The organism is Pseudomonas sp. GQ91, assembly GCF_059758795.1.
The window spans coordinates 113,953-228,477 of sequence record NZ_JCAXED010000009.1 but is presented as its reverse complement, the minus strand read 5'-3'; the positions used below and the strand labels follow the sequence as shown (position 1 = coordinate 228,477).

Sequence of the window (114,525 nt, the reverse complement as noted above, 5' to 3'; positions counted from 1 at the left end):
GCCGGCCCTCCGCTGCTCAAGGCCGCCACCGGCGAGGTGGCGACGGATGAAGAACTGGGCGGCGCCGAGATGCACGCGCACGTCGCGGGTACCGCCGAATACCTGGCGGAAAATGACGCCGACGGTGTGCGCATCGTGCGCGAGATTGTCAGCCTGTTGCCGTGGAATGACGCGTTGCCGCTCAACCCGGCGCGCACTTATGCCGAGCCGCTGTACCCGATTGAAGAACTGCTGGGACTGATCCCCGAGGATCCGAAACACCCTTACGACGTACGGGAAATCATCGCCCGCGTGGCGGACGCATCCAACTTTCTGGAATTCAAAAGCGAGTTCGATGCCCATACGGTCTGCGGTCACCTGCACATCCAGGGCCGCGCCTGCGGTTTTATCGGCAACAACGGCCCGATCACACCCAAAGGTGCAAGTAAGGCGGCGCAGTTTATCCAGCTGTGCGACCAGAGCCAGACACCCTTGCTGTTTTTCCACAACACCACCGGTTTTATGGTCGGCACCGAATCGGAACAGCAAGGCGTGATCAAACACGGCGCGAAGATGATCCAGGCGGTGGCCAATGCCCGCGTGCCGAAGCTTACCGTGGTTGTCGGCGGCTCATATGGCGCCGGCAACTACGCCATGTGCGGGCGTGGCCTGGACCCGCGTTTTATCTTTGCCTGGCCCAACAGCCGCACGGCGGTAATGGGTGGTGCGCAGGCCGGCAAGGTGCTGCGGATCGTCACCGAGGCCAAGCAATTGAAGGACGGCGTGGTGCCCGATCCCAAGGTGCTCGACCTGCTGGAGCAGGTCACCGCGCAAAAGCTCGACAGCCAATCCACCGCGTTGTATGGCAGCGCCAATCTGTGGGACGACGGGCTGATTGATCCACGGGACACTCGCACGCTACTGGGTTTCTTGCTGGATATCTGCCACGAAGCGCAGGTGCGGCCATTGCAATCCAACAGCTTTGGTACCGCGCGGTTTTAACGATCAGGAGCAGAACAGAAATGATCTTTACCCAGGAACATGAAGCATTGCGTCGCACCGTCCGCACCTTCGTCGAGCGCGAGATCAACCCTCACGTCGACGCCTGGGAGAAAGCCGGGCGCTTTCCAATCCACGAGATTTTCCGCAAGGCCGGCGACCTCGGCCTGCTGGGCATTTCCAAGCCGCAGGACTTCGGCGGCATGGGCCTGGACTACAGCTACTCGATTGTCGCGGCCGAAGAATTCGGCACCATTCGGTGCGGTGGTATCCCGATGTCCATTGGCGTGCAGACCGACATGTGTACCCCGGCCCTGGCGCGCTTCGGCTCCGACCAACTGCGCGATGAGTTCCTGCGCCCCGCCATCAGCGGCGAACAGGTGGGCTGTATCGGCGTCTCGGAAACCGGCGCCGGTTCCGACGTGGCCGGCCTGAAAACCCATGCCCGTAAGGACGGCGACGACTACGTGATCAACGGCAGCAAAATGTGGATCACCAACTCGCCCAGCGCCGATTTTATCTGCCTGCTGGCGAACACCTCCGACGACAAGCCGCACATCAACAAGTCTTTGATCATGGTGCCGATGCGCACCCCGGGCGTCAGCGTCAGTCCGGCCCTGGAAAAGCTCGGCATGCACAGCTCGGAGACCGCCCAGGTGTTTTTCGATGACGTGCGGGTACCCCAGCGCAACCGGATCGGCCAAGAAGGCGCGGGCTTCATGATGCAGATGTTGCAGTTCCAGGAAGAGCGACTGTTCGGCGCCGCCAATATGCTCAAGGGCCTGGAATACTGCATCGACAGCACCATCGAGTACTGCAAGGAACGCCAGACCTTCGGCAAGGCGTTGATCGACAACCAGGTGATCCACTTTCGCCTGGCCGAATTGTCCACCGAGATCGAGTGCCTGCGGGCGCTGGTGTACCAGGCCACCGAGCAGTACATCAAAGGCCAGGACGTGACACGACTGGCCTCGATGGCCAAGCTCAAGGCCGGACGCCTGGGCCGGGAAGTCAGCGACAGTTGCCTGCAATACTGGGGCGGCATGGGGTTTATGTGGGACAACCCGGTGGCCCGCGCCTATCGCGATGTGCGGCTGGTGTCGATTGGCGGCGGAGCCGACGAAATCATGCTGGGGATCATCTGCAAACTGATGGGCACGTTGCCGGGGAAAAAGTCGTGATGTGCTGTCAAACGCTGTTGCTGGAGCCCCACAACGGCGTGCTGCACATCACCCTCAATCGTCCGCAGAGCCGCAATGCCATGAGTTTGCAAATGGTCAGCGAGTTGCGCGCCGTGCTGGCGGACGTCGCCTGCGACGATCAGGTGCGGGCGCTGGTGATCAGCGGCGCGGGCGGGCACTTCTCGGCGGGCGGCGATGTGAAGGACATGAGCGGCGCCGCCAGTCACGAGGCTTTGCGTGATTTGAACCGGGTCTTCGGGACACTGCTGCAAGAGCTCGAAGCGCTGCCGCAGGTGGTGATTGTGGTGCTGCAGGGCGCGGTGCTGGGCGGCGGCCTGGGTCTGGCGTGTGTGAGTGATATCGCGATGGCCGATCATCAAGCGCAGTTCGGTTTGCCGGAAACCAGCCTCGGTCTGCTGCCGGCGCAGATCGCACCGTTTGTGGTCAAGCGTATCGGTCTGACGCAGGCGCGCCGGCTGGCGTTGACCGCGGCGCGGTTTGATGGGGTTGAGGCAGCGCGGCTGGGGCTGGTGCATTTTGTCGAGCAGGATGCGCAGGGATTGGCACAGCGGCTGGATGAGGTGTTGGGCCAGGTTTTGCGTTGCGCGCCACGGGCGAATGCGCGAACCAAGGCGTTGCTGCTGGAAAGTCTCGGACAGCCGTTGGGGCCTGTACTGGATCAGGCGGCGCAGTGGTTTGCCGAGGCGGTAAGTGGGGAGGAAGGGATCGAAGGCACTCGGGCTTTTGTGCACAAGCGCAAGCCGCGCTGGGTTGAATGAAACCTCTACATGCCCCGTTGAAAAAGCCCGCTTTCGCGAACGCACTCTCCCCGTAGGAGCGAGCTTGCTCGCGAAGGTCGTTAACGATAACGCCGGAAAGCCGGTGCTCCGAGGAGCCTTCCGGTTCTTCGCGAGCAAGCTCGCTCCTACAGGCCGCTATCGTGAAACCGGATCTGTACACCATCAAACCAAGGGGTTCCCAATTGCCCAGTTTCCAGAAAATCCTGATCGCCAACCGCGGTGAAATCGCCTGCCGTATCCAGCGCACCGCCCAGAAACTGGGTTACCGCACCGTAGCGGTATACAGCGATGCCGACGCCAACGCCCTGCACGTACAAATAGCCGACGAAGCCGTCAATATCGGCCCGTCGCCTGTACATAGTTCCTACCTGAACATCCCGGCCATCCTTGCCGCCGCGCGCATCAGCGGTGCCGATGCCGTCCATCCCGGCTACGGTTTCCTCTCGGAAAACGCCGGGTTCGCCAGCGCCTGCACTGACGCCGGGCTGGTATTTATCGGCCCCAGCGTCGCAGCCATCGAACTGATGGGCAGCAAGCGCCGGTCAAAAATCGCCATGCTCAACGCAGGTGTCCCGTGCATCGCCGGCTATCAAGGCCGCGCGCAGGACGACGCTACGCTGCAACAGGAAGCCGATCGCATCGGCTATCCCCTGATGATCAAGGCCAGCGCCGGCGGCGGCGGACGTGGCATGCGCCTGGTACACAGTGGCGAACACTTGCTGGAACAGTTGCACACCGCCCGCTCCGAGGCCTTGAATGCCTTTGGCAGCGACGAACTGATCCTCGAACAAGCGCTGATCGAGCCGCGCCATGTTGAAGTACAACTGTTCGGCGATTCCCACGGCAACCTGATCCACCTCGGCGAGCGTGACTGTTCCGTACAACGGCGCCATCAGAAAGTCATCGAAGAAGCGCCCTGCCCGGTCATGACCGCGGCGTTGCGCCAGGCCATGGGCGACGCGGCGCTCAAGGCCGGGCGCGCCGTGAATTATGTCGGCGCCGGCACCGTGGAGTTCCTGCTGGACAAGGGTGGCCGGTTTTACTTCCTGGAAATGAACACCCGCTTGCAAGTAGAGCACCCGGTAACCGAACTGATCACCGGCCTGGACCTGGTGGACTGGCAACTGCAAATCGCCGCCGGCCTGCCCCTGCCCTTGCGCCAGGAACAGCTGGCTCTTAACGGCCACGCCATGGAAGTGCGACTCTACGCCGAAGACCCGAGCGAGGGTTTTCTGCCGCAAACCGGCGATGTGCTGCGCTGGGAACCAGGCACCGCTGTGCGGATCGATCATGGCTTGCTTGAAGGCCAGCGAATCAGTCCATTCTACGACCCGATGCTGGCCAAGATCATCGCCCATGGCGCAACCCGTGAAGAGGCGCGGCGCAAATTGCTGCGGGCGGTGGAAGACTGTGTATTGCTGGGGGTGGCGAGCAATCAGCGGTTGCTCGCGGATTTACTCAAGCATCCGCGCTTTATCGCCGCGGATTTCAGTACCGGGTTTATCGGCGCGCACTTCAGTGAAATCACCGCCCGACAGATCACCAACGAACAACTGGCGGTGGCCGCCGCATTGTTTTACCGACACAGCGCCCGGAGGCATTCCCCGACGTTGGCCGGATGGCGCAACAACGCGAGTGTACCCTGCAGCTACCGCCTGGCGGTCAAGGATGAAATCACCGAAGTGAGTGTCAACGCAGTGACTGACAATCACCTGCAAATCGCCGGTGTCGAGATTCGTGACCTCGATACCGACGGACGCTGGGCCACCCTGACCCTCAACGGCATCCGCCGTCGACTTGCCTATCACCTGCAAGACGCACAGCTCTGGTTCTTCGTTACCGGCAGCAGCCTGCAGGTGATCAACCGAACTCAAGTCGTGGCCAGCCGCCAGGCCGAAACCCAGAGTGGCACGGTAAAGGCGCCGATGGACGGCGCCATCGCCCTGGTGCAGGTGCGCGAAGGTGATCCAGTGCGTAAAGGCCAACTGCTGCTGGTGCTGGAAGCGATGAAAATGGAGCACCCGCTCAAGGCGGGCATCGACGGAGTGGTCAAGCAAATTCAAGTTTCGACGGGCGATCAAGTGCGCAATCGCCAGGTATTGCTGCTGATTGAGTAGCCCCTGAGCGGAACTACCAGACTTGGCTACGCTCTATCCCCATCAGGAAAGGAAGAGTACGGGAACCCGCGATGCCTCATTGGCTGATTATTGATCTTGAAGCCACAACGGATGAAGGCGGCTGGCCCGTGACCGAGATGGAAGTCATCGAAATCGGTGCAACCCTGGTCAATCGCCAGGGCCGCGAGCTGGACCATTTCCAGCGCTTCGTGCGCCCTCTGCGCCGTCCGTTGCTGACGCCATTCTGCCGCCAGTTGACGCACATCAGCCAGGCCCATATCGACGGCGCCGCGCCATTGGGCGAAGTCTGGTCGCTGTTCGAGCGCTGGCTCGGGCAGCATCGGTCGCGCCTCGAAGGTTGGGCCAGTTGGGGCGACTACGACCGTCAGCAATTGGAGATCGAATGGCAGCGCCACGGCCTGACCAGCGTTCTCAGTCAAACGCCGCATATGAACCTCAAGCAGCGTTTTGCCAAGGCTCGGCGCCTGGACAAGCCACTGGGGCTCAATGCTGCGCTGCAACTGGCGGGGTTGCAGTTCAACGGCCAGCAACACCGGGCACTGGAAGATGCGCGCAACACTGCGCGCCTGCTGCCGTTGATTTTGCCCGTGTAGAAGGCATACTGGCCGGCCTTTCTTGCGCCTTTTTTCGAGGATTCGCCCATGTTCAAAGTCAATGAGTACTTCGACGGCACCGTCAAGTCGATCGCTTTCGGCACAACCGAAGGTCCGGCGACCATCGGCGTCATGGCCCCGGGCGAATACGAGTTCGGTACCGCTCAGCGCGAGATCATGCACGTCGTGTCTGGCGCCCTGACCGTCAAGCTGCCAGGCAGCGACAGTTGGGAAACCTTCGCAGCCGGCAGCCAATTCAATGTGCCCGCCAACAGCAAGTTCCAGCTGAAGGTTGAGGTGGATACCGCTTACCTGTGCGAATACCGCGGCTAAGCTTTTTTGCACTCAAAAAAATGCCCGTCTCCTGTGAGACGGGCATTTTTCATTGCGCGATCACCTACTCCAGAACCGTCACCGGCATCCCGATCTCAAGGTGACCCGCCCCGTCGTTGACCAGATTCTGGCCAAACAGAATGTCACCGTCCCGTTCACGGTAAGTCTTGAGCGTGGTCAAGGGTTCGCGGTCTGCACTGCGCGCCCCGGTTTGCGGATCAAGGGTGGTCAGGATGCAACGCGAACAGGGCTTGACCACGCGAAACTCGACATCGCCGATCCGCACCCGCTTCCAGCTGTCTTCGGCAAACGCCTCACCGCCTTCGACCACCAGGTTAGGGCGAAAGCGCAGCATTTCCATGGGGCGGCCGATGCGCTGCGACACGTCGTCAAGGGAGGCCTGGCCAATGAGCAGCAAAGGGAAACCGTCGGCGAAAGCCACCTGATCATGATCCTTGCCATAACCGGCTGCCGTGGCGCGCGCGCGCTCCAGCGGGAGATGTACCAGGCGCGTGGGCTTGCCGACGAAATCACTGACCCAGGCTGCCGCAGCGTCGCCGGCGTCAGGCACCCGAAAGGTGTCGCGCCAGAGGGTGACGCCACGCAATTGAGCATCAACGCCGGGCAACGGCACATGCATTGCCGGAATGCCGCTGGCGCTCAAGGTCAAGCCCCCGTCGGCGTTCCAGAGCGCAGACAACTGGCTCATCCGCGCCACCGCGCGCTGGCTCAGGAAACGCCCGCTGGCCTCGTCAACCAACATCCAGCGTCGATCCCCATTCAGCCCGAGCTTGTCCAGGCCGATATGCGGCAAGGTTTCGCCCCTGCCAGACTTCAACGGGTACCGATACAACGCGCTAAGACGCAGCATGAGCCTGCTTTCCTGTGGGCAAAGCCGCCACCCTATACGAGCCCGTGGAGAGAATCAAAAAGATCAGGACGCCGCTTCATCCAACATAAGGCGCTGACGCACCACATCCACCAGCTTGTCTGGCTGGAATTTGGAGAGGAAGTTGTCGCAGCCCACCTTTTTCACCATCGATTCGTTGAAGCTGCCCGACAACGAGGTATGCAGCACCACATACAGGCTACGCAGGCGCGGATCGTTGCGGATCTCGGTGGTAAGGCGATAACCGTCCATTTCAGGCATTTCGGCATCGGTGAAAATCATCAGCAGCTTGTCAGTCATCACCTGGCCGCTGTCCGCCCAGCCCTTGAGCATATTCAAAGCCTTGAGACCATCACTGGCGATGTGCATCTTCACCCCCAACTGGCCCAGCGTGTCACGCAGTTGCGACAGCGCTACATTGGAGTCATCCACCAGCAGCACTTCGCGCCCACGCGCACGTTCAAGTACCGGGTCCTCCAACTTTTCCCGGGAAACCTTGGCGTTGTAAGGCACGATTTCCGCCAGGACTTTCTCCACGTCGATGATTTCCACCAACTGATCGTCGACCTTGCTGATGGCGGTCAGGTAATGCTGGCGGCCAGCACTGGTCGGCGGCGGCAGGATCGCTTCCCAGTTCATATTGACGATGCGGTCGACGCCGCCCACCAGGAACGCCTGCACCGAACGGTTGTACTCAGTGACAATAATCGTGCTGCCAGGGCCGGGCACCAATGGCCGCATGCCGATGGCCTGGGACAGATCGATAACCGGCAACGTCTGGCCACGCAAATTGACCACTCCACAGACAAAGGGATGACGTTGCGGCATCAGCGTCAGCTTGGGCAATTGCAGGACTTCTTGCACTTTAAACACGTTGATTGCGAACAACTGGCGCCCGGCCAGGCGAAACATGAGGATCTCCAGGCGATTCTCACCCACCAATTGCGTGCGTTGATCTACCGTGTCGAGAATGCCGGCCATTAAGGACTCCTGATGCGCGAAAGAATTTTACTGCTCTATTAGCAAGGTTATCGGCGGCATTTGCCGGACCTTGACTCCCCTTAAAATGCCATGCAAATACATTGATGTCACACTGACATCATGCTTTACTGAACTCACTTCTGCCTTCACCCTTAAACACACAGGCGCGACCTTGAATTCGCCACGAGGTTCCGTCTCGTAGGGGATTCCCCTAGGCGCAATCAGGCCTAACCTGATATTCGCAATATCCAATAGCCATTAATGTGACGCCATTCTCATTGCAATGAATGGAGTCAGGCTTTTGTTTGCTATCGCAAGCCCACGGCCCATAGGCCTTCCAGGCACTTACGCCTTGGCAACCATCGTTAGTTCAACTGCCCTCAGGGACACGCGTCGCGGCGCTGATCAGCTCAATATACGCACTACGAAAAAATCAGAAAAAACTACAAATTCCGGTCATATTTCAACGGTAGCTTACAGCCCTTGCCCAGGTGTGATGTCTCATCATCTGACCGTATGTTGTGGAGACTTTCCTGATGAACAGCGGTAAAGAGTGGCAAGACACACTTCCCGAATTCCTTCTGGAGGCTGAAATGCTGCTGACCAAGTCTGAAGAGTGCTTGAGTCACCTGCGCCAGTTCCGCAACGATAACGACGCCATCGAGTGCCTCAAAAGCAGCCTGCTCAAGCTGGCGGAAAAAGCCGACGCCATGACATTGGGCGCCATCGGCGCATTCTCATGGCGTCTGCTGAGTTTGATCAACAACGCCCGCAAGCCCTTGCTGCTCCACGATGAAGCCCTGAAGGCGCTACACGACTGCCTGAACCTGGTGGCTTGGCAACTGGAATTGATCGACCCCCAGACCGGCAAACTCAGCCTCGATGAAAACGAACAAACAGCATTGATTGCAACGGCAATCCAACAGATTCCACAAATAGACCTCGAGTCCCCCGCTCGACAAACGCTTTCACACACCTCCTGACTCTTTTTCAAATTTAATTCATCGATATCTGCAGATGTCGTATACGACGCTGCAGGTATCTGAAAACGACAACTAAATCACCCATCAGTACGCCTCGAGAAAAACAGAAGATGGATATGCTCGGGCAATAACGACACAACACAAGATGAAACATATAAGTTATTCAGCGAAACTCTAACGGAACGCCTATTCAGCCGCCCCTTGTTGATCCGTGAGAGCTTTCGAGAACAGCACCGGGCGACCAATGGCAATGGTTAGTGGTACCATACCGCGCTTGGGTCACCGAACTTCATGATGCAAGAAAACATGAAACGCACCTCGCGTGCCCATCGAACTCAACGCCATGTCGACCCGAATCGGATCATGCCCTGCACGTGTTTTCCAAACAGCGCCCGGCCGAACTTCGTGACCGGTCTTCTACCCGCAGCGAACATCCATTGGCTCCAACCGTTATGCATGCCAGTCTCAAGTCCCTCATTGCAAGGTCCGTGTCCCGACGCAATGCACGCTGGATGACGCTCGGTCTGTGTATCAGCGCGGCCCTGGGCAGCCTGTGGGCCTACGCACACTCCGCTCCGCTGCCAATCGCCGTGCTGATCCTCAACCTGGCGATCCTCGCCGCTATCGGCTTGCAACAGTGGCGTTCGCGCAAGGCCATCAAGTTCCAACCCCAGGAGTTGGCCGACCGGCTGCTGCAAGTCCAGGAAAACGAACGCCACCGTCTCAGTCGCGAATTGCACGACGACATCGGCCAATTACTGACCGCTGCCAAGCTGCAAAGCGACTGGCTCAAGCGCCGCTTGCCGGAAGAGCTTCGAGAACCCTGCGCCGTGCTGTGCACTACCTTGAACGAAACCCTGGCCAAGGTGCGGGACGTTTCCGCCATTCTCAATCCACGGCAACTGGCCAGCCTGGGTTTGGAGGCAAGTCTGCGGGCGCATCTGCTCAAGACGCTGGAACATACGTCAGTCCACTGGAGCCTGGAATGCCAGCAGCGGCTGAACGGCATTTCCGAAGAGACAGCCGTGGCGGCCTTTCGCATCACCCAGGAAGCAGTGACCAACATGCTGCGCCATGCGCAGGCGCGTAACCTGCTGGTACGCCTGCAACGCCAGCCCGAGGGCCTGTCGCTGTTTATCAGCGATGACGGTGAAGGGTTTTCACCCGCCGTCAATCCTGGCCGGGAAGGACAGCGAGGCATGGCCGGCATGGCCGAGCGGGTTGACCAACTGGGCGGCCAGTTATCTGTCATTAGCCAACCGGGCAAAGGAACACGGATCGAAGCGCTTTTCCCCTGGGCTCCGCGCGTCCTCGAACGGGCCAACCCCCATAAGGTTCTAGAGTGATCTGCAACTTACTGCTGGTGGATGACCACGCATTGATACGGGCCGGGGTGCGCGCACTGGTCATGGACCTTCCCGATTACGCAGTGATCGGCGAGGCCGACGACGGTGCGCAAGTACTGCAACAGTTCCGGACGCTGCAACCGGATATCGTGCTGCTGGACTTGTCGATGAAACATACCAGCGGCCTGGATGTCCTGCAGCAACTCAAGCACGCCTATCCCAAGAGCAAAGTGCTGATCCTGTCGATGCACACCGACCCGGAACTGATCATGCGCGCCCTGGAATCAGGCGCCCATGGCTACCTGCTCAAGGACACCACCGCCAACGAGCTGGAGCACGCTTTGCAAGCGCTGCGCAATAACGAGCGCTATTTGAGCCCTGCGATCGCCCACACGGTCATCAACCAGGCGCTGACCCGTAATCAAACCGAGATTATGCCGCCCGTGCATAACCACAACCTGACAGCGCGGCAGCTGGAAATCCTGCGGCTGATCGTGCGCGGCAAATCCACCCGGGAGATCGCCAACGGCCTGGGCCTGAGCATCAAGACTGTGGAAGCCCATCGCTCGCAAATCATGAAACGCTTGCAGATCTTCGACATCGCGGGCCTGGTGTTGTTTGCCGTGCGCGAGCAGATCATCAGTCTCGACGACTAGCCAGCAACGGTGAATCCACGGGCAGGTGGACGTTCAGTGCGCCGGGCAACACTTCAAACCGCAAGTCATTGCCGCTGAGTGGCTCGCCGTCGAGGTTGATATCGAGCCCTTCGGAGACCTTGATTTCAACCCAGGGCAACCGGGCGCGGACAAACAGGTTGTCCAGCCCCCAACCGTCAGTCATCAGGCTACGCAGGGTGCCGACCACTTCCTGAGGCGCGGGCAGAATGCTGATATCCAGCAAGCCATCGTCCGCCAGGGCGCCCGGACATAATTCATGCCCACCGCCGGCCTGACGTCCATTGCCGATGCCCAAGGCCAGCAGGTCGCCGCACCAATGGAAATCCGGCCCCTGCAATTCGCCATAAGCCGCGTGCAATTCGCTGAAGCGGGACAAACCGGTAAACAGATAAGCCGCCCCACCCAGCACTTTTTTCAAGTCCTCGGACGTATTCGCGGTGATCTGACTGCCAAAACCGCCGGTAGCCATATTCAGAAAAACCTGCCCGCCGACCTGTCCCAGATCGATCGCACGCGCTGGCACATCCAGTAGCGCGAGGGCCTGATCAGGCTCCAGCGGCACACCGGCGGCACGTGCAAAGTCATTGGCGGTGCCCAAGGGCATCAGCACCAGGCTGGCTTCGGTCTTGGCCTGGGCCATGGCTTCGGCCACATCGCGCAGGGTTCCGTCGCCGCCGCCGGCAATCAGCCGCGTATAACCGGCCTCCAGTGCCTCGCCCACCAAGCGTTGCGCATCGCCGCCCTCCCACGTCACCCGTACCGCAAGCTCCCAACCCTGTTCACGCTTGCCTTGCACGGCCGCCCGCACGTCCTCATTGAGGGCTTGCTTGCCGTGCAGAATCAACAATGCCTTGGGCTTGCTCATGGGGTGATGCTCCTGTCGTTCAAAGGGACCTGAGCAATGTTGACCTTCAAGAGTGGAAAAAAAGCCATTGGCGACGAATTAATTCATCAACCCAACACTTCGCTCAAAGGTATGAAGTTGACGCGGTCCCCCTCGTCCAACGTCGTGCCTTCCAGCACTTCCACCAAGCCTTCGGCCCACGCGGCACTGCGCAAGACGCCGGAGCTCTGGTTGCGGTAGATAATCGCGCGCCCGCGCTCGAGGCGTCCGCGCAAATACTCACGACGATTACCCGGTTTGGGCCAGGTAAAACCCACCGGCACTTCAAAGCTCAGTGGCTGCACCGCTTCGACGCCTTGCCGACGCAACAGATACGGCCGGGCCAGCAAGGCGAACGTCACCAGCGTGGAGGCCGGATTGCCCGGCAAGCCGATCACCGGCACGCCCTGGAAGTGACCGACTGTCAGGGGCTTGCCAGGCTTGATCGCCAGCTTCCACAACGCCAGCTCGCCCTCCTCGCGCAGCGCCACGCCGAGAAAGTCGGCCTCGCCTACCGAAACACCGCCAGTGGACAAAATCAGGTCTACCGAATCCAACGCCGCCAACCGGGTACGAGTCTGCTGCAGATCGTCGGGCAGGATGCCGGCATCGAGCACCTCACACCCGAGGCGCGCCAGCCAACTGCACAGCAGGCGTCGATTACTGTTATAGATCTGCCCCGGGCCGAGTGGCAGGCCCGGCTCGACCAATTCGTCACCGGTAGACAACACCGCCACACGGACGCGTCGCACCACCTCCAGTTGATCGCGCCCCAGGGAGGCGGCAAGACCCAGCTCGATCGGGCCGAGTCGTGTACCGGCGGGCAAGACTGCTTCGCCCACCGTGGTTTCCTGGCCCTGTGGCCGGATGTTCTGGTCGATACGCAACGCTTGGGTAAAAACCACCCGCTGATCCGCCTGGACCTCGGCGTTTTCTTGCATCTCCACGCAATCGGCGCCCAGCGGCACCGGCGCGCCGGTGAAGATCCGCGCGCACGTGCCCGGCGCCAACGGCTCAGGTGCAGCACCCGCGAAAATCCGCTGGCTCACCACCAGGGGCTCGCCCGCCCAATCGGCCAAGCGCAACGCATAACCGTCCATGGCACTGTTGGGCCAGGGCGGCAGGTCGAGCGTGGAAATCAGTGCCTGGGCCAGCACGCGGCCGTCGCATTCAGCCAGCGGCAGGCGTTCCTGCTCGCTGATCGGCGCCGCTCCGGCCATCGCCAGCAAGCGCTCAAGAGCGTCCTCCAGCGGCATCAGGGCGTCGCTCTTGCCGGGCTTATCCACGGGATTCACAGGGCGCGGCCTGCTTCAGATGCGCGACGAAATTGCACGGGCGATGACGCGCATCCAACTGCTCGGCGAGAATCCCGTCCCAACCGGTACGCACCGCATTGGTGGAGCCTGGCAGGCAGCACACCAGAGTGCCATTGGCCAACCCGGCCAACGCTCGCGACTGCACGGTGGAGGTGCCGATATCGGCCACCGAGATTTGCCGGAACAGCTCACCAAAGCCATCCACTTGCTTGTCCAACAAACAACTCACGGCTTCCGGAGTACTGTCGCGACCGGTGAAGCCGGTGCCGCCCGTGATCAACACCACCTGCACCACCTCCTCGGCGATCCAGTGGGCGACTTGCGCGCGGATTTTATAGAGGTCATCTTTGAGCAGCACCCGCTCGGCCAGACGGTGACCGGCAGCGAGCAGACGGTCTACAAAGACCTGCCCGGAGGTATCGGTTTCCAGGGTGCGGGTATCGCTGACAGTCAGCACAGCAATATTCAGAGGTACGAAAGGCGCATCAGCCTTGGCTTTCATGGCTTGGTCCGGTTGTCGAAGAAACAGCCCGATGTTATATCACAGCCCCCTATTTCACTGCCGCAGCGGAGCCGTCATGTCACTCGATTCTTCCCTCATTCCCTGCTCGATCCTGCTGCTGGCCGGCGGTCGTGGCCAGCGCATGGGCGGTCAAGACAAAGGTTTGCTTGACTGGCAAGGACAACCGCTGATTGCCTACCTGCATCGTCTGGTGCGGCCATTGACGGATGACTTGATCATCTCCTGCAACCGTAATCAGCCACAGTACGCTGCCTACGGCGATCGCCTGGTCGGCGATGACAGCCCCGACTTTCCGGGCCCGCTCGCCGGCATCCGGGCCGGGCTGGCAGCAGCTCGCCATGCACACTTGCTGGTGTTGCCCTGCGATGTGCCGCAAATCGACGCAGCGCTGTTGAACGCCATGCTCGAACAAGCCCGGCAACATCCACAGGTGCCCTTGATGCTGCGGCACGGTGACTTTTGGGAACCCTTGCTCTGCGTCATTCCGACACAGCTTCGCGCGCGCATTGAAAACGCCTGGCAGGCCGGAGAGCGCAGCCCGCGGCAGATCCTGTTGCAACTGGGCGCCCAGGCCCTGGTTTGCGCGGAAAATGATCCGCGCCTGGACAATTTCAACACACCAGAGTTGTTGCACACCCGGCCCAGCGTGTCAGAATGAGGCTTGTACAAGGAACTTTGCCCGCGTTCCATACGTCACACGTTCGGTAATCAAAACAGAATTCTCTCGGAGACAGACTCATGACCCAACGGACCATCGCCGCTTTCATGCTTGCACTGGGCCTCGCTACCCTTGCCGGTTGCGCCTCGCCAACAGTGATCACCCTGAATGACGGTCGCGAAATCCAGGCCGTCGATACCCCTCAGTTCGACGAAGACTCCGGTTTCTACGAATTCGAACAACTTGATGGCAAGCGCACCCGGATCAACAAGGATCAGGTTCGCACCGTTAAGGACCTGTAAGTCCTGATGCAGATACAACGAAGCCCGCTTTTTAGCGGGCTTCGTTGTATCTGGCGCCTGGAGCCGATCACCACTCAAGGATGATTTCACTGCTGAAGCTGCGCTCTGTCCCACTCACCGGATCCATGAAACGCACGCCTTGGGCCAGCAGCTTGAGCGGATTGGCATAGTCATCCTCGGCGTCCTTGATGACATCGGGATAGAACGGATCATTACAGATACTCGCCCCCAGCGCGGTCATATGCACCCGCAACTGATGCTTCTTGCCGGTCACCGGAAACAGACCGTAGCGCCATAGGCCGGCGTTTTTTTCGCGAACCTCCACCGCTGTTTCCGTGTTGCTTGCGCCCGGCCCTTCCTGCATGCGGAAAAAGGGCTCGCCATCCACCAAGCGACTTTTGTGAACCAGGGGGAACGTCAGCCCAGGTAATGCCGGGGCAATGGCTTCGTAGTACTTGTCGATCTGGCGAGTCGGAAACAGTTGCTGATACGCCGAGCGTGTGCGGGGATTGGCGGAAAACAGCACCAGCCCCGCCGTGTGGCGATCAATGCGGTGCAGCGGCACCAGCGCCGGGTTGTCCAGGCGACGGATCAAACGCCGCAGCAAGGTCTGTTCGACATACTCGCCCGCCGGCGTGACGGGCAGGAAGTGCGGTTTGTCCGCCACCACCAGATGCTCATCGGCGTACAGAATCTTCTCCTGTACGGGAATCGGCTTCTCATCCGGCACTTCGCGAAAGTAGTGGATGCGCAGGCCTTCCTTGTAGGGCAGGTCTGCGGTAATTGGCAGACCATTCCCATCGAGCACACGACCACGGGCAATACGGTCCAGCCATTGTTCACGGCCAATGGCGCGAAAGTGCCCGCAAAGGCAATCCAGCACGGTCGCCCAGGGGCCAGGCGGCAGGTACAAGGTGCTGGCCTGGTTCTGTGAAGCGGAAAAACCGGTATCGGACATGCGAATGCTCAGAGCTTGAAAGTACAGACGAGCATTATCCCTCATCAATCCGCGCCAAGCCTGGAAAATCTCAAGCCTTGACCCGCTCGGCCCGCCGCAGCGCCGACGCGCTCGCGGCCTCGGTAAACTCCTTGAGCCAACGCAGCACATCCACCGCCTCCCAGCGGCCAGGATCGTACAGCGCGTACAACAAGCCTTGATAGCCGACTACATCCAGCTGTTTGTGGTAACCGGCGCGTTGGAACAATGCCTCGATTTCCGCAAAGCACGTATTAAAATGCACTTTGTTGAACGGCGTCTTGCCCTCAGTGACCAGGCCATCGAGGCGCAACTCCTGCACCGCATCTTACACCACATCGACAGACATGCGATTGACGCTGCTTTTCAATTGTTCGACATTCACCACGGGCGTTCCCTCTCACTCAAGCGCTGTACAAACATACAGTACCCGAATAATCAGCAACCCGCCAATGGAATAGCGCTAGCCTAGAAGAAAGGCGACCACTTGCTCGGTGTCGAAGGGCCATCCCAGTTCCGCTCCCGTATCGACCCGGCGCAGCACGGGAATACGCAATCCGTAGGCTTCGAACAAGGCTTCGGAATCGGCAATGTCGACCAACTCCACCAGCAGCCCGTGCTCGACCAACGGCATGAGTTCTTCTTCCGCGAGTTCGCAGAGATGGCAACCCAGGGTGGTGAACAGCTGGCATTCAGGAGGCATGATGAACAAACCCAATAGGAACAGGCGTTTATTCTAGGCCGCTGGAAAAACCTCGTCGAGTCAGGACAGACAGCTGATTCAGATCAGCATGGCCTATCACTCAGTCAGCGATGCTCGTGGCGTTTTGCCGCAGTTCCCAACGGAGATGTCTGTGTTTGCCAACCTGCTGATCATTCTTGCCTCATCCCTGGTGGTCATTGCACTCTTCAGGCGGCTGCAACTGCCCCCGGTGCTCGGCTATCTGTGCGTGGGCCTGGCCATTGGCCCCACCGCCCTCGACTGGGTGAATGACAGTGAAGACCTGCCGGACCTCGCCGAGCTGGGCGTGGTATTCCTGCTGTTCTCCCTGGGCCTGGAGTTTTCCCTGACGAAAATGCTCGCCTTGCGCCGGGTGGTATTTGGCCTGGGCAGCTTGCAAGTGCTGTGTTGTGGATTGTTGCTGGGGGGCTTGCTGATCTTGATGGGGCTGTCCCCCACGGTAGCCCTGTTACTGGGAGCCGGGCTGGCATTATCGTCGACCGCAATTGTCAGCAAGGAGCTGACCAGTCTCGGGGAGATTTTCAGCAGCCACGGCCAAAATGCAATCGGCGTGCTGTTGTTCCAGGACGTGGTGGCGGTACTGTTGTTGACCCTGGTTCCGGTGTTCGCCGGCAACAGTGATCACGCCTGGTACTGGGCACTGCCGGTCACACTGGGTAAAACCGCGGTGCTGTTTCTGGGCTTACTGTTTGCCAGCCGTTGGTTGTTGCCGCGCCTGTTTCACGAAGTAGCCGCCTCTCATTCGGCAGAGCTGTTCGTGCTGTTGGCCCTGGTCATCGTGCTGCTTACGGCGTGGCTGACGCACCTGCTGGGCCTGTCCCCTGCCCTCGGCGCATTCCTGGCCGGGATGTTATTGGGAGAAAGCCATTACCGGCACCAGATCGAAGCGGATATCCGTCCGTTTCGAGACATTCTGCTGGGACTGTTTTTTGTCAGTATCGGCATGCTGATCGACTTGCAACTGTTCGTCAGCCACAGCCTGCAGATTCTCGGGCTGACCCTCGCCCTGATGTTGATCAAGGGCGGCATCGTGGCCCTGCTGGTCAAACTGCGGGGCAGCGACAGTGAAACCGCCTGGCGCAGCGGTCTGGCTTTGGCGCAAGGGGGTGAGTTCTGCTTCGCGCTGATGGCACAGATGCAGTTGAGCAATCTGCTGCCTACCGAATACAGCGGCTTGCTGCTGGCGGCGACCTTTTGCTCGATGTTGCTGACGCCCTTGCTGCTCCGGGCCGCTCCGGGCCTCGCGCTGCGCCTGCACCGCGCGCCCAACCAACAAGTCCGACTGGAAGAAATCACCGCCCTCAACGCCGAACTGCAAGGGCATGTGCTGATCTGCGGCTATGGCCGGGTCGGCCAATCCATCGGACGTTTCCTGCGCAGCGAACACCATGCGTTCATCGCCCTGGACGACGACCCGGAGCGCGTCCAGGAAGCCACGACCGAAGAAAGCAGCGTGCATTATGGTGATTGTCGCCGCGGCGCGCTGCTCAGTGCGGTGGGCCTTGAGCGCGCGCGACTGGTGGTAATCGCCGTGGACAACACGGACGTTGCGTTGGCCATCCTCAAGGAAGCGCGACGGCTCAACCACAAGGTGCCGATCCTGGTCCGCACCCGCGACGACAGTCAACTGACAGAGCTGAAAGCCGCCGGGGCCAGCGAAGTAGTGCCCGAGCTGTTGGAGTCGAGCCTGATGCTCGCCTCGCATGCACTGATCATGCTGGGACTGCCGGACCAGCAAGTGCGGGACCGCGTCGACCAGGTACGGCACAACCGCTACAGCCTGCTTCACGGTTTCTACCGCAAGAGCAACGCCGACCGCGAGCCCCCCATCAATCCTGACTGACAGCGCCAATCTTGTGGATCGACAAGTCCGCGCCGTAGTACTCCTCTTCCTGAGTCAAGCGCAGGCCGCTGATGCACTTGATCAGGCCATACACCAACAATCCACCGGCCAGGGCTACGGCCACTCCCAGTGCGGTGCCGATCAACTGACTGATGAGGCTCACGCCGCCCAGCCCGCCCAAGGCACTTTGCCCGAAAATCCCACAGGCAACCCCGCCCCAGACTCCGCACAATCCATGCAATGGCCAGACGCCCAGCACATCATCGATCTTCCACCGGTTCTGGGCCGCAATGAAGCACCAGACGAACAAGCCGCCCGCGATCACGCCGGTCACCAGCGCACCTACGGGATGCATCAGGTCGGACCCCGCACAAATCGCTACCAGGCCGGCCAGCGGACCATTGTGCAAAAAGCCCGGGTCGTTACGCCCGATCACCAACGCCGCCACGGTGCCACCGACCATCGCCATCAGCGAATTGACCGCAACCAACCCGCTTACGCCAGACAAGGTTTGCGCGCTCATCACGTTGAAGCCGAACCAGCCGACAATCAAAATCCACGAGCCCAATGCCAGGAAAGGAATGCTCGACGGCGCGAACGCCACCAGTCGCCCTTCCCGGTAACGGCCCTGGCGCGGCCCGAGCAACAATACCGCCGCCAATGCCAGCCACCCGCCCATGGCGTGGACCACTACGGAGCCGGCAAAATCATGAAACGTGGCACCGAATGTCGCCAGCAACCAGTCTTGCACACCGAAATTGCCGTTCCATGCAATGCCCTCGAAAAACGGGTAGATAAACGCCACGATCAACGCGGTGGCGCACAACTGCGGAGCAAATCGCGCACGCTCGGCAATCCCACCGGAAATGATCGCCGGAATGGCCGCCGCGAAGGTCAACAGGAAAAAGAATTTCACCAGGCCGTAACCGTGATCGGCACTGAGCACCGCGGCCGGCTGCATGAAACTGACCCCGTAAGAAATCCAATAGCCTATAAAGAAATAAGCGAGGGTCGAGACAGCAAAGTCACTGAGAATTTTCGACAGTGCATTGACTTGGTTTTTCTGCCTGACGGTCCCGACCTCGAGAAACGCGAAGCCGGCGTGCATGGCCAAAACCATCACCGCGCCGATCAGTATGAACAGGGTATTGGAACTATGGACCAGTATGTCCACCGCGCTTTGCACATTTTCCATGGAAGTTGGCAGGCCTGCAGTTCAGGAAAAGCACCAAATCAGTTCATTGCCAATGATCGCGCACTAAATTGGCACCTGACGTTTCATGCTCGTCAAAGAGCCTGAACCGCTTTAGTGCAGCGACGCTTGGAAAAGACAATGACTGCCGGGTTTTTCCACGGGTTTTAGTTATTTAGGGTAAGGTTTTTCAAGGCCTTGGCCGAAACCGCCCGGATTCAGCGCAAGCTCAGGGTTTGCGCACCAAGGCATAGCAAAAGCTGTACCAGGCGATTGCAATGAACCTTCACCGATGCCGGTGACTCGAAACCAAAACCATTGCAAAAGTACCCACCAGCCACTCATGGAGATAATCATGGCTAGCGAAAAGGCAAAGACAGCTCAAGCAATATTGATGGAAGATTTCCAGACCCTCGTCAGCGATACCGAGAAGCTGCTTGACGATACAGCGGTACTGGCGGGTGACCAGGCAGATGAGCTGCGTTCAAAAATTCACGATAGCCTGCTCCAGGCCCGCGAAACCCTGAAACTGACCGAAGACTCCTTGCGCGAGCGCGGCAAGGCGGCGGTCACCGCCACCGAAGATTATGTCCAGGCCAATCCTTGGCAGTCCGTCGGCATTGCCGCCGGCGTCGGGTTTCTGATTGGCCTGCTGGCCACAAGGCGCTAATCATGGCTATCGGTGAATCCGGCTCGTCCACGGGCCCAAGTTCTTCCTCACGGCGCCTGGGTGCAGCGGTTCTGGGCTTGCTGCACAGCCATGTCGAATTGTTCGGCATCGAGCTGCAGGAACAGAAAGCACGTACCGTCAGCCTGCTGCTGTTCGCTGGCCTGGCTCTGGTATTTGCCCTTCTGTTACTGGTGGGCTTGTCGGCACTGGTAATGATTCTGGTATGGGACACCCATCGCCTGGCAGGGATCATCAGTCTCTGTGTCTTCTACGTACTGGCCGCAGCGTTTTGTGGAGTGCGCTTGAAGGCTGCGGTGTTTGATGAATCCACACCTTTCCACGCCACACTCGAAGAGTTGGCCAATGATCGGGAGCGCCTGTTGCCATGAGCCGGACTGAACTGCCGCAGACCAACTCCCGGCGCGAAATGCGCAAGGCGTTGATTCGCTTGCGCATGGAAATGCACCGCCAGGAAATTCGCCACGAGTCCCAGCAACTGCTGCTACCGCTGCAAAAAGTGCGCAATATGGGCCAGAGCTGGCAAGACGGCTTCGGCCTCAAGCATGCGCCGCTGTGGGGCGTGGCGGCCGTGACCGTGCTGGGGTTTCTCACCGGCAAAGGGGCCAAGGGTGGCAGTCTGAGCACCATGACTCGCCTGGTGCGACTCAGTGCCGGCCTCATTCCCTTGATCAAATTGGCCATGCAGGGCGCTGGTCGCAAGCGCTGACCGACGCTGGCTACATAGCTGCAGGCGCATCAGTCCAGTAGCGGAGCCTGTGGGAGCGGCCGCTCCCACAGGAATTTGGCTTAACCGACTGGCATGAGTCGCGGCGTCGCTATGTTTAAACCCACCTGATTCTTGCCAGCCCCTACCGCCACGCGACGCCCCATCAGTACCGTCATCCAGCAGGGCAATTCTTCGACAACGGTCAGCGTTTACTGTTAATCGTTATTGATGCCACTGGCGTGTCGTTTTTCGCTTGCTCCCGGCGGGCCGAACCGGGAAGCTGGTGGGCGTCATTCACCGCACGGAGAAACCACGCTTTGGATTGGCCCACCCTGCTTACCCGCGAACGCCTTGGAAAATCCCTGCATAGCCCGCAAGAACTGGGTCGCAGCCCCTTTCATAAAGACCATGACCGGATCATTTTCTCTGGAGCCTTCCGCCGCCTGGGCCGCAAGACCCAGGTCCACCCGGTCACGAGCAACGACCATATCCATACCAGGCTGACTCATTCCCTGGAGGTCAGCTGTGTCGGTCGCTCGCTGGGCATGCGTGTCGGCGAAACCATTCGCAGCGCCCTGCCCGACTGGTGCGACCCCAGCGACCTGGGCATGGTGGTGCAATCTGCCTGCCTGGCGCACGACATCGGCAATCCACCGTTCGGCCATTCCGGTGAAGACGCAATTCGCCACTGGTTCCAGCAGGCAGCGGGGCGCGGTTGGCTGGATGACATGAGCAGCGCCGAGCGCAATGACTTCCTCAACTTCGAAGGCAATGCCCAAGGCTTCCGGGTGCTGACGCAGTTGGAATACCACCAGTTCGACGGTGGCACCCGCCTGACCTACGCGACCCTCGGGACATACCTGAAGTATCCCTGGACCGCTCGCCATGCCGATTCACTGGGCTACAAGAAACACAAGTTCGGCTGCTACCAGAGCGAGCTGCCGATCCTTGAACAAATCGCCCAGAAACTGGGTCTGCCGCAACTCGAAGAGCAACGCTGGGCGCGCCATCCGCTGGTCTACTTGATGGAGGCCGCCGATGATATTTGCTACGCCTTGATCGATCTGGAAGACGGCCTTGAGATGGATCTCCTGGAATACGCCGAAGTCGAATCGCTGCTGTTGAATCTGGTGGGCGATGATTTGCCAGAGACATATCGGCAACTGGGCCCGCAAGACTCCCGGCGACGCAAGCTGGCGATCCTGCGTGGCAAGGCCATCGAACACTTGACCAACGCCGCGGCACGGGCCTTCGTCGAACAGCAGTCAGCGTTGCTGGCCGGCACCCTGCAAGGTGACCTGGTGGAACATATGCATGGCCCCGCCAAACGTTGCGTACTCAATGCCAAGGACATGGCGCGCAAGAAGATCTTCCAGGACAAACGTAAGACGCTGCATGAAATTGGCGCCTATACCACCCTGGAAATTCTCCTGAATGCCTTCTGCGGCGCCGCACTGGAGCAACATGGCGGCCGCACGCCATCTTTCAAGAACAGACGAATCCTCGACTTGCTGGGTAACAGCGCCCCGCATCCGGACTGGCCGCTGCATCGTTCATTCCTGCGCATGATTGATTTCATTGCGGGCATGACCGACAGCTATGCCAGCGAGATGGCGCGCGAGATGACCGGGCGCTCAAGCCCCCAATAAATTGCCGCCCTGCCAGATTGTCCTGGCAGGGCATTCATGCCAAAGAAACTGCCTACGTTGGGACCAGAGCAAACTGATCGCTCCGCCCCAAACCTTCAGTGAATAATCCCCGAAGTCTTATCTGCTATAGCGTGCAGATCCTACATACCTACAGCTCAACAAGAGATCGGCGACCGGCTGACAGGCCGTGCCGATACAAGACTTGCCTGGAGCCATTCCAGCATGAGCGACTCCCACGGAACTACCTATGCTCGAACAACAGTTGCGCATCCTGCTGGTGGAGGATCATCCCTTCCAACTTCTGGCGATCCAAAGCCTGCTCAACAGTTTTGGATTCAATCAATTGACGCCCACTGAAAATGCAGAACAGGCGATCAAGTTGATGGCACACACCGAAATACCCTTCGACGTCATGATCTGCGATCAATGCCTGCCCGACCTGAGCGGACTTGAGCTGATAGAAATAGCCAACCGCGCGGGTTTTATCAAACGCGCCATATTGTTAAGCGGGCTTCCCGTCATCGAACTGGAAAGCCTGAAAACCCAGGCAGTAAACCGTAACATCCCGTTGCTCGGTTATCTGGCCAAACCCCTGAATAAAGAGGCGTGGATCAAGATCATTCGCAACTCCGGGCTTGCATCGAATCAAAAACTGTTTTCTGCCACGCTTCATTAATCCGACGTAAAGGGCCAGCGCGAGCCAACTCACTTTTAAATGTTATACGTAGGACATTAAACGTCAGATCCTACGAAATATCGCATTTGTAAGACCACTGTACGCCTCACTTAAACGTCATAACCTTTCACCCAGAAAACTCTTACACAGCAGCTAAGAACGCCTTAGCGGAATGTAGTCTAGCGCCTTATTTTACGTGGGAATTTTCCTCTTTTGTACCTGCCCAGCCATCCCTTCATGCTCCTGCCCTACCTTCTGGGCTAATGTGCGCGCTTATTTGCATTTGCCTGGAATTGGATTATGAACTCAGTTTTTATTATCGATGATCATCCTGTTATTCGACTTGCCATACGAATGTTACTCGAACACGAAGGTTACAAAGTAGTTGGTGAAACCGACAATGGCTGCGACGCAATACAGATGGTCCGCGAATGCCTTCCAGACCTTATAATTCTTGACATCAGCATTCCGAAACTCGACGGACTGGAGGTTCTTTGCCGGTTCAATGCAATGAGTACTCCGATGAAAACCCTGATTCTTACAGCCCAGTCCCCGACACTCTTCGCTACACGTTGCATGCGATCCGGCGCCGATGGCTATGTGTGTAAGGAGGGTGATCTGAGTGAACTTATAAGCGCCATAAGGGCTGTGCTATCCGGATACAATTACTTTCCCAGCCAGGCCTTGAACGCCAGCAACTCTGAAGAGGGTAGCAACGAAGAGCTTGAACTTTTCAAAACCGTCAACGATCGGGAACTAATGGTTTTGCAGCTTTTTGCACAAGGGCGTACAAACAAGGAAATCGCCAAAGGTATGTTTCTCAGTAACAAAACCGTCAGCACCTACAAAAAAAGACTCATGCAAAAACTCAAAGCCAAATCCTTGGTAGAACTTATCGAGATGGCAAAACGCAACGCGTTAGTGTGAGAAACAGGATGCCAAGGCGCTTAAAGGACTATTTAATCATATTAAGTTTCGGGTTGTGCCTGAGTACCTCAGTGTCAGCCACTCACGCCGATCCGCAACGTTATTCGCTACTGAGCCGTACCAGTAATGTTCCGCGGGCTGCGGCACTGAACAAAACACAGCGTGAATGGCTGCAAAACAAACGCGAGCTCGTACTGGGGACCTCTGCACCCGACTACGCCCCTTTCGACGTGACCGTCAGCGGACGCGACTATGAAGGCATCACAGCCGATTACGCCGGCATCCTGGCCAAGACACTCGCCCTGCCCGTCAGCGTGCTGCGCTACCCGTCGAGGGAAGCCGCGATCGAGGCACTGGAAGCGGGAGAAATCGACCTGCTGGGCTCTGCCAACGGCTTTGAGGCAAGAAACTCCGCTATCGTCCTGTCTCAGCCCTACGCTATCGACCAGCCGGTACTCGTCACTCGAGAGGGAGAAAACCCTCCACTCAATGACGGGCTGGCAGGCATGCGGCTCAGCCTTGTCTACCATTACTTGCCCTTGGCGGAAGTCGAAGCGCTCTATCCAGAGGCCATTATCCAGACTTACCAGTCCTACCAGAACGCGCTGAATGCCGTGGCGTTCGACCAGGCCGATGTATTTCTCGGCGATACCATTTCCACTCACTACATGATCAACAAGGGCTATCTGAAAAATATCCGGATGGCCAATTTCGGCGAGCATGAAGCATATGGCTTCAGCTTTGCCGTGCACCACGATCAGCAAATCCTGCTCAGTATCATCAACTCGATTCTCTCCGCCGTCACCACCCATGAGCGGGAACGCATCTCCAAGCGCTGGAGCGCTGGCAGCGACATTCTGTTGACCGATCAGAAGTTGCAACTGAGCGTGCGAGAGGAACGCTGGCTCAAGCAACACCCCGTCGTGAAGGTGGTGATCAACGAGACCTTCGCCCCACTGACTTTTCTTGACTCGGAAGGCCGACTGCGCGGCATCACCGCTGACCTGCTAGAGCTGATCCGTTTGCGTACAGGTCTGCGCTTCGAGGTTCACAACACCCGCAGCGTCAACGAAATGATCCAGCAAATCGAAACCGGCAGGGCAGATATCATCGCGGCAATACTCCCTAGCCCAGAACGCGAGAGCAGGCTGAACTTCAGCCGTCCCTACCTGGAAAACTCCTATGTCCTGCTGACACGCAAGGAACCTGGCGCGCCCGCCAGCCTGGAGCAGTTGGCAGGCAAGCATCTCGCGGTCACCGAGGGCAATCCCTTGGTGGGTTATCTGCGGCGCGAGTTTCCGCAGATTATCCTGCAAGAAGTCAGCGACACCTTCAAGGCCACGGAAATGTTGGCCCAGGAGCAGGTGGAAGGTGCGGTCAATTCTCTGGTGGTCGCCAACTATTTCCTCTCCTCGCACGTATTCAAGGACAATTTGCAGATAAGCTCGAGTATTGGCACTCAACTCGCTTCCTTTTCATTGGCGACCTCGCGCAGTGCCACCGAACTGAACTCGATCCTCGACAAGGCGCTCCTGAGCATCGCCCCCGATGAACTGGGGGTCATCAACAGCCGCTGGCGCGGCTACACGGCGGTGTCCGACAGTTACTGGCGCAACTACCATCGCCTGATTATCCAGATCATCACGGGTATCGGGCTGCTGTTGCTGACATCTTTAGCCTGGAATGCCTACATGCGCAGGCAGATCAAGCAACGCCAGATGGCTGAACGTGCGCTCAACGACCAATATGAATTCATGCGCGCCCTGGTCAACGAAACGCCCCACCCAATCTACGTACGTGACTGCGATGGCCTGCTCCAGATCTGCAATGACAGCTACCTGCAGGTTTTCGACGTCAAGCGTGAGGAGGTCATTGGTAAGTGCGTCACTCAGATGGGCCTCGACATTGATGCGGAAGCCAGGCAATACCAAGCCGATTATCAGCGGGTGGTGAGCGAAGGCAGCTCACTGATCCTTGATCGCCCCTTGCACATCCATGGGCAGAAATTGACGATTTATCACTGGATATTGCCGTACCGTAACTCCGTCGGCGAAGTCCAGGGCGTTATCGGCGGCTGGATCGATATCAGTGAACGACGTCAATTGTTCGATGAACTGCGCGCCGCCAAGGATCGCGCGGATGAAGCCAATCGCGCCAAAAGCACGTTCCTTGCAACCATGAGCCACGAGATTCGCACCCCGATGAACGCGGTCATCGGCATGCTTGAGCTGACACTCAAGCGCGCCGATCATGGGGGGTTGGATCGCCCGGCGATCGAGGTTGCCTACAACTCCGCCAAAGACCTGCTGGAGTTGATTGGCGATATCCTGGATATCGCCCGGATCGAATCCGGTCGCTTGAGCCTGGCACCGGAACGCGTCAACCTGCGGGAAATGATCGAGTCGGTGATACGCGTCTTCGATGGTCTGGCGCGCCAGAAAAGCCTGCAGTTGCTATTGGAATTCAATTCCGGCGTCAGCGAAAACGACGTGCAGATCGATCCCCTGCGTTTCAAGCAGATTCTGTCGAACCTGGTGAGTAATGCGATCAAGTTCACCGAACAAGGTGAAGTGAAGATCAAGGTCGACGTCCAACCCACCTTCCAGCCGCAACAAATCGAGATGAAGCTGGTAGTCGAGGACACGGGAATCGGCATCAGCCGGAGTGATCAGCAACGCCTGTTCGAACCGTTCTCCCAAGCCGACAACTCTGGACACCTGGCCAGAAGCGGTGCGGGCCTGGGGTTGGTGATCTGTCGCAGCCTGTGCGAAATGATGGGCGGGCGACTGACACTGAGCAGCGTGCCCAGCGTCGGCACCGAGGTCTTTGTCTCACTCAGGTTGACCAGTCTGCCGCCCGCACAGCCTTTGATCGAACTCAAGCCCGCGGCTCCGAATGCGGCCGCCGTACTCAGCGTACTGGTGGTGGACGACCACCCCGCGAACCGTTTGCTCATGTGCCAGCAACTGGGCTTCCTGGGTCATCAGTTTACCGCCGTCCAGCATGGCGCAGCAGGTTTCCAGGCGTGGCGCCAGGCGCATTTCGACCTGATCATCGCCGACTGCAACATGCCCATCATGAACGGCTATGAGTTGGCCCGTTCGATTCGCGAGCATGAACACCGGGAAAAACTCGCGCCTTGTATCATCCTGGGCTTTACGGCCAATGCCCAACCCGAAGAAAGGCAGCGCTGCAAAGAAGCCGGCATGAATGACTGCCTGTTCAAACCCATCAGCCTCACGATGCTGGAGCGCCACCTGGCCGAAATCACCCCAAGGCCGCCCTGCGAACTCTTCGAGCTCGGCAACCTGAATGCCCTCACCGGCGGTGATCCCTTATTAAGCCAGCGCCTGCTGGGGGAATTGCTCAGAAGCAGCCGCCATGACCGCGAAGAGCTGATGACACTCCTGGCACAAGGCACGCGCCAAGACCTCATTGACCAGGCCCACAAGATCAAGGGCGCGGCCAGAATCGTCCAGGCCCGGACCTTGGCGGAGCAATGCGAAGCCCTGGAACAGGCTGGCGAAGGTGTCGACCAACCGCACATCGACACGTGGGTCAAGGCTATCGAAAGAACCATGCTGGAGCTGGAACGTCTCCTGAAAATGCAACTCGACCGGCCGTCTCACTGAGTAGCGTCAGCTTTTAATCCGGGCGCCCGAACATCAGGCGCTCGTATACTTCAGATCCGCTCAGCAGTCGGTCAAGCGCAGGAAAATCGCTGACAGTTGCTCGATACCGGTTTGATCTTCGGGGGTAAAACGCGCCAGTTCCGGGCTGTCGAGGTCCAACACGCCAATCAACTTGCCATCCTTGATCAAAGGGACAACCAGTTCGCTGTTGGAGGCGCTGTCACATGCGATGTGCCCGGCAAAGGCATGCACATCTTCCACCCGCTGGGTTTGCCGTGTGGCTGCGGCAGCACCACAGACACCCCGGCCAAACGGAATTCGCACGCAGGCGATCTGTCCCTGGAAAGGCCCGAGGACCAGCTCTTCGTCACGATTGAGATAGAAGCCCGCCCAGTTCAAATCGTCGAGTTGATTAAACAGGAACGCGGAAAACTGCGCCGCATTGGCAATGAAGTCCCGCTCATCCGCCAACAGGGACTCAAGCTGCGCACACAGCATTGCGTACCCGTCTAGGCCGGTGCCGGCCTGCTGTAAATCGATCATGCTTGACGCTCCAGGAGTTTCAGGCCCACCCAATAGCGGGCGAACTGATAGGCACAGCGGCCGTTTCGGTTACCGCGCCCCGTGGCCCAGCGCACCGCAAGAATGTCCAGTTCTTCATCCCGTTGCCATTGCAGACCGGACTTGCTCGCCAACTCGCCGATCCAATGCTCGACCACATCCAGGAAATGCTCCTGACTGAACGGATAAAACGACAGCCACAACCCAAAACGATCGGACAAGGCAATCTTGTCTTCCACCGCTTCATTGGGATGCAACTCGCCATCGACTCTCTTCCAGTTCTCATTGTCGCTCTGGTTTTCCGGGACCAGATGGCGGCGGTTGGACGTGGCGTACAGCAAGACGTTTTCCGGCGCCTGTTCCAGGGAGCCATCCAGCACGCTCTTGAGGACCCGGTAATCGCTTTCACCCGCCTCAAAGGACAAATCATCGCAAAACAGCACGAAACGTTGTGGCAACTTGACCAGTTGCTCCACCACCCTTGGCAGGTCCGCCAGGTGATCACGTTCGATCTCAATCAGCCGTAGACCGGCCTTGGCGTGCTGAGCCAGCAAGGCCCGCACCAGAGAAGATTTGCCGGTCCCCCGTGATCCCCAGAGCAATGCGTGGTTGGCCGGCAAACCGTCGAGAAACTGTTGGGTATTGCGCGCCAGTTGTTCGCGCTGCTTGTCCACGCCGATCAAATCCGACAGGCGCATATCCAGGCTGACTTCCAGCGGCAACAGGAATCCGCTGCGACCTTCGCGCTGCCAGCGGGCAGCCAGGCATTGGTCCCAGTCAATGACTTGGCGAGGGGCTGGCAATAAAGGTTCCAGACGCGCAAGCACTGCATCGGCCCGCTCAAGAAAGGCATTCAATCGAGAATCCACGACTATTCCTCTGGCAAGTTTTTGTAAAAGATGGCGTATTGGCAACTTGACGCAGCCCGCGGGCTGCACCTGAATAAATCGATTCATGCCGGGCAAGGCCGATCTTGTGGATGTTCAGCTATGCTTGCCGGGCGAAGGGAAACGTAAATAAAGTGGTTCAGCACTCGATGGATATCAAGTTCGCCCACCGCTTGTCTTATAAACAAGCCAGACTGACTGTGCTGGTCGGTTTCGTATTGGGAACCTTGCTCAGCCTGATCCAGATCGGCATTGATTATGCCAGCGAAGACGCTTCCATCAACCGTGAAATACGCTCGCTGATAGAAATCAGCCATAACCCGGCTTCGCGCATTGCCTACAACATCGACGCCGAACTGGCCCAGGAGCTGACGCGAGGCCTGCTGCACTCCCCCGCCATCATCCGGGCACAACTGATCGACAACAACGGGATGGTCCTGGCGGACGTTGACCGACCGCGCAAGGAAAGCAGCTACCGGCCCCTCAGCGACTTCATGTTCGGTGCCAATCGCCAGTTCGAAGACCGCCTGTATCTCACGCATATGCCTAGCGAGTCCCTGGGTGTCTTGCGCCTGGATGTCGACACTTACACCTTCGGAAGCCGTTTCCTGCACCGCGCCGAGATCACCCTGCTTAACGGCTTTGCCCGCAGCCTGATCCTGACAGGCCTTCTGCTGGGGCTGTTCTACGTGATGCTGACGCAGCCCCTGGTGCGGATTATCCGCGAACTGAGCACCCATGACACCCGCGATGCTTCCAGCAACCGCCTGAAGTGCCCGCCGGGCCACGAACACGACGAAATCGGCGTACTGGTCAATGTCGCCAACCAGCAATTTGAAAACATGGAAACCGAAATCCAGCAACGGCGCCACGCCGAGGATCGCCTGACCGAGTATCTCGGGCAACTGGAGGACATTGTTTCAGCGCGGACGACCGAGCTCAAGGCGAGCAACCATCAGTTGAGCCAATCCAACCAAGAGCTGGAAGCTGCGAAGATGACAGCCCTCGGCATGGCCCAGTCACGGGCCGCCTTCCTGGCCAACATGAGTCACGAAATCCGCACTCCGCTCAATGGTTTGCTGGGGATGATCGCCCTTTCCCTGGACAGCCCGCTGAATGCCGAGCAGCGCCAACAACTGTCCATCGCCCACGACTCCGGCAAAGTGCTGGTGGAACTGCTCAATGATATTCTCGACTTGTCCAAGTTCGATGCCGGTCAGTTGGAGCTGGAGAACATTCCGTTCGACCTCGGCTCACTGGTCGAGGACACCGCCAATCTGCTTTCGCAAAACGCGGCTCCCAGTGTCGAGCTGACTTGCCTGATCGAACCGCAGTTTCCCGCCCAGATCATCGGCGATCCGACCCGAGTCCGGCAGATCATCAGTAACTTGCTGTCGAATGCCTTGAAATTCACTCGCTTCGGCCGGGTCGATGTGCGCGTGGGCATGCATGCGGGTGGTGTGCGCATCGAGGTGTGCGACACCGGCATCGGCATTGCGCAGGAGGCTCAGGTGAAGATATTCCAACCCTTCACTCAGGCCGGCGCCGGCATTACACGCCAGTTTGGCGGGACAGGCCTGGGGCTGGCGCTGACTCACAACCTCTGCGAAGCCATGTCCGGCCGCCTGAGCATCAGCTCGGAGGCGGGATTTGGCAGCCAGTTCTGCGCCGACCTGCCATTGTCCGCCCATGCGCCCGCCGTCGACCTGGCTCCTCTGGCGGGTGACGTGATAGTGATCACCGGAGCCAGCAGCGGCCTGGCGGAATTACTCAACACGTTGCTGCCCGGTTGGGGCTTGACGCCGCGTTGCTACACCCTCGACGACAATCTGTACGGGCTCGTCCCCGATCTGCTGATCACGGACTGCCCTGAGTGCCTGTTCAACCTGCGGCCAGCCATCAAGGCACCGATTCTGCTGGTCACCGCCTACGGCAACTTCATGCCCAGCGAAGAGGTGGCCGCCCTCGCCCCCTTACAGCAGCAAGCGCGTCCGCTGAGCCGCACCGCGCTGTACCAGATCTTGCAGCGAACATTGCGCATCGGCGCCGACACCGTACTTGACCTCGTCCAGTTGGAAAGCGGTCCCGTGGCTTTCCGCGCGCGCATCCTGCTGGTGGAGGACAACCCGGTCAATCAACTGGTGGCCAAGGGCATGCTGGGCAAGCTCGGCTGCGAGGTGATTGTGGCGGCCCACGGCGGCGAAGCGCTGAAGCTGCTGGAGGAACACCGCTTCGACATGGTGTTGATGGACTGCAATATGCCGGTGATGGATGGCTACGAGGCGAGCCGGCAAATTCGCCGCAGCGGACGCTGGCCTGAGCTGCCGATTGTCGCGCTGACCGCCAATGCCCTCTCCGAAGAACGGGAGCGTTGCCGGGCGGCGGGGATGAACGACTATCTGGCCAAGCCTTTTCGCCGGGAAGAACTCAACGCCCTGCTCGACCTGTGGGTGCCGATTACGACAAGTCTCTGAGTTGCGTGAGCAATTGATCCAGGCCACGGCGCAAAGCGTCGGCCTGACTCAGGTCGACGCCACTCTCACACAACAGGCGCGCCTTCAACGGCTGGACACGTTCACGCAGCGCCATGCCCGCTTCGGCAAGACTGAGATGCACCTCGCGCTCATCGCTGGCACTGCGCCGCCGCTTGATCAGGGCCAATTGTTCAAGCCGCTTGAGCAGCGGCGTGAGCGTACCGGAGTCCAGCCGCAAGCGTTCTCCCAGGGCCTTGACCGTGGGCTGTGGCATTGCCGTCTCCTGCCATTGCCACAACACCAGCATCACCAGGTATTGCGGGTAAGTCAGACCCAATTGCTGCAGCATCGGCTTATACGCACGCGTTACCGCCCGCGAAGCGGCGTACAGCTTGAAGCACAACTGGTTGTCGAGGCTCAGGGAATCAGCACTCAGGTCGTTCATTTGAGCAATGCTTCGATCTCTTGGGTCAGCGCCTGGGGTTTGGTGGTCGGCGCGAAACGCTTGACCACCTGACCATCACGGCCAATCAGGAACTTGGTGAAATTCCACTTGATGCCCTTGGACCCGAGTACACCCGGCGCGCGTTGTTTCAACTGCACAAACAACGGGTGAGCCGCGTCACCGTTGACGTCGATCTTTTTAAACAGCGGAAAGCTCACACCGAAATTCAACTCGCAAAACTCGGAAATAGCCCCTTCGTTGCCAGGCTCCTGCTTGCCAAACTGATTGCACGGAAAACCCAGCACCACCAGGCCCCGGTCCTTGTATTGCTGCCAGAGCTGTTCCAGGCCTTTGTACTGCGGGGTGAAACCGCATTTGCTGGCGGTATTGACCACGAGAATGGCCTTACCGGCGAAATCCGCCAAGGTCTTTTCCTCGCCCTTGATGGTGGTACACGCAATGCTCAGCAGGTTGTCGCTCATGATGGCGTCTCGCAAGAGTGAACAGGCGCAAAACATAGCGCTCAATTAAATTGCATGCAATTTAATTGAGCGCACTTATGCCATGGCATAACCCACGGCAGGAGCGGGTTGGCGCGCCCCTGCACAATGCGATGGATCAGCGTGGAACCAACTCCAGGCACACCGAATTGATGCAATAACGCAACCCCGTCGGCGGCGGACCATCCGGGAATACATGGCCCAGATGCGCATCGCACTTGGCACAGGTGACCTCGGTGCGGATCATGCCGTGGCTGACGTCGCGAATCTCGATCATCGCACTGTCGGCAATCGGCTCGTAGAAACTGGGCCAGCCACAGCCGGCATCAAACTTGGTCGTTGAATCGAATAACGGTTCATGGCAGCAGATGCAGTGATAAACACCATCGGTGGTGGTGGCATTGTACTTGCCGGAAAACGGCCGCTCGGTGCCTTTGAGGCGGCACACCTGATACTGCGCCGGGTCGAGCATGTCCTGCCATTCTTGAAGGGTTTTCTGCAACTTTTCCATCGATACACCTCGGCAACTGAAAAAGCCTGATCTGTGTCTTTTCCGTGGATCAGGCGGCACGTATGATTGCGCCTCTTCAAACTGCCAGTCTGGCACCCGCGTTATCGGCATTCAAACGTATTTATCGGTCAGGCCAACGCGGGATTCCCGGCACAGTCGTCTTCACACCGTCCGGATCGTTCATTTTCAGGATCACATCGCCATGCAGGTCAGCAAATCGAACAAGCTCGCCAACGTCTGCTATGATATTCGCGGCCCAGTGCTCAAGCACGCCAAGCGCCTGGAAGAGGAAGGCCAACGCATCCTCAAGCTGAACATCGGCAACCCGGCACCTTTTGGCTTCGAGGCGCCGGACGAGATTCTCCAGGATGTGATCCGCAACCTGCCTACCGCCCAAGGCTACAGCGACTCCAAGGGTTTGTTCAGCGCACGCAAGGCGGTGATGCAGTACTACCAGCAAAAACAGGTGGAAGGTGTCGGCATCGAAGACATCTATCTGGGCAACGGCGTTTCCGAACTGATCGTGATGGCCATGCAGGCCTTGCTCAATAATGGCGATGAAGTGCTGGTACCGGCGCCCGATTATCCGCTCTGGACCGCCGCGGTATCCCTGGCCGGCGGCCATCCGGTGCATTACCTGTGCGACGAGCAAGCCAACTGGTGGCCGGACCTGGCAGACATCAAGGCCAAGATCACCCCCAACACCAAGGCCCTGGTGATCATCAACCCGAACAACCCCACCGGTGCCGTGTACTCCAGGGAAGTGTTGCTGGGCATGCTTGAACTGGCCCGCCAACACAACCTGGTGGTGTTCTCCGACGAGATCTACGACAAGATCCTGTATGACGACGCAGTGCACATCTGCACCGCCTCCCTGGCACCGGATCTGCTGTGCCTGACCTTCAATGGTTTGTCCAAGTCGTATCGGGTCGCGGGCTTCCGTTCCGGCTGGGTCGCGATCTCCGGTCCCAAGCACAACGCCCAGAGCTATATCGAAGGCATCGATATGCTGGCCAATATGCGCCTGTGCGCCAACGTGCCGAGCCAACATGCGATCCAGACCGCCCTGGGCGGATACCAGAGCATCAACGACCTGGTATTGCCGGCTGGCCGTCTGCTGGAGCAGCGTAACCGCACTTGGGAACTGCTTAACGACATTCCCGGCGTAAGTTGCGTCAAACCCATGGGGGCGCTGTACGCCTTCCCACGGATTGACCCCAAGGTCTGCCCGATCCACAACGACGAGAAGTTCGTTCTCGACCTGCTGCTGTCGGAAAAACTGCTGGTGGTCCAGGGCACCGCGTTTAACTGGCCATGGCCCGACCACTTCCGCGTGGTGACCTTGCCGCGCGTGGATGACCTGGACATGGCTATCGGGCGCATTGGCAACTTCCTGAAGTCTTATCGCCAGTAACGATATTTCCACTGTACGACCTGCTGAAGGTCGTACAGTGATTATCTGGCAACACATCTCTGCCCCGGCAGCTACAGGCGTCCTCAGGGACTCGCTGTCACCCCCTGACCTCGAACGCCCCCCCAACAATCACGGGGCGTAACCGCTACCGAGGGTGAATATTCACCGTCATCCAGGTTCGGAAAAAACCTTCAAGGCTCTACGCTCAGGCTGTAGGACACAGTTTGAAATAGTCGCCCGGTTGAATAGCCCAGTGCCGCACCTTATATACCCCGCAGTACGCGACATATTAAGCATGAGGAGAATTCTACAACCATGATGCGCATCCTGCTGTTCTTGGCCACTAACCTGGCGGTCGTGCTGATTGCCAGCATCACCCTGAGCCTCTTTGGCTTCAACGGGTTCATGGCGGCCAACGGGGTTGATCTGAACCTTAATCAGCTGCTGGTTTTCTGTGCGGTCTTTGGTTTCGCCGGCTCGATTTTCTCGCTGTTCATCTCCAAGTGGATGGCGAAGATGAGCACCAGCACCCAGATCATCACCCAACCGCGCACCCGCCATGAGCAATGGTTGCTGCAAACCGTCGAACAGCTGTCTCGCGAAGCCGGGATCAAGATGCCCGAGGTCGGGATTTTCCCGGCCTACGAGGCCAACGCATTTGCCACTGGCTGGAACAAAAACGATGCGCTTGTCGCCGTCAGCCAGGGCTTGCTGGAGCGTTTCTCGCCCGACGAAGTGAAGGCGGTACTGGCTCACGAAATCGGTCACGTGGCGAACGGTGACATGGTCACCCTGGCGCTGGTGCAAGGCGTGGTGAACACCTTCGTGATGTTCTTCGCGCGGATCATCGGTAACTTCGTCGACAAGGTGATCTTCAAGAACGAAGGCGGCCAGGGTATCGCTTACTACGTGGCGACCATCTTTGCCGAACTGGTCCTGGGCTTCCTCGCCAGTTCCATCGTGATGTGGTTCTCGCGCAAACGGGAATTCCGCGCCGACGAAGCCGGAGCCCAACTGGCCGGTACCAACGCCATGATCGGCGCGCTGCAGCGCCTGCGCTCCGAACAGGGTTTGCCGGTGCATATGCCGGACACCCTGAATGCCTTTGGCATCAATGGTGGCGTCAAGCAAGGCCTGGCTCGGATGTTCATGAGCCACCCGCCACTGGAAGAACGTATCGACGCATTGCGCCGTCGCGGCTGATCCTCAGTGGCAAGGCAAAGAAGGGGCGATCCAATCGCTCCTTTTTTGTGGGCGCCCTTTACGTGCTGGTCAACCGGTAAACCCGCTCCTCAAGCCGCTTGACCCCGCTCTGCAGGAACTTGGGACTTGCCTCCAGGATATCTCGCCGCTCCAGCGTATTCAGGCGCCAGCGAGTGCCCAGCAACGCTCTCACCTCATCATCGCCCACCGCGAACGGCGGCCCGGCTTTCTGCGCCTGGTCATAATCCAGGGTGATCAACAGGCCACTTCTGCCTTGAACGAGCAATGTATTCAACTGCGCAGCGTAGTGTTCGCGCATCGACATCGGCAGGGCAATCAGTGCCGCCCGGTCATACAGCGCGGTACAACCCGCCACATCAGCCGCACTCAATGCAAAGAAATCCCCGCACCACAACTCGATTGCTCCCGCCTGATAGACCTTGAACGCGCCCTGCTCACGAAGGGTCGCGCTTAGCCGCTGCTCGCGGAAGAACGCTTCAATCGCCTTTTCCGACAGTTCGACGCCTAAAACCCGATGCCCTTGACCGGCCAGCCACATCAGATCCAGGCTTTTGCCACATAACGGCACCAGTACCTGGGTATCGCGCGCAAGGTCAAGGCTGGGCCAGTGTCGTTGCAGGTACGGATTAACCTGCGCCAGGTGAAAGCCGATCTGATTGTGCGCCCAGCGCTCATGCCAAAACGTGAAATCCATGAACCACCCAAGAAATTCGATTAAACAGCGCTAAAACTTATATTAGATTTAGATCAAAGACCTGATTGAAGATGGTCCCATCTTAACCTTGAGGACCCTGCTCATGCTCCCTAGCCTGTTTATTTCCCACGGCTCGCCGATGCTCGCGTTGCAACCCGGCGCCAGTGGTCCGGCACTCCAGCGCCTGGCAGCCGGGTTGTCCCGACCAACCGCGATTGTGGTGGTGTCAGCCCATTGGGAAAGCCATGAGCTACTGGTCAGCGGCAGCCCCACCCCAGAGACCTGGCATGACTTCGGCGGCTTCCCGCGAGCGCTGTTTGCCGTGCAGTATCCGGCCCCCGGCAACCCGCAACTGGCGCAACAGATTGTCGAGTTGCTCGCCACCAGTGACTTGAATGCGCGTCTCGATAAACAGCGCCCTTTTGACCATGGCACCTGGGTGCCGCTGTCGTTGATGTATCCGAGCGCCGATATTCCGGTGGTGCAAGTATCGCTGCCAAGCCAGATGGGCCCGGCCCTGCAAACCCAGATCGGGCATGCACTGGCCGGCTTGCGCGAGCAAGGCGTGCTGCTGATCGGGTCTGGCAGCATTACCCATAACCTGGGTGAACTGGATTGGCAGGCCGCACCGGAACGCATCCAACCCTGGGCACGGGACTTTCGCGACTGGGTGGTGGATAAACTGGCCGCACAAGACGAAGCCGCCCTGCACGACTACCGCCGACAGGCGCCGCATGCCGTGCGCAGCCACCCCAGCGAGGAGCATTTGTTGCCGCTGTATTTCGCAAGAGCGGCCGGCGGGGAGTTCAGCGTGGCACACCAAGGCTTCACCCTCGGTGCGTTGGGCATGGACATCTACCGATTCGGTTGAATAAAGATATTCAGGCATAAAAAATCCCCGAACCAGTCGGGGATTTTTTATCGACGATCAATCAGCCCAAGAGCCGATCAATCTTCGCGATAGCGACGCAGCTTGAGCTGCTTGCCGGCAACGCGGGTGTCCTTCAGCTTGGTCAGCAGTTTTTCCAGACCATCTTCCGGCAGTTCCACCAGCGAGAAGCTGTCACGCACCTGGATGCGACCGATGGCTTCACGTGCCAGGCCACCCTCATTGAGGATAGCGCCCAGCAGGTTCTTGGCCGCGATACCATCACGCGCACCCAGCGCGGTACGGCAACGAGCACGACCTTCGGCCAACGGGATCGGCGCACGACGCTCGCGATCACCACGGTCCGGACGGTCGCCGGAACGCTCTGGACGATCACCGCGCGGAGCGTTGTTCGGCACCAATGGACGTTCTTTCTCGATGGCTGCCAGGGTCAGCGCCTGGCCATTGGTCGCCTTGCGCAGCAGCGCTGCAGCCAGGGCACGCGGGGTGCAACCGATATCGGCGGTCAGGCGATCCAGCAGGTCACCGTGAGTCGCTTCAGCATCAGCCACCAGCGGCGACAGGCTGTTGGTCAGTTTCTTGATGCGCGCATCGAGAACGGCCTGGGCATCCGGCAGGCGGACTTCGGCAACTTTCTGCCCGGTCACGCGCTCGATCACTTGCAGCATGCGACGCTCACGCGGAGTCACCAGCAGCAGTGCACGACCTTCGCGACCCGCACGGCCGGTACGGCCGATACGGTGAACGTAGGACTCAGGATCGTACGGCATGTCAACGTTGAACACGTGGGTGATACGTGGAACGTCAAGGCCACGAGCGGCAACGTCGGTCGCCACAACGATGTCCAGACGGCCATCCTTGAGGGAGTCGATCACGCGCTCACGCTGGTTCTGGGCGATGTCACCGTTCAGCGCAGCAGCTTTGTAGCCCTTGGCTTCCAGGGCGCTGGCGAGGTCCAGGGTGGCTTGCTTGGTACGCACGAACATGATCAGGGCATCGAAGTCTTCGACTTCCAGCAGGCTCAATACAGCCGAGGTCTTCTGGTCAGCGTGAACCAACAGGTGAGCCTGTTCGATCGCGGTAACTGTCTGAGTCTTGGTCTGGATCTTCACGTGTTGCGGATCGCGCAGGTGGCGTTCGGCAATGGCACGGATCGACTGCGGCAGGGTGGCCGAGAACAATACAGTCTGACGGGTGGGTGGCAGCGCCTTGAAGATGGCTTCCAGGTCATCCATGAAGCCCAGCTTCAACATTTCGTCGGCTTCGTCGAGAACCAGGTGGTTCACGGTCGACAGGACTTTCTCGTCGCGACGCAGGTGGTCGCACAGGCGGCCCGGGGTAGCGACAACGATTTGTGCGCCATTACGGATTGCCTTGAGTTGCGGGCCCATCGGCGCGCCGCCGTAAACGGCCACAACAGTGACGCCTGGCATTTGCTTGGCGTAGGTTTCAAAAGCGGTTGCTACTTGCAGCGCCAACTCTCGGGTTGGCGCCAGGATCAGGGCTTGCGGCTCGCGCTTGGCAGGATCGATGCAGTGCAGGATAGGCAGGGCGAACGCGGCGGTTTTACCGGTACCGGTTTGCGCCTGGCCAATCATGTCTTGGCCGGCCATGATGATCGGGATCGATTGCTGCTGAATAGCCGAAGGTTCTTCGTAGCCAGTCGCTGCGACGGCTGCAAGAATATTCGGATTAAGATTAAAAGCGGCGAAGCCGCCGGTTTCCTGGGTCATGGGTCTGCCTCTAAGTGCATCCGCAAAGACCCATGCTCCAAAGCTGCGCATGCCGTGTTGAGACTCAAGAGTCGCCCTGGCTGCTTTGTCGGCGGGGATTTGCGAAAACGAATGAATGAAAAGATTCGTCAAGGAAGAGTCCGCTGTGCGGACGTGCAGCCGAAGCTGACTTCGGGGAATTGCGCTACCTAAACGCGGCCCGGTTAAAGGCCGGCGCGCACTATACCGGAATTCCCTGAAAAAGGGAGCTTTTTTTATCGCAAAAGCCCATTCAACTGCTCTGTATCACAGGCGTTGCGCACCCTTGCAAGGGCGGCTTTTTTTCAAACGCCCGGCCCTGCTAGTCATCAAGCTTAAACGCTTCACCTTTCTGTGGCGAGGGGGCTTGTCCCCCGTTGGGCTGCGCAGCAGCCCTCAAACCTCTCACCTCGGTCTGGCTGGAGGACCGGGCAGGCCTTTTTGGGGCTGCTGCGCAGCCCAACGGGGGACAAGCCCCCTCGCCACAGGGCAATGTCATTACCACCCACTCCGATCAAGTCGCCAGGCGAACCGCCTTGATCAAGGACTGCAGCGAATACCCCAAGCGCGGCGCCAGGGAGTCGGCGCGGGCGCTGAGCCCCGGCAGGTCCAGCGCCTGATCCAGGTCTGCGGGGACGATCAGGATCACATTGCCCTCCTTCACCGGCAGTTCCCAGTAATGCCGGTGATACAACCCGCGGAACAACGCCGCGCCCAAGGGCTTGCCGTCATCGGTGGCCCACTGATTGATGACCAGCCAACCGCCGGGATTGAGTTTTTTCTGACAGTTTTCCAGGAAACTCCAGGCCAGATGACCAACGCCCGGGCCGACGTCGGTATACAGGTCGACGAAAATCAAGTCCGCCGGTTCTGCCGTGTCCAGCAACTCCAGGGCATCGCCAACGCGGATGTACAGGCGCGGATCATCATCCAGCCCCAGATACTCGATGGCCAGGCGCGGCACATCCGGGCGTAACTCGATGGCCTCGACATCGTCCAGCGGCAGGAACTTGAGGCAGGCCTGGGTCAACGTCCCGGCGCCCAAACCGAGAAACAGCGCACTTTCGGGCTGCTCATGACACAGCGCACCGATCAACATGGCCCGGGTGTAGTCGTACTCCAGCCAGCTTGGGTCGGCGGTGAACACACAGCTTTGCTCGATGGCATCGCCAAATTCGAGAAAGCGGTAATCGGCCACTTCCAACACACGGATCATCCCAAAGTCATCGTGGACCTCGGCCAGCAGGCGCTCGACGCGCTCCTCTGTCATCACTACTCCTAACGTTGCGGCACGGCAAAGGGCCGATTGTCGGCCAACTGGCGACAACAGGTCACGCACTAATTGCTGATAACATTGGCCTCCTACCGTCAATCACTCGAGTTCATGATGAGCCAACCTTGGAGCCCCGACAGCTGGCGAGCCCTGCCGATCCAGCAACAACCCCAGTACCCGGACGCCGCGCACTTGCTGCAAGTGGAGCAGAACCTGGCCAGCTATCCGCCGCTGGTGTTTGCCGGAGAGGCCCGTGAATTGCGTCGTCAGTTTGCCGAGGTGACCCAGGGTCGCGCGTTTCTGTTGCAGGGCGGCGACTGTGCTGAAAGTTTCGCCGAGTTCTCCGCGGCAAAGATCCGCGACACCTTCAAGGTGCTGCTGCAAATGGCGATTGTGATGACCTTCGCGGCCGGCTGCCCGGTGGTCAAAGTCGGGCGCATGGCCGGCCAGTTCGCCAAACCGCGTTCGGCCAATGATGAAACCATCAACGGCATCACCCTGCCGGCGTATCGCGGCGACATCGTCAACGGCATCGGTTTTGACTCGAAAAGCCGCGTGCCGGACCCGGACCGTCTGCTGCAGTCGTACCACCAGTCCACTGCCACCTTGAATCTGCTGCGAGCCTTTGCCCAGGGCGGTTTTGCCGACCTGCACCAGGTGCATAAGTGGAACCTGGATTTTATTGCCAACTCCGCACTGGCCGAGAAGTACAGCCAACTGGCGGACCGTATCGACGAGACGCTGGCCTTCATGCGCGCCTGCGGCATGGATACCTCGCCGCAGTTGCGTGAGACCAGCTTCTTCACCGCTCACGAAGCCCTGCTGCTCAACTACGAACAAGCGTTTGTGCGCCGTGACAGCCTGACCAACGATTACTACGACTGCTCGGCACACATGCTGTGGATCGGTGATCGCACGCGCCAACTCGATGGCGCCCATGTTGAATTCCTGCGAGGCGTCAACAACCCGATCGGGGTCAAGGTCGGCCCGAGCATGAACCCGGATGACCTGATACGTCTGATCGATATCCTCAACCCGGACAACGATCCCGGCCGCCTGAACCTGATCGCGCGCATGGGGGCCAACAAGGTCGGCGATCATCTGCCTGACTTGATTCGCGCCGTACAACGCGAAGGCAAGCAGGTGCTGTGGAGCTCCGATCCAATGCACGGCAACACGATCAAGGCCAGCAGCGGCTACAAGACCCGAGACTTCGCGCAGATCCTGGGCGAGGTGAAGGAATTCTTCCAGGTCCATGCAGCCGAAGGCACGTATGCCGGTGGGATTCATATCGAAATGACCGGACAAAACGTCACCGAATGCATTGGCGGCGCCCGACCGATTACCGAAGACGGGCTTTCGGACCGCTACCACACGCATTGCGATCCACGCATGAATGCCGACCAGTCACTGGAGTTGGCCTTCTTGATTGCCGAGACCTTGAAACAGGTCAGACGCTAAGCAGCAGTGCCGCCCGTAGCCGGGCGGCACTGGGCCGCTGGCAATTGAGCTGAATCTGCTCAAGTCCGAGCCAGTCGGCCATCCGCCGCAAGTTCAACGCCAGCGCCTGCATCCCCTCCTCGTCCAGGCCCGGCTGCTCTTCATGCACTGCATGTACCGCCAGGCGCCCCGCCGCCCGTTCGGCCCGCAGGTCGACCCGCGCGGCAATCCGTTCGTTGTGCAAAAACGGCAACACGTAATAGCCGTACACCCGCTTGTCCTGCGGTGTGTAGATCTCCAGTCGGTAACGAAAGTCGAACAGGCGCTCGGTACGGCTGCGCTCCCAGATCAGCGAATCAAACGGTGAGAGCAATGCACTGGCCGGCACCTTGCGTGGGATTTTCGGTTCGGGCAGACAATAAGCCGCCTGCTTCCAACCCTGGACGCGGCAAGCGAGCAATTGGCCGTCCTCGACCAGTTCAGCCAGGCACCCACGACTGTCCGCGGGCTCCAGCCGGAAGTAATCGCGCAAGTCCTTTTCGGTGCCGACCCCCAAGGCACTTGCCGCATGCAGCAACAATCGCCGCTGCGCCTCGGCTTCCCCCAACGGCGCCTGCTGCAGAATCGCGGCAGGAATAACCCGCTCCGGCAAGTCATAGAGCCGTTCAAAACCACGCCGCCCGGCCACTGTCACCAGGCCTGCGGCGAACAGCCACTCCAGGGCGTGCTTTTCGTCGCTCCAGTCCCACCAGGGCCCGGCGCGCTCCTCGCGAGTCGACAGACTGCCCGCCCCCACCGCGCCCTGCTGCTCGACGATTGCCAGCACCCGACGAATAGTGACCTGCTGCTCACGCCCGAAACGCGCCATCTGCTGGTAGATGCCTCGCCCTTCGCGGGCGCGTTGCATACGCCAGCGCATCAGCGGGTACAGCGCCATCGGCAATAAGGACGCTTCATGCCCCCAATATTCAAACAACGAGCGCCGTCGTCCCTGGCTCCAGGCGGCCTGTTCAAGAATGAGTGGCGAATAATTGCCAAGGCGGGAAAACAACGGCAGGTAATGCGAACGCACCACTGCGTTGACCGAGTCGATTTGCACGACACCCAGGCGATCAATCAAGCGATTGACCTGCGTGGCCTTGACCAGCGCCGGCGGCTGGCGCCCGTTGAAGCCTTGGGCAGCCAGCGCCAGACGCCGCGCCTGCTTGAGGGAAAAAGACAGTTCAGCGGGCATGTGCATCTCCTTTGTATGCTCGCAAACTACCTGACCGCAGGGGTCCGTGTGTAGCCCGATTTGCATCATTTGCCCAACGGATCATTCCAGAAATGCCGGTGACGCTCAGGGTCGACATCCGCACGCGTCAGCCCGATATCCTTGAGTGACTCATCCGTCAGGCCCGCCAGGAGCTGACGCTCGCGGTGCAAGGCAGACCAGCGGGAAATCCGTTGAAACAGCCCGGAAAACGGCCGCGTCACCATTAATACATAGCCTCTTTGACCTTTCATCATCTCGCCCTCCAGTGGGGATGACTGAAGTCTGTGCCTGGCGCTATGATCAATCCAACGAATGTTTCTTATGCAATACATCTCGGAGATTGATCATTTGCCCAGCTACCCGAGTATCGACACTGAAGTGCTGCGCACCTTCGTCGCCATCGCCGATCAAGGCGGCTTTACCCGCGCCGGCGAGCAGGTCAATCGCACACAGTCGGCGGTGAGCATGCAAATGAAGCGCCTGGAAGAAGACATCTTGCAACGCAAGCTCTTCGCTCGCGATGGCCGCCAGGTCAAGCTCACGCCCGAGGGCCAGGTACTGCTGGGGTATGCGCGGCGCATCCTGAAGTTGCACAGCGAGGTGTTCAATACGTTACGCGAGCCGCACATGGTCGGGCTGGTACGTATCGGGACACCAGATGATTACGTGATGCGCTTTTTGCCGGGCATCCTCAAGCGTTTTTCCAAAGCCTATCCCCTGATCCAGATTGAAATGCACTGCGAGGCGTCAACCGTTCTGATGCAGCGCCAGGACCTGGACCTGACCGTGATCAGCCGCGTACAAGGCGATGACATCGGCGAGTTGCTGCGGATTGAACGGCTGGCCTGGGCCGCATCGGCATGCTTCTGCGTGGAAGAGCACGCCACCCTGCCCCTGGCGGTCTCAGGCACGGACTGTTTTGGCACCCAGTGGGCCTGCGCGGCGCTGGACGCACAGGGCCGTGAATATCGCCTGGCCTATCACAGCTCAAACGGAGCCGCGATCCAGGCGGTGGTCGGCGCCGGCCTGGCGGTAACGGTCAGCATGGAAAGCCTGATAAGCGATGAACTGCGGGTCTTGGGGCCAGCCGAAGGGTTCCCGCCCTTGCCTTCGGCCAACCTGCGCCTGCTGCGCAACCCGCGCACCACTTCGCCGATCACCGAGTGCCTGGCGGACTACATCATCGAAGGCTTCAAACTTTAAACATCAGCATCACTGCGCACACCACCAGGAAGCCGCAGAACAAACCGCGTAACCGCCGTTCGGGCAAGGTATGGGCCACCTTCACTCCCCAACTGATGCTCAGCAGGCCGCCAATAGCCAGGGGGACGCCGATCAGCCAGTCCACTTCATGGTGCCAGGCATAAGTCACCAGCGTGACACCGGTGCTGGGCAACGCCAGGGCCAGGGACAAGCCTTGGGCCACCACTTGGCTGGTGCCGAAAATACTGGTCAGGACCGGCGTCGCGACCACCGCGCCACCCACCCCGAACAAACCGCCCATCGATCCCGATACCGCGCCCAGCACGCCAAGCCAGGGCCAGGAATAACGCATCTGCGTCGAAGGCGGCGCATTGTGGGTGAACATGCGCACCAGGTTATAGGCCGACAACGCCAGCAAAAATGCAATAAAGCCGATCCGCATGACCCCGGCATCAATGCCCACCGCCCAGATTGATCCGAGCCAGGCGAAGCAAAAGCCCATCACCCCCAGCGCTAATGCGTGACGCAGCTCAATGCGATTGCGCTGGTGATAGCGCCACAGCGCAAGCATCACATTCGGCACCACCATTACCAACGCCGTGCCCTGGGCGATTTGTTGGTCCAAGCCAAACACCACACCCAGGACCGGGATCGCAATCAGGCCGCCGCCAATGCCGAACAAGCCGCCAACCGTGCCCAATGCCAGGCCCAGCACTACATACATCGCCACATCAACCACAATGTCTTACTCCGCCGACACAATCGTTGCATGCTACGCCGTCAGGTCTGGCAGGGAAACGCACAGCAGCGCACAATGGCTGTGCCGATTTCGCACAAGCACTGATGCAATGAACCCTAATACCTTGACCGATCAACTGGGCCTGTTTCTCGATGTCCTGGAGGCTGGGAGCTTTTCCGCCGCGGCCCGCCGTCATCCATTGACCCCGTCGGCTGTAGCCCGGCGCATTGATAGCCTGGAAAACTCCGTAGGCAGCCGATTGTTTCTGCGCAGCACCCACGCGGTAGTCCCCACGCCTGCCGGCCTGGCGTTTGCCGAACGGGCGCGACGGATCGTTCGCGAACTGCAACTGGCCCGGGCCGAAGCCGTGTCCTTGAGTCATGCGCCTGAAGGCCTTATACGCGTGGACGCCCCCGCCGCCTTCGGCCGACGGCATCTGGCACCAGCCATCGCAGACTTTCTCACGGTGTACCCGGGGCTGGACGTGCATTTGCACCTGATCGATAGCTTCGTCGACATGCAGGGCGAGCACCTGGGGAAGGTCGACCTGGTGCTACGCGCGGGCCATATCGTCGATAGCCGGCTGATCGCTACGCCCTTGGCCAGCATCGTGCGGATCGCCTGTGCCAGCCCGACGTACCTGAAAAACCGTGGCACGCCGACTCACCCAAGGCAGTTGAATGAGCATGACGGCCTCGATTGGGAGGGCTTGGCCCCGCTATTTGCCTGGCGTTTCGAGCTGGATGGGCGCAAGAACACTTTTCGTCCGCAACGCATACGCATGAGCGCCAATAATGCCGAGGCATTGTTGTCTGGCGCCCTCGCGGGGCTGGGCATCGCACATCTGCCCACGTGGCTGGCCAGCGAGTACCTGGTACGCGGCGAACTGGTGCCGTTGTTCTGCGAAAATGGCCTGCCTAACCCCGAAACTGCCGGCATTTATGCGCTGCGCCTCGAACAACAGGCCAATGCCCGGAGTCGCTTGCTGCTGGAATACCTCAAGGCGCGTTTCAGCCCGGTTCCGCCTTGGGATCTGGCGTTGCAAAGCGGCTTGGGCTGACCCTCCAGACAGAATTATCTGGCGCGTTAAAGATTTGCCCGCTAGATTCCAGATTAACTGCGTTTTAAGGCACCGCCATGACCAAGACCCCTGATCCATGCGAATCTCTGTTACTGGGAAACCAACTGTGTTTTGCCCTGCACTCCACGTCCCTGCTGATGACCAAGGTCTACAAACCCCTGCTCCAAGCCTTGGGCCTGACCTACCCGCAATACCTGGCAATGATGGTGCTGTGGGAAGAGGACGGCCTGACCGTGGGCGAGATCAGCAACCGCCTGCTCACCGATCCGGGTTCCCTCACCCCTTTGCTCAAGCGCCTGGAAGTGGAAGGCCTGCTGAGCCGCACGCGCAGCCGCGAAGATGAACGGGTGGTGGTGGTGCAACTGACCGAAGCCGGCCGAACCTTGCGCAACCAAGCCATGGATATTCCTCAATGCATCCTCGGCGCGAGCGGGTTGAGCATGGAGCAATTGCGCAACCTGCAAACTGACTTGCTGGCGTTGCGCGCCAATCTGCAAGACAGCCTCTAGCCCTGCTGCTGATCAGTTAAGCGACAGCGGGCTTGCTCGCGCGAAACGTCGACGATAACGCGTGAATCCTGAATAAACGCGGCGCTTTTGAGTGCTTCGCGGGCAAGCACGCGCCTTCAAAAGGCCCCCATGCGGTGGCTGATGGAGCAATTTCCTGAAATTTATATTGCGCACTAAATATTTGCGCGATACATTTATCTCGCCACTTACTTAGCGCGCTAAATTTTAGCGCAAAAACAGCGAGGAATTACCCATGAAAACGCTCTATACCGCAGTCGCCACCGCCACCGGCGGCCGTGATGGTCGCGCCGTTTCCAGCGACAACGTCCTCGACGTCAAACTGGCTACCCCCAAAGAACTGGGCGGTGCCGGTGGTCAGGCCACCAACCCTGAACAACTGTTTGCCGCCGGTTATTCCGCTTGCTTTATCGGCGCCCTGAAATTCGTCGCCAGCCAGAGCAAACGCAAGATCCCTGACGACGCATCGATCACCGCGCATGTCGGCATCGGCCAGATTCCCGGTGGTTTCGGCCTGGATATCGACTTGCACGTCAACCTGCCCGGTTTGACTCAGGCCGACGCACAGAGTCTGGTCGAGGCGGCCCACCAGGTTTGCCCTTACTCCAACGCCACACGTGGCAACGTCGATGTGCGCCTGCACGTCACCGTCTAATCCCGATCCCGCACCGGAGAAGATCATGAACACATTTGGCAAAACCGTGACTGGCACCTTGCTCACCCTGTCCATTTCCAGCGCCTATGCAGCAGGCGCGGATGTCGAGCACAACACCCAGGCGTTTCTCGACGCATTGAACAGCGGTACCGGCAAGCCCATTGAGCACCTGGCGCCCGAGCAAGCCCGCGCTGTGCTCAGCGGCGCCCAGGCCGGGGTGAAGCTGACTCTGCCCAAGGCTGATATCAGCCAGAAGACCATTCAGGTCGATGGCCAGCCCCTGGAACTGACGATCGTGCGTCCGGCAGGGGTCGAAGGGACATTGCCGGTGTTCATGTTCTTCCACGGTGGCGGCTGGGTGTTGGGGGATTTCCCGACGCACGAACGGCTGGTGCGCGATCTGGTGGTGGGGTCGGGGGCCGCGGCGGTATTCGTCAACTACACGCCTTCCCCGGAAGCGCGTTATCCCGTTGCCATCAACCAGGCGTACGGCGCCACCCAATGGGTGGCCGAGCATGGCAAAGAGATCAACGTCGACGGCAAGCGCCTGGCGGTCGCCGGTAACAGCGTTGGCGGCAATATGGCGGCGGTGGTCAGCCTGATGGCCAAGGACAAGGGCACCCCGTCGCTCAAGTTTCAACTGTTGCTATGGCCTGTGACCGACGCCAACTTCGAAACGGCGTCCTACAACCAATACGCCGAAGGTCATTTCCTGACCAAAAACATGATGAAATGGTTCTGGGACAACTACACCACCGACGCCAGGCAGCGCGCCGAGATTTATGCCTCGCCGCTGCGTGCGACGGCCGCACAACTCAAAGGCCTGCCGCCCGCCCTGGTGCAAACCGCTGGCGCCGACGTATTGCGCGATGAAGGTGAAGCCTATGCCCGCAAACTGGATGAGGCTGGCGTAGCTGTCACGTCGGTGCGCTACAACGGCATGATCCATGATTACGGCTTGCTCAACGTGGTCAGCCAGGTGCCTGCGGTGCGCTCCGCCCTGTCGCAAGCTGCGGAAGAGCTCAAGCGACACCTGAAATAGCCACATGCTGCAAAGACCGCGCCCAAGAAAAAGCCCGACACACTGGTCGCAATGCTGTTCAGTTAAGCAAGTGAAGCGCCTGTTACCGCTCTTGTGGCGAGGGGGCTTGTCCCCCGTTGGGCTGCGCAGCAGCCCTCAAACCTGCCACCCCGGTTTGACTGGACGACCGGGGAGGCCTTTTAGGGGCTGCTGCGCAGCCCAACGGGGGCGATACGGCGTTCCGGCAAGCCCTCTCGCCACAGAAGGGTGTTCGGCACGCGACTTTCTTAACTGAACAGCATTACGACACACTGGTCGGGCTTTCTTTCGTAGCGGTGACGCCGGAATTACTTCTTGGCGCGACCTTTGTACGAACCACCTTCGCGGGTGTCGATCTCGATCAGGTCGCCGATTTCGATGAAGTCGGCCACTTGCAGTTCGGTACCGTTAGCCAGCTTGGCAGGCTTCATCACTTTGCCCGAAGTGTCGCCGCGAGCGGAACCTTCGGTGTAGTCGACCTTACGCACGATGGTGGTCGGCAGCTCTACGGAAACCAGGCGCTCTTCGAAGAAAATGGCTTCGCAGACGTCTTCCATGCCTTCTTCGATGAACGGCAGAACGGCTTCGATGTCTTCAGCGTTCAGCTCGTACATGGTGTAGTCGGTGGTGTCCATGAACGTGTAGGTGTCGCCGCTGATGAAGGACAGGGTCGCTTCCTTGCGGTCGAGGATCACGTCGTCCAGTTTGTCATCGGCGCTGTAGACGATCTCGGTCTTGTAACCGGTCAGCAGGTTCTTCAGCTTGGTCTTCATGATTGCGCTGTTACGACCAGACTTGGTGAACTCAGCTTTCTGAACCAGCCAAGGGTCGTTTTCGAGACGGATCACTGTACCGGGTTTCAGTTCTTTACCAGTTTTCATTGCGTATATCCGAAATTTGGATGGGATTTACAAAAATCAAGGTCGCGTATCATATCCAACTTTCATAAAACTGTACCAGCGCCGTCGCAAGATCGGCCTGCAAGCCTCGTTCCAGACACCATTTTTCGGCGTGGTGTGTCACTTCGGGCCAGTGTTCAAGCAGCCTTGTCCAGCTTGCGGCCATGTCGCCATCGGCATTCCAGGCCTGACAAAGGGCAATCAGCGCGGCTTTCGCGGCCGGGGACAAGCCTTGGGTGTAGAGGGTAAGGAAAGCATCGAGCTTGTCCAGGTGAATGTCTTCGTCCTGACGGTAGATGTGCCATAACAGCGGACGCCCGGCCCATTGCGCACGCACGAAAGAGTCTTCGCCGCGTACCGCGTTGAAATCACAGCACCATAACAAGCGGTCGTATTGCTCCTGGCGCATGAAGGGCAGCACCTGCACGGTCAAGGCGCCTCGTCGATGCACGTCACCCACCGCCAGCGTCTCGACTTGCAGCCAACGCTGCAGGTCACCGAGGATGCGTCCTTCCGGCACCAACAGATGCGTGGCTGGCTTCTGCGCAGCCAGCACTTCCAGCCAACTCGCCAGCCCGGCATTTTCGTAGGCAAACAGCGACATTAACCGCGTGCCCGCCATAGGAAACACACCCAGTGATTGCAGGAATTGTTGTTGCGCACCAGGGTCACGCTGGAACGCCTGACGTCGATCGACCAACCCCGTCTCGCGTAACAAGCCCCCCGTGCCCGGGCCAAATCCCGGAAAGAAGAAATACTTCTGCACGCCCTTGAACTTCACCGACGGCAGGCCGTGACAGCCCACCACCCACTCCTCGGCGCTCAAATAGTCCAGGTTCATCCACAACGGCACGCGTTCACGCTGCGCCATGCCTTCCATATAGTCATGGGGCAACTGACAGGCAAATGCAGCAATCACCACATCCGCAGGCTCTGTGGTCGTCCAGTCCCGCGGCCAGTGACGCACGTCCACGCCCTCCTGCCATTGCTGCGTCAACTGCACATCCACCTCGGGACACATGCGCTCGAAGGCGCGCAAGTCATCGACCCACAACCGCACCGCGCAGGCGTGTTCCGCCGCCAACTGTCGGGCAAGGCGCCACGTCACGCCGATGTCGCCAAAGTTATCCACGACGCTGCAAAAAATATCCCAGCGGGCTTTCATTCCGGGCTCCAACACTCAAAGGCTCGATTGTCCGCATAAATGTGGCAATGCAGAAGGGTTGATAAGGATTATTCTGCAAAGAGGCTGTGCGACAATCCGCAACTTGCCGAAGCTGCCCGCCAGGAGGCCATCATGTCTGAACGCCCGTTATCGATGCTCAAGCTCAGTATCGGCATTGCCCTGGGCCTGTGGCTGGGTTTTATCGCCATCGCGCTGACCGGCTGGCTGGCTACTCGCTATTTACCCGGGCATCCCCTGGCGCCACTTGCCGAGGCCATTCAACAGCCAGGCAAGGCGCCGCCCGCGGTTGCCGAACCGCCGGATCGGATGTTTGAGCAGTACCAGGAAAACCTGCGCAAGCAGGAACAACAACAGACACTGGACCAGGCCCGCAATAACTCGCGCAACCTGTCCAACCCCAAATGCCAGTTCTGGCTCCAGCAGGACCAGAACGCCCCTAGCGAAAAAAGCCGGGCCAATGTCCTGCAATTTTGTGATTGATCAGAAAGCTTTCCATGAATAAACACGCCGTGCACCACCTGATCCTGGAAAAACTCGTCGCCGATCTCGATGTCGCCCAGCGCGCCGCGCAAACCGCCTACGAAACCGCGACCCATGAAGAAAATATCGCCGAGAACAAGTACGACACTTTGGGCCTGGAGGCCTCTTATCTCGCCGCTGGGCAAGCCAAGCGAGTCGAAGAGATCAAGCAGGCGCTGACGCTTTGCCAGAACCTGAGCCTGCGTGCCTATGATGAGCAGCGCGGGATTGAAATGGGTTCGCTGTTGGGGCTCGAGGATGAGCAGGGTCGCCAGCAGTGGCTGTTTCTGGCGCCGGATGCAGCAGGTTTGAAAGTGGACGTGGTCGGGCAACCGGTGACCGTCATCACCCCACGCTCACCGCTGGGCAACAGCCTGCTGGGCAAGTTCGAAGGGGATGACGTGGAGATTGTGGTGGCAGGCGCTCGGCAACAGTTCGCTGTTACCGAGGTCAAGTGAGCCGATCAGTGAACCGGTAGCTCGACGCCGTCGAACAGCTCTTCCAGCTCCTGCTTGTTGTGGCACTGGATGGCCTTGGCCATGACTTCGCGGGTCAGGTGCGGCGCAAATTTCTCGATAAAGTCGCACATGAAGCCACGCAGGAAGGTGCCACGACGGAAACCGATCTTGGTCACGCTGGACTCAAACAGCTCGCTGGCATCCAACACCACCAGATCGCTGTCGAGTTTGCTGTCGACCGCCATCTTGGCCACGATACCGACGCCCAGGCCCAGGCGTACATAGGTTTTGATCACATCGGCGTCCGCCGCGGTGAACACCACTTTCGGCGTCAGCCCACGGTGACTGAAGGCTTCGTCCAGCTTGGAGCGGCCGGTGAAGCCGAACACGTAGGTCACAATCGGGTATTCCGCCAGGGCTTCGAGGGTCAGCTTCGGCAATTTGGCCAGTGGATGGCCCTGGGGAACCACCACGCAGCGGTTCCAGCGGTAGCACGGCATCATCACCAGGTCACCGAACAGCTCCAGGGCTTCGGTGGCGATGGCGAAGTCGACAGTCCCGTCCGCGGCCATCTCGGCGATCTGCATCGGCGAGCCCTGGTGCATGTGCAGGGCCACGTCCGGATATTGCTTGATAAACGCACTGATGATCGGCGGCAGCGCATAACGGGCCTGGGTATGCGTGGTGGCAATCGACAAGGTGCCCTTTTTCTCGTTGGAGAATTCCTGGGCGATCTGCTTGATGCTTTCAACCTTGCGCAAAATCTCCCCGGCCGTGGTGATGATGCGCTCACCGGCGGGCGTGACGCGGGTCAGGTGCTTGCCACTGCGCGCGAACACTTCGACGCCCAGCTCGTCTTCGAGCAGGCGGATCTGCTTGCTGATACCCGGTTGCGAGGTGTAAAGGCTTTGCGCCGTGGCGGAAACGTTGAGGTCGTGGTGCGCCACTTCCCAGATGTAGCGCAATTGTTGAAGCTTCATATGTGTCCCTCAAGCAGATAGACGCCAGGGTATCAGCGACGATATATAACTATATTAAAGGTAATGAAGACAAATCTAGAACTTTTTTATCGCTTTGTCCCTCACACGTCATCACTGCGCCGACACTGCAACAACGGCACCAGATACACCGGCACCTTGGACAACTGCAACACCCGGGCAGCGGTGCGCCCCAAGGGGATGGCCACACCCGGCCCCTGACTGTGACTACCTACGATCAATAAATCCACAGAGAGTTTCTCTGCCTGGGCAAGAATCGCCTGGGCAGGATCGCCCTGGATCACCCGCACCGACCGAATCAACAGCAAGTCCTGCTCGCCATCCGCCAGCTCCTCACGAAAACTGTCCAGTACTCGCTGCTCGATGCTCGCCATCACCCTCTTCAACCCTTGGGCCTGCCAATCATTGAGGGCCTCATCGTCAAGATAGCTTTGCAGGACGGATTCGGCGAACAGGCCGATGGGCTCGACCACATGAATCACATACAGATCAGCCTTGAACGTTCGCGCCATCGCCAGTGCGTGCTGCATCACATAGGGCGCATACACGCCGAGGTCCGTGGCGTACAACATCGAACGAATCATAGAACCTCCTGGGGTGCCAGGATGGCGGGGATTGCTTCAGCTTAGCAGCGCCCTGGAGATTTCGATGGACTCAAGGGGCCTGGACTTTCAGTTCGTTGCTGATGCCGTGAGGAACGTGTCCAGTAGCTACTACCTCTCTGGCTCTCTCGCAATGACCGGCCTGGTCGTCAAAAAACACATCGGCGGCGAATGCCTCGAGAAACGCCGATTTATCCAGCCCACCCAGGAACAGTGACTCATCCAGCCGAATATCCCACTCACGCAAGGTGCGAATCACGCGCTCATGGGACGGCGCCGAACGGGCCGTTACCAGCGCCGTGCGGATCGGGCATAACTCATCGGGAAACTCTCGCTGCAACAGATTGAGAGCGGCCAGGAAGCCTTTGAACGGTCCGCCACGCAAGGGCTCGCGGGCGGACTGCCGCTCGCTGGCCTGAAACGCTTCCAGACCGCCGGACTGATAAATACGCTCCGACTCGTCGGAAAAGAGCACCGCGTCGCCATCGAAGGCAATCCGCAACTCGGCACTCGAAGCCCGGCGGGCGCCGCCGGACAAGATAGTCGCCGCAGCGAACCCGGCATCCAGAGCACTGCGTACATCTTCTGCGTGGGTGGAAAGAAACAGGTGACAGCCAAATGCCGACAAATACGGATAAGGACTGCGCCCACCGACGAACGCGGCGCGGGAGATATCCAGGTCGTAATGCTGAATCGAGTTGAACACACGCAAGCCGGTGTCCGCGCTGTTACGCGACACCAGCACCACTTCGACCCGCGCGCGTCCCAGGCTGGCGTTGAGACTCAGGAGTTTCTTGACCAGGGGGAAGGCATCGCCCGGCTCGAGGATTTCCTCCTCATGATCAATCTGATACTTGCGATACGTCTCGACACCTTCGGCCAGGTAGACCTTATGGCTCTCGCTCAGGTCGAACAGCGCCCGCGAGGAAATCGCCAGCACCAGTTTGTCGCTCATTCCTTTCGCCATGCTCGCTCCTCAGCGGTTGCGTCGATCGATAAAGCTCAACGCCTGATACAACGCCTGCATGCGGGGTAGTTCGCACCCCGCCGCCCTGACGGCAGCCAACGGGCGGGCGTAGATCGCTGCCAGCTCCAATGGGCGCTTGTGCACGTGATCGTGATACATGCTTGGCCAGTAATCGGTCAATTGCTCGGTCATGCTGAACATCTGCTCGGCATAGCTGGCGGCAATTTCATGCCCGCATGCCTGGGCTCCCTGCACCACTTCAGCCATCAACGCCTGAATCATTTCACGACTCGACTCATCAGCCATCAATGCCGTGGTGCCCGCCCCCAGCAACACCGAAAGCCCGTTGTACGGCACATTCCAGACCAATTTGTGCCAGCGGGCCTGATGCAGGTTGGGCATGGCCTGGGAATCAATCCCGGCCTGCTGGAAAAGCCCGGCGCCTGCCTCGACAATGGCCTGGCGGCGCACCTCGTCGTTGGCGGCACTGCCACTGTGATAGCCAAGATTGACTCGGCCCAATGCCTGATGTTCGACAATGCCGGGACCGGAGCGATGCACGCAGATGTAACACAGCCCGCCGAGCAAATGCAGTGACTCGGGCAGGTGCTCCCGCAAACGGTCTTCGACATCCAGCCCGTTTTGCAGCAACACCACTTTGGCATCCGGCGCCGCCACTTGCGCAAGGGTCGGTGCGAGTTCGACGTTATCAGTGGTTTTAGTCCCCACCAGCAACCAGTCGCAAGGCGGCATGTCCGCTGCGCAGGCATACGCCTGGACCGGGTTCAGGCTGATTGCGCCATGCACCGCGCTATTGAGCTGCAAGCCGCGCTGACTGACCGCCTGGTATTCGCTGCGCAATAAAAAATGCACGTCGAACCCGGCCCGCGCCAGCATCAAGCCATAAAATCCACCGATGGCACCGGTGCCGATAATGCCGATCCGGGGCGTGTGGGGTGCTGTATCCGTCATCGCATCTCCTCTGGTTCTCGTTCAAGCGCCGCCCGCACACTATCAGGCCGGGCGACAACGCGCGCAATTGCCCATTGTCGCGCAGGCGTGTTACGCGCTAAGGTTCGGCACCCCCGCTGCATTTAAATCATGCTGTGCTCCGCCGCACGGGGATCGCTGGCGGCCGGCACCCGTGACCCTGACGAGTAACACGATGGCTGATTTACCAATCAACGACCTGAACGTCGAATCCAATGAGACACTGATCACGCCCGATCAGCTCAAGCGTGAAATCCCTTTGAGCGACGCTGCCCTGCAGACCGTCACCAAGGGCCGCGAAGTCATTCGTGAGATCCTCGACGGCACTGACCATCGCCTGTTCGTGGTGATCGGACCTTGCTCGATCCACGACCTCAAGGCTGCCCACGAGTACGCCGAGCGTCTCAAGGTGCTGGCTGCGGAAGTGTCCGACACCTTGTACCTGGTGATGCGTGTCTACTTTGAGAAACCCCGGACCACCGTCGGCTGGAAAGGCTTGATCAACGACCCGTACCTGGACGACTCGTTCAAGATCCAGGACGGCTTGCACATCGGCCGCCAGTTGCTGCTGGACCTGGCTGAAATGGGCCTGCCGACGGCGACCGAGGCCCTCGATCCGATTTCCCCGCAGTACCTGCAGGATTTGATCAGTTGGTCGGCCATCGGCGCACGTACCACCGAATCGCAAACCCACCGGGAAATGGCCTCGGGCCTGTCCTCGGCGGTCGGCTTCAAGAACGGCACCGATGGCGGCCTGACCGTGGCCATCAACGCCCTGCAGTCGGTCTCCAGCCCGCACCGTTTCCTGGGGATCAACCAGGAAGGTGGGGTTTCCATCGTCACCACCAAAGGCAACGCCTACGGGCACGTTGTACTGCGCGGCGGCAACGGCAAGCCCAACTATGATTCGGTCAGTGTGGCCCTGTGCGAGCAAGCGCTGGCCAAGGCGAAGATCAAGCCGAACATCATGGTCGATTGCAGCCACGCCAACTCCAACAAGGATCCGGCATTGCAGCCACTGGTGATGGAGAACGTCGCCAATCAGATCCTGGAAGGCAACCAGTCGATCATCGGGCTGATGGTCGAAAGCCATCTGAACTGGGGTTGCCAGGCGATTCCAAAGGATCTGGCCGACCTGCAATACGGCGTGTCGATCACCGATGCATGCATCGACTGGTCCGCTACCGAGACCACTCTGCGCAGCATGCGCGCCAAGCTCAAGGACGTACTGCCCAAGCGCAAGCGCACCTGATTGCAGACTGCGCACACAAAAACGCCGGGCTTAGCCCGGCGTTTTTCATGATCGCTGAATCAGTTCACAACTTCGCCGCGTGGCGCTGATGGCGCTCCATGTAACGTTCGACGTAGGAACACGACGGGATCACTGTGTAACCCATTCCCTCGGCGTATTGCAGCGCCTGTTCGGTCAGCGCAGCGGCAATGCCGCGCCCACGCAGGGCATTGGGCACAAATGTGCGATAAATATCCAGGGTCTGTTTGCCCAAGTCCATATAGGTCAGATAAGCACGATGACCGTCCACGGTGGTCTCGAACTGATGACCAGCCTGGTCATGGTGGATGGACAACGCCTCGCTCATCACTACTCCTCGCGGGTCTTGGTTTATGACCCCTACCTTACCGATGTTTTTCCGGCGAAGGAACATCTACGCCACGCGTGCCGGGTTTCGACAACGAGAAAGCCTTATAGCGCTCACAACCAGCCTGTCGGAATAGTAGACGCCAAACCCGCCACGGCTCAAGACGCACTCATCATCCCTCATGACTGGCTGACATAGAAAGGGCCGATCGAGCATCCTGAAGTCGATGGCCTGAACATTGCCGGCAGTTGAACCTTGAGACGAACAGACGTTCTTAAAGTCACCGCAACAGGCATAAAAGATACCGGCAGGCGAAAAGACGATCTGAACACTAGTAGTCGGGCCGATATATAAATGGACAGCACCTTACAACCTCAAACACTGGCCAGGGGGCGCTTTCAGCGCGGGATCGAGTCTTCTGGAACAGCTCAAACGCTGGACATTTTTTATACAAAACCGCTAAAGATTGACCCAAATAGATTCGCCGAAAGATTTTTTTTTGCTTCTTGCGTTACGTCAGTTTACTTACTACAAGTAATGGGTAGTATGTACGCCGGCTATTAGCTCACTCTGAGAAAGTAGCCATTAAATAGAAAGTCCTTGAAGGGGAACACGATGAACAACGTTCTGAAATTCTCTGCTCTGGCTCTGGCCGCAGTTCTGGCTACCGGTTGCAGCAGCGTATCCAAAGAAACCGAAGCTCGTCTGACTGCAACTGAAGACGCAGCAGCTCGCTCCCAGGCCCGTGCAGACGAAGCCTACCGTAAAGCTGATGAAGCTCTGGCTGCTGCTCAAAAAGCACAACAGACTGCTGACGAAGCTAACGAGCGCGCTCTGCGCATGCTTGAAAAAGCAAGCCGCAAGTAATAATCCCTCGGGGTTGTTATCAAGCCGATCCATTCTTGGATCGGCTTTTTATTGCCCGCAATTCGGGCGCGGGCGGAGGAAAAGCCCGGCAGGACGCCTGTAGGAGCAAGCTTGCTCGCGAAGGTCGTTAACCATGACGCGGGAAATCCGGCATCCCGCTAAACCCCGCCGGCCGAACGCAGACAGTGCGCAGTGGCTATCCCTTTACTACTGCAGATCCACCGGCGCGCTGGTCACCATCGTCGCCTCGCCTGGAACTCCGATCTCCGTCGGCAAACCATCTTCGGCCGCGACCACGTTCCGCACTTCATCCCAGTTGACGCGCAGGTTGTTCGACAAGTCTTCGCGCTTGAGCAAGGCGTTGATCACCGCCGTGTGCTTGTCCACCACCGACGGCGTGCCATCGTCGTTCAAGGGCGTGTGCGCTTCCAGGTAGACCTTGCCACCGCTCATGCCGAACTTGTACGCCTCACTGATAATCCGCACCGGCGTGCCCACCGGCACCCTATCCGCCAGCTCGAGCACATTTTCGTTGAACATGCGGAAGCAACCATGACTGGTACGCGTGCCAATCCCGAACTTCTTGTTGGAACCGTGGATCAGGTAACCCGGCGTGCCCAGGGTGAACTTGAACGGGCCCAGCGGGTTGTCGGGGCCGGCGGGCACCACATTGGGCAGCGGATCACCTTCGGCGGCGTGCTCGGCCTTGATTGAAGCGGGCGGCGTCCAGGTCGGGTTCGGCGTCTTGGCGATGATGCTGGTATGGGCAATCGGCGAGCCCCAGCCTTCACGACCGATCCCAAGGGGGAACGTATAAACCACATCCTGACCCTTGGGGTAGTAATACAAGCGGTACTCCGCCAGGTTGATCACGATGCCCTCTCGCGGCCCCGGCGGCAGGATGAAACGGGTCGGCAGCACAATGTCCGCCCCCGTTCCCGGCAACCAGGCATCGACGCCCGGGTTGGCCGCGACCATCTCCGCATAGCCAAGATCGTAGGTCACCCCCAGATCGGCAAACGTATCTTCGTACTTGGCCTTGATCACCTGGACCTGGCCGACAATGTCTTCACCCGGTGGTGGCAAGGGCAACTGCAAGGCCATGGCGGGACCGGCTGCACACAGTGCAGCGAGAGACAGGCAGCGGGTGACGGCAGGGAAGCGCGACAACATCCGGAAAATCCTTCGCAGATCGACGGGTAGTAAAATTCGATTGTACACGCGATGCAAGCTGCAAGCCCTAAGCTTGTCGCTTGTGGCTTACCGCTTGCAACTGCCCCTATAACTCAAAGCGCAACTCGGGCCAGATAGGCGGTGTACCGCGTTTTTGCGACTCGAGAATCGCCCGGCACAGTGGGCACAGGCGCTGATCCTGGAAGATCGAGCGATCCACCGAAGACCAACGCGGTTGAGCCGGCAGCAACGTGCCACAGAGCGTGCGATCAATAGAACCGCCCAGCTCCAGTTGACGTGTCACCAGGTGCACCCGTACTTCCTGGCAGGCGAACAGATCCAGCTGCTCGTCAGGCTCGATCAGTTGGTAGGCAAACAGGGACCAGGCAGGACGCGACGACATCGGGGGCTCCAAATCGGGGGCGCCACCTTAGCCGAAAGACCGCGGCTAGAAAAGCGTCATAGCAGCGGTTTTAGCGTCGGCCAGACATTTTCCAGCAACTTGCTCTGCGCACCGACTGCCGGGTGAATGCCATCGGCCTGCATCAGCTGCGAATTGCCCCCCACCCCTTCAAGGAAAAACGGCACCAGCGGGACGTTCTTTTCCTTGGCCAAGGTGGCATAGACCTCGGCAAAGGCCTGGGTGTAGCGCGGGCCATAATTGGGCGGCAACTGCATGCCCAACAACAGCACTTTGGCGCCAACGGCCTGGGAGCGCTCGATCATCGACGCAAGATTTTGTTGCAATTGCCCGGGAGGCTGGCCGCGAAGGCCGTCATTGCCACCCAATTCGATGATCACCAGTTCGGGCTTATGCTCTGCAAGTGCCGCAGGCAGCCGGGCCAGGCCTCCAGCACTGGTGTCGCCACTGATGGAGGCATTGACCACTTTATCGTCAAACCCCTCGCGCTTGAGCCGTTGTTCCAGCAGCGCTACCCACCCTTTGCGGGTATCCAGGCCGAAACCGGCACTGATACTATCGCCAACGATCAGGACTGTACCCGCCGCTGCGCCCTGGGCCACGCACATCAAGGCCAGGCCAGCACTCAAAAACCACATTCGCATCGGATTCTCCATGGGCGCAAGCATTCTCACCGCGCGGGACCTCAGCAAAGTGGTCCCCAGCGCGGAAGGTGAACTGACTATCCTGCACCAACTGAGCCTGGAACTGAACAAGGGCGATAGCCTGGCTATCGTTGGCGCCTCCGGCTCCGGCAAATCCACCCTCCTCGGCCTGTTGGCCGGCCTTGACCTGCCCAGCAGCGGTGAAGTGACTCTCGCCGGTCAAGCCCTGAGCACCCTTGACGAAGACCAGCGCGCGCGAATCAGAGCCGAACACGTGGGCTTTGTGTTCCAGTCGTTCCAGTTGCTGGACAGCCTCAACGCGCTGGAAAACGTCATGCTGCCGCTGGAACTGGATGGCCGCAAGGACGCCCGTGAACGAGCCCGGCACCTGCTGGAGCGCGTCGGCCTGGGCCAGCGCCTGAGCCACTCGCCGCGCCAGCTCTCCGGCGGCGAGCAGCAACGGGTGGCGATTGCCCGGGCCTTCGCCGCGGAACCCGACGTGCTCTTCGCCGATGAGCCCACCGGCAATCTCGACAGCCATACCGGCGAACGCATCAGCGATCTGCTCTTCGAACTCAACAAAGAAAACGGCACAACCCTGGTGCTGGTGACCCATGACGAGCGCCTGGCCCATCGTTGCCGCCGCCTGATCCGTCTTGAAGCCGGCCTGATGGTCGCGCCACTGGAGCCTTGATGGCACGTTTGCCGCTGTTGCGCCTGTTCAGCCTTGCACTACGTCAATTGCTGCGTGATGCCCGCGCCGGTGAATTGCGTGTGTTGTTCTTTGCTCTGTTGGTGGCCGTGGCGGCCAGCACCGCCATCGGTTATTTCGGGGCACGCCTCAACGGCGCAATGGCGCTGCGCGCCACCGAATTCCTCGGTGCCGACCTGGTACTGGAAGGCAGCTCCCCAGCCCGCGCCGAACAGATCAGAAGCGGCATCGAACTGGGCCTGGAGCATGCCCGCGTGGTGGAGTTCTCCAGCGTCATCGCCACCGACAACGGTATCCAGCTGTCGAGCATCAAGGCGGTCAACGAGCAGTATCCGTTGCGCGGCGAACTGAAAAGCGCCGCCGAACCCTTTGCCGAGGAAACCTCGGGAGGCGGCCCGAAACCAGGAGAAGCCTGGGTCGAGGCACGACTGTTGACAGCGCTGGATCTGAAAATCGGCGACAGCATCGACGTCGGCATGAAACCCCTGCGCATGACTCGCGTACTCACGTACGAACCGGATCGTGCCGGCAACCTCTACAGCTTGACGCCACGGGTAATGATCAATCTGGCCGACCTTGAGGCCACGGGCGTGGTTCAACCCGGCAGCCGAGTCAGTTACCGCGAGCTGTGGCGCGGGCCGCCAGCCAGCACCGCCCTGCAAACCTATCGCGACCTGATCGAGCCGGGCATCGCCGCCAACCAGCGCCTGCAAGACGCGCGGGACGGCAACCAGCAAATCGGCGGCGCCCTGGGCAAGGCCGAGCGCTACCTGAATATGGCCAGCCTGGTGGCGGTGTTGCTGTCCGGCGTGGCCGTGGCCCTCTCGGCGAATCGTTTTGCCAGCCGGCGTTTCGATGCCAGCGCCCTGTTGCGCTGCCTCGGGTTGTCGCGGCGCGAAACCATGCTGCTGTTCAGCGTGCAACTGAGCGTCCTGGGCTTGCTCGCCAGCCTTGTCGGCGCTGCGCTGGGGTGGCTGGCGCAACTGGGACTGTTTTATCTGCTACACGACCTGTTGCCGGCAGATGTTCCGCCGGGCGGCTTAATCCCCGCCGTCGCCGGGATCGGCACCGGGCTGGTGGCTCTCGCCGGTTTCGCCCTGCCGCCCCTGGCCGCGCTGGGCCGAGTGCCACCGTTGCGGGTATTGCGTCGCGACCTGCTGCCAATCCCGTCCAGTACGTGGGCGGTCTACGGCGCGGCCTTGCTTGCCCTGGGGCTGATCATGTGGCGCTTGAGCCTGGACCTGGTGCTGACCTTCGCCCTGCTCGGAGGCGGCGTCATTGCCGCGCTGGTCCTGGGCGGCCTGCTCCTTTTGCTACTGCAGAGCCTGCGCCGCCTGCTCGCCCGAGCTTCCCTGCCCTGGCGCCTGGGGCTGGGGCAATTGTTGCGCCACCCGCTGGCAGCAGCGGGCCAGTCGCTGGCGTTCGGCCTGATTCTTCTGTCCATGGGCTTGATTGCCTTGTTGCGCGGGGAATTGCTGGACACCTGGCAAAATCAGTTGCCCAAGGACGCCCCCAACTATTTCGCCCTGAACATCCTGCCGGCGGACAAGGACGCCTTTGGTGCCCGACTGCTCGAGCTGCAGGCGCAAGCGGCGCCGTTGTACCCGGTGGTGCCGGGACGCCTGATCAGTATCAACGGCGAACCGGTCCAGGAAATCGTCAGCAAGGATTCCAGCGGTGATCGTGCGACACAACGGGACTTGAGCCTGACCTGGGCAGCCGACCTGCCGCCGGGCAACAGCCTGACATCGGGAGACTGGTGGGCAGATCGACCGAACGATGGAATTCCCGGTGTCTCGGTGGAAGCCAAGGTCGCCGACAGCCTGAAACTCAAGCTCAATGACCACATGGTGTTCACCGTTGGCGGGGAAACCCGCGAGGCGCGGGTCACCAGCCTGAGGGAGATCAACTGGGACAACTTCCAACCCAACTTTTTCATGATCTTCCAACCGGGCACCTTGAAAGACCTCCCGACCACGTACCTGACCAGCTTCTATCTGGCGGCCGGGCATGACCAGCAGATCGTCGACCTGTCCAGAGCCTTTCCTGCGGTGACCATCCTGCAGGTGGAAGCGTTGTTGGCCCAACTGCGCAGCATTCTGGCCCAGGTGACGCTGGCGGTGGAATACGTGTTGCTGTTCGTGCTGGCGGCGGGCATGGCGGTGTTGTTCTCGGGGCTGCAGGCGACGCTGGATGAACGCATCCGCCAAGGCGCGCTACTGCGTGCGCTTGGGGCGGAACGCAGGTTGCTGGTCAAGGCACGGCGGATCGAGTTCGGATTGCTCGGCGCGGTCAGTGGCCTGCTGGCGGCGCTGGGAACCGAGCTGGTGACCCTGGTGCTTTACCGCTATGCCTTCGACCTGGCCTGGCACCCTCATCCCTGGTTGCTGTTGCTGCCTGTCATCGGCGCGGTACTGATCGGTGGCGCCGGGGTATTCGGTACGCGTCGCGCATTGAATGCCAGCCCGTTGACCGTGTTGCGCGAAAGTTGAAATGAATGGGCCCGCCTGCTCACGCAGCGCGGGCCATCAGTGCTTACTTCTCGTACTCGATGCGAGTAATCCACCAACACACTTCGCCATTCGGCGTCTGGACGAGCGCTTCATCGTCCACCTCCTTGCGCAGCAACGCCCTGGCCATGGGAGAGTCGATGGAAATGTAGTCCATGCGCTCATAGATCTCGTCATAACCGACAATACGAAACCGCTTGGTCTCGCCTTGTTCATTCTCGATATCCACCCAGGCGCCAAAGAATACTTTGCCCTCCTGCTCCGGCCTGTACTCAACCACGCGCATGTCTTCAAGACGCTTGCGCAGATAACGTACCCGGCGATCGATCTCCCGCAGCAGCTTCTTGTTGTACTGGTAATCGGCGTTCTCGCTGCGATCACCCAGCGACGCCGCCCAAGTCACTTTACGAGTGGTGTCAGGACGCTTTTCGCGCCATAGATAATCAAGCTCTTTCTTCAGCGCCTCATGACCTTCTTTGGTTATCAGCTTGGTACTCAAAAGCTTCGCATCCCCGGGAAATTTTTACTTGTCCAACAATCGCGGCCTCACGCGTGCGCGCTGACCATCTGACTCCGATTGGCGGAGTCAGATGATAAATGAACTCAAGAAAGTAGCCAGACCTGATGACGCAGCCAGGTCATCCGAGCGGCCAGACCGTTGCAGTCAGGCGTCAGATGGACGCGTGGCATCCTTGACCTGGCTCGGCTCATTCGCAACCGGGACCAGGGTTTCATCCAGGCGAAAAAGTAACGTCTTCAGATCATCCCTGATGCCTGACGCTTGAATGAACCCCGTCGATAGACGTTCCTGCTGTTGGCGCATCTCCAGATCAAGCGCCTGCAGCCTGAACGACTCACTCTCCAGCTGCCGGGCCCAATCCTCCAGGCGACGCTGCTCGGCCTGCTGTACCTGGGTGCCATGGCTCAATGCTTCTTCACGCTCACTCAAGGATCCGGCGATCTGCTGCATGGCAGCGTCCTGTTCCGTCGCGTGTCGGCTTGAGTGCTCTAAAGCGGCTTGTTCCCGCTCCAATTGGCCACGCAGTTGCTCAAGTTCTTCCTGGTGCTTGAGCATCGCAAGCTTCTGCTGCGTCAACTCCTGAGCCAGCCGGGCGAGATTCGCCAGGGTACTGTCGACCTCGAACAGGGGCGCCTGATCCTCTTTGATTGCGGGGGCGAATGGCTTGGCATGATCCGCCGGAGCATCTGATCGATCTTCCCCTGCAGGGTGCGGCTGTGCCTCCTGCACAGGCTGAACCGGAGGTTCATCCGGCGCCGACGGCACATCCTCAACGGGCGACGCCAGCGCCGCGCTTATCGGTGCTTGCGGCGCCTCAAGCAATGCGGAGGCGGGTGTCTCACGCCGGCTTTCAGCCTTGAGCGGGGTTACCATCTTTGAAGAAAAGCGAATCGACGGAACAATCAATTCCGAGCTTTCGATCGCCGGTAAACCGATAACTGAAGTCCCCAGGCTGATCACCTTCATCACCAGGGCTTTCTTGATCATCAGCGAATGATGATCTTCGGGCCTTGCGGGCGGCAATTTGCTGCCTTTCAGGTCTATGAAGTGGTACGGCACTTGAGACCCGGCGATGTTGCCATCCTTGGTTCCGGACGCCGCGGCCAAGGTCAGGATTTGCTTGAAGACACGCATCGCTACCTGCAGATCATCCCGGGAATCGATACTTCCAAGAAAATACCTCTCTGACTTTTTACGCAACGCCGCCATGTAAACCCGGGCACTTCCGGGTTCCATTTCTTCATCCAGACTGTAAGCAAGATAATTTGACGCTATTTGCGGAATAGCGAAACAACAGAGCAGTGCACCGTTGACCGGCGTGCCATGGCCAGACTGCTCAAGAACAAGAGTACGTAGAAGCATCATGAAATTCGGGCTCCGTTATGGCAATACTTCAAATACACACGACTTACAGGATCGAAATCGCTAGGGCATCAAGAACGGTGCAATTGTTTCAGGGCATGATCAAACGCCATGTAGGACTTACCTTATTCGCTGATTTCAACGTTCCCAAAAACCCCCACTGAACGTACTATTTTTTTACAAACAAATATCCAAACCCTCAGCCAAATACGTTTCAGCTTTCAACTTCGACACTTCACACGCTGCTTAGGCAGGCTACTCGAGGCGCTCGCCAACACTGTGAGCCTTGGCACACTTATCAAGTAGAAAGGCACAATGATCGAAATAACAAATCTAACAAAAAAAAGAGGTAGATCCGTCGTTATCAACGACTTGACTTTGCGTGTCGAGCACCAAGAATGCGTAGGACTATTCGGACACGACGGTGCGGGAAAAAGCACACTGATAAACTTGTTATCAGGATCAATCCCGCGCTCTTCGGGCAGCATAAAAATTTCCGGATTTGATATCTCTACACAGCCATTGCACGCGAGAAAAATAATCGGCTATCAACCCGAGTCCACACTTAGCCACAGCACCATGACAGTAAAGGCATTCCTGACTTTCATTGCCGAGATTCGTGGCTTGCGCGGCCTCGATAAACGCAAGATGGTCGACCGTGCAGTCGCCCGCCTGGAACTGTGGCAAGCACTGAAATCGCCCTTGGATACATTGCCCCCAGGATTAAGGCGCAAGGTGGCGCTTGCCCAAGCCATTCTGCACGACCCAAAACTGCTGTTGCTGGATGAGCCGACAGAAGGACTCGATGCGTCGCAAAAACACAAGATAAGAATACTCATCAAGTCCCTGGCGCAAGAAATGACTGTCGTTACGGCGTCGCGAAACCCCGAGGAAGTCTCGAGCATTTGCAGCCGTGCGCTGGTGCTGGGCGAAGGCCGGTTGCTGGCGGATATCCCGCTACGGGAGCTGCAACGCAGTTCCCGCCACCACCAGGCGGTCACGCTGGCGGCGGATGGCCCATTGGACCTGCTGGCGCTGGCGGTACTGCCCGGAGTAGCAGGTATAGAAGAGGACCGGGTTTCGCCCGGTAGCGTCACGGTGCTGGCGATGCCGGGGCAGATCATTTACCCCCACATCAACACCCTGATCGCTAACCGCCGCTGGAAAATAAACAGGTTGACCCTTGAGTCGGGCCGGCTGAGCGACGTCATCCATCAATTGAGCCAGGAGGCGCCAAATTGAAACTTCTGCCCGTCCTATTCAAACGCCAACTCAACAACTACCTGTGCCAGCCACTCACTTACTTCAGCATCGCCATATTCGTGTTAGCCAACGCGGCACTCGGTTTCCACGCAGGCAACTTTCTTGAACACAACCAAACGGATTTACACGCTTTTTTTCAGTATCATCCGTGGCTGTATCTGTTCTTGATCCCCATTATTTCCACCCAGCTCTGGTCGGACGAACATCCAGCAGACGCGCTGAACTTTTTTTATTCGCTACCCGTCACGGTACTTGAACTGACATTGGGAAAATTCCTCGCGGCCTGGACAATCTGTGGTCTTGCGCTGTTGTTAACATTCCCGCTCCTGATAACCATTAACTATCTGGGCACTGCAAATGACAGCGTCATTCTCGTTCAATACCTGGGAAGCTGGCTATTGTCCGGGGCTTACCTTTCCGCGAGCGGCTTTATCTGTGTCTTGACTCACCAGCGCCTGGTCATTCTAGGTTCCACCGGTGCATTATTGATGACCACCAGCATTTTATTTTCAATGATTGATGCAATGGATCATCAAACGCCGATCTGGATCATTGACAGCTTGGCCAAACTTAGCCCGTCCACACGTTTCAATACGCTCGACTCGGGCCTCCTGACGCTGCATGACCTGTTGTACTTCGCCAGCCTGATCCTGGTTTTTCTCGCCGCGACAAACGTCACGCTGAACTACAGAAAAGTTTGAGAACGGGATAGCCTGATGAAGAACTCAATACGTTTTGGTATGACGCTCGCGGTCATCGCTCTACTTTTTCTTGCCTTCAATTTGGTGTGGGCGTTGAAGCTGCCAACTCTACGCCTGGACCTGTCAAACAATAAGATTCATTCCCTGTCCACCACCACAAAAGCCATGCTCGCGGCACTTGAAAACCCGGTGGATCTGTATTTTTTCAACTCCTCTGCGCAAAGCAATCAGGAACTGAAGAAAAAGCTTGAGCGCGTGACCACATTGCTCAAGGAATATGAAAACGCGGCAAGGGGCAAAATCACCCTCAATCTAGTTGATCCCGCTCCGTTTTCGGAAGATGCCTACAAGGCAGGCTTATTGGGTCTGGATGGCAGACAAGGCTTCCTAGGCTTGGTGGGCAGTAGCGCAAACCGTGAACCGCAGCGAATAGAATGGCGCGGGCTCGAGCAAGAGGGATTTCTGGAGTACGAAATCAGCCGCCTGATTCACCATGTCGTGCGTACGGAGCAGCCGTTGATCGGGCTGATATCCGGATTGCCCATCGATAGTCGACACGACGAGCAGAGCCGACAACTCGTGCCCGCGTGGCAGGTACTGGATGAAATTCGGCGACAGTTCAACCTCATGAGCCTTGGCCAGGACACCCAGCACATTCCCGGACACCTAAAGACGTTGATGGTCGTCCAACCCACTCGACTACCCGAGAACACCCTGTTTGCCATTGAGCAATTTGTGTTGAGAGGCGGCAAGTTGCTGATGTTTATCGACCCCATGAGCGAGGAGAACTCAATCACCACGGCGCCCTCCTCGCCTTCCAGGCTGGAAGGTTTACTGGCCGCCTGGGGCGTGCAGATGTCGATGGATAAAGTGCTGGCCGACAAGCGCTACGCGACGCCCGCTATTCTGGGCGGCGGATCGTCACCGGTGCTTCATCCCGGGGCCCTCACACTTCCCAGCGAAGCGCTGGCGCAAAACGACATCAGTACCCGGAAACTGCACAACGTCAGATTGTTGAGTTCGGGCGCACTCACACCGCGCAGGAAAAGCCGCACCCGGTTCACCCCGCTGCTCCAGAGTTCCGGCCAAGCGGCGCTGTTCGGGGTTGAGCGCTTTGCCCAGCCAGAGACTTTCGACTCATTGATCCAGGAAGCGGCCGCTCGCGGCCAACAGCATGTGCTCGCCGCCCGGGTTCAAGGCCCCGCGTATGCCGCATTTTCTGACGGAACCGACGGACTCAAGCCCACCTTGCACAAAGCCGCTGATATCCATGTGGTGGTGGTTGCCGACACCGACCTGCTCAGTGATCGCGTCTGGGCTTCGGTGCGAAACAGCGCCGGGCAAAAAAAACCGCGTCCGGACAATGCCACGTTTGTCTTGAACATCCTCGACAACCTGTCTGCCCCCGACACGCTGATAGCTATCCGCCCTCAAGCAAGTATTCAAGGTCCTGCAAAACGCCTGGGAAAATTGCGCAACGAGGCTGAGCGCGCTTATCGGGAACAGGCAGCCCCTCTGGCGCGACGCCTGGATCAAACGGAAAAAGAGTGGCAGTCACTGACCTCATCAGCCCTGTCATTCGGGACTCAAGCCGCGACATCAAACCCCTTGCTGCAAGCGCTCAACAAAGAACGCTTGCGCTTGCCCATGGAGCTGCACGCGTTGAGGAACGCGGTATACCGCAAGGTCCGTCGGTTCGAGCTCAAGGTGAAGCTGCTCACCATCCTGCCGGTACCGTTGATCGTGAGCCTGTTCGGCGTGGGGATCTTGCTGGTTCGCGGACGTCGGCAACATCCACCTGCGGCAGCGTTCTACTGAGCGTCCCGACTAGCGGCGCGTAATCAAACCCTGGCGCGCGACTCGGGTCAGGTGGCGGATGAACGCGTCGGCATCCACGGCACTGGGCGCCTGAATCACCGCCAGGTCAAAACTGTCGGTGGCAAAGCGCGCAAGGGAATCCCCGTCTTCGACAAACTGGATCAGAAACGCCGAAGGACGGCCGGTGCGGCGGGGCCAGCCATCCAGGTAACGCAACAGCGTCGGCTGGTGTTTACCGCCCAGGAGGATTTTCGGATTGCGCTGAGTGAGGCCCGCAGTGATAGGAGCCAGGCGTACAAGAGGTCGTAGTGCATTCATCGTGTCGTGTCTCTGCCTCAAAAGTCTGCGGGCAGGTGAGAGGCAACACCGAACCAGCGCTTTAGCGGTATTTCGAAACCTGGATCAGGCTTCTGTCGGGACTGTAATGAGTCACCTGTGGCGCCCCGCAATTAGCTGTTTAAATCGGCGCATGAGCAGCATCCTAGAGAAGCCGATAGGGCAGTGTCAAGAATCCCCTGTGGCGAGGGGGACGAGCCCCCTCGCCACAAAAGCGGTATTAGCCGGTTCACTTGCTTAACTGAACAGCATTGCGCACAAGGAGGGTCTTGCGGTCCCTCAATTGGCGATGGCACGGTCGGCAGACAGTTTGCCGGCACCCTCGAACAACACCGCAACGCTACCGCCCAACAAGGCCAGAGCGAACTCGTAACCGTTGTTCGCCATGAACAAACCGTTACTGATATGCACCGAAAAAATCGCGACCAGCGAAACAATCGCCAATCCCAGGGCCGCAGGACGTGCCAGCAGACCGATGATCAATGCCAGCCCGGCGAAAAACTCCGTACCGCCCGACAGCAGCGCCATTAAAGTGCCTGGCGCCAGACCGATGCTTTCCATCCATTGCGCCGTACCCGCCAGGCCGCCGCCGCCAAACCAGCCAAAGAGCTTCTGCGAACCGTGGGCAGCGAAGATGATGCCGACGAAAATTCGCAGCACCGTCAGGCCGTAGCCTGCACGCGTGGACAAAACGTTGTTGATCATTGGGCTCATGCTGATAATCCTTTTCGATGTAGGAGTGGGTTGGCCGCTATATTAATCAGTTTAAGCAATGATTAAAGGCGAAAAATCCCGTTATTAACATCGAATTTATCGATTATTTACGGGAAATCCTTTTTGCCACAGATGGCTCCAGAGTGGCTCGTTCACGGTCAAACGCCAGATAGTATTTATTGACACTATTAACATAGCTGACGGCGCCCATTCCCACCTGCTCCATGGCGATGCGTTCAACCTGAAAGAACCACTGATTCGGGTTCAAGCCCCTGCGTCGCGCCTCGGCACGCATACCTTGCACACGTTCCGGCCCCATGTTGTAAGCCGCCAGGACAAAGGCCATGCGCTCGCGTTCGTTAAGCTTGGGACTGGCGAAAAACTTGCGTCGGATCATTGCCAGGTAACGCGCGCCGGCCCGCACATTGCTGTCCAGTGAATGGATGTTGCTGACCCCCACCCGCTGAGCCGCCGACGGCGTGATCTGCATCAGGCCCCTGGGGCCTTTGCCGCTGTTCGCTCGGGGATTCAGGGAAGATTCCTTGTAGGCCAGCGCCGCCAGGTTCAGCCAATCCATGCCTTGTTCGCGAGCATGTTTTTGCAATACGGGGCGCAGTTTCTCCAGGCGCTGACGATCCGCCCGCACCAAGGGATTGCGCACGCGATAGAGACGACGGTAAATACGTTGAAAGGCTACGTCGAGATCGGCCGGGGTCTTATAGGTTTGCAGGAAACGGTCGATGCTCGCCCGCAACATCGAGGCTTCCTGACGTACAAACCAGTACTGCGCGCCCGGCTCGCTGATCCGCACCTGCCGATCAAAGCGCAACTTGGGCAGGACTTTCGACCAGCGCTCGGCAATCGGGCGCTCGACGATGGTCAGGTTGAAGATTCCGGCGTGAACCATCTCCAGCACATCTTCCACACCAAGGCTGGGATCCACCCACTCCACCTTGATGGGTGGCAATTTGCGCAATGCCAGCTTCTGGTTAAGCAGGTTCACCGCCTCCCCCGCCGCACTGCCGGTGGTCAGCGCCACAGTACGCCCGGACAACTGCTCCGGGCGGGTAAACCGTCGCCCACCTTTACGGCCCACCAGCCAGAGGGGCACGTCACTGACAATCGGATCACTGCTCATGATCTTGTGCGCCGCCGTCACATCCAACAGTTCGCCGGGAGCCACCAGATCACCTTCTCCACGGGCCAGCGCGCCTAATAACTGGTCCTTGGCTTTCGGGATGATCTTGAGTCGGATTTCCTGTCCGGCACGGGCACGGCCGTTCAGGTAGTGCTCGAAAGCCCGCAGGCGGCGGTACTCAACGCCTATCGCCTGCCCCCGGACTTCACCCGAGCTGTTGCGGCTCTGGTTGACCAATACTCGCAGGGTACGGCTGCCGCGAATTTCCGCCAGGTCGCGCACCTTGCCGGGCTTGACCACTTCCAGCGGCCCATCCAGGCGCGCAACCGCCGCCATGGGCAGCAGCATCAGGCACAACATGAGCAACGCCGAGGGTCGGATCATCCGTTCTCCGGAAAGAAAACTGCCCATTGCACCGCGTAAAACGAGACATTGAGGGGCAGAAACAGAGCGCTGTGAGCGCAGGCTTTGGACGCAAGGTTGGCACAGCACCCGTCAACGGGCCAATCACTGCGCCACCCGCGCACTTCAAAGACAGCGATAACGTATTGTAGTTCTTGGCTTTTCTTATACATCCGCAGCTCTGATATGCTTTCCGGCCGCAGGCGGAGGTAGCACCATGCAACTCATTGATATTGGCGTCAACCTGACCAACCCAAGTTTTGACGACAAGCACCAGGCCGTGCTCGACCGCGCCTACGCCGCCGGGGTCAGCCAGTTAGTCCTGACCGGTACCAGCGTCGAAGGCAGTGAACAAGCGCTGGAGCTGTGCCAGCAACGGGACGAAAGTGCCCAGCGATTGTTCTGCACTGCCGGCATTCATCCCCATTCCGCCAGCGACTGGAACGCCGATAGCGAGCCTCGGCTGCGCGAGCTACTCAACGAGCGCCGGGTGCGAGCGGTCGGCGAATGCGGACTGGACTTCAATCGCGATTTCTCGCCACGTCCCCAGCAGGAAAAAGTCCTCGAAGCGCATCTGGCGCTGGCGGTCGAACTCCAGTTACCGGTGTTTCTCCATGAACGGGACGCTGAACAACGGCTCCTGGACATTCTGCGCGACTACCGCGATCGCCTGCCCGCCGCCGTGGTGCATTGCTTCACCGGCGAACAGCGTGCGCTGTTCAGCTACCTGGACCTTGACCTGCATATTGGTATCACCGGCTGGATCTGCGATGAGCGACGTGGGACGCATCTGCACCCGCTTGTCAGGGAAATTCCCCGTGGCCGCCTGATGCTGGAGAGCGATGCGCCTTACCTGCTGCCGCGAACCCTGCGCCCCAAGCCGAAAAACGGTCGCAACGAACCGGCCTATCTGCCGGAAGTCTTGCGTGAAGTAGCCTTGCATCGAGCAGAAAGCCTCGAAGACCTGGCGCAACACACGACCGCCTGCGCCCGGACCTTTTTCGGGTTACCCGTGCCGGATTGACGCGGCTCATTGACCCATATCAACACCGTATTCCTGAATAGCGGCACAATAATGGCACCTTGCCAATGCTGTTTCCGCTATCAGAGAAAACCTTACATGGGTGCCTGGCTTAGCAACATCTCGCTGAAGTACAAATTCTGGGCCGTGAATGCGGTCGCGTTCATCACCACCCTGCTCTTGGTGCTGTACGCCGTACAGCTCGAACAGCAGGCCCGCAGCCATGCCGCCCAAGCTTCGGCGCAAGCCCAGGCGCGCCTGCTCGCGGCCTGGCCCGCCGGGCAATCGCTGCCCAAGGGTGAACACTGGCTGGCCTTCACCCGTGGGCAGGCCCCCAAATCCGCGGATCAAGACCTGTCAGCCCTGAGTGGCGCCAACGGTTGGGTCGAGTTCAACCATCTGCCACTGTTCGGCGAAAACCCGTTGCTGGGCGCCGAAGTGGTCGCGCGCGCCGACGGCCAACACGTCGCGGTACTGGCTTATGGGCCAAGCCTGAGCCAGGTCTTCACCGAGCGCTTCACCCACTATGCGGTGGCGGTACTGATTCTGATGCTGGCGATGCTCTGCGCCTCGCAACTGTTGATCCGTTTTCTGCTCAGCCAACTCAACACCTTGAAAGACGTGATGCTGCACGTGGAAAAAACCGGTGACCTGTCGGCCCGCGTGCCCCTGGCCTGCAACGACGAGGTCGGGCAGATGGCCAGTGCTTTCAACGCCATGCAGGCAGGCTATCAACGGGTGGTCAATACCGTGGCGCGCACAGCCAAGCAATTGGATGAGGGCGCGGCGCGCCTGGCCAGCAGCATGAACGAGGTGCAGCACGGCATGCTCGGCCAGCAAAGCGAAACCGATCAAGCGGCCACCGCCATCAACGAAATGACCGCCACCGTGCATCACATCGCGCAGCATGCCGGCGCCACCCGCGACCTGTCCCAGACCGCCGACACCCTGGCTGGCAGCGGGCAGGAAGTCGTCGGCCGGGTGCAGCGCTCGATCGCCGGCCTGTCCACCGGCGTCCAGCAAACAGCCGAGATGATTCAGAAACTGGCCGAGGACAGCCAGAAAATCAACGGGGTGGTCAACGTCATCCATAGCATCGCCGAACAGACCAACCTCTTGGCCCTCAACGCCGCCATCGAAGCCGCCCGCGCCGGAGAAATGGGCCGGGGTTTTGCGGTAGTCGCCGACGAAGTACGCAACCTGGCCAAGCGGGTGCAAAACTCCACCGATGAAATCACCCGCATGGTCTCGGCGTTGCAAGCCGGCACCCGGGACGCGGTGGACTTCATGCAGGAGAGCTCCTTCAAGGCTGACGACTGTGTACAGCAGGCCCAGGAAGCAGGAGCCTCACTCGTCGAAATCACCGATGCCGTGGCCCAGATGCGCGAGAGCAATACGCAAATCGCGGCCGCCGCCGAACAGCAAAGCCATGTCGCCGAAGAGATGAACCGCGCGGTGGTGAGCATTCGTGATGTCACTGAAAACACCGTGCAGCAGACCGTGGACTCAGCAACCACCAGCAACGAATTGGCGATCCTGGCGGGCGAGTTGAACAAGGCGATTGGGCAACTCAAGCTGTAAGCGCCTTTAACCGGCAAGCCAGGGCCTACAGAGGGCTTCTGGTTTGCCGGTCAGCTTGAGCCACTTTCCGACCTTAAAAACCTATCCCCTCCATAGCCAACCGCAATTCGCCGCCTTCCCTCGCTCGACCTAAACTCTGTGTATCGCGGTTCAACGGACAGAGGATCCACCACCATGGGCAAACGACACCCCAATCTCCCCGCCTGGCAATGGCGCGCCTACCCACAGAACCATCAGCATCCGGCCAATCTGGTGTTGCACCTGATTGCCGTACCGTTGTTCATCATCGGGTTTCTGCTGATTGTGTCCGGGGTGTTCAGCTTGAGTCTGGCGAGTCTTGCCATCGGCGTGGTCGGCGTCCTGGCCGGTCTGGCGCTGCAACGTCACGGCCATAGCCTGGAAGCCCAGGCCAGCGAGCCGTTCAGTGATCCGAAAGACGCGGTGCAGCGCTTGGTGGTCGAGCAGTTTCTGACATTTCCGCGCTTTGTCTTGAGTGGGGGTTGGTGGCAAGCCTGGCGTCAGCACCCTCGGCGCTGACACTCGGTCAGGCGAAAACCACGACGGTCTGGCGGCTGATCGCGATCAGTTGCCCAGCAGGCCCCCACAGCGCGGCGGCAGCGTGACCATATCCGTCGCGGGCGTGTTCGATCTCGGCATGATACTGGCACCAGTCCAGCGTGCTCAGTGACTGCAGCGGCTGGATGAATTCAATGGTCCAGGTCAAGGTGCTGCCCGGTGCGGGTTTGTCCAGGTGCGGCAGCAAGGCTGGCGGCCACGCATCGACCAGCGCGAGGATATGCGCTTCGGTCAGCGGCTCTTCTTTCACATCGCCACGCAAACGCACCCAACCGCCCATGTCGCGGGATTTGTTGCCGGTAAATGGCAGGCCGCCGACGCTCCAGCGCATCGCCAAATGACGCATGAACTCGGGCGTCACGCCTTTGATATAGGACAGTTCCTGGCATTCGTCCCAGTGTTTGAATGGCGGTGCGGGCAGCGCCTCCACGTCGATTTCCGAGATCCGTGAAGCGCCAAAGCTGGCTTGCACCAATGTCATGACTTCAGCGTTCTGCACGACACGGCCGAGCAACTGGCTGACGGCCTTGCCCTCGCGCAACACTTCGACTTGGTAACTGGCAGTAACGTCTGGCGCCACCGGCCCGACAAAGGTAATGGCCAATGAGCGCAACGGGCGGTCATCCGGCACTTGAGCGCGCAGCGCCTCATATTGCAAGGCTGCGACCAGACCGCCGAACGTGGCGCGTCCCTGAGCCCATTCAGGCGGAACGGACACGTCCAACGGGTTGCGACGGACAGCGTCGAGCAAATCACTAAAGCGCATGGCGATCTCACATCAAGAAAATCGATTGAGCGATCTTACCCAGCGCTCCCGTCAGACACAGCGCTTATTCCGGACAAAGTCCGGGACAGATAAGCCGTCCACCGAGCGGCTCCGTCAGAAGCAGTCGGCGGCGAGCTTATCCAGTACTCGGTCCGCTTTTCCCTCAGCCTCGGCCATGGTTCGGTGCCAGACCGCAACGCACGGCTGTAGATCCGCTTGATGCCCGGCCTGCGCCAACCATTGCCAGCAATCGTGCCAGTCCCCCAGTGCACCTTGGGCAGACTTGAGACGGGACATCGCTTTCGCAGGCAATTTCCCCAGTTGCGGGTAGGCTTCGGCCGCGTAACGTACGCGCTTGATCAGCAGGCGCAGGCGGTGGCGATCGTGGTCGGGATCATCCAATGCAGCATCGAGCTTCTGCCATTGCTTGGCCAAGCGCTTTTCGATGCGCACGCGCAGACCCTTGAGCAGATGCTGATGCTGGGACGCACGGATAAATCGGGGGAACGCACCGAGGATCAAGAGCAGTTGCGCCAGCTCCGGGCTTGCGGCGACCTGCCGGTAAGCGTTCGGCTGCTGGCGTATCCGCCGGGCAGCCGCTTCTGCATAGCCATGTTGCTGAAGATAGGCCGCCAACACTTCGCGGTCACGCAGCGGTGTGGTCAATTGACCAACCGCCCGGGCGGCGCTCTCAAGCTGCTCGACACCGGGTAAACCGCGCAAGGGCCGCAACAGGCTGCGCAGACGCCGCACCGTGGTGCGCAGATCGTGCAGCGCTTCATCATCCGTAACAGCGGCAAGGCGCGCCTGGCAACTCAACAATCCGACTTCCAGGCCAATGATCTGAGCGACTAACTGATCGACCAGCGCAGACATAGTACTTCCCCCGTCAAACAACCTGGGGGCGCAGTCGAACCGCGCCCCACTCCACCCAGACGACTCCGCGATCAACGGCCGGCGCGGGACTCACGGATATAGAAGCGGGCTTTTTCGGCTTTTTTGGTGCACCCCTCGAACGCTTCGAATTGCTGCTGCGTCTTGGCGCCGGTCAACAACGACAAGGCTTTGGAGTAGCTGACGGTGCCCGCAAAACCTTCGGCCTTGGCCAGGTCCAGTTCGTGCCAGGCGGCGTCCAACTGACTGCCGCAGCTGTCGCGATAGGCAGTTTTACCGGCACAACCGGCCAGCGCCAGCACGATCACAGGCAAACACATCCAGGCTTTCATCAATGACACCTCAAGAAAAGAAAAACAGTCGTGGGATGTAGACGCTGCCTACATCGAAAAGTGCCTTCTCGCACCGCGTAAAATGGGCGATGCCAGGAGCCAGAGCATACCCGAGCAACCAACTCGATTTACGAAAATAATCGCTCTGGCCAATTGGGATTGAAGCCGTTCCCTTGATGGGTGCATTGTGGGCACCTGTTTGGCGAAGGATAGACTCATGAAAAAACGTGTTGCGTTAGTCCTGGGCTCCGGGGGCGCGCGGGGCTATGCCCATATCGGCGTGATCGAAGAGATCGAAAGACGCGGCTATGACATTGCATGCATCGCCGGTTGCTCCATGGGCGCGGTGGTCGGTGGGATCTATGCCGCCGGCAAGCTCCAGGACTATCGAAACTGGATCGAAAGCCTGGATTACCTGGATGTGCTGCGCCTGGTGGATGTCAGCTTTCGCCTGGGGGCGATACGCGGTGAAAAGGTCTTCGGGCAGATCCGCAAGATCGTCGGCGAGATCAATATCGAAGAACTGCGCATCCCCTACACGGCGGTGGCCACTGACCTGACCAACCAACAGGAAATCTGGTTTCAGGAAGGTTGCCTGCATCAGGCCATGCGGGCCTCGGCGGCGATTCCCAGCCTGTTCACGCCGGTGATGCAGGGCAATCGCATGCTGGTGGACGGTGGCCTGTTGAACCCGCTGCCTATCGTGCCGGTCGTGTCCAGCCATTGCGACCTGATCATCGCGGTCAACCTCAACGCCACGAATCAAAAGCACTACAAACTGCCGGTGATCCAACGTCCCCCGGCGTTCAGAAGTCGCTTCGACAATCTGGTTCAATCATTGGGCGCGCACCTGCCGTTCCGTCGCAAACAGGCCGAACAACTGTTAGCGCTGGAGAAGGAAGCGTTGCTGGCCCAGGCGGCCGACATCAACCCGTGGCTGGAAGGCGCCGAACCTGAGTCCCAGCAACCGGCCGCCGCGCCGGAAGCAGCCGGCACGCCCAAGTCGGCGACAGGGTCCTTCATCATTGATAACGTGGGGCCCGCCTCGCTGCTGGACTTGATCAACCAGAGCTTCGAGGTGATGCAGACCTCGTTGGCGCAATACAAGATCGCGGGCTACCCACCGGATGTGCTGATCAACGTACCTAAGCGGGTGTGCCGTTTTTTCGAGTTCTACAAGGCGCCGGAGTTGATCGCCCTGGGTCGTGAGGTGGCCAGTGATACGCTGGATCGGTATGAGCGCGAGCAGTTGTAGGGGTGAGGGGCGCGTACATGTGTCAGGCCTGCGTATTCAACAATCGATACCCAACCCCCGCCTCGGTCACGATGAACCGTGGCTGGGTCGGGTCGTCCGCGAGTTTCTGGCGCAAATGGCCCACCACGATCCGCAGGTAATGACTGTCTTCGGTATGGGTCGGGCCCCAAATATCCTTGAGCAATTGTTGCTGGGTAATCACCCGGCCAGGATGACGGGCCAGTTGCGCCAGCACCGCATACTCCTTGCGCGTCAGCGCCACTTCGGCACCGTCCAGCGAAACCCGGCGATAGGCCAGGTCCACGGTCAACGGGCCGAAGCGCAGTGCGGCTGCCTGAGCCTCGCCGGCCGGCGCCTGGCGTAACAACGCCCGCACCCGGGCAAGAAACTCCTGGATACCGAAAGGCTTGGTCACGTAGTCATTGGCGCCACCGTCCAAGGCCCGGACCTTCTGCTCTTCATTGGCGCGCACCGACAACACCAGCACGGGCACCGTCGACCATTCGCGAAATTCGCGCAGCACCTGTTGCCCATCCATGTCCGGCAAGCCGAGGTCCAGCACCAACAGGTCCGGCTTGTTCAGCGCGGCCTGGGCCAGCCCTTCGTTGCCGCTTGCCGCCTCGATCACTTTATAACCCTGGGAGGCCAGGCTGATGCGCAAGAATTTGCGGATCTGCGGCTCGTCATCAATGACCAAAATCGTCGCAGTCTGGCTCATGCTATTCCATCAAAACCGGTGAGAAAAAGAGAGTAGCGCAACCGCGATCAATGTTCACTTTCCAGGCCCGGCTGAGTCGGCAGCGGCAGCAACAAGGTGATGCAAGTGCCCCGCCCGTCAATCCCCTCGGCCACGTCGATATGCCCGCCATGGGCGCCCACCATGCCCTGGCAGATGGCCAGGCCAAGTCCGGTGCCCTGCCCGCCACGATCGCCCCTGGCCGCGGTGTAGAACATATCGAAAATCTTCGCTCGCTCGTCCTCCGGAATACCCGGACCTTCATCGCTGACCGAAAAAAACACCTGCTGCTCAGTCACCCCAGCGCGCAATTGCAGACGGCCGTGGGGCGGCGAAAACCGTGCAGCGTTCTCCAGCACATTGACCAAGGCCTGCTCGATCAGGGCCGCATGCACATAGAGTAACGGCAGTTCGGCCGGCACCTCGGTGCTCACTTGCAACGGTGCCAGCACTGCGCGTAAACGACCAAGGGAGCTGCCGACGATATCACCGGGAGAGACCCAGTCGCGCGCCAGCTTCAAGGCGCCGTGACCGAGACGGGTCATGTCCAGCAGGTTCTGGATGTAGCGGTCCAGACGTTCGGCTTCGTCACGGGTGCCCTCCAGCAGTTCTCGGCGATCTGCCAGGGGAATCGCTTCTCCCAGGGCCAACAGACTGTCGATGCTGCCACGCATCGAGGTCAGCGGCGTGCGCAAGTCATGGGACACCGAGGCCAGCAACGCGCTGCGCAGTTGTTCGGTTTCGCCGTGCAGGCGCGCCGCTTCCAGGTCCTGGGCCAACTGCGCGCGGGCCAGCGCCTGGGCCAACGGTTGACTCAGGGCGGTAAGCAAGCGACGGCGCTGGCCACTCAACTCCCGGCCCGCCTTGGGGCTGACACCGAGCAAGCCCAGCGGTCCCTCTTCGCCGGACAACGGCCACCACCACCAACGTCCAAGCGGCAAGGTACCGGTGCCTACGCCGGCCGGTTGATCGTGTTGCCAGGCCCAGTCGGCAGCGGCGCTTTCGGCTTCGGTAAAGGTGATCGGGCCACCCGTTTCGACCTTCCAGGCGCCCTGCCCGTCGCGGTTGACGAGGCACAACTGCAGGTCGCTCCAGCCTTGCAGGTGGTGGGCCGCCGCACTGATCACCGCCTGGCGATCCGTGGCGGCAGTGAGTTTGCGCGACAGGTCGAGCAACTCGCTGGTTTCTTCCTGAGTGTCACGCAGCGCCTGCAACTGCCGACGCTGGCGAGCCGCCAGATTGCCGGTCAACGCCGCCATCAACAGGAAGAACACCAGCGTCAGGACATCTTCCTCACGCTGGATGGCGAAGGAGAAATTTGGCGGGATAAACAGGAAGTCATAGGTCAGGAACGACAACGCCGCGCAGGCCAGCGCGGGCCCCAGGCTACTGCGTACCGCCACCAGCAACACCGCGGCGAGGAACACCAGGGAAATATTCGGCAACGCCAACAGGCTCGACACCCCCCAGGCCAACGCACTGGCGAGTAAGGTGGCCAGCACTGCCAGGGCATAGTCGAACCACACAAAACCACGCACGCTGGGCAAACGCGCTGGCGCCGGTACATCGTCGCTGTCGAGCACGTTGATTTCCAGGCCGCGCGCATTGCGCAACAGCCGAGCCGCGAGCCCGCCGCCAAACAGCCTGCGTCGCCAGCGCGGACGCGATTGTCCGACCAACAGCAGACTCGCACGGCGCTCGGCGGCGTGCTGGATCAGGGTCTTGGCCACTTCACCGGCACGCAGCAACACCACTTCACCGCCCAGGCGCTCTGCCAGTTGCTGGGCGTTTTGCAGGCGCAGGCGCGATTGCTCGTCGCGCGCGCGGCCGTTGTCGACATGCACCAGACTCCAAGGCAAATGCCGGCGCTGCGCCACACGGCTGGCATGTCGCACCAAGCGTTCCGCCTGGGCATCTCCATCGACGCCCACCAACAACCGCCCGCGCACGGTGGGCACGGCCTGGCCGAGCTGGCGATAACCCTGGGTCAAATCATTATCGACGTGGGCGGCGGCGGTCTGCATCGCCAACTCACGCAGGGCCATGAGGTTGGTCTGGGAGAAAAACGCATCAATGGCTGCACGGGCCTGTTCCGGCACGTAGACCTTGCCGTCGCGCAGGCGCTCCAACAGCTCGCGGGATGGCAGGTCGATCAACAGCAGCTCATCCGCCTCCTGCAACACCCAGTCAGGCAAGGTTTCACGCACCTGCACGCCGGTGATGCCCCGCACCTGATCGTTGAGACTTTCCAGGTGCTGGACGTTGACCGTGGTGAACACATTGATGCCGGCGGCGAGCAGTTCCTGAATGTCCTGCCAGCGCTTTTCGTGGCGGCTGCCGGGCGCATTGCTGTGGGCCAGTTCGTCCACCAGCACCAGCTTGGGCTTGGCGGCGAGCACGCCGTCGAGGTCCATCTCCTCCAGCATCACGCCCCGGTATTCGGAGCGCAGCAAAGGCTGCTGCGGCAAACCACCGAGCAAGGCTTCGGTTTCCGCACGGCCATGGGTCTCGACCACGCCCGCAACCACCTTGACGCCCTGGCGCAGTTGGGTGTGGGCGGCCTGGAGCATGGCGTAGGTCTTGCCCACGCCAGGCGCGGCGCCGAGGAACACTTTGAGGCGGCCACGGCCGTTGCGCGGCAGCTCGGCTAACAGGGCATCGGCACGGCCGGAGTCGCTCATGGGAGTAGTGTCCTTCAGATGTCATGTAATCAGGCACAATCTAATTCAAATGTGGGAGCGGCGGTGCGACGATTCGACTTGCTCGCGAAAGCTGCATGTCAGTCAACAGATGTATCGACTGAACCACCGCTTTCGCGAGCAAGCCCACACAGGGGATCTTCACTCTGCTGCAGATCGCTGATCAGCGTGCCCATGCCGGTTGGCGAAAATCTCCAGCGGTACGAAGCGCCGGTCAAGGCCTGCCGCGAGCAGTTTGGCGTCTGAAACGGCAGCCCATGTGGGTGGCGCGCTTGTGTGGGAGCGGGCTTGCTCGCGATGCGGTGTGTCAGCCAACTTGTCTGTTACTGATCCACCGCAATCGCGAGCAAGCCCGCTCCCACAGGGGTTCAGAGTTTTTCCAGGGCCATATTCAGCGCCAGCACATTCACCACCGGCGGCCCCACCAGCGGGCTTTCGGTGTGCTCGTCCAGCAGTTGCTCCAGGGTCGACACCGGCAGATGACGCGCGGCAGCCACCCGCGCCAGTTGATAGGCAATCGCCTGCGGTGGCAAGTGCGGATCGAGACCGCTGCCGGAAGTCGTCAACAATGCCAGCGGTACCGGGCCCTGACCTGGAACCTGGAGCTTGCCGGCGGCGTCGAAGATCCGCGTCGCCAGCGCCGGGTTGCTTGGGCCCAGGTTGCTGGCGCTGCTGGAGACCGTCGCAAAAGCCCCCGCGGACGGCCGCGGGTGGAACCAGCCATCACCGGTAAAGTCCTGGGCAATCAGGCTGGAACCCCGCACCTTGCCGTCGGCATCGCGCACCAGGCTGCCATTGGCCTGCTCGGGAAAGGCGACTTGGGCGACGCCGGTCACTACCAGCGGATAGGCCACGCCAGTGATCAGGGTCATCAACACCAGCAGGCTCAAGGCCGGGCGGATCATCTTGGTCATCATCAAATCCTCATGGGAAACACGTCATTGAGTACCGCAGCCAACGACTGCGGCACCGGTTCAAACCAGGTGCAACGCCGTCAACAGCATGTCGATCAGCTTGATCCCCACGAATGGCACCACAAGCCCGCCTACGCCATAGATCAACAGATTGCGCCGCAGCAACGCCGCAGCGCTCGCCGCCTGTACCCGTACACCGCGCAGCGCCAACGGGATCAGCACCACGATGATCAGGGCGTTGAACACAATGGCCGAGAGAATCGCGCTCTGCGGACTGCTCAGGTGCATCACGTTGAGCACACCCAATTGTGGGTAGATCGAGGCGAACAGCGCCGGCAGGATGGCGAAGTATTTGGCCACGTCATTGGCGATGGAGAACGTGGTCAGCGCGCCTCGGGTCACCAGCAATTCCTTGCCGACCTGCACCACGTCCAGCAACTTGGTGGGATCGCTGTCGAGATCGACCATGTTCGCCGCCTCGCGGGCCGCCTGCGTGCCATCATTCATCGCCATGCCGACATCCGCCTGGGCCAGCGCCGGCGCATCGTTGGCGCCGTCGCCGCACATGGCCACCAGACGCCCGTCGCCTTGTTCAAGGCGAATGCGCGCCAACTTCTTCTCGGGCGTGGCTTCGGCCAGCACATCATCAACCCCGGCTTCGGCAGCGATGGCGGCGGCGGTCAACGGGTTGTCGCCGGTCACCATCACCGTGCGGATCCCCAGTTTGCGCAGCTCGGCGAAACGCTCGCGAATGCCGGGCTTGACCACGTCCTTGAGGTGAATCGCGCCGAGCAGCTTGCCGTCGGCACATACCAGCAAGGGCGTGCCGCCGCTCTGGGCGATTTTGTCGATTTCCCTGGACAGCGCGGGCAGCACCTCCTGACGCTGCACGCCAATAAAGCTCAGCAACGAGTCGACGGCGCCTTTACGGAAGACGCGTCCCTGGTAATCGACGCCGGACAAGCGTGTCTCAGCACTGAACGGCACCCCCGTCAGTTCCTCGGCGGGCGGTTCGGTTTGCGGGTACAAGGCGCGCAGGTACTCGACGATGGATTTGCCTTCGGCGGTGTCGTCCGCCAAAGACGCCAGCAGCGCCCCTTCTGCCAGCTCGCTGGCGCTGACACCCGGCGCCGCATGCACCGCCGCGCAACGGCGGTTACCGAAAGTGATGGTGCCGGTCTTGTCCAGCAGCAACACGTGCACATCGCCCGCGGCTTCCACCGCACGGCCGGACTTGGCGATCACATTGAGGCGCACCAGGCGGTCCATGCCGGCGATACCGATGGCCGACAACAGGCCGCCGATAGTGGTAGGAATCAGCGTCACCAACAGCGCCACCAGAAACACCAACGGCAGGCTGCCATTGGCGAAGTAAGCGAACGGCTGCAAGGTCACGACCACCAGCAGGAAGATCAGGGTCAGGCCGATCAGCAGGATATCCAGCGCCACTTCATTAGGTGTCTTCTGACGCTTGGCGCCTTCTACCAGCGCGATCATGCGGTCCAGGGTCGATTCGCCCGGATTGGCGGTGATGCGGATCAGCAGCCAGTCGGACACCAACCGAGTATTGCCGGTGACAGCCGAGCGGTCGCCGCCCGATTCACGAATCACCGGCGCGGATTCCCCGGTGATCGCCGCTTCGTTGACGGCGGCGATGCCTTCAATGACTTCGCCATCACCGGGGATCATTTCCCCGGCCTCGACCCGCACCACATCCTCTTTGTGCAAGCTCGAGGCCGGCACGACCTGGAAGCTGCCGTCCGCCTCCCGGCGCCGCGCACTGAGGCCTTCGCTGCCCGCCTTGAGGCTGTCGGCGCGGGCTTTGCCACGGCCCTCGGCGAGGGCTTCGGCAAAGTTGGCGAACAGCACGGTGAACCACAGCCACACAGCGATTTGCACGGCGATAAAGGTGGGCACAGCGGTGTCGGGTATCAGGCACAGGAACGTGGTGAGGATCGCGGTCAATTCCACCACCAGCATCACGGGCGAGCGTTTCAACTGGCGCGGGTCCAGCTTGACGAACGCCTGGACCAGCGCCGCACGCCACAGGGCCGAGATCGCGGTTTTGGCCGGCTCGCGGGTTTTGCCCGGTGCGGCATTTTTTGCAGGCATATTCATGTTCATATCCCTTTTCAGAAGCCCATGCTCAAGTGTTCAGCAATCGGTCCCAGCGCCAGCGTCGGCAGGAAAGTCAGGCCGCCCACCAGCAAAATGGTCATGGTCAACAGGGTCACGAACAGCGGGCCATGGGTCGGAAAGCTGTTCTGGCTGACCGGTGCGCTCTTCTTCATCGCCAGGCTGCCGGCCAGGGCCAGTACCGGGAAGATGTAGCCAAAACGACCGATCAACATGCCCAGGCCTTGCATCAGGTTGTGAAAGGGTGTGTTGGCGCCAAAGCCACCGAAGGCCGAACCGTTGTTGGCGCCCGCCGAGGTGTAGGCGTACAGCAACTGGCTGAAACCGTGAGGGCCTGGATTACTGATTGCCGCAGCCGGGCCAGGCAAGCTGGCGGCAATCGCGCTGAGCACCAGCACGGCCACCGGCATGACCAGCAGTGTCACCACCAGCAATTGCACTTCCCTGGCCTGGAGCTTCTTGCCGAGGTATTCCGGAGTGCGACCGATCATCAGGCCGGCAAGAAATACCGCGATCAGCACATTGAGCAACATGCCGTACATCCCGGCACCGACGCCGCCGAAGATCACTTCGCCGACCATCATGTTGACCAGCGCCACCATCCCACTGAGGGGACTGAGGCTGTCCTGCATACCGTTGACCGAACCGTTGGACGCCGCCGTGGTGGTCACCGACCACAGCACGGTGCCGGTGGTGCCGAAGCGTGACTCCTTGCCTTCGAGCGGGGCGGTCTGTTCGACGGCGGGGTTATGCAAGGTCGGGTTGGGCTGGTATTCGGACCACAGCGACACCGCGCCGCCGATCAGGAACAGCGCGAGCATGCAGCCGAGAATCGCCCGGCTCTGACGCAGGTCTTTGACGTAATGGCCAAACGTAAACACCAGGGCGACCGGGATCAGGATGATCGCCGACACTTCAAACAGGTTGGACCAGGCCGTCGGGTCCTCGAACGGATGCGCCGAGTTGACGCCAAAGAAGCCCCCGCCGTTGGTGCCCAGTTGCTTGATGGCAATCTGACTGGCCGCTGGCCCCAAAGGAATCAACTGATCCACGCCCTGCATCGTCAGCGCATCAACGTAGTGGGCGAAGGTTTGGGGAACGCCCTGCCAGACCAGAAACAACGCCAGCACCAGGCACAGTGGCAACAGTCCATAAAGCGTGGCGCGTGTCATGTCGACCCAAAAGTTGCCCAGGGTGCTTGCCGATTTGCGAGCAATCCCACGGCACAACGCAACCAGGACGGCCAAGCCGGTGGCCGCGCTGACAAAGTTCTGCACGCCAAGGCCGACCATCTGGCTGAAGTAGCTCAGGGACGCCTCGCCGCTGTAGGACTGCCAGTTGGTATTGGTGATGAAACTGACGGCGGTGTTGAACGCCTGCGTCCACTCCATGCCCGGCAGTTGCTGCGGATTGAGGGGCAAATAGCCCTGCAACAGCAGGATCGCGAACAGCAGCACAAAGCCTGAAAGGTTGAATGCGAGCAAGGCCAGGGCATACTTCTGCCAGCTTTGCTCTTGTTGCGCATCAACCCCCGACAGGCGCAGACACACGCGCTCAACCGGTCCGAGCACGGGCGTCAGCCAGGTGCGCTGACCTTCCATCACCTTGTAGTAGAAGCGCCCCAGAAAGGGCGCCGGAACCAGCACTGCGGCAAAGAAGGCGATGATCAGCCAATAGTCATAACTGTGCATAGCCGCTCCTAGTTCCGATCTGCGCGTAGCAGCGCGACCAGCAGATAGATGAACAGCGCCACGGCCAATAGCAGTGACACTCCGTCCAGAATGCTCATGGAAGTTTCTCCGTCGTACGGCGACTGCCGCGTGTAGGAGGATTGTCCACAGGAGTGGCGTAAAGGAACGAGAGCGAGGGCATGGCGGGGGCGTAAAAACAGCGTAAAGAACCGGCCTCTGCCGATTTTTTGCAGGAGCGGAGCGCCTGATACCGCTTTTGTGGCGAGGGGGCTTGTCCCCCGTTGGACTGCGCAGCAGCCCCAAACCAGCCGCTGAGGAGCGCCTGATACGCCGCATTCCTCTTTATTGGGGCTGCTGCACAGCCCAGAGAGACAAGTCCCCTCGCCACAGGAGATTTTCAGCTTTAACTGAATGGCATTGCCCCAAACCCGGCGCACCGTAACCCGGTCGTATCGAGCAGCTTTCATTTACTCCCCAACCGGCTGCGCACGCGCTCGCCGATACACTCTCGAGCAGGCTCTGAACCCTCGGGGCATAACCGGCCTACAATGGAACGACTGAGGAAACTCGTCACTCAAAGCTGATAGCGCTGCGGGAAATCCTCCCCGCAGCTGTCGGCCTCAAGGAGAACCCTATGCCCTGGTATGCCTGGTTGATCATGGCTGTCGCCATCGGCTCGATCGTCGGTGGTTTGATGATGCTGCGCGACAGCGCCAACAAAGTGGAACTGACCGATGAACAACGCAAGCGCGTCGCTGAACGCAACGCGCAAGCAGACGCCAAGGATGCGCAGGATCGCTGAGGGGTCGTCTATTCCCAATCCGCTTTCGCGATATGCAGCCCGTGCTGCCCGTTGTAGGCAGCACGCTCTGGCGGACTCCAGCCCTCCAGCAAGGCATCCTCCAACCGATAAATTTCCACCCCTAACGGCCGGCAGACGCTGAGAGGGTCCTGCGCGTCAGGCCCCCACATCGCCAGCGACAAATCGCCCCCCGGACAAGTCGACAACGCGCACAGCACATCAATCTCGGCAAAAAACTCCAGGTAATCACCTTGCTGCGCCGGACAGGCCTTCATGAAATACAGGTCATCGTGATTCAAGCCGGTGCACTGGAAGATGTTCAGCACATCGTGCACATCAAACTCCGTCAGCCCGTGTGGCAGCACCGCACGGGTCAGATTCGAGTGGCAATGATGGTGGAAGTCCTCACCGGTCAGCATCTTGTTCACATAAGGATCGCAACGAGTGCCTAATAGATCATGCAAACGCCCGCCGTGCTCATCGATGCCATAGGCCGCCAGGCTGTCATCGGTAATCGTCAACAGCGGCCGCAAAAACGGCAGGTTTGACCACAACCGATCATGGGTCGTGACATGCGCGCCCTGCAGCTGCCGAGTACGCGCCGCCCACAGACGCTCGCGGGGATCATGGGCATTCCACACGTTGAAGTCACCCACCTGCGGGCCAACCGGTGTGGTTACCCGGAACACATGACCGGCCGGCACCTTCCAGGCACGCCCCGTCCTGATCGGTACTTCAAACTGCTCAATCAGTGTGCGCTGATCAACCTCACCGCGAATCCGCTCGTAGAACGCCGTGTCGACCTGCAACGCCGAACCTTTGCTGACCTGATAAGCCGCAGGATAGTTTTTGTACATGGTGCAATGCTCCATTAACGGTGGGCGAACAGCGTATGAGCCAGAGGACCGGCGAAGGACAAAGTGCTACTCATCGACACTTCATCAGGGCTCAACAATCATTTCAGTAGGCGTAATCACTATTCATGCCAACCAGCAAAGAAGCCGGCGTAGACCCTAATGCCCCTGTAGGAGCGAGCTTGCTCGCGAAAAAATGCAAAGGCACCGCGTTTATCAGACAGTACGCGTTACCGTTGACGATTTTCGCGAGCAAGCTCGCTCCTACATCGGCATTAGGCGTAGCCCCCTTTTTGTAAAGAGCCAGGAACCCGCACCAAACCCTGGTTAATATGGCGTGATGTTTCGGAGGGTGCCTCTATGCGTTATTCGCAGGATCACAAAGCTCAAACCCACCAGCGCATCATTAAAGAAGCCTCCGTTCGATTTCGTCGCGACGGCATCGGCGCCACCGGGCTGCAACCGCTGATGAAAGCCCTGGACCTGACCCATGGCGGGTTCTACGCACACTTCAAATCCAAGGACGAACTGGTGGAAAAGGCCCTGCAGGCCGCTGCCGCCGAACTCGACACGCACTGCGCAACGCTGTTCAGCCAGGAACAGCCATTGCACGCGTTCATCGACAGCTACTTGTCCGAATGGCACCGAACCTCACCAGACCAGGGTTGCCCATTGCCGACCATGTCCTGGGAAATGGCACAGCGGGGCCGACAAAGCTCGACCACCGATACCGTGCTGGCCACCAGGCTCCAGCAAATAGAAGCGACGCTGCATAGTTCAAATGCCGGCGAGCAAAGCCTGATCATGATGTCGACCCTGGTCGGGGCACTGATGCTCGCGAGGAGCGTCGAGAGCCCAGAGTTGGCGACGCGGATTTTAGAAGTGGTGAGTGACCAGTTGAAAATTGCCTTATAGAATAGGAAAAGGGATTATCCCCTTAATCCTCACAAAGCACCCTGCGGGCGGCTCCATATAAGCGTCCTGTTCCCGTTATTAATCGTTCAGGTCTTCAGTCCGGCGACCACTGTATTCTTTTCCAACGCTGCACCTTGTGGTGCCGGGGCAGCCGTGCAGCTCTCCCCGGGTATTACCCACTTTCCCACTTAAGCTAAGCGGATCTACATCATGGTATTTTATGCAAATATTGGGCTTCGCAGATATCGGTCCGCTCTCTCCATGCCGCCTCATATCCGCGTTGGTCAGCGCTTTGCATCGCGCTTCCCTTAGACCTGAAGACGCCCTCAAAAGCCTGTTCTCTGACTAGCAAGTTTGCCTTGTATGAGGTGGAATTTATCCCGCGTAAGTGCGCCAAAAAAGCCAGCTCAGAGCGAGCACGGTGTGCTACGACTCAAACTGCTATTTGTCAGCGGTCGGAGATGTAACAAACACCAAGTTACTGGTAGCGCCATTGGATATGCTTGGATTTGCAATTATTTTTCCACCTGGCTCGATCGAGACAGTTCCTTGAGACGTTCCGTCTACCTTAGGTGATAGAGGATGTATGGATGAAAACGCTTGATTGATCCCCGCCCTTGTAGGCCATACAGACTGCACCTGCCTTACGGTAGAAGAGCCAACTCCCAACCCGTTAAGATTCAATCTCAGCAAATATTGTGATCCATTATTTTTCACTGCAGAAATATTATCAGCGGTCTGACCAAGAGCAGTTATGCCTGTATCGTCAATTTTCAAGGGGTACCACCAGTCGTGAAAGTCCAGAGCCTGTTTTTTTGATGAGCAGCTAAGCCCAATACGTTTAGCGATAATTTCAGCTATGTATTTATGCCCAGCGATACTCGGGTGAGCTCCATCTATAAATAATTTCAAAGTACTTACACGATAAGCGTCGGACGCTGGCCCGTCGGTTTTTTTAAACATATCCGGAAAAGGAATGTATACACCTTTAGTGCTTTCTGCGAGTCGGCGTAACTCGGCACGAGTTGGGGAATCCCATTCATCAATCCAGCAAAAATCTGGAACAACTAATGGCACTTCATAATAATTTGCATATGCAATTAGCCAGTCAATCCTTTTCTTAAACTCCGAAAAGTATGTGGGATTAGTTTGGTTATCACCGGAGTCATTGTAACCTAGCGCCATGATCATCATCGACGTGCCATTTAATAGCGCGGCGATCGTGCTTTCATCCAACCATCGCAAGCGACGACCAGAGGTAGAAAAATTGTTGACCATTAATGTATTTTCAGGCCCTACATAACTAAACCCACACAACTCCACTTTCGCAGCGGAAGTTGTGACGCACTCGATCTTGGTAATCCCGGACTTGTCTGCCACCAAGTTTATCACTTGAACAATAATAGGTATCACAACATTCTTAGCAGTATTGACTGACGCGACTGTACTTCCATTAATTCTTACATCGAATGTCCCGCCCCCTGGATTACCGATATACCAAACATATGCCCTATTTTGAAAGGTGGGTATAGTACTGGAAAGAACGTTACCAATCGCTGTAGATACCCAAGAAAGCCCTTGAGGAACGTACGTTCCTGTCGACGCCTCACGAGCCTGCCAAGCGCCGGCCGGTGAAAATACGATTTCATGGATATCTTTCGTCAAAGTGGCCCCAGCCCCCAGGGTCATTAGCGGGACGAAACCATAACTGATTGACCCATAATCTAAATTCACGCACCGCTTGAGAACATTTACCCAGCTATTTCGGTATGAGTCCCCAGCGAAAGCCCCATGTGAAATTGAATCGCCGAGAACGTATATTGCTGGATTGGCAGAAATATTAGTTCGCACTCGAGTACGCATAATCGCATCCCCGAATCCACCTATTTCTGCATGGACCTCAGATATCAGAGTATTTTCATTGTTCGTCGCTAGATTTTCGCTGGACTCGATAACACCAGCCAGCGCATGGGCCTCAACAGGACTTTCAGTAGTATTAGACATGATCTTACCTATTAAAAAACCCGCGTGAATTACTGGTAGGAGTTGTAGAGCTTTAGCCCGCCGCTGGCGTCCAACCCTCTTCAACACAATATAGCATCGTTGCCACCTCCGCAGCATAAATTGCTCAGCTCGCGTACTAATTTGACTAACTTATACAACTGAATAATTTCATTCATGCACATGCAATGCTCCCTATGACACGGATCTTTCCAGTGTAATGCAGAGCCACTCTTGGTGGCAGGCATAACAGCTGAGTCGCTGCTCACGATTCAGCAGCCTTATCATTTGAAGGAGCTATATATTGCGCCCTACCTTTCATGCTTATGCCTTTCGGATTTCCGTCATAGTGTCTATTCGAGTATTGAGTCAGCACCAAAAATAAGACCGGTCAATAACCGGTCTTACTTTGTCCTCACTGACGTTTATTTGACTTCCAGACGATCGCGATTCTTTTCCAGAAGCGATTTACCGATCCCCTTCACCTCCAGCAGCTCATCCACCACCGTGAACGAACCATTGGACTCGCGATAAGCAATGATTGCCTTCGCCTTGGCCGCGCCAATACCGAGCAGATCACGGCGCAGGGTTTCAGCGTCTGCCGCGTTGAGGTTCACCTTCGAAGTGGATTGCTCGGTCTTGATCATCTGGACGGCCATCGACGATGGCGCCTCGGGTTTTGCGGAAGGGGCGGCTGTGACGGCGAGGGACAAGCTGGTGAGCACGGCAAGGACCAGCGAGGGAAAGCAGGATTTACGCATTAGAGACGCTCCATGACATCAGTAAGAAAAGCAGCTTTTCCGAAGCTGCTTTTCAAACTTAGGTGATGCGCGAGGATAGTCAAAAATGGCTGAGTTACAGGGTGTGAACTCAGGGCTCCAGCCGACGTTGCTGGTAGATCCAGTCGACGATTTCTCCGTCCGGCGCATAACCACTGACAGTGTCGCGCAGCAGTTGGCGGACGCGGTTGTAGTCGTCCTGCTCGACGGCGGCGAGCAGTTCGGTCAATTTGTCCTTGAGCATATCCCACGCCAGATGATCTTCGTTGGCACTCATGATCATCGGGTGCTGGGTAGCGACCACGTTGTCGCCGATCAGCAACTCTTCGTAAAGCTTTTCGCCAGGACGCAGGCCGGTGAATTCGATAGCTATATCGCCGTGGGGGTTTTTCTCGGAGCGGACACTGAAGCCCGACAGGTGGACCATCTTCTCCGCCAGCTCGACAATCCTCACCGGCTCGCCCATGTCCAGCACGAACACGTCTCCGCCCTGCCCCATCGAGCCCGCCTGAATCACTAACTGCGCCGCCTCGGGAATCGTCATGAAATAACGCGTGATCTTGGGATGCGTGACCGTCAGGGGCCCACCGGACTTGATTTGCTTGTGGAAAAGCGGAATCACTGAGCCAGACGATCCCAGCACATTGCCAAACCGGACCATCGTGAAACGGGTTTTATTAACCCTCGACACATTCGAACTGTCACCGAACAGCACCGGCGCGAGCTCATGGCTCAAAGCCTGTAACGTCAATTCGGCAAGACGCTTGGTGCTGCCCATCACATTAGTGGGACGTACAGCCTTATCCGTGGAGATCAATACAAAATTGGCCACGCCCGAGCGCAAAGCCGCTTGAGCGGTGCATAACGTACCGATCACGTTGTTCAACACGCCCTCGGCAATGTTGTGCTCGACCATTGGGACATGCTTGTAAGCGGCAGCGTGGTAGACCGTGTCTACGCGCCACGCCTTCATCACATCCTGCAATTTGGTCTCATTGCGCACAGAACCCAGAATCGGCACCAGTTTTACCGACAGCGACTCACGGGAAATGCGCTGTTCAAGCTCGGAGAGAATGCTATAGAGGTTGAACTCGCTGTGATCGAACAGCAGCAAGGTCGTTGGACGCAGTGCCAGAATCTGCCGGCACAACTCAGAACCGATAGACCCCCCTGCCCCAGTCACCAGGACACTCTGTTGCTTGATGCAATGTTCCAGCAAGTCCCCTTGCGCTGGCACCGCATCGCGCCCCAACAGGTCAGCGATATCGACTTCCTGAATGTCATCCACCTTGACTCGCCCGCTGGCAAGGTCCATGAAGCCGGGAACGCTGCGGACGTGCAGTGGAAAACCTTCCAGAAAGCCCAGAATCTCACGACGCCGCGCCCTATTGGACGATGGAATCGCCAACAGGATTTCCTGCGCCCCCGTGAGATCAATCATTCGTTGAATATGCTTGGGCTTGTACACATGCAAACCGGCAATCACGCGGTCGGAGATACTCGGGTCATCGTCGATAAACGCCACAGGACGCATCAGACGCCCCATGCGCAACGCCGCGACCAACTGATTACCCGCAGCGCCGGCGCCGTAAATCGCAACGCGTGGCAGGCCGTCATCATGATTGGTGAAAGGAACATGCTGCGTAGTATTGAACCAATCCCCGAGAAAATACTGACGCATCGCCAAACGCAGGCCGCCCACCATGATCAGGCTCAACCACCAATAGTTGAAAATGATCGAACGCGGGACAACGTTTTGATGATTACTGTACCAATAGACGACGATACCCAGAATCAACGACGAAAGGCTGACCGCCTTGATAATCGCAATCAGCGCGTCGTTGCCAAAATAGCGCATGACCGCGCGGTACATGCCAAAGCGGATGAACAGCGGAATGGCGACAATCGGCGCAGCCAGGAACAGCCAGAGATGGCCACGAAATGGGTTGATCATGTCATCAATGCCCAGGCGCACGACAAAGGCCAGCCAGAGGGCGGCCCACACGACAAGAATGTCCGTAAATACCTGGAGCAGTCTTTTCTTGCGGCGGGGCAAGCCCACCAAGAACGTCCGTAACTTATCCATAACGCCTTCGGCCACCTAATGCTTCTCCATACTATAAAGTCCTGTGCCTATTCTACGTATCTGAGCACTGTATGCCTTATAAAAAATGGTCAGCTTGAAGGGCCGGCCTGCGTATTCTGGAACTCTAGAGCGCCAGCGTTGAACTTGAACGCCAGTAAAACCAAGGGTACATAAGCAATAAGCAGCGCGCTAAGACCGTCAACCCCTAACAAAACCACGCATGCGGCGATCGGCAACAGCCAAAACAGATTGATCGCTGCAACAGCCAGGGTGACCGGCAAATGCTTGCCAAATCGACGTGATGCGAACTGATAGCCGTGGCTGCGATGGGCCTCGTAAACCTTATCCCCGCGCACCAGCCGGCGAATCAAGGTGAATGTGGCATCGACAATGAACACACCCAGCAGAATCAGCCAGACCCAAAGCAACTTGGGTGACGTCCAGGCTGCCTGAAGCGATAGCAGTCCCAGGATAATGCCGAGAAACCCGCTGCCTGCATCCCCCATGAAAATTCGAGCGGGGGGGAAGTTCCAGTAAAGAAACCCTAATACTGCCATGCTTAACAACAACGGCGCCCAGATGAGTTCTTGATAATCACCCAGCCAATAGATCAAGCATGCTCCGATACATGCGCATACCGCCTCGATACTAGCCAGACCATCGATACCATCCATGAAGTTGTACAGATTGAGCATCCACACGAGATAAAAAGCAGCCAGGATGTGCCCCACCCAAGCTAGCTCAATCGTCCCTCCAGGAAGCGTGATAGCAGGCAGACCACCCAACCAGAAAAGTCCCCAGATTGCAGCACTGAAGTGCCCCAACAAACGCCAGCGGGCCGCGATGTGACCGTGATCGTCGAGAAATCCAAGTAACGCGACTGCTGTACCAGCCCCCAAGAACGCCAATGTCACAGCGCCCGGTAATTCATCCCCAAGGTACAATATCGGCAATGAGAGCAAAAAACTCACGACAATCGCCAACCCTCCTCCTCTGGGAGTTGGGACCGAGTGAGAGCTCCGTGCATTAGGAATATCAATCAAACTACGGGCCAACGCATAGCGACGCAAGCACAAGGTCAGCACAAGAGCAAGGGCTGCAATAGCAGGCGCAAGCCACAGTAAACGTGTCATCAACGGCTCCAATGTCGGTCCCATATCGGACCCAGTTATTTACTTCACACTTCCCTGAAAATTTATCGCCGTCTTGCGCAACGCGCTAGCTACAGCCACAGGCGGAGTCCACCCGAGCAGTTGGCGATTTTTGCCAATATCGACCTGCAGAGAACCGCACAATCGCTGACCAATGGCTTTACGACCTATCAACACGGCCCCCCACTGCAGCAGAAATTCCGGAACGGGAATCAGACGCGCCGGTTTACCCAGTGCGGCCCCCATGCGAATTAACAAATCGGTGGTCGACATGTCATCGCCATCACTGACCAGAAATGTCTCGTTGGCCGCTGCCGGATGATCCAGGCACGTGACAATCAGATCAACTAGATTGTCCAGTGCGACAAGGCTGCGTTGATTGCGAATAGCCCCCAAGGGCAACACCATTCCTTTGTTAAGCCAATTCATCATGCTGCGAAAATTCGCCTTGACTCCAGGCCCATACACTAAAACGGGGCGAATGATAACGACTTCCATACCCGTCCTCTCAGCCAGCAAGTTAAGTTGCTGCTCGGCCTCCATTTTGGAGATACCGTAAGGGTCGCAAGGTGCAGGAGTATCATCAGCCGTATAAGGGGTACCTGAACGCGTTTCCTCACCATTGACTTTGATCGAACTGATAAAAATGAAACGCCTGACACCTGCTTGAGCTGCCTGCTCTGCAAGTTTCAACGTGCCCTCAACATTCACCTTGCGATATTCCGTCAAGGGATCGCTAGACAAATCAGACATTACATGAACACGCGCGGCGCAATGGACCAGTACCTCGACCCCGGCAAGAGGAAGCGCCTCTGAACCAAGATAATCAGCACCAACGCGCACGGGGACTACATCTGAAGGAAGTGGTACGCCGTCGCGACGTACCAAGGCCAGGACGTGGTAGCCTCCAGTCGATACCAGTTGCTCAATAAGTGCCGCACCTACAAAACCGCTTGCGCCGGTAACAAGGATTGTTTTCTGCTGTTTCAAACCGCGCGCTCCAACTGCCTATAGACATCCAAATGTTGCTCCACGATTTTTTCAATCGCAAACGCATTGACGGCCAGCTCACGCCCCGCGGCCCCCATTCTAAAGCGCAATAGCGGGTCTTCAATCAGCACCTGCAACTGATCGGCAAGGGCTTGAGAGTCGCGCGCAGGCACCAGCAAACCGGTCACATTGGGATCGATAGCGTCCCGGCAGCCTGGCACGTCCGTCGTAACAACTGCTCGACCACAGGCCGCCGCCTCAACCAAGACCTTAGGTAATCCTTCACGGTAGGACGGCAATGTCACAACATTCGCCGCAGCAAAAAGAGTCGCAATGTCATTGCGATGACCCAGTAATTCAACCACAGCTTGCTCTCGCCACTGCGCTAACTGCGAAGGGGTCACCGTAGCCGGGTTGCCCGGGTCGACGTCACCAATTAATTGGAAGCGCGCGCGCACACCGCGCTGGGTCAGTATGTTTGCAGCTTCGACGAACTCCACCACGCCCTTGTCGCGCAATAGCCGCGCGGCCATACACACTACGGGCAGCCCCTCCGGCTCCGGAACAGCAGTGTACAAGGACAGGTCAACACCAGAGCCACGGATCATCACGACTTTAGCCTCAGTAAGGCCGCCCATATTTAACAGCAAGTCACGATCATCAGGGTTCTGAAAAATCGACCGCAAATTGCGCTTTCCCAAAGCCAGGCGATAAAAAGTACTCACTACCTTACGAGTAACAAACGCCTTGATCCCTTTTGAGAGAAACACGAATCCTAAACCTGAAATAGCAGTAACCACGCCCTTGACGGGCGCAAGGCGAGCAGCGATACCACCATAGAGAACAGGTTTGATGGTAACGAGGTGCAATACATCCGGCCTCAAAGCCCACAGGATCTTCCAAATCGCGTACATCAACCCAAGCTCTCTCAGAGGGTTACGACCGCTGCGAGAAAGAGGCAATGGATAAAAATCAAAGCCTTCGGCGGCGAAAGTCGCTACTGCCGGTCCGGGCATGCAAGCCACATGAATCCGATAACCCGCAGCTTGTGCGCCTTTGGCCACTGCCAGACGGTGAGATAAAAAAAATCCCGGATCATTAACAATAAATAAAAGGTTTTTACTCATGCCTGCTCTTCCAAACGTGCCTGGAACATCAAAATAATCTACAAGTGAGGCCTCTGTTTTCGGCGCCTCAAAGATATTCCGGCCAAATCTCTCTGATGGATTCAGAAGGAAAATGTCCGCGGTGACCTAGGCGCGTCTCGCTCAACAGCGACTTCCGTTGCCTTGGTTTTTCGATATGCGCTTTAGGAACATTGCGAAAAAACCATCTCATGGCCTCAAATTGCCCGGACGATGACGCACCTTCAGTTCCAGCGGCATGCATCCATGTCAATTCGTCGAACCAATGATCAAGCAAGAACACTGGCACTTCAATGCTTGATGCCATAACGGCCCAATACAGTTTGATCAGAATTTCACCCGATACACATCTCTGGATGTCCATCACCGGGTGCTACAAATTGTCGGTTTGCGAACCGCGTGATTGCCCAGCGTCGAAGCCTGACATACCCGTCGCTCTGTAAACCAGGGGTAATGGGCACGTTGAGGGTGGCATCGTTATTCCGGTTAAAACCGCCGAAACTACACATCAATGAATGTCACGACTTATGCAAAAGCTGATCATATATTTCTTTGAATTTATTTTCGGTGCATTTCATAGTGAAATTTTCAGCGATACGTTTATAGGCAGATAGCCCCATAACTGAACGTTCGACATCCGTCGCAGAAATTATTTTTTCCAATGCGTCGGCCAAGGCCTGGACATCCTGCACAGGGACTACAACCCCGTTACCGCCCAACAGCAATGCCGCATCACCTACATCGGTGGTCACGCAGGGCAATCCCATACTCATTGCCTCACCTAAAACATTAGGAAAGCCTTCTGTAAGTGAGTGCAGGCAGAACATATCCATTGCCTTAAAACAGGCGGGTACGTCACTCCGCTCTCCCAGCAATACAAATCGCTCAGGGTGTCCTGTTGCAGCGATCTCAGCCATCAGTGCTGTATTGGCACAATCAACGTCACGCCCCACCAACAGAAACTTAACCTGTGGGATATGGCTTGCGACCAGCCCGGCAGCCTTGATGAAATCAGTATGATTTTTGACCGGATTGAAACGCCCTAAGCTGCCTACAACGAAATCTCCTGCATTCAAGCCTTGCGCTGAGCGTATGGCATCACGTTCTTCGGTGGAAGCCTCCCATCGTGCAAGGTCGAATCCGTTTGGAACAACAGTCATTTTGCGCGAAGAGTATCCGACCGCAATATGGGATTTACGCGACGCTTCGGCAGCACATACGACAACTGCCGGAATAAAACCCGACGACCAAGCACAGAGTTTACGAACAAATATTGTCGACCGTCCGCGGCCCCGGCCCAGGTCAGTCGTTCTGACCCCCCAAATTACTTTTTTTATGCCTACCCAACGTGCAGCTAAACCACCCAACAAATCAGCATGATACATCCAGGTCTGTACAACATCAGGCTTACCGAGACGAAGATGGCGAACCAGCTTTGCAAAGGTGCGGATGACGTCCCAAGCGCCCCGCATTTCCAAGGTTTCAACAGTGATACCCCGGTCACGTAACAGCCTACCCACCTCGCCGAGGTCAGTAAGGGAAATAACGCTATGTTCGTCGCCCGGACGGGAATTGAATGCCTCGCAAAGCCTGAGCAACATCAACTCGGCGCCGCCGATGTGAAGTCCAACAATAATATGGATAACTTTCACCGGCTTTGCTCCTCCAGCCATGCTTGGAACATGAGAATCCCCCACAGCCTGCTCGAATGGTCGGCTCGACCACTAAGGTGCTGCTCCCAGCAATCTCGTATCGGGGCGGGGTGAAAGAAGCCCTCCTGACGCAGTCGACTTTCATCCAGAAGGTTTTCCGACCATTCACGCAGTGGACCGCGCAGCCATGTTGCTATTGGAATCGAAAATCCTTTTTTTGGACGTTCTATCAATTCACGAGGAACATGACGATACAGAACCTCTCGCAGCACCCACTTGCCCACACCGTTTCGAATTTTCATGTTCAGAGGTATGCGCCAAGCCAGCTCGACAACCCGGTGATCAAGCAAAGGAACACGGGTTTCCAAGCTATTCGCCATGGCGGCACGATCTACTTTTACCAGAATGTCATCAACCATATAAGTTTGAGCATCCATGGCCATCATCCATTCTTCATAGCAATGAGTACTGGGCCACTTAGAGGGGGTGTTAAGAAGAGTGTTCGACTCTTCTCCCTCGAGTACCATATTTGACGGTCTTTTCCAGTGACTGACAAGCTGACGGTAAAAAGCCTCTCGATCTGGAGCGTCTAAAATTTCGGCCAGCTTTTCAATTTTGCCCTTAAGCGGCAGTGCCTTGAGTGTGGCTGCTGTAACGCGCCTTAGCGGCAACGGCAACCTATTGATTTTGCCCCATATATGCGGAGCGAATTGATAAGGGTTATATCCACCAAAAAGCTCATCACCTGCATCACCGCTCAAAGCGACAGTCACCTGCTGCCGGGCGAGCTTGCTCACCAAAAATGTAGGAATCTGTGAACTATCTGCAAAGGGCTCACAGTAAATACCCGGTAAGTCCGGTATAACTTCAAGCGCATCTTTAGGCTGAATATAAATTTCGGTATGTTCGGTTCTTAAATGACGAGAAACCGCCAAAGCGTGTTCAGCCTCATTGAAGCCCGCTTCGCTAAAACCGATGGTGAACGTTTTGACCGGTCGTGTGCTTTGTTTTTGCATAAGACTAACGATCAAACTGCTATCCACTCCTCCACTCAAAAATGCCCCTAGAGGTACATCTGCAAGCATCTGCATGCCGATGCTTTCGACAAGCTGAGCCTCGAGCAAATCCGCTGCACCCTGGTCATCTGTCTCCAGCGGTCGAGCCAACCCGCTCTCCACAATACTGTTGAAAGACCAAAAAGGAACAGGCTCTACAGAGGACCGACCTTTGCCTAAAGGAATACTTACATAATGGCCAGGCAGCAGTTTCTCTATGCCTTGATAGATGCTGTAAGGTGCTGGAACAAAATTATGGCGGAGGTAAAGAGCCAGTGCACCGCGATCAATATTAGCCGAGAAAGCCGGGTGCACCTTAAGCGCCTTGAGCTCGGAGCCGAACAGCAGCACACCATTCTGCCAGCCCCAGTAGAGCGGTTTTTCACCTAGACGATCGCGGGCGAGGATCAGCTTACGCTCATGGGTGTCCCAAAGCGCGATGGCAAACATTCCAACCGTCGCTTGCAGGGTCTTCTCCACTCCCCAGTGCTCGAAACATGCAAGCAGGGTTTCTGTATCAGAGTGCCCACGCCATGCAGCTTTCACCTGACTTTCCTGCAATAGGCTGCGCAATTGCCCATGATTATAAATTTCGCCATTGAAAGCAATTACGTAACGTCCGGTCGCAGAATGCATGGGTTGGTGGCCCGCAGTTGACAAATCGACGACAGCCAAACGACGATGGGAAAGTCCGATTCCTGCAACAGCGTCAAACCAAAAACCACCACCATCAGGGCCGCGTGCAGAGATGGAACGTCCCATCTCCCCCAACAACACCGATTCACTGGTCGAAAATTTTTTATTTGTTAAATATCCGGAAAAACCACACATCAGGAACGCTCGCAATTAGTTTACTGGTGGGCATCGCTACTTTTCACCTACTAGTCAGTGCAACGCCGTTGGTGCAGATGAGTTTACGTTAGCCAATCGACTGCAATATCGCTGCAACAAAGCACTTGAAAATATAAAAATAACAAAGCGAGAGACATCATTTTGGTAAAACACAGGCGCCTTTATTTCTAAAACCAATATTAGGCAAAAAAGCACTATAACCAAATAGCCCGCATCGGTATATCGTCGGACGCTCGACCAGATCTTCATAAAAATCCAACCATAAGAAGCATATACCAGCACAAATCCTATGATGCCACTGGCGAGCAAGGTTTTCAGATAACCGGAATCAGAACGTGCAACGCCACCACTTTGATTATCGAAAGAACCACTACCAGCAAAAATATTCACAATATCCGGCAAAAAAAGCATGTTTTTCAGATCATCAGTAGAAGCCGAAGTGAGACCTTCTCCTTTTGAATAGTTAATAAAAATCTCAAAAGCATAATCAAATATATAGGTGAAAAAAAACTCAAATCTTTCCGGAAAAAAATGTTGAAAAAATGAAAGCGCCAACAACGAAAACGCTATAAAAACCAATCCCACAACCAATGCTTTGAGTGGCCATCTAATCGCAAGAAGAAAGGTGCCGCATAAGAAAATAACAACACCAGTTCGAGCTACCAAAGTAATCGATAGAGCAATTAGTGCGACACTAAAAAAGCGCCAAACTGTAGCATTATTGGCACGAGAAAAAACTGAATACACACCATAGATCGCTCCAAGAGCAAGCGTCGCGCTCAGGCTGAAACCACCGCTATCATGAATACCTCGAAATCGTAGAACACTATCCACGTCTATATTACCGCGATTTATCAGCATAGCTGACAGAATATCGCGAAAGGAAGACTCTATAAACGAAGTCAGAATAAATAATGCTTGCAGAGCCGTAGCCCAATAGAACAACTCTAAACACCGATGAAAGCGATAAAGGTCATTGCATCCTTCCGCTTGCCCTCCAACTGCATAATATGCGATCACTAGTCCCAGAACAAAAACGACCAAAAATTTTATAAAAATTTCTAGAAATATGGTTTCAGAATTCCCCCAGACAAAACTAAGAGTCATCCCCACAGAACCTGCCAGCAGTAGAGCGACAATTACAAATCGAGAAGTGACGAACGCGTAAACTACGAAGCTGCGTAGTGCCGAATCAGCCAAAACAAAAAAAAGAGCTCCAGGAATCAAAAGAGCAACAGAAGACACACCTAAGAAATTTAACGTAAAGTTAAAAATATAGAAAAAAACAACAATCACCAAAAAAAACGATTGCAAGCTACCCTTCCTTTGGCCGAAGCCAAATCAGTTTTTTTTCAGTGCTTTGCCAGGCACACCCACAACAACAGCAGCCTTCGAAAAGCTTTTGAGAACCACGCTATTAGCGCCTACAACAACATTGTCATCTAAAAAAATCGGGCCTAAAATTTTTGCTCCCGTACATATTACGACATTGTTCCCCAGCGCCGGTTGATTTCCTTTACTAGCTTTTGACAGATCACGATTACCAAAGGTCACTCCGTTAAATATTTTACAGTTAGCCCCCATAACAACATCCGCACCTATGACAATATCGTGCCCATGCATAATACAAAGTCCTGGGCCGATTTTTGCCTTGCAAGAAATATCACTTGAGAACAGTATACGGATAATGTACTCGACAATAAAACTCAAAATACGCCCCAAAAAAGGCACCTTTAAAAAACTTTGCCCCAAGCGCAACATAATTGTTAAGTGCGCCGTATGATCAAAAATAACAGACTTGATTATTTTTAAGCGTCGATCGCTACCCGCAATAGACCTGAAGTCTTTCATTAAATACATCAAGGACATAAAAATCTCACTTATTCCTAACCGCATCGGGAATTTTTAACATTGAAAGCACCTTAAGAGCCTTCAAAGTCTTGGGGATCGTAGTAAACCTAAAGGCCCGAATAAAAATAGGCAAAAACAATTTACAATCTTCAAAGCGCCTATTTTTGAGCGCGGCGAGAAACAAAAAGGTAATAGATACAGATATATCGCTAGCGCTACCTTTATATTTTTTCAAAAAATAGTCAAACGACTTTACCAATAACACTTTGGTTTTATTTCCAGAAGAAGCGATACCGATACCCGTACGATAAACGCCCATTGGCTGACTGCCTACAAAACCCGCACACCCTTCACCTATCTGCTCAACATTTGCAAAGTAATCCAACAGCGGAAAATCCGGCAAAGATATATCGCGCACCGAAGCCCGATACATTTTCGAGCTATTCATACCGATAGTTATGTACCAAAAAAGATCTTTTCTGCTAAAAATATTTTCCATACGAGATAAGTCTATCAAATCCTCGACAACCAGCTTCGTGGCTGGGTTTTCAACGAGCATTTTGTGCCAAACTATATTGAAATTTGGGTGTTCATCCAAAAAGTCGCTTTGCGCTTGCAACTTCCCTGGGAGCGCATAATCGTCACCGTCAAGATGAGCGATATAGGCACCACGCGCCAAACTGTGTACGTGAAGATAGTTTGCTGTTATGCCAATATTTTTCTCGTGTATGACCGCCTTTACGATATGGGGATACTTAGTTGCAAGCTTGCGCACAATATCACTGGTACCATCCGTGGACTGATCATCGCCGACAATCACCTCGAAATCAAAATCTGTTATTTGATTAATTAAACTGAGAATACACTGCTCGATGTAACCAGCCTGATTATAGGTAAGTACACAAACCGAGACTTTGATGTTCCTTTCGTTCATAACTGTATTCACAATTTTCTCCACCCGACGATTTTGTCAGCCAGCATCGCCCGAGCAGCACTGGAAAAAGCCACCGCAGTTAACATAACTATTCCACCAGTAAAAAAAACCGTCACTATGCTGAGGATCCGACTATCGGCTTGAAGCTTAACGAGCCCAAGCATTAATCCGATAGAAGCTGCAGGAACTACAATGATAAGTATATCATTGACTAACCACTTAAAATGCAATCCAGGTTCAAGCCTCAAGTGAACAAACCATACCCAAAAAACCAAGAATATTAAATTAACGAGCATCCAGCTGTAACCTGCACCGATACTTCCATAAAAAGACGATGCAAAATAAATGGCGGGTACCATTACACACAATAAAATTAGATTACCTAAAAAATGAAATTTCAGATTTCCACGAGCGTATTGAAGATAATAAGGGAATGCAGAAACTGCTAGGAATCCGTTTCCCATAGCATAAAGAACCATCGTCGGAGCAACATTCTCCACAACTGTTGCGTCTCCTGTCCATGCCCAAAGTAAAGGTCGTGCGCAGACCGCAAGTGTTATCGAAGCGGAGCCAGCAATTATGGCTACAAGCTGGGTGGACCTCCGATAAATAGCAATCACATCCGCTTCCTTGTTCTCAGCATGGAGCCGAGCCATCCGTGGCATAATCGCGCTACTGATGGGGCCTGTGATCACCATCACCCCGCCTGCAATCAAGACTGCCAATGTGAAATATCCGTATTGACCCAGCGGAAGTATACTAGAGAGAAGAAGTTTATCTGTCTGTGTGACCATAATCCAGATTGACGCGGTAAAAGCGACGGTAAGCGAAAACCCTAGTACACGCTTAATGGGACTTAATGACCACCCCATGGTCGCACCGTGCAATTTTGGCAATAGCGTATTCGTCTTAATGCACAGCCCGAGAATCTCGATAATCGCAACAGCTAGCTGATAGACAAAGAAAACAATCGGCGTGTATCCATAAAACCACATCACAGGTAATACCACTACAAATCGTAGCGTAGCCATTATGGAAGCATAGCCGCTTAGCCAGACGAGTTTCTCACCACCCGTGATGACCCCACGATATAACCCGCATATCCAACGGATCGCTATACAGGCAGCCATGATCTGTATAACCAGAATCACCTGTCCTACTTCAAGCGTTTCAAGTTTCAACCAACGCTCAACAACCAACGGGGCAAATAGATACAATCCCGCAAAACCTAGAAGGGCAATCCCGGCAAATAAAAGATGGAGAGCCCGAAACAGCCGTCGATAATCCAATGCGGATAAGGCTCCTGCTTTATAGCGTGCAGTTTCCCTGCCAATAGTCGGGGTCAATCCAAGGTCAAGCAAGCTGAACCAAGCCTGAAGCATGGAAAAAAAACCTACCAAGCCATACGCTTCTGCACCCATATATTTTATATAGACAGGCAGCATAACGATGCCGATCAGAGCGACATAAATTTGGCTGACATAGTTCGCAGCTATATTTCTTCGAAGCGACAATTAATTATTTCCCAAAAAGCTTTCTAAGCTGACTTGCATTTTTATATTTTCTTTAGAACAAGCGACCTTTTCAAATCCGTGGCGGGCATATAGTTTTAATGCCGAGGTATTCTCAGCTCTAACTTCTAAATTACAAACGCTGAAACCGCGACGTTTCATCGTCATAAGGGCGTTTGTCAGAAGCTCTCCCCCAAGCCCTCTTCCCCGTCCTGCAGCCGCTATCAAAATCAATGCTATGTACCCCTGCCTAGACACGTAGTCATTGCAATAAAAAGCCAGAAACCCATTATATTGGCCTGCAGAATAATGAATCAAAATTTCTGCCTGGCTTTCAATTTTCTCGATATAGTCGTTAGCCGAGACACCACGAATAAATTCACCCTGTTGACGCTGTTGCTCAAAATGTATGAGTTCTTTCAATTCTGGAGGCAGCATAGATAGCTCGGCAGTTTAATTTTCAATAACAAGGTGACGGGCATCATCAAAAGAATTAAACATCATCACATCTAAGATAGAAAGCCCCGGTTCAAAGGCTCTTCCTGCTTGCGGATATTCCCTCAGCGCTGGTTGAACAAACTTTAAGTCGACGCTGCGCGAGTCAAATTCGCCTTTTTGATAAAGTTGAGCACCACCCGGTAAATTCCAATACTCACTTGCATTCTCTTTACTGCAAATATCCAATATACGCTCAGTACCTTTCAGCTCGTCATTCCCGTAGATTTGAGAACTCATTACCATTTCAGCACTAAGACCTAACGCTTCAGCTGTCAGCTGAACGCTGGACTTTGCATAATCCGAAATCGACTCATGCTCTGGCGCCATAACTAAGTTAAATAATTCAAAACAGGCTTTGAAATTGACAGACTTAGAGTAATTTTGCTTTACCGCCTCTATTAACTTACGACTCCAGATTGCTTTTTTTTGCACCCTGACATCTTTAATTTTTTGGTTCGAACTGGCCCCCAGCAATGGAATTGTCATATAACCGACCTTTCCGGATAGAGAAATCCGATTTCTATTTATCCAGCCATTTTTTATGAAATCAACATCATCATAAAAAACAAACTTATCTACAGAGTTTATGAGCTTAAAATAGCCAATATATGGAAAAAAATAGGGCTGCATTATTGCGAGTTTCATTGCGGCTTTTTTCCCATATCACGAATTATTTCTACGACCTTATCAACAGAGGAAATTTTTAAAGAAGGGTATATCGGAAGACATAAAACCTTGCGAGAAATTTCATGCGCCACAGGTAAATTTTCGCAGTTTGCCGATGGCATACTGCGATACATTGAAAACTCACTGATTAGCGGATAAAAGTATCTCCTGCCAAAAACATTCTGCTCTTTTAATACTTCATATAATTCATCACGAGAAACTGGATAAGTATCTTCGACAAGCATAGGGAAATAAGAGTAATTAGACTCTAGCCCCACAGACATATGATCGAGATTTATGCCTTCAATATCTTTCAGGCCAGAGCAATACCGCTGACCGATCTCCTTACGAAGGTTCATTGCGCTATCAATGTGCTGCAACTGAAGCAAGCCAAATGCTGCGTTGATCTCGCTTAACTTACCGTTTATTCCTGGAGCTACCACTGTCGTTTCGTCTACAAAACCGAAGTTTTTCAACTGTTCGATACGCTTCTTTGTTTTCGCATCGGGACAGATGATTGCTCCGCCTTCAAAAGTATTGAAAATTTTAGTCGCGTGAAAACTCAAAACACTTAAGTCACCATGCCGAAGGATACTACCTCCCGCATCGTTTACACCGAACGCATGTGCAGCGTCGTAAATGATTTTTAAATTGTAATTATCCGCGATATTTTGAATGGCCGCGGTATCACAGGAGTAACCATAACAATGAACGGGCATTATTGCTGTAGTTTTAGAAGTAATTGCCGCCTCAATTTTTGAGGCATCCAAGTTAAAAGTAATGGGATCTACATCTACAAAAACTGGCTGCAGGCCATTCCATAATAACGAGTGGGCGGTTGCAACAAACGAATAAGGAGTGGTAATAACCTCCCCTGTAACTCTGAGAGCCTGAAGCGCTGTCAACAAGGCGATGGTTCCGTTGTTGAAAAGTGCAATGTGCTCTACCCCTAAATACTCACAGAGCTCTTTTTCAAGCTGCTGATGCATCGGACCGCCGTTGGTAAGCGTTTTACTCTCCCAAATTTTTTCAAGGTAAGGAACAAATTCTTCTAACGGCGGAAGATAGGGTTGAGTTACATAAATACGTTCATCGCTCATAAAATTTCCTTACGCCAAATTAACCACTCAGCGTTTTACACGGCTGAGCTCTCACTCATGACTTACGCAGCGAAAGAATATACTTCCCCCGCGTATAACCTCTTATTTTAAGAACGACGCGTACCAAGGCATCGCGTTGGCGATACCTTGTTTTATATTAAACATCGGTTCATACCCCAATAATTTCTGAATCTTTCCGATATCGGCCTGCGAATGCCGAACATCGCCTGCGCGAAAATCACGGTACACAGGGGATTTGTCATAGCTGACACCGTTTTTCTGTAACGATTCACGCAGTGCCGAAAACAACATATTGAGGTCTGTCCGCCCACTGACGGCCACGTTATATATTTGATTACGTGCCGAAGACTCACTGGCAGTGGCAGCCAGGAGATTGGCTTGAACTGTATTATCAATAAAACAAAAGTCGCGACTGGTCTCTCCGTCGCCGTTGATAAAAACCTCTTCATTTTTTATCATTGCCGCAGCCCACTTTGGAATTACTGCAGCATAGGCACCATCAGGATCTTGGCGCTTGCCAAAGACATTAAAATAACGTAACCCTATTGTTTCAAAACCATAAGATCTGGCAAAAACTTCAGCATACAGCTCGTTGACGTATTTCGTGACCGCGTACGGAGACAACGGTTTACCAATAACATCTTCAACTTTTGGCAACCCGGGATGGTCGCCATACGTAGAACTGCTTGCTGCATAAGTAAAGCTCTTTACTTTTGCATCCCTAGCAGCAACTAACATATTTAGAAAACCATCAATATTTGTACTGTTTGTGGTGATGGGATCATTCAGAGAGCGTGGTACGGACCCTAGTGCCGCTTGATGAAGTACATAATCCACACCGTCGCATGCTTGGTGGCAATCTTCCAGCACTCGAATATCACCTTCAACAAATCGAAAGCGCGACCACTGCTCAGGAAGAACAGCATTTTTAACCTCGTCAAGATTTCGTTGATGCCCCGTTGCAAAATTATCCAGCCCCACCACATTCTGATTCAGACCAAGAAGTGTTTCCAATAAATTAGATCCGATAAATCCAGCAACTCCGGTAACTAACCAAGTCATTGGCGAGGCTGGAAGTGTTTTTAGCAATGTCTCATATCGGGTCATGGGTGTTGGCTCATCATTTAATTAGGTTGACATTTCTTTGGAGGGGCCAGTGTCTTACAGACGGATGTCAGACTCTTCTCGACTTAAAAGATACTTTAGATCATAAAGAACATGTTCAGACTTCCCGAACTTTCTAATATTTTTCACACCCAAAGCTCGAAACTCATCATGAGCAACGGCCAAAACGATGCCGTCATAGGCATTCATTACCGGCTCAGAAATCGGGGTTATTCCATACTCATGTTCCGCTTCTGCGACACTGACCCATGGATCGTAGACATCGACCGCTATGTTGTACTCAGCCAATTCATTTACAATATCAACGATCCGGGTATTGCGCAGGTCCGGGCAGTTTTCCTTGAAGGTCAAGCCCATTACCAGTACACGGGCGCCGTCAACATGGATTCGCTCCTTCAGCATAGCTTTGACCAACTGAGAAACAACATAGGCTCCCATGCCATCATTGAGCCTACGGCCAGCAAGGATAATTTCCGGGTGATACCCAATCGACTGTGCTTTATGAGTCAGGTAGTACGGGTCAACACCGATACAGTGTCCACCGACCAAGCCTGGACGGAAAGGGAGAAAGTTCCATTTTGTACCGGCTGCCTGAAGCACTGCTTCGGTATCAATCCCCATTTTATTGAAGATGATTGCCAGCTCGTTGATCAGCGCAATATTCAAATCCCGCTGAGTATTTTCGATTACCTTGGCAGCTTCAGCGACTTTTATGCTGCTCGCTTTGTGGGTGCCCGCGATAATTATCTGATTATACAGTGCGTCCACTAAATCAGCGATTTGAGGCGTGGAACCTGAGGTGACTTTTTTTATCGTCGTAACCCGATGTTCTTTATCACCAGGATTGATGCGCTCCGGGCTATAGCCGGCGAAGAAATCGACATTGAAAACAAGACCTGAAACCCTTTCGAGGACCGGAACACAATCCTCTTCAGTAGCGCCAGGATAAACGGTTGACTCGTAGATAACCAAGTCGCCCTTTTTCAACACTTTCCCGATACTCTCCGATGCTTTAATCAGGGGAGTCAAGTCAGGCTGGTTGTACGCATCGATGGGCGTCGGCACGGTGACAATAAAGGTATTGCAGGAAGCCAGGTCATTCAACTCGCAACTGAAACTCAATAACGTCGCCTGCTTCAGCTCCTCATCACTTACTTCCAGCGTCGAATCATGCCCCATTTTCAGGGCTTGAATGCGTGGCTGATTAATGTCAAACCCAACCACCGTTCGGTGCTTGCCGAACTCTACCGCGAGGGGAAGGCCAACATATCCAAGGCCGATAATAGCGAGTTTGAGATCTTCCAGTGTTTGCATAATCAAAGCCTAAATAATCAAAGAATCCAAAATATTTACTGAAATAGTCTCAGTATGAAGTACTTCAACCGCGGTATCGACACAGAGCTCTCCGCATCGTCCTACCACGAAAGCCTTTCGTGCGCTTCCAACCACCCCATTAGTCTTTTTTTCATATATTTCAACAACCTACACTCCCTCATGGCAACCCACTATTGCTAGCGGCGCTGCCACAACGGCGATCAACCATGAACAAAATACTTTCATACCGTAAAAGGGTTGTCCGCTGTCATTGAAAAGATTGAGAAACTAAGGATGCTTGTGCCACTTGAGCTATCACCAGCCTATTGGCGCGGCGCTTAGATATCTCGCCTGAATCAAAATGCCATCACTCGTAGACACGATGAAGATGGCCATTCGATTCGACTCAAACAAAGGAGTTCCGAAACCTGGACAATCATACTACGGGACGCCGATATAAATCAGGACCTATAGCGCATTAGCATGCCGCCAAAATGCCCTACCCAACGACCTACCCAATCGAAAGCCTAGCACGACCAAGCCTGATCGAAGCTTGATCAAAGTGCGGCTCGACGTAGGAGCATTAGCAACCTACGTCGGGAAAGAATAAGCGAATTACCCGCGCACGGGATCATCCTTGAGTAACCCGCTCATAGCATACTGGCGAAATCCGATCACCTAAAAATATTACTGGACATGTTTTTGAATTGGCATTTTTTCATCGACCAGGACGCCTGGAGTGACGATGGGCATCTGGCGGGAAGCTAGTTTTTGTCTATTCAGCATCATCGCCCGAGCCATCGCTATCAGCACACCGAGCAACCCACCCAAGACCAAGCCCATCGCAAGAATGAGGGTTTTCTTCGGTTTAATTGGACTCAAGGGCTCCAACGCCTGCTTATCAATAGTCACCAATTTCAACCGGCTCATATCAATGTTCAGGTTACGTAGACGCGCTTCTTCCGCACGAAGGGGTTCCACATTGCTAAGAAACAGCTCCTCATTTTTCCGAAGGTTCAAGACCTCAATTTGACGATTGGACTGGAGTAACTGAAGTTCTTTGGCGATTTGAGCGATACGGCCTTCAGTGAAGTCGTCAGATTTGCGTTGCTGCAGCGCGCGCCTCTCTGCCTCCAACGCATCAACCCCCATAAAATACAGAGGAATTTTCTGATTATTAATCTCCGTGCGAATCACGCTGGATGAGCCACTTCGCTCACTGTCACCGAGTGATGAAGGAGTTGCAGGTTTTATGATACCTAACGACTTGGCAATACCGATTGCCTCGCTCAACAACGCAAGCCGATCACCACGAATTGTTTTTAACTGAGACCTGAGTGCTTTGAGTTCATCTTGCAATTGAGCACGACGAAGCACATCAGCCTCTGTCAAACTCGCTATCTTCGCTTCTTTATCCATATCGTAACTTGAGCGAGCGGCTTTCAGCTTACCCTCAATTTCGTTCAGACGATTTTTGACGATGACATCCAAGTCCGCGCCAATCTGCTGCCGCTCCGCGGCAATTGCATACTCGATAAAACCGTTGAGAATCGCAACACCGTTGATTTCTTTAGGATATCTCATCTCGAGCTTTATATACGCGCTGAGGGAGTCCGCTTTTTTGGGGTCGGGTAGAATTAGCTTAAGCGAATTGCGATTGAATTCTTCAAAGCTCTGCTCCAAAGTTCTTCCCGGACGCTCGAATGCTTTAAACAGATTTTGATGGGTTCGAAAGAAGTTGAGACGCGTGTCATATGACTCAAGAGACGCTCCGACCCTGATCAATGCCTCACCTGGGGGAAGACTGTAAACTTTTGATCGATTCAAAGCGTCCAGCTCATTGATCGCCGCAGGACGCAAAACGCTACTAATTTGATATTCCGGCGTCGCTAAAAAGGCATAGCTTGCAGCAGCAATGCCTGCTAGCGCAGTGATAAGAATCACGAGAACTTTCTGCTGCCATACCATTTGGAAAAGGGCAACAAGATCAATCTCATCGGACGGGGGTACAGGAGGGACGCGGAAGCTACTACTCACAACAAAAACCTGCCTTCAAAGAGAAACTGCGGGCTCGTTATGCAGACGATTTTGTGGGTTTCTTGTATTTATAGCACTAGCCAACAGAGCCAAGCGTCGCTGCCGGGCTTTGGGCACACAAAATGACCGTATCGAGAACAGGTTGCATTTTGCCATCTGCTCGCTACATTACAAGTCTTGACATGTCTGTAGGAGCAATCTGATTTCATTCTGTGAGCGGCCAACAGGTCAGCGTCGCCAGAGAACTACCGGGCCGCATAAGGTCGAAATCAAGTTGTATTCAGCAACCAGCGCGAAAGTCGCCGCCCCTTACACACCCGAGCATCCGACAAACGGTATCAATCTGTTACCAGGCCACAGCCATCATCCGACGCTATCAAAACTTTTGACCTGCTGCCTACGCTGCCCACTTCGCTTCACCAGCAGACCCAGAAACGGTCCAATCAACATCCCTATGATCAAAGCCAAGGTCACAAACACCGAAACCGGCATCTGCGGCGTGCTCCATCCCAGAAACGCCAAGGCGACACCTTGCTGGTTTTCCAGTACAAACGTCAGGATCGCCAGGGCGGCGATCAGCACAATCAGTACTAGAACAACGCGCTTAACCCCACGCATAAACTTCCCCTATCCCAAAAAAACTCAGACGCTCTCTTCCTCATCTTCGTTCACCCGGTCGCGCAATTCCTTGCCTGGCTTGAAGTGAGGCACAAACTTGCCATCGAGGCTTACGGACTGGCCGGTCTTCGGGTTGCGACCCACGCGGGGCGCACGGTAGTGCAGCGAGAAGCTGCCGAAACCGCGAATTTCTATACGATCACCAGTGGCGAGGCACTGGGACATTTGTTCAAGCATGGTCTTGATGGCCAGCTCGACATCCTTGGATGACAGCAGCCCTTGATGGGTGACAATTCGTTCGATCAACTCCGACTTCGTCATATTTTTCCCTTCTTTTTCAAGTAGCTAGGAAAAGCGCTCCGAAGGTTTTAGCATGACCTGATGAATTTGAACAGCCTGTCTCTTGACTTATCTTGCTCAAGAATTGGCACAGCGCGCACGACACCGGACTCAAGCGCTTAACGCACAGGAAGGCGCAGAAGACTACTGGGCGCAAAATCGCTGGAACAGTGCGCAATTGAATAATAGATACCTGTGAGCGCGCTCAGCACCCCGCAGAGAAGCCAATAGGCAAACCACGGCGACACACTCAAATCCCGCCCACAAAAAAAGGGCGACCGAAGTCGCCCTTTTTCTATGGTCCAGCAGAACTTAGTTCTGTTTTTCCATTTGTGCACGCAGCAGGTCGCCCAGAGTGGTCGGGCCTGCAGCGATGTCAGAGGTCGCTGGCTTGTCGCGCAGGCTCTGGATCGCTTCTTTCTCTTCGATCTCGTCTTTCGACTTGATGGAGAGCTGGATTACGCGGCTCTTGCGGTCAACGCTGATGATCTTGGCTTCTACTTCCTGGCCTTCTTTCAGAACGTTGCGCGCGTCTTCAACGCGGTCACGGCTGATTTCAGAGGCTTTCAGAGTCGCTTCGATATCTTCGGCCAGAACGATGATGGCGCCTTTGGCGTCAACTTCTTTCACAGTGCCTTTAACGATGGCGCCTTTGTCGTTCTCTTGAACGTACTCGGAGAACGGATCGCTTTCCAGTTGCTTGATACCCAGGGAGATGCGCTCGCGCTCTGGGTCAACCGACAGGATAACGGTGTCCAGCTCGTCGCCCTTCTTGAAGCGACGAACAGCTTCTTCGCCCACTTCGTTCCAGGAGATGTCGGACAGGTGAACCAGACCGTCGATGCCGCCGTCCAGACCAATGAAGATACCGAAATCGGTGATCGACTTGATGGTGCCGGAGATTTTATCGCCCTTGTTGAACTGGCCAGAGAAATCTTCCCATGGGTTAGATTTGCACTGCTTGATGCCGAGGGAGATACGACGACGCTCTTCGTCGATGTCCAGAACCATGACTTCCACTTCGTCGCCGACTTGTACGACTTTCGAAGGGTGGATGTTCTTGTTGGTCCAGTCCATTTCGGAAACGTGTACCAGGCCTTCCACGCCTTCTTCCAGCTCTGCGAAGCAGCCGTAGTCGGTCAGGTTGGTTACACGCGCGGTAACGCGGGTGCTTTCTGGGTAACGAGCCTTGATAGCGACCCATGGATCTTCGCCCAGCTGCTTCAAGCCCAGGGAGACACGGTTGCGCTCACGATCGTACTTCAGGACCTTGACATCGATCTCGTCGCCAACGTTGACGATTTCGGAAGGATGCTTGATACGCTTCCAAGCCATGTCGGTAATGTGCAGCAGGCCATCGACGCCACCCAGATCGACGAATGCGCCGTAATCGGTGAGGTTCTTGACGATACCTTTGACTTGTTGGCCTTCCTGCAGGGATTCCAGCAGAGCTTCACGCTCGGCGGAGTTCTCTGCTTCCAGGACGCTGCGACGGGAAACGACAACGTTGTTGCGCTTCTGGTCGAGCTTGATGACCTTGAATTCGAGTTCCTTGCCTTCCAGGTGCGTGGTGTCGCGCACTGGACGAACGTCGACCAAAGAACCTGGCAGGAACGCACGGATGCCGTTAACGTCGACAGTGAAGCCGCCTTTAACCTTACCGTTGATAACGCCCTTGACCACTTCTTCAGCTGCGAAGGCTGCTTCGAGAACAATCCAGCATTCAGCGCGCTTGGCTTTTTCACGGGACAGCTTGGTTTCACCGAAACCGTCTTCAACCGAGTCCAGAGCAACGTGAACTTCGTCACCGACATTGATTGTCAGATCGCCAGCATCGTTGTAGAACTGTTCAAGCGGGATGAGTGCTTCAGACTTCAGACCAGCGTGAACGGTTACCCAGCGAGCCTGGTAATCGATATCAACGATAACACCGGTGATGATGGAGCCTGCCTGAAGGTTCAGGGTTTTTAGGCTTTCTTCAAAGAGTTCCGCAAAGCTTTCGCTCATTTTAATTCCTGTTGATAAGGGCGAAGAATACGCCCATCTGCCACACCCCAGACGGTGTGGGTTACGTTCATATAAGAGAAGAAACGCAGGTCTAGGACTGGTCCCCTGCGTTTTTTCTAAGTCATCCGGCGATATCGCGAATGGCGATTTCACTCAGGATGCGTTCCAGCACCTGCTCGATGGACAACTCCGTGGAATCCAGCTGTATGGCGTCAGCCGCCGGCTTAAGCGGGGCTACCGAACGCTGGGTATCACGCTCATCGCGTGCACGGATCTCATCTAGCAGACTCGACAGACTAACACCATCGACCTTGCCCTTCAACTGCAAGTAACGGCGACGGGCCCGTTCCTCGGCACTGGCGGTCAGGAAAATCTTCAAGGGCGCCTCGGGAAATACCACGGTGCCCATGTCGCGGCCATCCGCCACCAGACCCGGCGGCTCCTGAAAAGCCCGTTGACGCTGCAGCAGCGCATCACGCACCGCCGGCAATGCGGCGACCTGGGAAGCCCAGGAGCCGACTTGCTCATTGCGCAGGTCGTCAGTCACATCATCCCCTTCCAGGATAATCCGTTGGGGATGCCCTTCCGTCGCGCCCACGAACTGCACGTCGAGGTGCGCGGCCAG

At 57.1% G+C, this 114,525-nt stretch carries 111 protein-coding genes and 1 pseudogene (2 of these 112 cut by a window edge); 44 read left to right on the top strand and 68 right to left on the bottom strand.

Going from position 1 to position 114,525, the window contains the following annotated elements:
* From atuC to ppnP, 6 genes are all read left to right on the top strand, one after another.
* Window positions 1–981, top strand: the 3' portion of a protein-coding gene (gene atuC / locus AC6CIA_RS15820; protein ID WP_498313305.1) for a geranyl-CoA carboxylase subunit beta. 636 nt of this gene lie to the left of the window's left edge; 981 of the gene's 1,617 nt are visible here — the last part of the coding sequence; its start codon lies beyond the left edge, outside the window; the stop codon is at window positions 979–981.
* A 20-nt stretch (window positions 982–1,001) separates the two neighbouring features.
* Entirely contained in the window at window positions 1,002–2,159 is a 1,158-nt protein-coding gene (gene atuD / locus AC6CIA_RS15815; RefSeq protein ID WP_498313303.1) for a citronellyl-CoA dehydrogenase, read from the top strand.
* Window positions 2,159–2,938 (top strand): enoyl-CoA hydratase/isomerase family protein, encoded by a 780-nt coding sequence (locus tag AC6CIA_RS15810; protein ID WP_498313369.1) that lies wholly within the window; start codon window positions 2,159–2,161, stop codon window positions 2,936–2,938. Before atuD ends, AC6CIA_RS15810 begins: the two co-directional genes overlap by 1 nt.
* A gap of 203 nt (window positions 2,939–3,141) precedes the next feature.
* Window positions 3,142–5,076 carry an acetyl/propionyl/methylcrotonyl-CoA carboxylase subunit alpha gene (locus AC6CIA_RS15805; RefSeq protein WP_498313367.1) on the top strand — a complete coding sequence of 645 codons (1,935 nt, stop codon included), beginning with the start codon at window positions 3,142–3,144 and terminating at the stop codon, window positions 5,074–5,076.
* A 71-nt stretch (window positions 5,077–5,147) separates the two neighbouring features.
* Window positions 5,148–5,690: a 3'-5' exonuclease gene (locus AC6CIA_RS15800; protein ID WP_498313301.1), complete on the top strand. Its 543-nt coding sequence runs from the start codon at window positions 5,148–5,150 to the stop codon at window positions 5,688–5,690.
* 48 nt (window positions 5,691–5,738) lie between these two features.
* Window positions 5,739–6,023, top strand: coding sequence for a pyrimidine/purine nucleoside phosphorylase (gene ppnP / locus AC6CIA_RS15795; RefSeq protein ID WP_498313299.1), 285 nt, complete (start codon window positions 5,739–5,741; stop codon window positions 6,021–6,023).
* Between the two features lie 64 nt (window positions 6,024–6,087).
* Here the strand turns inward: ppnP and AC6CIA_RS15790 are convergent, their stop codons facing one another.
* Window positions 6,088–6,894 carry an MOSC domain-containing protein gene (locus tag AC6CIA_RS15790; protein ID WP_498313297.1) on the bottom strand — a complete coding sequence of 269 codons (807 nt, stop codon included), beginning with the start codon at window positions 6,892–6,894 and terminating at the stop codon, window positions 6,088–6,090.
* A 63-nt stretch (window positions 6,895–6,957) separates the two neighbouring features.
* Window positions 6,958–7,893 (bottom strand): chemotaxis protein CheV, encoded by a 936-nt coding sequence (locus AC6CIA_RS15785; protein ID WP_339531867.1) that lies wholly within the window; start codon window positions 7,891–7,893, stop codon window positions 6,958–6,960.
* A 536-nt stretch (window positions 7,894–8,429) separates the two neighbouring features.
* Between AC6CIA_RS15785 and AC6CIA_RS15780 the strand changes: the two genes are divergently transcribed.
* The 3 genes from AC6CIA_RS15780 (at window position 8,430) to AC6CIA_RS15770 (ending at window position 10,878) form a co-directional block, all read left to right on the top strand.
* A complete protein-coding gene (locus AC6CIA_RS15780; RefSeq protein ID WP_498313295.1) occupies window positions 8,430–8,876 on the top strand; it encodes a hypothetical protein in 447 nt (148 codons plus the stop codon).
* A 452-nt stretch (window positions 8,877–9,328) separates the two neighbouring features.
* Window positions 9,329–10,222: a sensor histidine kinase gene (locus AC6CIA_RS15775; RefSeq protein WP_498313366.1), complete on the top strand. Its 894-nt coding sequence runs from the start codon at window positions 9,329–9,331 to the stop codon at window positions 10,220–10,222.
* Entirely contained in the window at window positions 10,219–10,878 is a 660-nt protein-coding gene (locus tag AC6CIA_RS15770) for a response regulator (RefSeq protein ID WP_498313294.1), read from the top strand. Before AC6CIA_RS15775 ends, AC6CIA_RS15770 begins: the two co-directional genes overlap by 4 nt.
* Here the strand turns inward: AC6CIA_RS15770 and yegS are convergent.
* The 3 genes and pseudogenes from yegS to moaB all read right to left on the bottom strand — a co-directional run.
* Window positions 10,840–11,764: pseudogene (yegS, locus tag AC6CIA_RS15765) on the bottom strand (lipid kinase YegS); the annotation flags it as partial. The gene AC6CIA_RS15770 and the pseudogene yegS overlap by 39 nt on opposite strands.
* A gap of 86 nt (window positions 11,765–11,850) precedes the next feature.
* On the bottom strand, window positions 11,851–13,077 hold the full coding sequence (locus tag AC6CIA_RS15760; protein ID WP_498313292.1) for a molybdopterin molybdotransferase MoeA: 1,227 nt from the start codon (window positions 13,075–13,077) through the stop codon (window positions 11,851–11,853).
* A complete protein-coding gene (gene moaB / locus AC6CIA_RS15755) occupies window positions 13,061–13,600 on the bottom strand; it encodes a molybdenum cofactor biosynthesis protein B (protein WP_498313290.1) in 540 nt (179 codons plus the stop codon). Before moaB ends, AC6CIA_RS15760 begins: the two co-directional genes overlap by 17 nt.
* A 76-nt stretch (window positions 13,601–13,676) precedes the next feature.
* On the opposite strand from moaB, the gene mobA reads away from it, so the two are divergent.
* On the top strand, window positions 13,677–14,279 hold the full coding sequence (mobA, locus tag AC6CIA_RS15750; protein ID WP_498313288.1) for a molybdenum cofactor guanylyltransferase MobA: 603 nt from the start codon (window positions 13,677–13,679) through the stop codon (window positions 14,277–14,279).
* 80 nt (window positions 14,280–14,359) lie between these two features.
* A complete protein-coding gene (locus AC6CIA_RS15745; RefSeq protein ID WP_339531873.1) occupies window positions 14,360–14,581 on the top strand; it encodes a YgdI/YgdR family lipoprotein in 222 nt (73 codons plus the stop codon).
* Window positions 14,582–14,648: 67 nt separating this feature from the next.
* Here AC6CIA_RS15745 and AC6CIA_RS15740 read toward each other — a convergent pair whose 3' ends face one another.
* The 3 genes from AC6CIA_RS15740 to AC6CIA_RS15730 all read right to left on the bottom strand — a co-directional run bounded on the left by AC6CIA_RS15740 (window position 14,649) and on the right by AC6CIA_RS15730 (window position 16,260).
* Window positions 14,649–15,539 (bottom strand): pseudouridine synthase, encoded by an 891-nt coding sequence (locus tag AC6CIA_RS15740; protein WP_498313286.1) that lies wholly within the window; start codon window positions 15,537–15,539, stop codon window positions 14,649–14,651.
* Window positions 15,540–15,609: 70 nt separating this feature from the next.
* Window positions 15,610–15,879, bottom strand: coding sequence for a transcriptional regulator (locus AC6CIA_RS15735; protein ID WP_498313284.1), 270 nt, complete (start codon window positions 15,877–15,879; stop codon window positions 15,610–15,612).
* Window positions 15,880–16,020: 141 nt separating this feature from the next.
* Window positions 16,021–16,260, bottom strand: a complete 240-nt coding sequence (locus tag AC6CIA_RS15730; RefSeq protein WP_084378273.1) for a glutaredoxin family protein — start codon at window positions 16,258–16,260, stop codon at window positions 16,021–16,023.
* A 145-nt stretch (window positions 16,261–16,405) separates the two neighbouring features.
* On the opposite strand from AC6CIA_RS15730, the gene AC6CIA_RS15725 reads away from it, so the two are divergent.
* Window positions 16,406–18,142, top strand: a complete 1,737-nt coding sequence (locus tag AC6CIA_RS15725; protein ID WP_498313282.1) for a cation:proton antiporter — start codon at window positions 16,406–16,408, stop codon at window positions 18,140–18,142.
* Here AC6CIA_RS15725 and AC6CIA_RS15720 read toward each other — a convergent pair.
* A complete protein-coding gene (locus AC6CIA_RS15720; protein ID WP_498313280.1) occupies window positions 18,129–19,337 on the bottom strand; it encodes an ammonium transporter in 1,209 nt (402 codons plus the stop codon). The two genes, AC6CIA_RS15725 and AC6CIA_RS15720, sit on opposite strands and share 14 nt — an antisense overlap.
* 168 nt (window positions 19,338–19,505) lie before the next feature.
* On the bottom strand, window positions 19,506–19,679 hold the full coding sequence (locus AC6CIA_RS15715; RefSeq protein WP_498313278.1) for a hypothetical protein: 174 nt from the start codon (window positions 19,677–19,679) through the stop codon (window positions 19,506–19,508).
* Window positions 19,680–19,689: 10 nt separating this feature from the next.
* On the opposite strand from AC6CIA_RS15715, the gene AC6CIA_RS15710 reads away from it, so the two are divergent.
* The 7 genes from AC6CIA_RS15710 (at window position 19,690) to AC6CIA_RS15680 (ending at window position 27,615) form a co-directional block, all read left to right on the top strand.
* Window positions 19,690–20,004 carry an ElaB/YgaM/YqjD family protein gene (locus tag AC6CIA_RS15710; protein ID WP_498313276.1) on the top strand — a complete coding sequence of 105 codons (315 nt, stop codon included), beginning with the start codon at window positions 19,690–19,692 and terminating at the stop codon, window positions 20,002–20,004.
* 2 nt (window positions 20,005–20,006) lie between these two features.
* Window positions 20,007–20,393: a phage holin family protein gene (locus AC6CIA_RS15705; protein WP_084378213.1), complete on the top strand. Its 387-nt coding sequence runs from the start codon at window positions 20,007–20,009 to the stop codon at window positions 20,391–20,393.
* Window positions 20,390–20,731, top strand: a complete 342-nt coding sequence (locus AC6CIA_RS15700) for a hypothetical protein (RefSeq protein ID WP_084378212.1) — start codon at window positions 20,390–20,392, stop codon at window positions 20,729–20,731. Before AC6CIA_RS15705 ends, AC6CIA_RS15700 begins: the two co-directional genes overlap by 4 nt.
* Before the next feature lie 317 nt (window positions 20,732–21,048).
* On the top strand, window positions 21,049–22,380 hold the full coding sequence (locus AC6CIA_RS15695) for a deoxyguanosinetriphosphate triphosphohydrolase (RefSeq protein ID WP_498313274.1): 1,332 nt from the start codon (window positions 21,049–21,051) through the stop codon (window positions 22,378–22,380).
* 247 nt (window positions 22,381–22,627) lie between these two features.
* On the top strand, window positions 22,628–23,056 hold the full coding sequence (locus AC6CIA_RS15690; protein ID WP_498313272.1) for a response regulator: 429 nt from the start codon (window positions 22,628–22,630) through the stop codon (window positions 23,054–23,056).
* A gap of 300 nt (window positions 23,057–23,356) precedes the next feature.
* A complete protein-coding gene (locus AC6CIA_RS15685; RefSeq protein WP_498313270.1) occupies window positions 23,357–23,983 on the top strand; it encodes a response regulator in 627 nt (208 codons plus the stop codon).
* Window positions 23,984–23,991: 8 nt separating this feature from the next.
* Window positions 23,992–27,615: a transporter substrate-binding domain-containing protein gene (locus AC6CIA_RS15680; protein WP_498313268.1), complete on the top strand. Its 3,624-nt coding sequence runs from the start codon at window positions 23,992–23,994 to the stop codon at window positions 27,613–27,615.
* A gap of 60 nt (window positions 27,616–27,675) precedes the next feature.
* Here the strand turns inward: AC6CIA_RS15680 and AC6CIA_RS15675 are convergent, their stop codons facing one another.
* Both AC6CIA_RS15675 and AC6CIA_RS15670 read right to left on the bottom strand, forming a co-directional pair.
* Window positions 27,676–28,158, bottom strand: a complete 483-nt coding sequence (locus AC6CIA_RS15675) for a GAF domain-containing protein (protein ID WP_498313266.1) — start codon at window positions 28,156–28,158, stop codon at window positions 27,676–27,678.
* Window positions 28,155–29,045: an ATP-binding protein gene (locus tag AC6CIA_RS15670; protein WP_498313264.1), complete on the bottom strand. Its 891-nt coding sequence runs from the start codon at window positions 29,043–29,045 to the stop codon at window positions 28,155–28,157. Before AC6CIA_RS15670 ends, AC6CIA_RS15675 begins: the two co-directional genes overlap by 4 nt.
* A 167-nt stretch (window positions 29,046–29,212) precedes the next feature.
* On the opposite strand from AC6CIA_RS15670, the gene AC6CIA_RS15665 reads away from it, so the two are divergent.
* Window positions 29,213–31,537, top strand: coding sequence for a response regulator (locus AC6CIA_RS15665; protein WP_498313262.1), 2,325 nt, complete (start codon window positions 29,213–29,215; stop codon window positions 31,535–31,537).
* On the opposite strand, the gene AC6CIA_RS15660 is transcribed toward AC6CIA_RS15665, so the two are convergent.
* The 3 genes from AC6CIA_RS15660 to msrB all read right to left on the bottom strand — a co-directional run bounded on the left by AC6CIA_RS15660 (window position 31,521) and on the right by msrB (window position 32,993).
* Window positions 31,521–31,982: a MarR family winged helix-turn-helix transcriptional regulator gene (locus AC6CIA_RS15660; protein ID WP_498313260.1), complete on the bottom strand. Its 462-nt coding sequence runs from the start codon at window positions 31,980–31,982 to the stop codon at window positions 31,521–31,523. The two genes, AC6CIA_RS15665 and AC6CIA_RS15660, sit on opposite strands and share 17 nt — an antisense overlap.
* Window positions 31,979–32,464, bottom strand: a complete 486-nt coding sequence (locus tag AC6CIA_RS15655; RefSeq protein ID WP_498313258.1) for a glutathione peroxidase — start codon at window positions 32,462–32,464, stop codon at window positions 31,979–31,981. The genes AC6CIA_RS15660 and AC6CIA_RS15655 overlap by 4 nt, the downstream gene beginning before the upstream one ends.
* Window positions 32,465–32,600: 136 nt before the next feature.
* Window positions 32,601–32,993 carry a peptide-methionine (R)-S-oxide reductase MsrB gene (gene msrB / locus AC6CIA_RS15650; RefSeq protein WP_498313256.1) on the bottom strand — a complete coding sequence of 131 codons (393 nt, stop codon included), beginning with the start codon at window positions 32,991–32,993 and terminating at the stop codon, window positions 32,601–32,603.
* A gap of 202 nt (window positions 32,994–33,195) precedes the next feature.
* On the opposite strand from msrB, the gene AC6CIA_RS15645 reads away from it, so the two are divergent.
* Both AC6CIA_RS15645 and htpX read left to right on the top strand, forming a co-directional pair.
* The gene (locus tag AC6CIA_RS15645) at window positions 33,196–34,407 is read left to right on the top strand and encodes a pyridoxal phosphate-dependent aminotransferase (RefSeq protein WP_498313253.1); all 1,212 of its coding nucleotides are present in this window, start codon (window positions 33,196–33,198) and stop codon (window positions 34,405–34,407) included.
* Window positions 34,408–34,722: 315 nt separating this feature from the next.
* Entirely contained in the window at window positions 34,723–35,610 is an 888-nt protein-coding gene (htpX, locus tag AC6CIA_RS15640; protein ID WP_084378201.1) for a protease HtpX, read from the top strand.
* A gap of 58 nt (window positions 35,611–35,668) precedes the next feature.
* Here htpX and AC6CIA_RS15635 read toward each other — a convergent pair whose 3' ends face one another.
* Complete coding sequence (locus tag AC6CIA_RS15635) at window positions 35,669–36,325, bottom strand: thiopurine S-methyltransferase (RefSeq protein ID WP_498313251.1); 657 nt, start codon at window positions 36,323–36,325, stop codon at window positions 35,669–35,671.
* Between the two features lie 103 nt (window positions 36,326–36,428).
* Here AC6CIA_RS15635 and AC6CIA_RS15630 point away from each other — a divergent pair, with 103 nt between their 5' ends.
* Window positions 36,429–37,196, top strand: a complete 768-nt coding sequence (locus tag AC6CIA_RS15630) for a DODA-type extradiol aromatic ring-opening family dioxygenase (RefSeq protein WP_498313249.1) — start codon at window positions 36,429–36,431, stop codon at window positions 37,194–37,196.
* A 77-nt stretch (window positions 37,197–37,273) separates the two neighbouring features.
* On the opposite strand, the gene AC6CIA_RS15625 is transcribed toward AC6CIA_RS15630, so the two are convergent.
* On the bottom strand, window positions 37,274–38,947 hold the full coding sequence (locus AC6CIA_RS15625) for a DEAD/DEAH box helicase (protein WP_084378198.1): 1,674 nt from the start codon (window positions 38,945–38,947) through the stop codon (window positions 37,274–37,276).
* A 532-nt stretch (window positions 38,948–39,479) separates the two neighbouring features.
* On the bottom strand, window positions 39,480–40,235 hold the full coding sequence (locus AC6CIA_RS15620; RefSeq protein ID WP_498313247.1) for a spermidine synthase: 756 nt from the start codon (window positions 40,233–40,235) through the stop codon (window positions 39,480–39,482).
* A gap of 117 nt (window positions 40,236–40,352) precedes the next feature.
* On the opposite strand from AC6CIA_RS15620, the gene AC6CIA_RS15615 reads away from it, so the two are divergent.
* Entirely contained in the window at window positions 40,353–41,699 is a 1,347-nt protein-coding gene (locus AC6CIA_RS15615; RefSeq protein WP_498313245.1) for a class II 3-deoxy-7-phosphoheptulonate synthase, read from the top strand.
* On the opposite strand, the gene AC6CIA_RS15610 is transcribed toward AC6CIA_RS15615, so the two are convergent.
* On the bottom strand, window positions 41,689–42,912 hold the full coding sequence (locus AC6CIA_RS15610; protein WP_498313243.1) for a winged helix-turn-helix domain-containing protein: 1,224 nt from the start codon (window positions 42,910–42,912) through the stop codon (window positions 41,689–41,691). The two genes, AC6CIA_RS15615 and AC6CIA_RS15610, sit on opposite strands and share 11 nt — an antisense overlap.
* A gap of 65 nt (window positions 42,913–42,977) precedes the next feature.
* Window positions 42,978–43,184 carry a DUF1127 domain-containing protein gene (locus AC6CIA_RS15605; protein ID WP_498313364.1) on the bottom strand — a complete coding sequence of 69 codons (207 nt, stop codon included), beginning with the start codon at window positions 43,182–43,184 and terminating at the stop codon, window positions 42,978–42,980.
* A 70-nt stretch (window positions 43,185–43,254) separates the two neighbouring features.
* Between AC6CIA_RS15605 and AC6CIA_RS15600 the strand changes: the two genes are divergently transcribed.
* Complete coding sequence (locus AC6CIA_RS15600; RefSeq protein WP_498313241.1) at window positions 43,255–44,136, top strand: LysR family transcriptional regulator; 882 nt, start codon at window positions 43,255–43,257, stop codon at window positions 44,134–44,136.
* Here AC6CIA_RS15600 and AC6CIA_RS15595 read toward each other — a convergent pair.
* Entirely contained in the window at window positions 44,126–44,875 is a 750-nt protein-coding gene (locus AC6CIA_RS15595) for a sulfite exporter TauE/SafE family protein (protein ID WP_498313239.1), read from the bottom strand. The two genes, AC6CIA_RS15600 and AC6CIA_RS15595, sit on opposite strands and share 11 nt — an antisense overlap.
* Before the next feature lie 109 nt (window positions 44,876–44,984).
* Here AC6CIA_RS15595 and AC6CIA_RS15590 point away from each other — a divergent pair, with 109 nt between their 5' ends.
* From AC6CIA_RS15590 to AC6CIA_RS15575, 4 genes are all read left to right on the top strand, one after another.
* Window positions 44,985–45,935 (top strand): LysR family transcriptional regulator, encoded by a 951-nt coding sequence (locus AC6CIA_RS15590; protein ID WP_498313237.1) that lies wholly within the window; start codon window positions 44,985–44,987, stop codon window positions 45,933–45,935.
* A 77-nt stretch (window positions 45,936–46,012) separates the two neighbouring features.
* The gene (locus AC6CIA_RS15585) at window positions 46,013–46,465 is read left to right on the top strand and encodes a MarR family winged helix-turn-helix transcriptional regulator (protein ID WP_498313235.1); all 453 of its coding nucleotides are present in this window, start codon (window positions 46,013–46,015) and stop codon (window positions 46,463–46,465) included.
* Window positions 46,466–46,718: 253 nt separating this feature from the next.
* On the top strand, window positions 46,719–47,138 hold the full coding sequence (locus AC6CIA_RS15580; RefSeq protein WP_498313233.1) for an organic hydroperoxide resistance protein: 420 nt from the start codon (window positions 46,719–46,721) through the stop codon (window positions 47,136–47,138).
* Between the two features lie 25 nt (window positions 47,139–47,163).
* Window positions 47,164–48,180 (top strand): alpha/beta hydrolase, encoded by a 1,017-nt coding sequence (locus tag AC6CIA_RS15575; RefSeq protein WP_498313231.1) that lies wholly within the window; start codon window positions 47,164–47,166, stop codon window positions 48,178–48,180.
* Window positions 48,181–48,506: 326 nt separating this feature from the next.
* Here the strand turns inward: AC6CIA_RS15575 and AC6CIA_RS15570 are convergent, their stop codons facing one another.
* Window positions 48,507–49,079 carry an elongation factor P gene (locus AC6CIA_RS15570; protein ID WP_339531906.1) on the bottom strand — a complete coding sequence of 191 codons (573 nt, stop codon included), beginning with the start codon at window positions 49,077–49,079 and terminating at the stop codon, window positions 48,507–48,509.
* Between the two features lie 49 nt (window positions 49,080–49,128).
* Window positions 49,129–50,262 (bottom strand): elongation factor P maturation arginine rhamnosyltransferase EarP, encoded by a 1,134-nt coding sequence (gene earP, locus AC6CIA_RS15565; protein ID WP_498313229.1) that lies wholly within the window; start codon window positions 50,260–50,262, stop codon window positions 49,129–49,131.
* A 132-nt stretch (window positions 50,263–50,394) separates the two neighbouring features.
* On the opposite strand from earP, the gene AC6CIA_RS15560 reads away from it, so the two are divergent.
* A complete protein-coding gene (locus AC6CIA_RS15560; RefSeq protein WP_498313227.1) occupies window positions 50,395–50,763 on the top strand; it encodes a hypothetical protein in 369 nt (122 codons plus the stop codon).
* Between the two features lie 14 nt (window positions 50,764–50,777).
* Entirely contained in the window at window positions 50,778–51,260 is a 483-nt protein-coding gene (locus AC6CIA_RS15555; RefSeq protein ID WP_339531910.1) for a GreA/GreB family elongation factor, read from the top strand.
* 5 nt (window positions 51,261–51,265) lie between these two features.
* On the opposite strand, the gene cysB is transcribed toward AC6CIA_RS15555, so the two are convergent.
* The 4 genes from cysB to AC6CIA_RS15535 all read right to left on the bottom strand — a co-directional run bounded on the left by cysB (window position 51,266) and on the right by AC6CIA_RS15535 (window position 54,799).
* Window positions 51,266–52,240: an HTH-type transcriptional regulator CysB gene (gene cysB, locus AC6CIA_RS15550; protein ID WP_339531911.1), complete on the bottom strand. Its 975-nt coding sequence runs from the start codon at window positions 52,238–52,240 to the stop codon at window positions 51,266–51,268.
* A gap of 101 nt (window positions 52,241–52,341) precedes the next feature.
* Window positions 52,342–52,842, bottom strand: a complete 501-nt coding sequence (locus AC6CIA_RS15545) for a universal stress protein (protein WP_498313225.1) — start codon at window positions 52,840–52,842, stop codon at window positions 52,342–52,344.
* Between the two features lie 70 nt (window positions 52,843–52,912).
* On the bottom strand, window positions 52,913–53,827 hold the full coding sequence (locus AC6CIA_RS15540) for a 5'-nucleotidase (protein WP_498313223.1): 915 nt from the start codon (window positions 53,825–53,827) through the stop codon (window positions 52,913–52,915).
* 9 nt (window positions 53,828–53,836) lie between these two features.
* On the bottom strand, window positions 53,837–54,799 hold the full coding sequence (locus tag AC6CIA_RS15535; RefSeq protein WP_498313221.1) for a putative 2-dehydropantoate 2-reductase: 963 nt from the start codon (window positions 54,797–54,799) through the stop codon (window positions 53,837–53,839).
* Window positions 54,800–54,992: 193 nt separating this feature from the next.
* On the opposite strand from AC6CIA_RS15535, the gene AC6CIA_RS15530 reads away from it, so the two are divergent.
* Entirely contained in the window at window positions 54,993–56,069 is a 1,077-nt protein-coding gene (locus AC6CIA_RS15530; RefSeq protein ID WP_498313219.1) for a 3-deoxy-7-phosphoheptulonate synthase, read from the top strand.
* Between the two features lie 64 nt (window positions 56,070–56,133).
* Here AC6CIA_RS15530 and AC6CIA_RS15525 read toward each other — a convergent pair whose 3' ends face one another.
* Window positions 56,134–56,415, bottom strand: coding sequence for a GNAT family N-acetyltransferase (locus AC6CIA_RS15525; RefSeq protein ID WP_339531916.1), 282 nt, complete (start codon window positions 56,413–56,415; stop codon window positions 56,134–56,136).
* A gap of 615 nt (window positions 56,416–57,030) precedes the next feature.
* Here AC6CIA_RS15525 and oprI point away from each other — a divergent pair.
* Window positions 57,031–57,282 (top strand): outer membrane lipoprotei OprI, encoded by a 252-nt coding sequence (oprI, locus tag AC6CIA_RS15520; protein WP_003172710.1) that lies wholly within the window; start codon window positions 57,031–57,033, stop codon window positions 57,280–57,282.
* 207 nt (window positions 57,283–57,489) lie between these two features.
* Here oprI and AC6CIA_RS15515 read toward each other — a convergent pair whose 3' ends face one another.
* The 3 genes from AC6CIA_RS15515 to AC6CIA_RS15505 form a co-directional block, all read right to left on the bottom strand.
* Window positions 57,490–58,455 (bottom strand): L,D-transpeptidase family protein, encoded by a 966-nt coding sequence (locus tag AC6CIA_RS15515; protein WP_498313217.1) that lies wholly within the window; start codon window positions 58,453–58,455, stop codon window positions 57,490–57,492.
* Window positions 58,456–58,561: 106 nt separating this feature from the next.
* Entirely contained in the window at window positions 58,562–58,858 is a 297-nt protein-coding gene (locus tag AC6CIA_RS15510) for a hypothetical protein (protein WP_084378177.1), read from the bottom strand.
* A 56-nt stretch (window positions 58,859–58,914) separates the two neighbouring features.
* A complete protein-coding gene (locus AC6CIA_RS15505) occupies window positions 58,915–59,520 on the bottom strand; it encodes an arylesterase (RefSeq protein WP_498313215.1) in 606 nt (201 codons plus the stop codon).
* Window positions 59,521–59,530: 10 nt separating this feature from the next.
* Here AC6CIA_RS15505 and AC6CIA_RS15500 point away from each other — a divergent pair, with 10 nt between their 5' ends.
* Window positions 59,531–60,214 carry an ABC transporter ATP-binding protein gene (locus tag AC6CIA_RS15500; protein WP_084378175.1) on the top strand — a complete coding sequence of 228 codons (684 nt, stop codon included), beginning with the start codon at window positions 59,531–59,533 and terminating at the stop codon, window positions 60,212–60,214.
* Window positions 60,214–62,724 carry an ABC transporter permease gene (locus AC6CIA_RS15495; RefSeq protein WP_498313213.1) on the top strand — a complete coding sequence of 837 codons (2,511 nt, stop codon included), beginning with the start codon at window positions 60,214–60,216 and terminating at the stop codon, window positions 62,722–62,724. The genes AC6CIA_RS15500 and AC6CIA_RS15495 overlap by 1 nt, the downstream gene beginning before the upstream one ends.
* Window positions 62,725–62,767: 43 nt before the next feature.
* Here AC6CIA_RS15495 and greB read toward each other — a convergent pair whose 3' ends face one another.
* Both greB and AC6CIA_RS15485 read right to left on the bottom strand, forming a co-directional pair.
* The gene (greB, locus tag AC6CIA_RS15490; RefSeq protein ID WP_084378173.1) at window positions 62,768–63,241 is read right to left on the bottom strand and encodes a transcription elongation factor GreB; all 474 of its coding nucleotides are present in this window, start codon (window positions 63,239–63,241) and stop codon (window positions 62,768–62,770) included.
* Between the two features lie 165 nt (window positions 63,242–63,406).
* On the bottom strand, window positions 63,407–64,627 hold the full coding sequence (locus AC6CIA_RS15485; protein WP_498313211.1) for a hypothetical protein: 1,221 nt from the start codon (window positions 64,625–64,627) through the stop codon (window positions 63,407–63,409).
* A 312-nt stretch (window positions 64,628–64,939) separates the two neighbouring features.
* Here AC6CIA_RS15485 and AC6CIA_RS15480 point away from each other — a divergent pair, with 312 nt between their 5' ends.
* The 3 genes from AC6CIA_RS15480 (at window position 64,940) to AC6CIA_RS15470 (ending at window position 68,406) form a co-directional block, all read left to right on the top strand.
* Complete coding sequence (locus AC6CIA_RS15480; RefSeq protein ID WP_498313209.1) at window positions 64,940–65,866, top strand: ABC transporter ATP-binding protein; 927 nt, start codon at window positions 64,940–64,942, stop codon at window positions 65,864–65,866.
* Entirely contained in the window at window positions 65,863–66,588 is a 726-nt protein-coding gene (locus tag AC6CIA_RS15475) for an ABC-2 transporter permease (RefSeq protein WP_498313207.1), read from the top strand. Before AC6CIA_RS15480 ends, AC6CIA_RS15475 begins: the two co-directional genes overlap by 4 nt.
* Window positions 66,589–66,672: 84 nt before the next feature.
* Window positions 66,673–68,406, top strand: a complete 1,734-nt coding sequence (locus AC6CIA_RS15470; protein ID WP_498313362.1) for a Gldg family protein — start codon at window positions 66,673–66,675, stop codon at window positions 68,404–68,406.
* Between the two features lie 9 nt (window positions 68,407–68,415).
* Here AC6CIA_RS15470 and AC6CIA_RS15465 read toward each other — a convergent pair whose 3' ends face one another.
* The 3 genes from AC6CIA_RS15465 to AC6CIA_RS15455 form a co-directional block, all read right to left on the bottom strand.
* Window positions 68,416–68,724 carry a hypothetical protein gene (locus tag AC6CIA_RS15465; protein ID WP_090221478.1) on the bottom strand — a complete coding sequence of 103 codons (309 nt, stop codon included), beginning with the start codon at window positions 68,722–68,724 and terminating at the stop codon, window positions 68,416–68,418.
* A 297-nt stretch (window positions 68,725–69,021) separates the two neighbouring features.
* Window positions 69,022–69,456 carry a DoxX family protein gene (locus AC6CIA_RS15460; RefSeq protein WP_498313205.1) on the bottom strand — a complete coding sequence of 145 codons (435 nt, stop codon included), beginning with the start codon at window positions 69,454–69,456 and terminating at the stop codon, window positions 69,022–69,024.
* Window positions 69,457–69,559: 103 nt separating this feature from the next.
* Complete coding sequence (locus AC6CIA_RS15455) at window positions 69,560–70,978, bottom strand: MltF family protein (RefSeq protein ID WP_498313204.1); 1,419 nt, start codon at window positions 70,976–70,978, stop codon at window positions 69,560–69,562.
* 235 nt (window positions 70,979–71,213) lie between these two features.
* Between AC6CIA_RS15455 and AC6CIA_RS15450 the strand changes: the two genes are divergently transcribed.
* The 3 genes from AC6CIA_RS15450 to AC6CIA_RS15440 all read left to right on the top strand — a co-directional run bounded on the left by AC6CIA_RS15450 (window position 71,214) and on the right by AC6CIA_RS15440 (window position 74,135).
* Window positions 71,214–72,020, top strand: a complete 807-nt coding sequence (locus AC6CIA_RS15450; RefSeq protein ID WP_498313202.1) for a TatD family hydrolase — start codon at window positions 71,214–71,216, stop codon at window positions 72,018–72,020.
* 96 nt (window positions 72,021–72,116) lie between these two features.
* Entirely contained in the window at window positions 72,117–73,598 is a 1,482-nt protein-coding gene (locus AC6CIA_RS15445; RefSeq protein ID WP_498313200.1) for a methyl-accepting chemotaxis protein, read from the top strand.
* Between the two features lie 174 nt (window positions 73,599–73,772).
* Entirely contained in the window at window positions 73,773–74,135 is a 363-nt protein-coding gene (locus tag AC6CIA_RS15440; protein ID WP_498313198.1) for a DUF962 domain-containing protein, read from the top strand.
* Between the two features lie 7 nt (window positions 74,136–74,142).
* Here the strand turns inward: AC6CIA_RS15440 and AC6CIA_RS15435 are convergent, their stop codons facing one another.
* From AC6CIA_RS15435 to AC6CIA_RS15425, 3 genes are all read right to left on the bottom strand, one after another.
* Window positions 74,143–74,940, bottom strand: coding sequence for an acyl-CoA thioesterase (locus AC6CIA_RS15435; protein WP_498313197.1), 798 nt, complete (start codon window positions 74,938–74,940; stop codon window positions 74,143–74,145).
* Between the two features lie 114 nt (window positions 74,941–75,054).
* Window positions 75,055–75,816 (bottom strand): CHAD domain-containing protein, encoded by a 762-nt coding sequence (locus tag AC6CIA_RS15430; RefSeq protein WP_498313195.1) that lies wholly within the window; start codon window positions 75,814–75,816, stop codon window positions 75,055–75,057.
* A gap of 71 nt (window positions 75,817–75,887) precedes the next feature.
* Window positions 75,888–76,166, bottom strand: coding sequence for a hypothetical protein (locus AC6CIA_RS15425; RefSeq protein ID WP_339531933.1), 279 nt, complete (start codon window positions 76,164–76,166; stop codon window positions 75,888–75,890).
* Between the two features lie 217 nt (window positions 76,167–76,383).
* On the opposite strand from AC6CIA_RS15425, the gene AC6CIA_RS15420 reads away from it, so the two are divergent.
* The gene (locus tag AC6CIA_RS15420; RefSeq protein ID WP_498313193.1) at window positions 76,384–77,421 is read left to right on the top strand and encodes a patatin-like phospholipase family protein; all 1,038 of its coding nucleotides are present in this window, start codon (window positions 76,384–76,386) and stop codon (window positions 77,419–77,421) included.
* A 22-nt stretch (window positions 77,422–77,443) separates the two neighbouring features.
* Here the strand turns inward: AC6CIA_RS15420 and AC6CIA_RS15415 are convergent, their stop codons facing one another.
* The 6 genes from AC6CIA_RS15415 to kdpF all read right to left on the bottom strand — a co-directional run bounded on the left by AC6CIA_RS15415 (window position 77,444) and on the right by kdpF (window position 85,695).
* The gene (locus AC6CIA_RS15415) at window positions 77,444–78,139 is read right to left on the bottom strand and encodes a response regulator (protein ID WP_498313191.1); all 696 of its coding nucleotides are present in this window, start codon (window positions 78,137–78,139) and stop codon (window positions 77,444–77,446) included.
* 47 nt (window positions 78,140–78,186) lie between these two features.
* On the bottom strand, window positions 78,187–80,838 hold the full coding sequence (locus AC6CIA_RS15410; protein WP_498313189.1) for a DUF4118 domain-containing protein: 2,652 nt from the start codon (window positions 80,836–80,838) through the stop codon (window positions 78,187–78,189).
* 386 nt (window positions 80,839–81,224) lie between these two features.
* Window positions 81,225–81,770: a potassium-transporting ATPase subunit KdpC gene (gene kdpC, locus AC6CIA_RS15405; protein WP_498313360.1), complete on the bottom strand. Its 546-nt coding sequence runs from the start codon at window positions 81,768–81,770 to the stop codon at window positions 81,225–81,227.
* Between the two features lie 60 nt (window positions 81,771–81,830).
* On the bottom strand, window positions 81,831–83,894 hold the full coding sequence (kdpB, locus tag AC6CIA_RS15400; RefSeq protein ID WP_498313187.1) for a potassium-transporting ATPase subunit KdpB: 2,064 nt from the start codon (window positions 83,892–83,894) through the stop codon (window positions 81,831–81,833).
* Between the two features lie 8 nt (window positions 83,895–83,902).
* Complete coding sequence (gene kdpA, locus AC6CIA_RS15395) at window positions 83,903–85,597, bottom strand: potassium-transporting ATPase subunit KdpA (protein WP_498313184.1); 1,695 nt, start codon at window positions 85,595–85,597, stop codon at window positions 83,903–83,905.
* An 8-nt stretch (window positions 85,598–85,605) separates the two neighbouring features.
* Window positions 85,606–85,695 carry a K(+)-transporting ATPase subunit F gene (gene kdpF, locus AC6CIA_RS15390; RefSeq protein ID WP_017128001.1) on the bottom strand — a complete coding sequence of 30 codons (90 nt, stop codon included), beginning with the start codon at window positions 85,693–85,695 and terminating at the stop codon, window positions 85,606–85,608.
* Between the two features lie 536 nt (window positions 85,696–86,231).
* On the opposite strand from kdpF, the gene AC6CIA_RS15385 reads away from it, so the two are divergent.
* Entirely contained in the window at window positions 86,232–86,399 is a 168-nt protein-coding gene (locus tag AC6CIA_RS15385; RefSeq protein WP_084378154.1) for a DUF2897 family protein, read from the top strand.
* Between the two features lie 8 nt (window positions 86,400–86,407).
* On the opposite strand, the gene AC6CIA_RS15380 is transcribed toward AC6CIA_RS15385, so the two are convergent.
* Window positions 86,408–87,256: an urea carboxylase-associated family protein gene (locus AC6CIA_RS15380; RefSeq protein WP_498313182.1), complete on the bottom strand. Its 849-nt coding sequence runs from the start codon at window positions 87,254–87,256 to the stop codon at window positions 86,408–86,410.
* Window positions 87,257–87,613: 357 nt separating this feature from the next.
* On the opposite strand from AC6CIA_RS15380, the gene AC6CIA_RS15375 reads away from it, so the two are divergent.
* The gene (locus tag AC6CIA_RS15375; RefSeq protein ID WP_498313180.1) at window positions 87,614–88,168 is read left to right on the top strand and encodes a TetR/AcrR family transcriptional regulator; all 555 of its coding nucleotides are present in this window, start codon (window positions 87,614–87,616) and stop codon (window positions 88,166–88,168) included.
* A 441-nt stretch (window positions 88,169–88,609) separates the two neighbouring features.
* Here the strand turns inward: AC6CIA_RS15375 and AC6CIA_RS15370 are convergent, their stop codons facing one another.
* The 22 genes from AC6CIA_RS15370 to cmk all read right to left on the bottom strand — a co-directional run.
* A complete protein-coding gene (locus tag AC6CIA_RS15370; RefSeq protein WP_498313179.1) occupies window positions 88,610–90,172 on the bottom strand; it encodes an SGNH/GDSL hydrolase family protein in 1,563 nt (520 codons plus the stop codon).
* Window positions 90,173–90,594: 422 nt separating this feature from the next.
* Window positions 90,595–90,930, bottom strand: coding sequence for a ComEA family DNA-binding protein (locus tag AC6CIA_RS15365; protein ID WP_498313176.1), 336 nt, complete (start codon window positions 90,928–90,930; stop codon window positions 90,595–90,597).
* 109 nt (window positions 90,931–91,039) lie between these two features.
* Window positions 91,040–93,034 carry a polysaccharide biosynthesis protein gene (locus AC6CIA_RS15360; RefSeq protein WP_498313174.1) on the bottom strand — a complete coding sequence of 665 codons (1,995 nt, stop codon included), beginning with the start codon at window positions 93,032–93,034 and terminating at the stop codon, window positions 91,040–91,042.
* 89 nt (window positions 93,035–93,123) lie between these two features.
* On the bottom strand, window positions 93,124–94,167 hold the full coding sequence (locus AC6CIA_RS15355; protein WP_498313173.1) for an MraY family glycosyltransferase: 1,044 nt from the start codon (window positions 94,165–94,167) through the stop codon (window positions 93,124–93,126).
* Window positions 94,168–94,206: 39 nt separating this feature from the next.
* On the bottom strand, window positions 94,207–95,175 hold the full coding sequence (locus AC6CIA_RS15350; RefSeq protein WP_498313171.1) for a UDP-glucose 4-epimerase family protein: 969 nt from the start codon (window positions 95,173–95,175) through the stop codon (window positions 94,207–94,209).
* On the bottom strand, window positions 95,172–96,302 hold the full coding sequence (locus AC6CIA_RS15345; RefSeq protein WP_498313169.1) for a glycosyltransferase family 4 protein: 1,131 nt from the start codon (window positions 96,300–96,302) through the stop codon (window positions 95,172–95,174). The genes AC6CIA_RS15350 and AC6CIA_RS15345 overlap by 4 nt, the downstream gene beginning before the upstream one ends.
* A 536-nt stretch (window positions 96,303–96,838) precedes the next feature.
* Entirely contained in the window at window positions 96,839–97,972 is a 1,134-nt protein-coding gene (locus AC6CIA_RS15340) for a glycosyltransferase family 4 protein (RefSeq protein WP_498313167.1), read from the bottom strand.
* Window positions 97,969–99,858, bottom strand: a complete 1,890-nt coding sequence (gene asnB, locus AC6CIA_RS15335; RefSeq protein WP_498313165.1) for an asparagine synthase (glutamine-hydrolyzing) — start codon at window positions 99,856–99,858, stop codon at window positions 97,969–97,971. Before asnB ends, AC6CIA_RS15340 begins: the two co-directional genes overlap by 4 nt.
* A 54-nt stretch (window positions 99,859–99,912) precedes the next feature.
* Window positions 99,913–101,193 carry a hypothetical protein gene (locus AC6CIA_RS15330; protein WP_498313163.1) on the bottom strand — a complete coding sequence of 427 codons (1,281 nt, stop codon included), beginning with the start codon at window positions 101,191–101,193 and terminating at the stop codon, window positions 99,913–99,915.
* 27 nt (window positions 101,194–101,220) lie between these two features.
* Entirely contained in the window at window positions 101,221–101,748 is a 528-nt protein-coding gene (locus tag AC6CIA_RS15325) for a serine O-acetyltransferase (protein ID WP_498313161.1), read from the bottom strand.
* A 7-nt stretch (window positions 101,749–101,755) separates the two neighbouring features.
* Window positions 101,756–102,676 (bottom strand): glycosyltransferase family 2 protein, encoded by a 921-nt coding sequence (locus tag AC6CIA_RS15320; protein ID WP_498313159.1) that lies wholly within the window; start codon window positions 102,674–102,676, stop codon window positions 101,756–101,758.
* The gene (locus AC6CIA_RS15315) at window positions 102,673–104,178 is read right to left on the bottom strand and encodes an oligosaccharide flippase family protein (protein ID WP_498313157.1); all 1,506 of its coding nucleotides are present in this window, start codon (window positions 104,176–104,178) and stop codon (window positions 102,673–102,675) included. The genes AC6CIA_RS15320 and AC6CIA_RS15315 overlap by 4 nt, the downstream gene beginning before the upstream one ends.
* The gene (locus AC6CIA_RS15310) at window positions 104,179–104,613 is read right to left on the bottom strand and encodes a GNAT family N-acetyltransferase (protein ID WP_498313155.1); all 435 of its coding nucleotides are present in this window, start codon (window positions 104,611–104,613) and stop codon (window positions 104,179–104,181) included.
* A gap of 15 nt (window positions 104,614–104,628) precedes the next feature.
* Window positions 104,629–105,318: a WbqC family protein gene (locus tag AC6CIA_RS15305; protein WP_498313153.1), complete on the bottom strand. Its 690-nt coding sequence runs from the start codon at window positions 105,316–105,318 to the stop codon at window positions 104,629–104,631.
* Window positions 105,315–106,439, bottom strand: coding sequence for a DegT/DnrJ/EryC1/StrS family aminotransferase (locus AC6CIA_RS15300; RefSeq protein WP_498313151.1), 1,125 nt, complete (start codon window positions 106,437–106,439; stop codon window positions 105,315–105,317). The genes AC6CIA_RS15305 and AC6CIA_RS15300 overlap by 4 nt, the downstream gene beginning before the upstream one ends.
* 102 nt (window positions 106,440–106,541) lie before the next feature.
* Entirely contained in the window at window positions 106,542–107,567 is a 1,026-nt protein-coding gene (locus AC6CIA_RS15295) for an NAD-dependent epimerase/dehydratase family protein (protein ID WP_498313150.1), read from the bottom strand.
* A gap of 54 nt (window positions 107,568–107,621) precedes the next feature.
* Window positions 107,622–108,899, bottom strand: coding sequence for a Vi polysaccharide biosynthesis UDP-N-acetylglucosamine C-6 dehydrogenase TviB (gene tviB / locus AC6CIA_RS15290; RefSeq protein WP_498313148.1), 1,278 nt, complete (start codon window positions 108,897–108,899; stop codon window positions 107,622–107,624).
* 687 nt (window positions 108,900–109,586) lie between these two features.
* Window positions 109,587–110,936 carry a Wzz/FepE/Etk N-terminal domain-containing protein gene (locus AC6CIA_RS15285; RefSeq protein WP_498313146.1) on the bottom strand — a complete coding sequence of 450 codons (1,350 nt, stop codon included), beginning with the start codon at window positions 110,934–110,936 and terminating at the stop codon, window positions 109,587–109,589.
* 363 nt (window positions 110,937–111,299) lie between these two features.
* Complete coding sequence (locus AC6CIA_RS15280; RefSeq protein WP_498313144.1) at window positions 111,300–111,554, bottom strand: lipopolysaccharide assembly protein LapA domain-containing protein; 255 nt, start codon at window positions 111,552–111,554, stop codon at window positions 111,300–111,302.
* Between the two features lie 24 nt (window positions 111,555–111,578).
* Window positions 111,579–111,875 (bottom strand): integration host factor subunit beta, encoded by a 297-nt coding sequence (gene ihfB / locus AC6CIA_RS15275; RefSeq protein WP_008437689.1) that lies wholly within the window; start codon window positions 111,873–111,875, stop codon window positions 111,579–111,581.
* A gap of 330 nt (window positions 111,876–112,205) precedes the next feature.
* Window positions 112,206–113,900 carry a 30S ribosomal protein S1 gene (gene rpsA, locus AC6CIA_RS15270; protein ID WP_339532824.1) on the bottom strand — a complete coding sequence of 565 codons (1,695 nt, stop codon included), beginning with the start codon at window positions 113,898–113,900 and terminating at the stop codon, window positions 112,206–112,208.
* A gap of 121 nt (window positions 113,901–114,021) precedes the next feature.
* Window positions 114,022–114,525, bottom strand: partial view of a (d)CMP kinase gene (gene cmk / locus AC6CIA_RS15265; protein WP_339532802.1) — the 3' portion only. The gene runs 186 nt beyond the window's last position; only the last 504 of its 690 coding nucleotides appear in the window; its start codon lies beyond the right edge, outside the window — the gene reads right to left on this strand; the stop codon is at window positions 114,022–114,024.

Coding starts and splice junctions, on each gene's coding strand:
- atuD (WP_498313303.1), top strand. CDS start 1,002: ATGATCTTTACCCAGGAACATGAAGCATTGCGTCGCACCGTCCGCACC.
- AC6CIA_RS15810 (WP_498313369.1), top strand. CDS start 2,159: ATGTGCTGTCAAACGCTGTTGCTGGAGCCCCACAACGGCGTGCTGCAC.
- AC6CIA_RS15800 (WP_498313301.1), top strand. CDS start 5,148: ATGCCTCATTGGCTGATTATTGATCTTGAAGCCACAACGGATGAAGGC.
- ppnP (WP_498313299.1), top strand. CDS start 5,739: ATGTTCAAAGTCAATGAGTACTTCGACGGCACCGTCAAGTCGATCGCT.
- AC6CIA_RS15790 (WP_498313297.1), bottom strand. CDS start 6,894: ATGCTGCGTCTTAGCGCGTTGTATCGGTACCCGTTGAAGTCTGGCAGG.
- AC6CIA_RS15785 (WP_339531867.1), bottom strand. CDS start 7,893: ATGGCCGGCATTCTCGACACGGTAGATCAACGCACGCAATTGGTGGGT.
- AC6CIA_RS15780 (WP_498313295.1), top strand. CDS start 8,430: ATGAACAGCGGTAAAGAGTGGCAAGACACACTTCCCGAATTCCTTCTG.
- AC6CIA_RS15775 (WP_498313366.1), top strand. CDS start 9,329: ATGCATGCCAGTCTCAAGTCCCTCATTGCAAGGTCCGTGTCCCGACGC.
- moaB (WP_498313290.1), bottom strand. CDS start 13,600: ATGAAAGCCAAGGCTGATGCGCCTTTCGTACCTCTGAATATTGCTGTG.
- mobA (WP_498313288.1), top strand. CDS start 13,677: ATGTCACTCGATTCTTCCCTCATTCCCTGCTCGATCCTGCTGCTGGCC.
- AC6CIA_RS15745 (WP_339531873.1), top strand. CDS start 14,360: ATGACCCAACGGACCATCGCCGCTTTCATGCTTGCACTGGGCCTCGCT.
- AC6CIA_RS15740 (WP_498313286.1), bottom strand. CDS start 15,539: ATGTCCGATACCGGTTTTTCCGCTTCACAGAACCAGGCCAGCACCTTG.
- AC6CIA_RS15730 (WP_084378273.1), bottom strand. CDS start 16,260: ATGCCTCCTGAATGCCAGCTGTTCACCACCCTGGGTTGCCATCTCTGC.
- AC6CIA_RS15725 (WP_498313282.1), top strand. CDS start 16,406: ATGTCTGTGTTTGCCAACCTGCTGATCATTCTTGCCTCATCCCTGGTG.
- AC6CIA_RS15720 (WP_498313280.1), bottom strand. CDS start 19,337: ATGGAAAATGTGCAAAGCGCGGTGGACATACTGGTCCATAGTTCCAAT.
- AC6CIA_RS15715 (WP_498313278.1), bottom strand. CDS start 19,679: ATGAGTGGCTGGTGGGTACTTTTGCAATGGTTTTGGTTTCGAGTCACC.
- AC6CIA_RS15710 (WP_498313276.1), top strand. CDS start 19,690: ATGGCTAGCGAAAAGGCAAAGACAGCTCAAGCAATATTGATGGAAGAT.
- AC6CIA_RS15705 (WP_084378213.1), top strand. CDS start 20,007: ATGGCTATCGGTGAATCCGGCTCGTCCACGGGCCCAAGTTCTTCCTCA.
- AC6CIA_RS15700 (WP_084378212.1), top strand. CDS start 20,390: ATGAGCCGGACTGAACTGCCGCAGACCAACTCCCGGCGCGAAATGCGC.
- AC6CIA_RS15690 (WP_498313272.1), top strand. CDS start 22,628: ATGCTCGAACAACAGTTGCGCATCCTGCTGGTGGAGGATCATCCCTTC.
- AC6CIA_RS15685 (WP_498313270.1), top strand. CDS start 23,357: ATGAACTCAGTTTTTATTATCGATGATCATCCTGTTATTCGACTTGCC.
- AC6CIA_RS15680 (WP_498313268.1), top strand. CDS start 23,992: ATGCCAAGGCGCTTAAAGGACTATTTAATCATATTAAGTTTCGGGTTG.
- AC6CIA_RS15675 (WP_498313266.1), bottom strand. CDS start 28,158: ATGATCGATTTACAGCAGGCCGGCACCGGCCTAGACGGGTACGCAATG.
- AC6CIA_RS15665 (WP_498313262.1), top strand. CDS start 29,213: ATGGATATCAAGTTCGCCCACCGCTTGTCTTATAAACAAGCCAGACTG.
- AC6CIA_RS15660 (WP_498313260.1), bottom strand. CDS start 31,982: ATGAACGACCTGAGTGCTGATTCCCTGAGCCTCGACAACCAGTTGTGC.
- AC6CIA_RS15655 (WP_498313258.1), bottom strand. CDS start 32,464: ATGAGCGACAACCTGCTGAGCATTGCGTGTACCACCATCAAGGGCGAG.
- msrB (WP_498313256.1), bottom strand. CDS start 32,993: ATGGAAAAGTTGCAGAAAACCCTTCAAGAATGGCAGGACATGCTCGAC.
- AC6CIA_RS15645 (WP_498313253.1), top strand. CDS start 33,196: ATGCAGGTCAGCAAATCGAACAAGCTCGCCAACGTCTGCTATGATATT.
- htpX (WP_084378201.1), top strand. CDS start 34,723: ATGATGCGCATCCTGCTGTTCTTGGCCACTAACCTGGCGGTCGTGCTG.
- AC6CIA_RS15635 (WP_498313251.1), bottom strand. CDS start 36,325: ATGGATTTCACGTTTTGGCATGAGCGCTGGGCGCACAATCAGATCGGC.
- AC6CIA_RS15630 (WP_498313249.1), top strand. CDS start 36,429: ATGCTCCCTAGCCTGTTTATTTCCCACGGCTCGCCGATGCTCGCGTTG.
- AC6CIA_RS15625 (WP_084378198.1), bottom strand. CDS start 38,947: ATGACCCAGGAAACCGGCGGCTTCGCCGCTTTTAATCTTAATCCGAAT.
- AC6CIA_RS15620 (WP_498313247.1), bottom strand. CDS start 40,235: ATGACAGAGGAGCGCGTCGAGCGCCTGCTGGCCGAGGTCCACGATGAC.
- AC6CIA_RS15615 (WP_498313245.1), top strand. CDS start 40,353: ATGAGCCAACCTTGGAGCCCCGACAGCTGGCGAGCCCTGCCGATCCAG.
- AC6CIA_RS15610 (WP_498313243.1), bottom strand. CDS start 42,912: ATGCCCGCTGAACTGTCTTTTTCCCTCAAGCAGGCGCGGCGTCTGGCG.
- AC6CIA_RS15605 (WP_498313364.1), bottom strand. CDS start 43,184: ATGAAAGGTCAAAGAGGCTATGTATTAATGGTGACGCGGCCGTTTTCC.
- AC6CIA_RS15600 (WP_498313241.1), top strand. CDS start 43,255: ATGCAATACATCTCGGAGATTGATCATTTGCCCAGCTACCCGAGTATC.
- AC6CIA_RS15590 (WP_498313237.1), top strand. CDS start 44,985: ATGAACCCTAATACCTTGACCGATCAACTGGGCCTGTTTCTCGATGTC.
- AC6CIA_RS15585 (WP_498313235.1), top strand. CDS start 46,013: ATGACCAAGACCCCTGATCCATGCGAATCTCTGTTACTGGGAAACCAA.
- AC6CIA_RS15580 (WP_498313233.1), top strand. CDS start 46,719: ATGAAAACGCTCTATACCGCAGTCGCCACCGCCACCGGCGGCCGTGAT.
- AC6CIA_RS15575 (WP_498313231.1), top strand. CDS start 47,164: ATGAACACATTTGGCAAAACCGTGACTGGCACCTTGCTCACCCTGTCC.
- AC6CIA_RS15570 (WP_339531906.1), bottom strand. CDS start 49,079: ATGAAAACTGGTAAAGAACTGAAACCCGGTACAGTGATCCGTCTCGAA.
- earP (WP_498313229.1), bottom strand. CDS start 50,262: ATGAAAGCCCGCTGGGATATTTTTTGCAGCGTCGTGGATAACTTTGGC.
- AC6CIA_RS15560 (WP_498313227.1), top strand. CDS start 50,395: ATGTCTGAACGCCCGTTATCGATGCTCAAGCTCAGTATCGGCATTGCC.
- AC6CIA_RS15555 (WP_339531910.1), top strand. CDS start 50,778: ATGAATAAACACGCCGTGCACCACCTGATCCTGGAAAAACTCGTCGCC.
- cysB (WP_339531911.1), bottom strand. CDS start 52,240: ATGAAGCTTCAACAATTGCGCTACATCTGGGAAGTGGCGCACCACGAC.
- AC6CIA_RS15545 (WP_498313225.1), bottom strand. CDS start 52,842: ATGATTCGTTCGATGTTGTACGCCACGGACCTCGGCGTGTATGCGCCC.
- AC6CIA_RS15540 (WP_498313223.1), bottom strand. CDS start 53,827: ATGGCGAAAGGAATGAGCGACAAACTGGTGCTGGCGATTTCCTCGCGG.
- AC6CIA_RS15535 (WP_498313221.1), bottom strand. CDS start 54,799: ATGACGGATACAGCACCCCACACGCCCCGGATCGGCATTATCGGCACC.
- AC6CIA_RS15530 (WP_498313219.1), top strand. CDS start 54,993: ATGGCTGATTTACCAATCAACGACCTGAACGTCGAATCCAATGAGACA.
- AC6CIA_RS15525 (WP_339531916.1), bottom strand. CDS start 56,415: ATGAGCGAGGCGTTGTCCATCCACCATGACCAGGCTGGTCATCAGTTC.
- oprI (WP_003172710.1), top strand. CDS start 57,031: ATGAACAACGTTCTGAAATTCTCTGCTCTGGCTCTGGCCGCAGTTCTG.
- AC6CIA_RS15515 (WP_498313217.1), bottom strand. CDS start 58,455: ATGTTGTCGCGCTTCCCTGCCGTCACCCGCTGCCTGTCTCTCGCTGCA.
- AC6CIA_RS15510 (WP_084378177.1), bottom strand. CDS start 58,858: ATGTCGTCGCGTCCTGCCTGGTCCCTGTTTGCCTACCAACTGATCGAG.
- AC6CIA_RS15505 (WP_498313215.1), bottom strand. CDS start 59,520: ATGCGAATGTGGTTTTTGAGTGCTGGCCTGGCCTTGATGTGCGTGGCC.
- AC6CIA_RS15500 (WP_084378175.1), top strand. CDS start 59,531: ATGGGCGCAAGCATTCTCACCGCGCGGGACCTCAGCAAAGTGGTCCCC.
- AC6CIA_RS15495 (WP_498313213.1), top strand. CDS start 60,214: ATGGCACGTTTGCCGCTGTTGCGCCTGTTCAGCCTTGCACTACGTCAA.
- AC6CIA_RS15485 (WP_498313211.1), bottom strand. CDS start 64,627: ATGATGCTTCTACGTACTCTTGTTCTTGAGCAGTCTGGCCATGGCACG.
- AC6CIA_RS15480 (WP_498313209.1), top strand. CDS start 64,940: ATGATCGAAATAACAAATCTAACAAAAAAAAGAGGTAGATCCGTCGTT.
- AC6CIA_RS15465 (WP_090221478.1), bottom strand. CDS start 68,724: ATGAATGCACTACGACCTCTTGTACGCCTGGCTCCTATCACTGCGGGC.
- AC6CIA_RS15460 (WP_498313205.1), bottom strand. CDS start 69,456: ATGAGCCCAATGATCAACAACGTTTTGTCCACGCGTGCAGGCTACGGC.
- AC6CIA_RS15455 (WP_498313204.1), bottom strand. CDS start 70,978: ATGATCCGACCCTCGGCGTTGCTCATGTTGTGCCTGATGCTGCTGCCC.
- AC6CIA_RS15450 (WP_498313202.1), top strand. CDS start 71,214: ATGCAACTCATTGATATTGGCGTCAACCTGACCAACCCAAGTTTTGAC.
- AC6CIA_RS15445 (WP_498313200.1), top strand. CDS start 72,117: ATGGGTGCCTGGCTTAGCAACATCTCGCTGAAGTACAAATTCTGGGCC.
- AC6CIA_RS15440 (WP_498313198.1), top strand. CDS start 73,773: ATGGGCAAACGACACCCCAATCTCCCCGCCTGGCAATGGCGCGCCTAC.
- AC6CIA_RS15435 (WP_498313197.1), bottom strand. CDS start 74,940: ATGCGCTTTAGTGATTTGCTCGACGCTGTCCGTCGCAACCCGTTGGAC.
- AC6CIA_RS15430 (WP_498313195.1), bottom strand. CDS start 75,816: ATGTCTGCGCTGGTCGATCAGTTAGTCGCTCAGATCATTGGCCTGGAA.
- AC6CIA_RS15425 (WP_339531933.1), bottom strand. CDS start 76,166: ATGAAAGCCTGGATGTGTTTGCCTGTGATCGTGCTGGCGCTGGCCGGT.
- AC6CIA_RS15420 (WP_498313193.1), top strand. CDS start 76,384: ATGAAAAAACGTGTTGCGTTAGTCCTGGGCTCCGGGGGCGCGCGGGGC.
- AC6CIA_RS15415 (WP_498313191.1), bottom strand. CDS start 78,139: ATGAGCCAGACTGCGACGATTTTGGTCATTGATGACGAGCCGCAGATC.
- AC6CIA_RS15410 (WP_498313189.1), bottom strand. CDS start 80,838: ATGAGCGACTCCGGCCGTGCCGATGCCCTGTTAGCCGAGCTGCCGCGC.
- kdpC (WP_498313360.1), bottom strand. CDS start 81,770: ATGACCAAGATGATCCGCCCGGCCTTGAGCCTGCTGGTGTTGATGACC.
- kdpB (WP_498313187.1), bottom strand. CDS start 83,894: ATGAACATGAATATGCCTGCAAAAAATGCCGCACCGGGCAAAACCCGC.
- kdpA (WP_498313184.1), bottom strand. CDS start 85,597: ATGCACAGTTATGACTATTGGCTGATCATCGCCTTCTTTGCCGCAGTG.
- kdpF (WP_017128001.1), bottom strand. CDS start 85,695: ATGAGCATTCTGGACGGAGTGTCACTGCTATTGGCCGTGGCGCTGTTC.
- AC6CIA_RS15385 (WP_084378154.1), top strand. CDS start 86,232: ATGCCCTGGTATGCCTGGTTGATCATGGCTGTCGCCATCGGCTCGATC.
- AC6CIA_RS15380 (WP_498313182.1), bottom strand. CDS start 87,256: ATGTACAAAAACTATCCTGCGGCTTATCAGGTCAGCAAAGGTTCGGCG.
- AC6CIA_RS15375 (WP_498313180.1), top strand. CDS start 87,614: ATGCGTTATTCGCAGGATCACAAAGCTCAAACCCACCAGCGCATCATT.
- AC6CIA_RS15370 (WP_498313179.1), bottom strand. CDS start 90,172: ATGTCTAATACTACTGAAAGTCCTGTTGAGGCCCATGCGCTGGCTGGT.
- AC6CIA_RS15365 (WP_498313176.1), bottom strand. CDS start 90,930: ATGCGTAAATCCTGCTTTCCCTCGCTGGTCCTTGCCGTGCTCACCAGC.
- AC6CIA_RS15360 (WP_498313174.1), bottom strand. CDS start 93,034: ATGGATAAGTTACGGACGTTCTTGGTGGGCTTGCCCCGCCGCAAGAAA.
- AC6CIA_RS15355 (WP_498313173.1), bottom strand. CDS start 94,167: ATGACACGTTTACTGTGGCTTGCGCCTGCTATTGCAGCCCTTGCTCTT.
- AC6CIA_RS15345 (WP_498313169.1), bottom strand. CDS start 96,302: ATGAGTAAAAACCTTTTATTTATTGTTAATGATCCGGGATTTTTTTTA.
- asnB (WP_498313165.1), bottom strand. CDS start 99,858: ATGTGTGGTTTTTCCGGATATTTAACAAATAAAAAATTTTCGACCAGT.
- AC6CIA_RS15325 (WP_498313161.1), bottom strand. CDS start 101,748: ATGTCCTTGATGTATTTAATGAAAGACTTCAGGTCTATTGCGGGTAGC.
- AC6CIA_RS15310 (WP_498313155.1), bottom strand. CDS start 104,613: ATGCTGCCTCCAGAATTGAAAGAACTCATACATTTTGAGCAACAGCGT.
- AC6CIA_RS15305 (WP_498313153.1), bottom strand. CDS start 105,318: ATGAAACTCGCAATAATGCAGCCCTATTTTTTTCCATATATTGGCTAT.
- AC6CIA_RS15300 (WP_498313151.1), bottom strand. CDS start 106,439: ATGAGCGATGAACGTATTTATGTAACTCAACCCTATCTTCCGCCGTTA.
- AC6CIA_RS15295 (WP_498313150.1), bottom strand. CDS start 107,567: ATGACCCGATATGAGACATTGCTAAAAACACTTCCAGCCTCGCCAATG.
- tviB (WP_498313148.1), bottom strand. CDS start 108,899: ATGCAAACACTGGAAGATCTCAAACTCGCTATTATCGGCCTTGGATAT.
- AC6CIA_RS15280 (WP_498313144.1), bottom strand. CDS start 111,554: ATGCGTGGGGTTAAGCGCGTTGTTCTAGTACTGATTGTGCTGATCGCC.
- ihfB (WP_008437689.1), bottom strand. CDS start 111,875: ATGACGAAGTCGGAGTTGATCGAACGAATTGTCACCCATCAAGGGCTG.
- rpsA (WP_339532824.1), bottom strand. CDS start 113,900: ATGAGCGAAAGCTTTGCGGAACTCTTTGAAGAAAGCCTAAAAACCCTG.